General features: G+C 31.2%; 82 protein-coding genes, 4 tRNA genes and 2 pseudogenes (2 of these 88 cut by a window edge). 45 read left to right on the forward strand and 43 right to left on the reverse strand.

Annotated features, from left to right (window positions below; genetic code table 11):
- Positions 1-117: the start of a 30S ribosomal protein PSRP-3 gene (locus tag UCYN_RS03135; RefSeq protein ID WP_012954051.1), read on the reverse strand. The gene continues 195 nt to the left of window position 1, outside the view; the window shows 117 of its 312 coding nt (coding positions 1-117); it begins with the start codon at positions 115-117; its stop codon lies off the left edge, out of view.
- A gap of 684 nt (positions 118-801) precedes the next feature.
- On the opposite strand from UCYN_RS03135, the gene UCYN_RS03140 reads away from it, so the two are divergent.
- Positions 802-2,136 (forward strand): hypothetical protein, encoded by a 1,335-nt coding sequence (locus UCYN_RS03140; protein WP_012954052.1) that lies wholly within the window; start codon positions 802-804, stop codon positions 2,134-2,136.
- Positions 2,137-2,341: 205 nt separating this feature from the next.
- On the opposite strand, the gene UCYN_RS03145 is transcribed toward UCYN_RS03140, so the two are convergent.
- The gene (locus tag UCYN_RS03145) at positions 2,342-2,590 is read right to left on the reverse strand and encodes a Ycf34 family protein (RefSeq protein ID WP_012954053.1); all 249 of its coding nucleotides are present in this window, start codon (positions 2,588-2,590) and stop codon (positions 2,342-2,344) included.
- An 84-nt stretch (positions 2,591-2,674) separates the two neighbouring features.
- Between UCYN_RS03145 and UCYN_RS03150 the strand changes: the two genes are divergently transcribed.
- The 6 genes from UCYN_RS03150 to UCYN_RS03175 all read left to right on the forward strand — a co-directional run bounded on the left by UCYN_RS03150 (position 2,675) and on the right by UCYN_RS03175 (position 8,823).
- The gene (locus tag UCYN_RS03150; protein ID WP_012954054.1) at positions 2,675-3,940 is read left to right on the forward strand and encodes a tRNA nucleotidyltransferase/poly(A) polymerase-related protein; all 1,266 of its coding nucleotides are present in this window, start codon (positions 2,675-2,677) and stop codon (positions 3,938-3,940) included.
- Between the two features lie 202 nt (positions 3,941-4,142).
- Entirely contained in the window at positions 4,143-4,700 is a 558-nt protein-coding gene (rimI, locus tag UCYN_RS03155) for a ribosomal protein S18-alanine N-acetyltransferase (RefSeq protein ID WP_012954055.1), read from the forward strand.
- 481 nt (positions 4,701-5,181) lie between these two features.
- Positions 5,182-6,165 (forward strand): alpha-ketoacid dehydrogenase subunit beta, encoded by a 984-nt coding sequence (locus UCYN_RS03160; protein WP_012954056.1) that lies wholly within the window; start codon positions 5,182-5,184, stop codon positions 6,163-6,165.
- A gap of 21 nt (positions 6,166-6,186) precedes the next feature.
- Positions 6,187-7,599: a protein translocase subunit SecD gene (gene secD, locus UCYN_RS03165; RefSeq protein WP_012954057.1), complete on the forward strand. Its 1,413-nt coding sequence runs from the start codon at positions 6,187-6,189 to the stop codon at positions 7,597-7,599.
- 61 nt (positions 7,600-7,660) lie between these two features.
- Entirely contained in the window at positions 7,661-8,596 is a 936-nt protein-coding gene (gene secF / locus UCYN_RS03170; RefSeq protein WP_012954058.1) for a protein translocase subunit SecF, read from the forward strand.
- Positions 8,597-8,736: 140 nt separating this feature from the next.
- A tRNA-Ser gene (locus UCYN_RS03175) sits at positions 8,737-8,823 on the forward strand.
- A gap of 149 nt (positions 8,824-8,972) precedes the next feature.
- Here the strand turns inward: UCYN_RS03175 and tsaD are convergent.
- On the reverse strand, positions 8,973-10,016 hold the full coding sequence (gene tsaD, locus UCYN_RS03180) for a tRNA (adenosine(37)-N6)-threonylcarbamoyltransferase complex transferase subunit TsaD (protein ID WP_012954059.1): 1,044 nt from the start codon (positions 10,014-10,016) through the stop codon (positions 8,973-8,975).
- A 380-nt stretch (positions 10,017-10,396) separates the two neighbouring features.
- Between tsaD and hemH the strand changes: the two genes are divergently transcribed.
- Entirely contained in the window at positions 10,397-11,560 is a 1,164-nt protein-coding gene (hemH, locus tag UCYN_RS03185; RefSeq protein WP_012954060.1) for a ferrochelatase, read from the forward strand.
- A 72-nt stretch (positions 11,561-11,632) separates the two neighbouring features.
- On the opposite strand, the gene UCYN_RS03190 is transcribed toward hemH, so the two are convergent.
- A complete protein-coding gene (locus UCYN_RS03190; RefSeq protein WP_012954061.1) occupies positions 11,633-12,526 on the reverse strand; it encodes a 4-hydroxybenzoate solanesyltransferase in 894 nt (297 codons plus the stop codon).
- Between the two features lie 510 nt (positions 12,527-13,036).
- Here UCYN_RS03190 and recG point away from each other — a divergent pair.
- Positions 13,037-15,478: an ATP-dependent DNA helicase RecG gene (gene recG / locus UCYN_RS03195; RefSeq protein WP_012954062.1), complete on the forward strand. Its 2,442-nt coding sequence runs from the start codon at positions 13,037-13,039 to the stop codon at positions 15,476-15,478.
- A 416-nt stretch (positions 15,479-15,894) separates the two neighbouring features.
- Positions 15,895-17,825 (forward strand): annotated as a pseudogene (gene thiO / locus UCYN_RS06270) (glycine oxidase ThiO).
- Between the two features lie 24 nt (positions 17,826-17,849).
- Here the strand turns inward: thiO and ispG are convergent.
- Positions 17,850-19,073 (reverse strand): (E)-4-hydroxy-3-methylbut-2-enyl-diphosphate synthase, encoded by a 1,224-nt coding sequence (gene ispG, locus UCYN_RS03210; protein ID WP_012954065.1) that lies wholly within the window; start codon positions 19,071-19,073, stop codon positions 17,850-17,852.
- A 196-nt stretch (positions 19,074-19,269) separates the two neighbouring features.
- Positions 19,270-19,356 (reverse strand) — tRNA-Ser (locus UCYN_RS03215).
- 160 nt (positions 19,357-19,516) lie between these two features.
- On the opposite strand from UCYN_RS03215, the gene psaK reads away from it, so the two are divergent.
- Together psaK and UCYN_RS03225 are read left to right on the forward strand one after the other, a co-directional pair.
- Positions 19,517-19,783, forward strand: a complete 267-nt coding sequence (psaK, locus tag UCYN_RS03220) for a photosystem I reaction center subunit PsaK (protein WP_012954066.1) — start codon at positions 19,517-19,519, stop codon at positions 19,781-19,783.
- A 305-nt stretch (positions 19,784-20,088) separates the two neighbouring features.
- On the forward strand, positions 20,089-22,419 hold the full coding sequence (locus tag UCYN_RS03225) for an ATP-dependent helicase (RefSeq protein ID WP_041487849.1): 2,331 nt from the start codon (positions 20,089-20,091) through the stop codon (positions 22,417-22,419).
- A 193-nt stretch (positions 22,420-22,612) separates the two neighbouring features.
- On the opposite strand, the gene eno is transcribed toward UCYN_RS03225, so the two are convergent.
- The 7 genes from eno to UCYN_RS03260 all read right to left on the reverse strand — a co-directional run bounded on the left by eno (position 22,613) and on the right by UCYN_RS03260 (position 30,859).
- Positions 22,613-23,908, reverse strand: coding sequence for a phosphopyruvate hydratase (eno, locus tag UCYN_RS03230; protein ID WP_012954068.1), 1,296 nt, complete (start codon positions 23,906-23,908; stop codon positions 22,613-22,615).
- Positions 23,909-24,006: 98 nt separating this feature from the next.
- Complete coding sequence (locus tag UCYN_RS03235; RefSeq protein ID WP_012954069.1) at positions 24,007-25,251, reverse strand: FAD-dependent hydroxylase; 1,245 nt, start codon at positions 25,249-25,251, stop codon at positions 24,007-24,009.
- A 196-nt stretch (positions 25,252-25,447) separates the two neighbouring features.
- Entirely contained in the window at positions 25,448-28,102 is a 2,655-nt protein-coding gene (locus UCYN_RS03240; protein WP_012954070.1) for a TIGR03936 family radical SAM-associated protein, read from the reverse strand.
- Positions 28,103-28,202: 100 nt separating this feature from the next.
- On the reverse strand, positions 28,203-28,562 hold the full coding sequence (locus UCYN_RS03245) for an STAS domain-containing protein (RefSeq protein ID WP_012954071.1): 360 nt from the start codon (positions 28,560-28,562) through the stop codon (positions 28,203-28,205).
- A gap of 482 nt (positions 28,563-29,044) precedes the next feature.
- Positions 29,045-29,593, reverse strand: a complete 549-nt coding sequence (locus tag UCYN_RS03250; protein ID WP_012954072.1) for an RDD family protein — start codon at positions 29,591-29,593, stop codon at positions 29,045-29,047.
- A 199-nt stretch (positions 29,594-29,792) separates the two neighbouring features.
- Positions 29,793-30,278 (reverse strand): signal peptidase II, encoded by a 486-nt coding sequence (gene lspA / locus UCYN_RS03255; RefSeq protein ID WP_041487744.1) that lies wholly within the window; start codon positions 30,276-30,278, stop codon positions 29,793-29,795.
- A gap of 5 nt (positions 30,279-30,283) precedes the next feature.
- On the reverse strand, positions 30,284-30,859 hold the full coding sequence (locus UCYN_RS03260) for a biotin transporter BioY (RefSeq protein WP_012954074.1): 576 nt from the start codon (positions 30,857-30,859) through the stop codon (positions 30,284-30,286).
- A 244-nt stretch (positions 30,860-31,103) separates the two neighbouring features.
- Here UCYN_RS03260 and def point away from each other — a divergent pair, with 244 nt between their 5' ends.
- Positions 31,104-31,667 carry a peptide deformylase gene (def, locus tag UCYN_RS03265; RefSeq protein WP_148207765.1) on the forward strand — a complete coding sequence of 188 codons (564 nt, stop codon included), beginning with the start codon at positions 31,104-31,106 and terminating at the stop codon, positions 31,665-31,667.
- A gap of 342 nt (positions 31,668-32,009) precedes the next feature.
- On the opposite strand, the gene trpS is transcribed toward def, so the two are convergent.
- Entirely contained in the window at positions 32,010-33,020 is a 1,011-nt protein-coding gene (trpS, locus tag UCYN_RS03270) for a tryptophan--tRNA ligase (protein ID WP_012954076.1), read from the reverse strand.
- A gap of 454 nt (positions 33,021-33,474) precedes the next feature.
- On the opposite strand from trpS, the gene metK reads away from it, so the two are divergent.
- On the forward strand, positions 33,475-34,722 hold the full coding sequence (metK, locus tag UCYN_RS03275) for a methionine adenosyltransferase (protein ID WP_012954077.1): 1,248 nt from the start codon (positions 33,475-33,477) through the stop codon (positions 34,720-34,722).
- Positions 34,723-35,021: 299 nt separating this feature from the next.
- On the opposite strand, the gene rsmH is transcribed toward metK, so the two are convergent.
- Complete coding sequence (rsmH, locus tag UCYN_RS03280) at positions 35,022-35,918, reverse strand: 16S rRNA (cytosine(1402)-N(4))-methyltransferase RsmH (protein ID WP_012954078.1); 897 nt, start codon at positions 35,916-35,918, stop codon at positions 35,022-35,024.
- A 151-nt stretch (positions 35,919-36,069) separates the two neighbouring features.
- On the opposite strand from rsmH, the gene UCYN_RS03285 reads away from it, so the two are divergent.
- Positions 36,070-36,492 carry a DUF4168 domain-containing protein gene (locus UCYN_RS03285; protein WP_236608123.1) on the forward strand — a complete coding sequence of 141 codons (423 nt, stop codon included), beginning with the start codon at positions 36,070-36,072 and terminating at the stop codon, positions 36,490-36,492.
- A gap of 435 nt (positions 36,493-36,927) precedes the next feature.
- Positions 36,928-38,349: a decarboxylating NADP(+)-dependent phosphogluconate dehydrogenase gene (gene gnd / locus UCYN_RS03290; RefSeq protein ID WP_012954080.1), complete on the forward strand. Its 1,422-nt coding sequence runs from the start codon at positions 36,928-36,930 to the stop codon at positions 38,347-38,349.
- Positions 38,350-38,428: 79 nt separating this feature from the next.
- Here gnd and UCYN_RS03295 read toward each other — a convergent pair whose 3' ends face one another.
- A complete protein-coding gene (locus UCYN_RS03295) occupies positions 38,429-39,982 on the reverse strand; it encodes a YcjF family protein (RefSeq protein WP_012954081.1) in 1,554 nt (517 codons plus the stop codon).
- Between the two features lie 523 nt (positions 39,983-40,505).
- Here UCYN_RS03295 and argC point away from each other — a divergent pair.
- Positions 40,506-41,564, forward strand: a complete 1,059-nt coding sequence (gene argC, locus UCYN_RS03300) for an N-acetyl-gamma-glutamyl-phosphate reductase (RefSeq protein ID WP_012954082.1) — start codon at positions 40,506-40,508, stop codon at positions 41,562-41,564.
- Between the two features lie 136 nt (positions 41,565-41,700).
- On the opposite strand, the gene UCYN_RS03305 is transcribed toward argC, so the two are convergent.
- Positions 41,701-43,089: an LCP family protein gene (locus tag UCYN_RS03305; RefSeq protein ID WP_012954083.1), complete on the reverse strand. Its 1,389-nt coding sequence runs from the start codon at positions 43,087-43,089 to the stop codon at positions 41,701-41,703.
- 501 nt (positions 43,090-43,590) lie between these two features.
- Complete coding sequence (gene tkt / locus UCYN_RS03310) at positions 43,591-45,603, reverse strand: transketolase (protein ID WP_012954084.1); 2,013 nt, start codon at positions 45,601-45,603, stop codon at positions 43,591-43,593.
- 830 nt (positions 45,604-46,433) lie between these two features.
- Between tkt and ftsH2 the strand changes: the two genes are divergently transcribed.
- Positions 46,434-48,314 carry an ATP-dependent zinc metalloprotease FtsH2 gene (gene ftsH2 / locus UCYN_RS03315; RefSeq protein ID WP_012954085.1) on the forward strand — a complete coding sequence of 627 codons (1,881 nt, stop codon included), beginning with the start codon at positions 46,434-46,436 and terminating at the stop codon, positions 48,312-48,314.
- A gap of 97 nt (positions 48,315-48,411) precedes the next feature.
- Here ftsH2 and UCYN_RS03320 read toward each other — a convergent pair whose 3' ends face one another.
- The 3 genes from UCYN_RS03320 to UCYN_RS03330 form a co-directional block, all read right to left on the reverse strand.
- Positions 48,412-48,939: a tetratricopeptide repeat protein gene (locus UCYN_RS03320; protein WP_012954086.1), complete on the reverse strand. Its 528-nt coding sequence runs from the start codon at positions 48,937-48,939 to the stop codon at positions 48,412-48,414.
- A gap of 79 nt (positions 48,940-49,018) precedes the next feature.
- The gene (locus UCYN_RS03325; protein ID WP_012954087.1) at positions 49,019-49,804 is read right to left on the reverse strand and encodes a transporter substrate-binding domain-containing protein; all 786 of its coding nucleotides are present in this window, start codon (positions 49,802-49,804) and stop codon (positions 49,019-49,021) included.
- A gap of 280 nt (positions 49,805-50,084) precedes the next feature.
- The gene (locus UCYN_RS03330; protein ID WP_041487747.1) at positions 50,085-50,417 is read right to left on the reverse strand and encodes a hypothetical protein; all 333 of its coding nucleotides are present in this window, start codon (positions 50,415-50,417) and stop codon (positions 50,085-50,087) included.
- A 240-nt stretch (positions 50,418-50,657) separates the two neighbouring features.
- Here UCYN_RS03330 and mnmE point away from each other — a divergent pair, with 240 nt between their 5' ends.
- A complete protein-coding gene (mnmE, locus tag UCYN_RS03335) occupies positions 50,658-52,031 on the forward strand; it encodes a tRNA uridine-5-carboxymethylaminomethyl(34) synthesis GTPase MnmE (protein ID WP_012954089.1) in 1,374 nt (457 codons plus the stop codon).
- A gap of 98 nt (positions 52,032-52,129) precedes the next feature.
- Here the strand turns inward: mnmE and cobW are convergent, their stop codons facing one another.
- The gene (cobW, locus tag UCYN_RS03340; RefSeq protein WP_012954090.1) at positions 52,130-53,170 is read right to left on the reverse strand and encodes a cobalamin biosynthesis protein CobW; all 1,041 of its coding nucleotides are present in this window, start codon (positions 53,168-53,170) and stop codon (positions 52,130-52,132) included.
- A gap of 142 nt (positions 53,171-53,312) precedes the next feature.
- Complete coding sequence (gloB, locus tag UCYN_RS03345; protein WP_012954091.1) at positions 53,313-54,089, reverse strand: hydroxyacylglutathione hydrolase; 777 nt, start codon at positions 54,087-54,089, stop codon at positions 53,313-53,315.
- Positions 54,090-54,323: 234 nt separating this feature from the next.
- Here gloB and UCYN_RS03350 point away from each other — a divergent pair, with 234 nt between their 5' ends.
- Positions 54,324-57,416: an alpha-mannosidase gene (locus tag UCYN_RS03350; RefSeq protein WP_012954092.1), complete on the forward strand. Its 3,093-nt coding sequence runs from the start codon at positions 54,324-54,326 to the stop codon at positions 57,414-57,416.
- A gap of 46 nt (positions 57,417-57,462) precedes the next feature.
- Here the strand turns inward: UCYN_RS03350 and ruvA are convergent, their stop codons facing one another.
- Positions 57,463-58,104: a Holliday junction branch migration protein RuvA gene (gene ruvA / locus UCYN_RS03355; protein WP_012954093.1), complete on the reverse strand. Its 642-nt coding sequence runs from the start codon at positions 58,102-58,104 to the stop codon at positions 57,463-57,465.
- A 591-nt stretch (positions 58,105-58,695) separates the two neighbouring features.
- Here ruvA and psaA point away from each other — a divergent pair.
- Positions 58,696-60,936: a photosystem I core protein PsaA gene (gene psaA / locus UCYN_RS03360; protein WP_012954094.1), complete on the forward strand. Its 2,241-nt coding sequence runs from the start codon at positions 58,696-58,698 to the stop codon at positions 60,934-60,936.
- Positions 60,937-61,138: 202 nt separating this feature from the next.
- Positions 61,139-63,355 (forward strand): photosystem I core protein PsaB, encoded by a 2,217-nt coding sequence (psaB, locus tag UCYN_RS03365; protein ID WP_012954095.1) that lies wholly within the window; start codon positions 61,139-61,141, stop codon positions 63,353-63,355.
- Between the two features lie 101 nt (positions 63,356-63,456).
- On the opposite strand, the gene UCYN_RS03370 is transcribed toward psaB, so the two are convergent.
- Together UCYN_RS03370 and UCYN_RS03375 are read right to left on the reverse strand one after the other, a co-directional pair.
- Positions 63,457-63,876 (reverse strand): thioesterase family protein, encoded by a 420-nt coding sequence (locus UCYN_RS03370; RefSeq protein ID WP_012954096.1) that lies wholly within the window; start codon positions 63,874-63,876, stop codon positions 63,457-63,459.
- Between the two features lie 32 nt (positions 63,877-63,908).
- Positions 63,909-64,445: a hypothetical protein gene (locus UCYN_RS03375; RefSeq protein WP_012954097.1), complete on the reverse strand. Its 537-nt coding sequence runs from the start codon at positions 64,443-64,445 to the stop codon at positions 63,909-63,911.
- Positions 64,446-64,839: 394 nt separating this feature from the next.
- On the opposite strand from UCYN_RS03375, the gene UCYN_RS03380 reads away from it, so the two are divergent.
- Positions 64,840-67,089 (forward strand): heavy metal translocating P-type ATPase, encoded by a 2,250-nt coding sequence (locus tag UCYN_RS03380; RefSeq protein ID WP_012954098.1) that lies wholly within the window; start codon positions 64,840-64,842, stop codon positions 67,087-67,089.
- Positions 67,090-67,185: 96 nt separating this feature from the next.
- On the opposite strand, the gene UCYN_RS03385 is transcribed toward UCYN_RS03380, so the two are convergent.
- Both UCYN_RS03385 and UCYN_RS03390 read right to left on the reverse strand, forming a co-directional pair.
- A complete protein-coding gene (locus tag UCYN_RS03385; RefSeq protein WP_012954099.1) occupies positions 67,186-67,782 on the reverse strand; it encodes an ATP-dependent Clp protease proteolytic subunit in 597 nt (198 codons plus the stop codon).
- Positions 67,783-67,826: 44 nt separating this feature from the next.
- Positions 67,827-68,507: an ATP-dependent Clp protease proteolytic subunit gene (locus UCYN_RS03390; RefSeq protein WP_012954100.1), complete on the reverse strand. Its 681-nt coding sequence runs from the start codon at positions 68,505-68,507 to the stop codon at positions 67,827-67,829.
- A 687-nt stretch (positions 68,508-69,194) separates the two neighbouring features.
- Between UCYN_RS03390 and UCYN_RS03395 the strand changes: the two genes are divergently transcribed.
- The 5 genes and pseudogenes from UCYN_RS03395 to infB all read left to right on the forward strand — a co-directional run bounded on the left by UCYN_RS03395 (position 69,195) and on the right by infB (position 75,603).
- The gene (locus UCYN_RS03395; RefSeq protein ID WP_012954103.1) at positions 69,195-70,007 is read left to right on the forward strand and encodes a squalene/phytoene synthase family protein; all 813 of its coding nucleotides are present in this window, start codon (positions 69,195-69,197) and stop codon (positions 70,005-70,007) included.
- Between the two features lie 433 nt (positions 70,008-70,440).
- Positions 70,441-70,897, forward strand: a pseudogene (gene rimP / locus UCYN_RS03400) (ribosome maturation factor RimP).
- 44 nt (positions 70,898-70,941) lie between these two features.
- Entirely contained in the window at positions 70,942-72,105 is a 1,164-nt protein-coding gene (gene nusA, locus UCYN_RS03405) for a transcription termination factor NusA (RefSeq protein ID WP_012954105.1), read from the forward strand.
- 67 nt (positions 72,106-72,172) lie between these two features.
- Positions 72,173-72,430 (forward strand): YlxR family protein, encoded by a 258-nt coding sequence (locus UCYN_RS03410; RefSeq protein ID WP_012954106.1) that lies wholly within the window; start codon positions 72,173-72,175, stop codon positions 72,428-72,430.
- Between the two features lie 221 nt (positions 72,431-72,651).
- The gene (gene infB / locus UCYN_RS03415) at positions 72,652-75,603 is read left to right on the forward strand and encodes a translation initiation factor IF-2 (protein WP_012954107.1); all 2,952 of its coding nucleotides are present in this window, start codon (positions 72,652-72,654) and stop codon (positions 75,601-75,603) included.
- Positions 75,604-75,676: 73 nt separating this feature from the next.
- On the opposite strand, the gene UCYN_RS03420 is transcribed toward infB, so the two are convergent.
- Positions 75,677-78,673, reverse strand: coding sequence for a glycosyltransferase (locus UCYN_RS03420; protein ID WP_012954108.1), 2,997 nt, complete (start codon positions 78,671-78,673; stop codon positions 75,677-75,679).
- Positions 78,674-79,385: 712 nt separating this feature from the next.
- On the opposite strand from UCYN_RS03420, the gene UCYN_RS03425 reads away from it, so the two are divergent.
- The 5 genes from UCYN_RS03425 to gmk all read left to right on the forward strand — a co-directional run bounded on the left by UCYN_RS03425 (position 79,386) and on the right by gmk (position 83,057).
- Entirely contained in the window at positions 79,386-79,790 is a 405-nt protein-coding gene (locus UCYN_RS03425; protein ID WP_012954109.1) for a Sua5/YciO/YrdC/YwlC family protein, read from the forward strand.
- Positions 79,780-80,001 (forward strand): Sua5/YciO/YrdC/YwlC family protein, encoded by a 222-nt coding sequence (locus UCYN_RS06260; protein WP_012954110.1) that lies wholly within the window; start codon positions 79,780-79,782, stop codon positions 79,999-80,001. Before UCYN_RS03425 ends, UCYN_RS06260 begins: the two co-directional genes overlap by 11 nt.
- 428 nt (positions 80,002-80,429) lie before the next feature.
- Entirely contained in the window at positions 80,430-81,887 is a 1,458-nt protein-coding gene (locus UCYN_RS03430; protein WP_012954111.1) for a CCA tRNA nucleotidyltransferase, read from the forward strand.
- Between the two features lie 332 nt (positions 81,888-82,219).
- The gene (remA, locus tag UCYN_RS03435; RefSeq protein ID WP_012954112.1) at positions 82,220-82,489 is read left to right on the forward strand and encodes an extracellular matrix/biofilm regulator RemA; all 270 of its coding nucleotides are present in this window, start codon (positions 82,220-82,222) and stop codon (positions 82,487-82,489) included.
- Between the two features lie 13 nt (positions 82,490-82,502).
- Positions 82,503-83,057, forward strand: a complete 555-nt coding sequence (gmk, locus tag UCYN_RS03440) for a guanylate kinase (protein ID WP_041487749.1) — start codon at positions 82,503-82,505, stop codon at positions 83,055-83,057.
- A 24-nt stretch (positions 83,058-83,081) separates the two neighbouring features.
- On the opposite strand, the gene rlmN is transcribed toward gmk, so the two are convergent.
- Positions 83,082-84,107, reverse strand: a complete 1,026-nt coding sequence (gene rlmN / locus UCYN_RS03445; RefSeq protein WP_012954114.1) for a dual-specificity RNA methyltransferase RlmN — start codon at positions 84,105-84,107, stop codon at positions 83,082-83,084.
- A gap of 391 nt (positions 84,108-84,498) precedes the next feature.
- Here rlmN and UCYN_RS03450 point away from each other — a divergent pair, with 391 nt between their 5' ends.
- On the forward strand, positions 84,499-86,070 hold the full coding sequence (locus UCYN_RS03450) for a photosystem II high light acclimation radical SAM protein (protein WP_012954115.1): 1,572 nt from the start codon (positions 84,499-84,501) through the stop codon (positions 86,068-86,070).
- A gap of 197 nt (positions 86,071-86,267) precedes the next feature.
- On the opposite strand, the gene UCYN_RS03455 is transcribed toward UCYN_RS03450, so the two are convergent.
- The 6 genes from UCYN_RS03455 to sufB form a co-directional block, all read right to left on the reverse strand.
- Positions 86,268-88,010 (reverse strand): ABC transporter ATP-binding protein, encoded by a 1,743-nt coding sequence (locus UCYN_RS03455; protein WP_012954116.1) that lies wholly within the window; start codon positions 88,008-88,010, stop codon positions 86,268-86,270.
- Between the two features lie 73 nt (positions 88,011-88,083).
- Positions 88,084-89,292, reverse strand: a complete 1,209-nt coding sequence (locus tag UCYN_RS03460; RefSeq protein ID WP_041487853.1) for a lipid-A-disaccharide synthase-related protein — start codon at positions 89,290-89,292, stop codon at positions 88,084-88,086.
- 350 nt (positions 89,293-89,642) lie between these two features.
- Positions 89,643-90,884, reverse strand: coding sequence for a SufS family cysteine desulfurase (locus tag UCYN_RS03465; RefSeq protein WP_012954118.1), 1,242 nt, complete (start codon positions 90,882-90,884; stop codon positions 89,643-89,645).
- A gap of 55 nt (positions 90,885-90,939) precedes the next feature.
- A complete protein-coding gene (sufD, locus tag UCYN_RS03470) occupies positions 90,940-92,271 on the reverse strand; it encodes a Fe-S cluster assembly protein SufD (protein ID WP_012954119.1) in 1,332 nt (443 codons plus the stop codon).
- Positions 92,272-92,384: 113 nt separating this feature from the next.
- Positions 92,385-93,155, reverse strand: coding sequence for a Fe-S cluster assembly ATPase SufC (sufC, locus tag UCYN_RS03475; protein ID WP_012954120.1), 771 nt, complete (start codon positions 93,153-93,155; stop codon positions 92,385-92,387).
- A gap of 85 nt (positions 93,156-93,240) precedes the next feature.
- Entirely contained in the window at positions 93,241-94,683 is a 1,443-nt protein-coding gene (gene sufB, locus UCYN_RS03480; protein WP_012954121.1) for a Fe-S cluster assembly protein SufB, read from the reverse strand.
- An 811-nt stretch (positions 94,684-95,494) separates the two neighbouring features.
- On the opposite strand from sufB, the gene UCYN_RS03485 reads away from it, so the two are divergent.
- A tRNA-Thr gene (locus UCYN_RS03485) sits at positions 95,495-95,567 on the forward strand.
- Positions 95,568-95,754: 187 nt separating this feature from the next.
- Positions 95,755-98,553, forward strand: coding sequence for a preprotein translocase subunit SecA (secA, locus tag UCYN_RS03490; RefSeq protein ID WP_012954122.1), 2,799 nt, complete (start codon positions 95,755-95,757; stop codon positions 98,551-98,553).
- Between the two features lie 26 nt (positions 98,554-98,579).
- On the opposite strand, the gene UCYN_RS03495 is transcribed toward secA, so the two are convergent.
- Positions 98,580-98,664: transfer RNA gene (locus tag UCYN_RS03495), tRNA-Ser, on the reverse strand.
- Positions 98,665-99,244: 580 nt separating this feature from the next.
- On the opposite strand from UCYN_RS03495, the gene metG reads away from it, so the two are divergent.
- From metG to acs, 5 genes are all read left to right on the forward strand, one after another.
- Positions 99,245-100,855: a methionine--tRNA ligase gene (gene metG, locus UCYN_RS03500; protein WP_012954123.1), complete on the forward strand. Its 1,611-nt coding sequence runs from the start codon at positions 99,245-99,247 to the stop codon at positions 100,853-100,855.
- 131 nt (positions 100,856-100,986) lie between these two features.
- Positions 100,987-101,592 carry a LabA-like NYN domain-containing protein gene (locus UCYN_RS03505; protein WP_041487854.1) on the forward strand — a complete coding sequence of 202 codons (606 nt, stop codon included), beginning with the start codon at positions 100,987-100,989 and terminating at the stop codon, positions 101,590-101,592.
- A 39-nt stretch (positions 101,593-101,631) separates the two neighbouring features.
- The gene (lptC, locus tag UCYN_RS03510) at positions 101,632-102,807 is read left to right on the forward strand and encodes an LPS export ABC transporter periplasmic protein LptC (protein WP_012954125.1); all 1,176 of its coding nucleotides are present in this window, start codon (positions 101,632-101,634) and stop codon (positions 102,805-102,807) included.
- Between the two features lie 329 nt (positions 102,808-103,136).
- Entirely contained in the window at positions 103,137-104,279 is a 1,143-nt protein-coding gene (locus UCYN_RS03515; RefSeq protein ID WP_012954126.1) for a DegT/DnrJ/EryC1/StrS family aminotransferase, read from the forward strand.
- Positions 104,280-104,554: 275 nt separating this feature from the next.
- Positions 104,555-106,555, forward strand: coding sequence for an acetate--CoA ligase (acs, locus tag UCYN_RS03520; protein WP_012954127.1), 2,001 nt, complete (start codon positions 104,555-104,557; stop codon positions 106,553-106,555).
- Positions 106,556-106,592: 37 nt separating this feature from the next.
- Here acs and tatC read toward each other — a convergent pair whose 3' ends face one another.
- The 3 genes from tatC to psaM all read right to left on the reverse strand — a co-directional run bounded on the left by tatC (position 106,593) and on the right by psaM (position 108,185).
- Positions 106,593-107,357, reverse strand: coding sequence for a twin-arginine translocase subunit TatC (gene tatC, locus UCYN_RS03525; protein WP_012954128.1), 765 nt, complete (start codon positions 107,355-107,357; stop codon positions 106,593-106,595).
- A gap of 293 nt (positions 107,358-107,650) precedes the next feature.
- On the reverse strand, positions 107,651-107,998 hold the full coding sequence (locus tag UCYN_RS03530; RefSeq protein ID WP_012954129.1) for a slr1601 family putative cell division protein: 348 nt from the start codon (positions 107,996-107,998) through the stop codon (positions 107,651-107,653).
- A gap of 94 nt (positions 107,999-108,092) precedes the next feature.
- Positions 108,093-108,185: a photosystem I reaction center subunit XII gene (gene psaM, locus UCYN_RS06110; protein WP_071813733.1), complete on the reverse strand. Its 93-nt coding sequence runs from the start codon at positions 108,183-108,185 to the stop codon at positions 108,093-108,095.
- Positions 108,186-108,395: 210 nt separating this feature from the next.
- On the opposite strand from psaM, the gene UCYN_RS03535 reads away from it, so the two are divergent.
- The gene (locus UCYN_RS03535; RefSeq protein ID WP_012954131.1) at positions 108,396-108,752 is read left to right on the forward strand and encodes a phage holin family protein; all 357 of its coding nucleotides are present in this window, start codon (positions 108,396-108,398) and stop codon (positions 108,750-108,752) included.
- A gap of 46 nt (positions 108,753-108,798) precedes the next feature.
- On the opposite strand, the gene UCYN_RS03540 is transcribed toward UCYN_RS03535, so the two are convergent.
- Positions 108,799-110,205 carry a TolC family protein gene (locus tag UCYN_RS03540; RefSeq protein WP_012954132.1) on the reverse strand — a complete coding sequence of 469 codons (1,407 nt, stop codon included), beginning with the start codon at positions 110,203-110,205 and terminating at the stop codon, positions 108,799-108,801.
- A 489-nt stretch (positions 110,206-110,694) separates the two neighbouring features.
- Here UCYN_RS03540 and groES point away from each other — a divergent pair, with 489 nt between their 5' ends.
- On the forward strand, positions 110,695-111,006 hold the full coding sequence (groES, locus tag UCYN_RS03545; protein ID WP_012954133.1) for a co-chaperone GroES: 312 nt from the start codon (positions 110,695-110,697) through the stop codon (positions 111,004-111,006).
- A 60-nt stretch (positions 111,007-111,066) separates the two neighbouring features.
- Entirely contained in the window at positions 111,067-112,695 is a 1,629-nt protein-coding gene (gene groL, locus UCYN_RS03550; protein ID WP_012954134.1) for a chaperonin GroEL, read from the forward strand.
- A gap of 145 nt (positions 112,696-112,840) precedes the next feature.
- Here groL and kaiC read toward each other — a convergent pair whose 3' ends face one another.
- Both kaiC and UCYN_RS06275 read right to left on the reverse strand, forming a co-directional pair.
- On the reverse strand, positions 112,841-114,355 hold the full coding sequence (gene kaiC, locus UCYN_RS03555; RefSeq protein WP_012954135.1) for a circadian clock protein KaiC: 1,515 nt from the start codon (positions 114,353-114,355) through the stop codon (positions 112,841-112,843).
- A 99-nt stretch (positions 114,356-114,454) separates the two neighbouring features.
- Positions 114,455-114,550: a hypothetical protein gene (locus UCYN_RS06275; RefSeq protein ID WP_012954136.1), complete on the reverse strand. Its 96-nt coding sequence runs from the start codon at positions 114,548-114,550 to the stop codon at positions 114,455-114,457.
- Positions 114,551-115,201: 651 nt separating this feature from the next.
- On the opposite strand from UCYN_RS06275, the gene scpB reads away from it, so the two are divergent.
- On the forward strand, positions 115,202-115,343 hold the beginning of the coding sequence (scpB, locus tag UCYN_RS03560; protein WP_012954138.1) for an SMC-Scp complex subunit ScpB. Its footprint extends 335 nt past the window's final position; only the first 142 of its 477 coding nucleotides appear in the window; the start codon lies at positions 115,202-115,204; its stop codon lies off the right edge, out of view.

Below are 115,343 nucleotides of genomic sequence, written 5' to 3' on the forward strand. Positions count from 1 at the left end.
ACGTGGCCAAAAGAAATAAGCAGTTAAAGGACTGGTTCCTTTTCCGACAATTTGATCAACGGCGATTGCTACATTAGCATCTAACCAAAGAACTTTCAATATAAATCTAGGCTCCAATTACGCCTCCGGTGGGTAGACTGCACAAATATTGTAAATATGAGACCCTTTATTATAACTTATTAATAGCAAGTTTTACTATTAAACAAAACAAATATTTTATTAAAGTAATTAAATGATAAGTGTAATTATTTATATTTGCCATTATTCTCGTAAGTTTGCTTATCTAAAAACATTTAATTTATAAAGCTTAAAGTATTAACTTAATTTACTAAGTATTTTGAAGTCATATTCCAGTTGTAATAATTTAATAATTTGATTCTTAAATCAATAAAAAATTAGGTTTAACAAACTAAGCTTTTTAATTTAATTCAGTAAGATAACAGGAGATTTAAGGTTCCAAAAATGAAAAATCTTGTAATTGTTCACTTTTATATATTTTTTGTTACAATTCTGTTGATCTAGGTCATCTTATGAGTAATTATAGTTTTATATTTTATACATGCTCAATGAGATTTTTCTTGTTTCATAAAACTATACACTGCCTATCTTCATAGATATTTTACACTTTGTATGTTTTATTCTTAATACATATGCTATTACTACTATTGTAAGTTTATGTATAAAAAAAGAAGAATACTTTATAGCCTAAACATTATTATTTCGGCAAGAATAGAGTATTTAATAACTTCTATTTATTTCTTTTTTTGTTTAAAAAAATGTTTAACTGTTAAATATATATAAATGAACTCTTCTACATACCGCTTTAAAAGCAAATTATTCAATTTATTTAATCGTAAGTCTTTATTGTTAAAAGAGCGTCTTATCTACGAAGCTAAAAAAATAAGAATTATTTTTAAATGGGGAATACAAATTATTATATACCCACTTTATTTTCTTATACATACACAAAAAATTGATCAAAAAAGATTCAAAGAAGCTAATTATTCACTAAATGTTTTTTATTCAAATACTGATTTTTATTTGGAAAAAATACTTCAAAAAACAAAGTATTTTTTGTTAGATTTTGAAAAAAGTGAAAATTATTTTAAAAAGCAAGAAAAACTAAAAAATGTAGCTACTGTTAAAAATAATAGTGTTGTTAGCTTAGTTCAAGGATTAGCTAGTGATTTGACAACTCGTAAATTAGTCTTAGTAATTGATAACAAAATTATTGATGTATTATCTGAAAACCAAAAAGATTATTTGCATAAATATATTAATTTACAACTGGATAACCATAAAAGTAACTCACAATATAGCGAAGTCCACGACTTAAGCTTAATTAATAAATTTTTTACAAAACAAAACTTCATTTCATTTTCGACACTTGTCTTTTATAAACTAATGCTTTGGATGAAACGTGGCTCTCTGGCTAAGAATCTCGATTTTTTTGGAGAGTTGTCAGATATATCTCCAAACCCAGACAAATTATTCAAAGGAGTGCAAGACTCTATCATTAAAAATGATGGCAAAAATAAAAAGAAAACTTTTTATTTTTTAGTAGGTAAAATCACTCAAAAATGGAAAGGTTATTTACAAGATAAAAACTATAGATATTTTAAGAGACAACGTGATCAGTTCTCTTTGAAATTTTTTATGCATATAACCATATATTATTTTTTAAACCAGCTTTTATCTAGTAAATATTTAAAACATCATCTAAAACAAAAAAAAATAAAGCTATACGAAACCAAGAACAACGACAGATTATTATTCCAAAATGAAGTATCTGATAAACCTATATTATTAGAGGATAAGCCTTCAAAATCATATCCTACTATTGATTTATCTAATAATAATTTTATCTATGAGTTACACAAAGATAAAGTCAATTATTTAAACATTAATCAAATTTTTAAAAAATCAATCAACAATCAGTTGATTCCTACCATAGACAATGAGAAACAAGTAGAATTTACAACAAATTTTACAGAAGTAGAGATCGAATCTACAAAATATATTAAACATCCTTTAATTATGATTTTAGAAGTTTTAGATATAGTTATTTACTGGATAGAAGAATTGGTAATGAAAATATGGAAAGTGATTTTTAAAGTACTTAATCATAAAAAGTAAAAATATACTATTAAAAGATAAAACATATTTATCATTAAAGATTAATTACATCCTATATTAAATTCCACAGGCTAATATATCTAAGGAACAAAATATAGTTTAAAATTTGATTATTATCGAAAAAATTAATGTTCTAGATAATTAAAACTAAAGGAATATATTTACGTATAGTCTTCTCTCGATATTTCTATATTGTAAATTTTGATTAGCTAGGGACAGGGGATCCTGGACATAAGCGAAGCCATTTACCTGTTTCTTCTAGAAAACTTTCACAATTCACAATATCCCACTCTATTTCAATATAATCATTCTTGGGGCGAATATTTACATTAATATCAGCTTTTATAGGATTAAAAGATGGTTTATTAGTTAAGTGGGATTGTTGGTGCTGTTCTTCAACTGCATGATAAGTTTGACAAACGTCAACATAATAACAGTTAACACAAATACACATACTTTTTCTCTATAATTTATACTAATTTAGCGTAAATTAAGAAGACTCGACTAACTTCTAAAATTTGCTTTCATACTGTAAAAAATGAGGTCAAAAACAGTTCTAATTTTATCTTCAAATATACTACCTTTTGAATTAACTATTTTGCCATCCAAAGCTTACTTGGTAGGGGGAGCTGTGAGAGATATACTTTTAAATTCTGAACAAGATTACATTGACCTAGATATAATTCTACCAAATTTTGTTACTAAAATAGCGAAAAAAATTACACTAAACTATCATGTGAACTTTATTGTTTTAGATTCAAAAAGAAGTATTGTTAGAATCACTTTCAATAAAGGAACTATCGATTTAGCGAAACAAAATGGAAACAATGTACATAAAGACTTAAAACAAAGAGATTTTACTATTAATGCAATTGCTTATAGTTTCCATAGACAGCAATTAGTTGATCCTTTAAAAGGGTTAAGAGATTTGCAGATAAAAAATATCAGAATGATTCATATAAATAATCTTCAAGATGATCCTTTGAGATTGATACGTGCTTATAGGCAAGCCTCTCAATTAAACTTTATTATCGAAACTAGAACTCGTCATGCAATTAAAGAAGTTTCTTCTTGTATTTCTCAGGTTGCTGTAGAAAGGATACAGACAGAGCTAGGTTATTTATTACAAAGCTTTAACGGTAGCGATTGGCTGGCCGAGATGGGAAAAGATGGTTTACTCAAGGTTATTTTACCTGGTTTAAATCAAAATAATTTTTATTATCTAAAACAAGTTAATCACAAAATTTTATTATTGATTAATAAACTAAAAAGAAATGAACTTGATATTTTTTTTGACTTTAATAGGATCCGCGATATTTATAATAATAATTTAGTTAAAAGAGTAAAACTTTTATGTCTATTATCCCAAAATCCTGAGGTAGCTGTTCAACAACTTACGTATTTAAAATATTCTAAAAATGATGTAAAAATATTACCTATACTTTTAAAACAGATTTCATTAATAAATAAACAACCAATCTCTCGAAAACATATTCATTCTATTTTCGTAGAAACAGGAAAAAACTTTCCTACTTTTGCTTTATTTTCTCTAGTAAAAAACATAAATCATAAACTTATTTTTGAAATGATTTACCGTTATCTGAATCCTCATGATAGGCTAGCCCACTCCCAACCTCTCATAACAGGTCGTGATTTAATTATAAATTTAAAGATTAAGCAAGGACAAAAGATAGGACAAATATTAAGCTACGTTCAAATTGCTCATATTGAAGAAAAGATATTTACAAGAAAAGAAGCTTTGGACTTAGCAAAGGAAATATATAATAAGATAAGTCTCATATAAGCTAATTTGTATATATTAGAATGTTTGCCTATAAATTTATTTGATATGGACTTTATTTTTTAATTTACTGTTAATTGAATATTCTATATATTTTTAATAATCATATGCTTCTTATCTTGTTAAAACTAAAATAAGATATGCATGGTATTTCTATTCTTTAAGAAAGAATAGTATTATATTAATTTCTAATCAATTTATTTTCATGTCATATGAATCTTTAAAACTTTATACTCCTCGGGTTAATGAGATTGATGAACTTGTTTCCCTAGACAAAATTTGTTTAGGAGGTCTTTGGACATTAGATAACTACGAAAGAGAATTACAAAGTCCAAATAGTCATTTTTTAGTTTTATCTACAAACTCAGTAGGTGCAATAATCGGATGTGGATGTTTTTGGAGAATTCTAGAAGAAGCACATATTACATTACTCATGATTAATCCAAGTTATCAAAGTCAAGGTCTAGGACAATTACTACTTTATAGTCTTCTAAAGAACGCTGTTTCTAGTCATTTAGAACATGCAACATTAGAAGTTCGTGCTTCTAATAAATCTGCTATTGGCTTGTATGAAAAATTTGGTTTTAAAATTGCTGGGAGACGTAAAAAATATTATAAAAAAACTGGTGAAGATGCTTTAATTTTCTGGAAAAGTGATTTAAATAGTCCTGTATTTCAGCAAGAATTATCATCTTGGAAAAAACTAATTAATAAACGTTTAATAAATAGTTGTTACCTTCCTCCAGATCTTATCTGTTATTAATTGTAAGACAATAGTAATATTTGAAAGAAAACTTAAGTTACTATAAATCTTATTTTATTTGTCTACAAAAAATTTTCTAACATATTTCAGAAATATTAGAAATCTTTATAATCCTTGCTAAGTTTTATTGTTTAAGTATGTAGTGGAAAAATTATTCTAATTTAACAATAAATTAACTTTCTTAGAATATACATTATAATCATTCTACATATATTAAGTTAGTGCTCTCGTTCATATATATACTTATAGAAGCTAAAGTATACGCTATTTGCTTGAGATAATTTATGTTTATCAAATATCTTTTTTAGGATAAGTTATTAACTTTGAAAACTGGCATAGTAAATGATATAAAATGATGACAAAAACAAATTAAACTAATGATTTACACAGTTAGCTAAACTAGCGAGATAAAGAAAAATCTTAAAATTTGACTTCTAGTAATAGTATGACAAAAATAAATCTTTAATCTTAATATAAATATATGGCAGAAACATTACTATTTAACGCTTTGCGTGAAGCTATCGATGAAGAGATGAAACGAGATGATACAGTCTTTATCTTAGGAGAAGATGTAGGTCATTATGGTGGATCTTACAAAGTTACAAAAGATCTTGCTCAAAAATATGGTGAACTTAGAGTTTTAGATACTCCAATAGCTGAAAACAGTTTCACAGGAATGGCTGTAGGCGCTGCCATGGCAGGCTTAAAGCCCATAGTAGAGGGAATGAATATGGGTTTTTTACTACTAGCTTTTAATCAGATTTCCAATAATGCAGGAATGTTGAGGTATACTTCTGGTGGTAATTTTAAAATTCCTATAGTTATTCGTGGTCCCGGAGGTGTCGGAAGACAATTAGGAGCTGAACATTCTCATCGTTTAGAAGCTTATTTCCATGCAGTCCCAGGACTTAAAATTGTTGCTTGTTCAACTCCTTATAATGCCAAAGGGCTTCTTAAAGCAGCTATTAGAGATGAAAATCCTGTTCTTTTTTTTGAACATGTTTTACTATATAATCTTAAAGAAGAGCTTCCTGATGAAGAATATGTTCTTTCTTTAAATAAAGCAGAAATCGTACGTTCTGGGAAAGATATAACTATTCTTACTTATTCTCGCATGCGTCATCATTGTGTACAAGCATTAAAAGAAATTGAAAAAGCAGGTTATTCTCCCGAGATAATCGATTTAATTTCTCTCAAACCATTTGATCTTGAAACTATTGGAAATTCAATTCGAAAAACTCACAAAGTTCTTATCGTAGAAGAATGCATGAAAACAAGTGGTATAGCTGCAGAGTTGATTGCTTTAATTACAGAAAATTTTTTTGACGAGTTAGATGCTCCTGTCGTACGTTTATCGTCTCAAGATATTCCAACACCCTATAATGGGATGCTAGAAAAACTAACAATAGTACAACCTTCACAAATTGCTTCATTAGTAGAAAAGATTATGAAGCTGGATATTTAACTTTATTATTTTCAAATAGTTATGAAACAACAACGTTTGTTGATAGTTTTGATTATTGCTCTTTTAACAAGTGCTATAACCTTTCTCAATATCATGCCTTTACAATTAGGACTCGATCTTAAAGGCGGAAGTCAATTAACAATACAACTCAAGCCAACTGAAGATATTAAGAATATTTCTCAAGAAGATCTAGAAGCAGCAAAAACTGTTCTTGAGAATCGAGTTAATGGTTTAGGGGTAGCTGAGCCTATTGTACAAACTTTAGGAAAAGATAAAATTGTTATTCAATTACCTGGAGTTACAAATCCAGAACAAGCAGAAAGAGTATTAGGAGGTACAGCACAATTAGATTTCCAAGAACAACGTAAAGGTACTGAAGGTCAATTAAGTGCGGAATTTAAAATAAGACAACAAAAAAATATAGAATTAAACACACTTAAACAAAAAAAACCTGATTTAGAGACAAAGAAACGTATTGTTGAATTAGTAGAATCAATAGATGTATCTAATCAAGCAATATTGAAATTATTTGATCCTGCTGGTTTGTCAGGTAAAAACTTAAAAAATGCTCGTTATGGTCCAAGCCAAGGAATTGAGTGGCAAGTGATTATCGATTTTGATAACGAAGGAGAAGAAAAATTCGCTAACTTAACAAAACAGGTTGCTGGCACTGGACGTAGTATTGGGATCTTTTTAGATAATATATTAATTAGTGCACCTGTCGTTAGTCCTCAATTTGCTGTTACAGGAATTACTGGAGGTAGTGCAGTAATTACAGGTAACTTCACAGCAGAAAGTGCTAATGAAATGGCTGTTCAGTTACGTGGAGGTTCTTTGCCTTTCCCAGTAGAAGTTGTTGAAAACAGGACTGTTGGCGCAACTTTAGGGCAAGATAGTGTTCGTCGGAGTATTTATGCTACTGCAACTGGTTTAATTCTTGTTTTAATTTTTATGATAGTTTATTACCGCCTATCAGGAGTTTTGGCCAATATAGCGTTGTTAATCTATGCTGCATTAACCCTAGCTTGTTATTCTCTCATTGGAGTAACGCTAACTCTACCTGGTATAGCAGGATTTATTTTAAGTATTGGTATGGCAGTAGATGCTAACATTCTGGTATTTGAGAGAATTCGTGAAGAACTGCAAAACGGGAAGACACTTTATACTGGAGTGGAGTCTGGCTTTTATCGTGCTTTTTCTAGTATTTTAGATAGTAATATTACTACCTTGATAGCTTGTGGAGCCCTGTTCAGCTTAGGATCTGGTTTGGTCAAAGGGTTTGCTCTAACTTTAGCTATTGGAGTATTAATTAGTATGTTTACAGCATTAACTTGCACTCGTACTTTATTATTAACTACAGTTTTAAAGTTTTCTATTGTTAGAAAAAATCCTGCAATTTTTTGTCCTAATCTTTTCACAACTTCAAAGTTTTAGGAAATGTTTAATATACGAAGTTTTACAATTTTATTCTCTAGTATTTTAAAAATAGTTAATCATGAAATTAAATATAATTAAATGGAGAAAGGCATGGTGGTTTATATCTTCAACAATAATTTTAAGTAGTATTATTGGAATACTTATTTCATATTCTAAATTTAATGCTCCTTTAAAATTAGGGCTAGATTTTGTTGGAGGTACCAGGCTTCAATTACAGCTAGAATGCGAGATTCAAAAAAAATGTATCACACCAATTGATACAAAAATAGTTCGGGATATCTTGTCTACTAGAAATTTGAATGACAATACTATTCAAGTTTTAGAAAATAATATTCTTTCTATTCAAACTAAGGCACTTGATGTAGAACAAAGGACTGAATTGCAGAAAGAATTAAACAACAAAGTTGGGAAATTTGATCCTGAAACAATTCAAATAGATACGGTAGGACCTACTATCGGTTGGGAACTTTTTAAATCTGGAATTTTAGCTTTATTAGTATCTTTTTTAGGAATAGTTTTTTATCTAAGTGTTCGTTTTAAAATTGATTATGCATTTTTCGCTATCCTAGCATTAGTGCATGATGTTTTAATTACAGTTGGTTGTTTCTCTTTTTTAGGATTATTTGCATCGATAGAGGTTAATAGTCTATTTTTAGTTTCTCTGCTAACTATAATAGGATTTTCTGTAAATGACACTGTCGTAATTTATGATCGTATTAGAGAGAATATAGATCGATTCAGTGAAGAACTTCCTTTGAGTGAAATAGTAAATAAATCTGTAAATCAGACTTTAGCTCGTTCTATTAATACTACTGCTACAACTTTGTTACCTCTCATAAGTCTTTTTCTTTTTGGAGGAGAAACAATAAAATATTTTGCTCTTGCTTTAATTTTAGGTTTTTCAGTAGGTTCTTATTCTAGTATTTTTATTGCAAGCACATTACTTGCATGGTGGCGTGAGCCTAAGTTATCAAATATTAAACTAAGAAGTTAAATGAATTCCAGCCATTAAAATTTGTGATTGGTAAATTGTAAAATCACTAACTAATAAACTACATTACTTATACATAAATTGTTTACATACTAGAAAAAAACAAACTTCTAGTATATAATAAGAGACGGTCTTGTGTATAAGGAGAGATGGCCGAGCGGTTGAAGGCGCAGCACTGGAAATGCTGTTTAGGGGTAACTTTAACGAGGGTTCGAATCCCTCTCTCTCCGTTTTAAATATAATATTGTTAAAATCAAAAAAATTGAACCTTACTTAATATAGCCTTATTCCATAAGACTATATTAAGTAAGGTTCAATTTTTCTACTTATTAAAATAATGTAAGCCTTGATTTTTTAATTATGTTGCTGAGATATAAACTTATTTGTATAGTTTCGTCGCTTCAGAAATTTTTAATCGAGATTGTACTTCAAGGCTCCAGGAAGAAATGTGTCCTCTTGTTAAGTGATCAGCAGCAGCACAAGCTATCATAGCAGCATTATCTGTACATAATTCTAAAGGAGGATAGTAAACTTTTAAGTTATTTTTGCTAGCAGCTTCTGTTAAATAATTTCTCAAGCAACTATTGGCAGCAACTCCTCCGCCAATAGCAATATTATTTATATCGTAATCCATCGCACATCTAATAGTTTTTTTGGTTAATGAACGAACTATTGTTTCTTGAAAGCTTGCTGCTATATCAGCAACAGGTAAATCAACACCTTGTTCTTTCTTAAATTTTTCTACCAGTCTTAAAACAGCTGTTTTCAATCCACTAAAACTTGAATCGTAAGGATGATAACCTCCTTGAGGTAGAGATATCCTACCTTCTGGTAAACTAAATTTTTTCGGATCACCCATAGTTGCTAACTTATCAATAATTGGACCACCTGGATAGCCTAAATCCAATAATCGAGCTACTTTATCAAAAGCTTCTCCAGCAGCATCATCATGTGTTGCTCCTAATTCTTCATAAATTCCATAGCTTTTAACATGAATTATACTAGTATGACCTCCTGATACTAGTAAACAAAGAAAAGGAGGTTTTAAATCATTTTCACATAAATAGTTTGCATAGATATGTCCTTCTAAATGATGAATTCCTAAAAATGGTTTTTCATGTATCATAGAAAGCGTCTTCGCTGCTGTTTCTCCTACCATCAAAGCTCCAACGAGCCCTGGGGCAACTGTTGCAGCAATGCCATCAATTTCACTCCAATTTAATTTTGCAACTTGTAAGGCTTGATCAATACAATAATTAATATGTAATAAATGCTCACGAGATGCTATTTCAGGAACTATTCCTCCATAGTAATTATGAAGTTCATTTTGATTGGCAACAATATTACTATAAATTTGTCTATCATTAACAATAGCTACAGAAGTATCATCACAACTAGTTTCAATTGCTAATATAGTTGCCATAGTTATTAATATTATTTACTTTTTACATTATTTAAAATAATAACTTATAACAACTTGTAAGGTGTTAATAGAGATTAAATGTTAGGAAAAAAGATATAGTTTTAATTTTACTTATAAGGTATATTGCACATAATTACTTGATTATTCTAACCATACTTTAATGTACAGTAATTAAGCCTATGTATTTAATTACCTATATTTACCTTAATCATCATTGAATTTTAAGAAGTATTTAAAATAAAATATAGAAAAACATAGATCATTAAGTATTACAGACCTTGTAATAAATTGTCAGTATTTATAATCTAAAAAGAAGCAGAAGATAATTAAGATATATTGCTACACTTAATAAGAATTAAAAAATATTAATTATAAAAATCATGGGTCGTGTTGGGGTTTTATTACTAAACTTGGGTGGACCAGAACAATTGAAAGATGTTCGTCCTTTTCTTTTTAATTTGTTTTCTGATCCAGATATTGTTCGTTTACCTTTTCCATGGCTGCAAAAACCTTTGGCCTGGCTGATTTCTACTTTAAGAACCAACAAATCTCAAGATAACTATCGTCAGATTGGAGGAGGTTCTCCGTTAAGAAAAATAACAGAGGCTCAAGGTAAAGCACTTGCCAAAAAACTTTTAGAATATGGACAGAAAATGGATGTCTATATAGGCATGCGTTACTGGTATCCTTTTACAGAAGAAGCTATTAATCATATTAAGCATGATTGTCCAGATAAATTAATTATTCTTCCCTTATATCCGCAATTTTCAATAAGTACAAGCGGTTCTAGCTTTCGTGTGCTTGAAAAAATATGGCAAACTGATCCTGTATTAAGACAGATTGAGTATACATTAATACCTTCTTGGTATGATAATCCAAATTACTTGAAAGCTATGGCTGATTTGATTATCAAAGAATTAAACAAGTGTTCTAATCCGGAACAAGTACATATATTCTTTAGTGCTCATGGTGTACCTCAAAGTTATGTAGAAGAAGCTGGTGATCCCTATCAAGCAGAAATTGAAGCTTGTACTCATTTACTAATGAGTGCAATTAATCGTCCGAATTCTTACACATTGGCTTATCAAAGTAAAGTTGGTCCAGTAGAATGGTTGAAACCATATGCTGAAGATGCTCTTCAAGCATTAGGAGGACAAGGAATTAAAGATTTACTAGTGGTTCCTATTAGTTTTGTTTCTGAACATATTGAAACTCTTCAAGAAATTGATATCGAGTATCGTAAGACTGCTGAAAAAGCAGGTATTTACAATTTTTCTAGAGTTCCAGCTTTAAATACTCATCCTATTTTTATAGATGCTCTAGCTGAATTAGTTATTCATTCTCTAGAAAAACCTCCAGTAACTTTCAAGTGCATAACTCATCCAAGAGAGAACATCATAATATACCCTAAGAAGTCTTGGCAGTGGGGAATAACAAGTACTGCAGAGGTATGGAATGGTAGATTAGCTATGCTAGGATTTGTTGCTCTTTTAGTTGAGTTAATAAGCGGACATGGCATTCTACATTATCTGGGGATAATATAAAATTATTTATTTTTAACTCTTTAATTAGATAAATAATAGAAGTTTTTATATATTCTTCTTCTCCTCACAGTTCTATAGTTGATATGTATTGCTAGCAATAATTCCTACTAGTAATATTAATCCTAAATATACATTTTCTCTAAAAATTTGTTCATATAATTTTTGTGGAGTGTTAGGAGATTTTAAAAGAATACATTGTTTTATCCACATTCCTGAAGCAATTACTAATGTTATCCAAAAACAAAAATTTAACTGCATATTTATTGCTAGGTATGCCCAAAGACTTGCGGTAAAAGCAAAAATGCAGGCTATTATATTTTCTGCATGTTGCCCAAAAAATAAGGCACTAGAATTAACACCAATTTTTTTATCATCATCTCTATCAGACATTGCATAAACTGTATCAAAACCTAGTGTCCAGAAAACAGTTATGGCCCATAAAATAAAAGTATCAAACTCAAGTTTTTGAGTTACCGCAGTCCAACTAATAAGAACTGCAAATCCCCAAGATAAAGATAAAATTAATTGAGGAATTGGAAAAAATTTTTTTGCCAAAGGATAACAAACAATAAATGGTACGGCTAAAATACACAACAGAAAACTTAAAGTATTTAAATAAAGAGATAAAACTAATGCACAGACTAAAGAAATAAAAGCAGTTACAATCCCAACCTGAATAGATAGAGTACGTGATGCCAAAGGACGATTTTTAGTTCTCTTTACTTGAGGGTCAATATTTCTATCCCAGAGATCATTAATAACACAACCTGCTGAACTGGTAGACAACGATCCTAATATAATTATTAATATCAAAGATGATGGAGGAAACCCTCGTGAGGCTAAAAAAAGAGCCCATAAAGCAGGAATCATTAAAATTAGTCTTCCTGTAGGCTTATCCCACCTTAATAGTTGAATAATGGCTAAACAAGTAGATTTTGTCGTAAGAAAAAATTGAGAATTCAACATATTATTAAAGTCTAATGCTACTATCTTGCATAAAAACTATCTTGAATATAAATCAAAAAATTGAAATATAGACCAATATTTTTTAGATATAGAAAATAGTTGTGTTGTAATAAAATACAAAATTTTTCTAAATTAATATCATTAATAACCTTTTTGTTTTAGTAAATATTAATAAAAATTAAATCATTTATTTCAGAGAAGATTATTTTATTTCCAAAAATTTTTTTTATATCAAGATTCATCTTTTTAATATAAGTTAAAAAGCAATGCATTACATTACTTAAATAATAATCTAAGATCATAAAAAATTACCTTATGATACTTAAATCTTCTCAATTAATATGAATCTTATCAAATTTTGATTTTAATAATGTTACATAAACATTATTAATGATCAATAATTATATATTTCTTCAAGAATATATTAATATATGCTTAACTAATTTATAATTTGCCATACTTAAATTAAAAAGTCTTAATAAAAAATAAGTATTTATCAAACAAGTTAAGATGACTTCTGAAAATTCTTACTGGGTTCGTTTGGACAAAGCCTTATCGATTGAGATAGAAAGAGGATTTATTAATATACAAGGTGAGCAGTATCAATTTAGTGAATATTTACGCCTTAGCTTTAGTCAATCTCTATCCGATAAAACACCGAATAGTAAAAAACAACGCTGGTTACAATTTGCTGAACGATATGCAAGTTATAGTAATTTAACTCTACCTCAAAGAAAACAGTTAATTATTGAAACCCGTCAATTTTTACATAAGCTAAGACAAGATTTTGAGATATCTGTCAAACGTTCTGATTATAGGCAACCAAAAACAAGTACTTTAATCAACATAGAATCTATACTATCTGATGAACTTAATTTAGAACAATATTTACATGCTTTACAAGGCATAGGGCCTCGCAAAATAGAATTGTTAGAAAAAATAGGATTGGAAACAATTAGAGACCTATTATTTTATTATCCCAGAGACTATATTAACTATGCTCGCCAGGTAACAATTTCAAATATCAAGGAAGGAGAAACTGTCACTATAATAGGAAGAGTAAAGAGATGTAACTTTTTCACTAGTTCTAAAAACAAAAAGTTGAGTATTTTAGAATTAGTTGTGCAAGACCATACAGGAGAAATCAAACTAAATAGATTTTTTTCAGGTAATAGATTTACGAATAAAGGATGGCAAGAGAAACAAAAAAGACAGTATATCCGATCCACTGTCATAGCAGTATCTGGGTTAGTTAAACAAAATCGTTATGGTCTAACTTTAGATAATCTAGAGATAGAAGTTTTAGATGATTTTAATTCAAGTATTGAATCTTGGAATATAGGTCGTATTTTACCTGTATATTCTTTAACAGAAGGAATCGATAATAATTTAATTCGCAAAATAATTATTTCTAACTTAAAATCTGCAAAGACAATCTTAGATCCTTTACCAATATTACTTAAGAGTAAATATGATTTAATAGACTTGAAAGATGCTTTGATTAATATTCATTTTCCGACAAGTCTCGATTTTTTAGAACGTGCTAGAAGACGTTTAATATTTGATGAATTTTTTTATTTACAGTTAGGATTTTTAAAACGTCGACAAGAAAGGAAAGTATTAAAAACTATTAATTCTTTTACACCTAATAGATACTTGACTCACCAATTTAATAAACTGTTACCTTTTGAATTAACAAAATCTCAAAGAAGGGTTATTAATGAAATAATTAAAGACTTAGATTCATTACAATCCATGAATCGTCTTTTACAGGGAGATGTCGGTTCAGGAAAAACTATTGTTGCAATTTTTGCTATATTAACTACCTTAGAATCTGGATATCAGGTTGCTTTGATGGCCCCAACAGAAGTTTTGGCAGAACAGCATTATAACAAGATAGTATTGTATTTTAATCAGTTATATTTATCTGTTGAACTATTAACAGGATCTACAAAAAAATCTAAGAGAAATGAAATCTACCGTCAATTATTAACAGGTGAATTACCATTACTAGTAGGAACCCACGCATTAATACAAGAACCGATAAAATTTAAAAAGCTAGGACTTGTTATTATTGATGAGCAACACAGGTTTGGTGTAGAACAACGAACTAGACTTTTAAACAAAGGTAAATCTCCTCATGTTTTAAGCATGACAGCAACTCCTATACCACGTACTTTAGCATTAACTCTGCATGGAGATTTAGATATAAGTCAAATTGATGAATTACCCCCTGGAAGAAAAGCTATAGAAACTAAAGTCTTAATAGGAAATCAAAAACAAAAAGCTTACGAACTAATAAACCAAGAAGTAATACAAGGGAGACAAGCTTATATAGTTTTCCCTATGATTGAAGAATCTGAAAAACTAGATATAAAAGCAGCTATAGAAGAACATAAAAAACTTTCAAAGGAAATTTTTCCTAGTTTTAGTATTGGTTTATTGCATGGACGATTAAATGCTCTGGAGAAAAATAAAGTTTTAAATGATTTTCGTGATAATAAATATCAAATTATGGTTTCAACAACTGTTATAGAGGTTGGAGTTGACATACCTAATGCAACAGTAATGTTAATTGAAAATGCAGAGAGATTTGGTCTATCTCAGTTACATCAGTTAAGAGGAAGAGTTGGTAGAAGTAGTTTTAGTTCTTATTGTTTTTTAATTACTAGCACTAAAACTCCTAATACATTAGAAAAATTGAACGTGTTGGAACAGTCTCAAGATGGTTTTTTTATATCAGAAATGGATTTAAAACTTCGGGGGCCAGGGACTATCTTGGGAACTCGTCAATCAGGTTTACCAGATTTTGCTTTAGCAAGCTTAGCAGATAACAAAGAAATTCTTGAATTATCAAAATTAATAGCTGAAAAAATAATATCATCAGACATTAAATTGAATAGTTTTCCACTTTTAAAAAGAGAACTACAATATCGAAGTATGAGATTATAAAAAATATTTAATGAATAGATAACTATCGTTATGTAACGATTTTAGTTTTTTAAATATATATATAACTTTTAGTTTTAATAAAACCTATTTTTTAGAAAAATATTTATATTGCATATTTTTCTAAAGTGATGGAATATTTTTTGTATTGCCGCAACAGTAAATAATTTATAATTAATTTTTTTAAAATGTAATTCATTAGAAACTTTATATAAAAGTTATTGTTTTATCTTTGATATCGTAAACCGAGACCGCATTTAAACATACTTTGTGTTAGCATTTGGAGGATTCCTCATATATGCCGTCTTTGATGTTTGTTAATATAAAATCTATATTCGTCTAGATAATTAAAAAAAACAAAACTATAATTATTTTCAACTTAAATACTTTAAGGCAAGAGTAAAGAATAATATATGATTATGAGTACAACAAGTGATGTCATTATCATTGGCGGTGGCATTATTGGAATGTCTATTGCAATTGATCTTAAATTAAAAGGAATATCTGTTACTGTATGTAATAAAAATTTAGCTCAATCAGCCTCTCCTGCCGCTGCAGGAATGTTAGCTCCTTATGCTGAAAGATTATCAGGTCCTTTGCTAGATCTATGCTTAAAGTCTCGTTGTGCCTATCCTGATTGGATCAGAAAAATTCAAAAATTAACTAATTTAGACTTGAAGTATGAGAATTGTGGAGCACTCGCTCCAGTCTACAATATATCGCAAAACTCACGTACTCAATGTTCTAAAGGCCAATGGTTAGATGGAAAAAGTATTCATCTCCATCAATTAGGATTAGGGAAAGATGTAAAAGGCGGATGGTTGTATCCTGATGATGGCCAAGTAGATAGTCGACAATTATTATATGGTCTTTACCAAGCTGCCAGAATATTAGGAGTTAATATCAAAAACGAAGTAATTGTCCACAACTTGCTTAAGAAAGAGAACAAGGTTATTGGAGTATATACAAATAAAGGAAATTTTAAAGCTAATACTTATATTTTAGCTGGAGGAGCATGGGTTAATAACTTTTTAAGCTTACCTGTTCGTCCTCTTAAAGGACAAATGCTTGCTGTGAAAATACCTAAACAATATTCTTTACAAAAAATACTATATGGAACCCAAGTATATTTAGTACCACGTAAGAATAGACGCTTAATTATTGGAGCTACTTCAGAAGATTTAGGATGGATGTCTGGCAATACCTCTAAAGAAATAGAGAAACTAATTAAAAAGTCAATGAAACTTTTGCCAGATGTAGTTAACTGGCCAATTCAAGAATTTTGGTGGGGTTATCGTCCTGTAACGCCTGATAAATTACCGATTTTGGGATATTATAATTATGATAATCTAATTATTGCTACAGGACATTATCGGAATGGGATTCTTCTTGCTCCTATAACAGCTTCTTTGATTGCAGAATTAGTAACTAACAAAAAGAATAATCCACTTTTAACAAATTTTAGTGGTGCTCGATTTAAGAATAAATCTTTTTCTCTCCAACATTTATGACTTTTCTTCAATCCATTAATAATAACGACCATAGTAATTCTTCCTCTGATGAACTGATTATAGCTAATCGCAAATTTAGTTCACGTTTAATGACAGGGACAGGTAAATATCCTAGTATCTCTCTTATGAAAGAATGTATAGAAGCTAGTCAGTGTCAAATTGTAACAGTTGCAGTCCGAAGAGTGCAGTCTGAAGCTCCTGGACATAAAGGACTAGCAGAGTCTATAGACTGGACTAAAATATGGATGTTACCAAATACAGCTGGCTGTAAAACAAGTGATGAAGCTGTTAGAGTTGCAAGACTAGGTAGAGAAATGGCTAAATTGCTAGGTCAGGAGAATAACAATTTTGTCAAATTAGAAGTTATACCTGACCCTAAATATTTATTACCTGATCCTATTGAAACTCTAAACGCGGCAATACAATTAGTAAAAGAAGGTTTTGCTGTATTACCCTATATTAATGCTGATCCTATTTTAGCAAAACGACTAGAAGAAGTAGGGTGTGTTACTCTTATGCCACTAGGATCACCAATAGGCTCAGGACAAGGAATCCGGAATCAGGCAAATATATCAATTATAATAGCGGAGGCTAATATACCTGTAATTATAGATGCTGGGATAGGATCTCCAAGTGATGCATCTCAAGCTATGGAAATGGGTGCTGATGCTGTTCTTGTCAATAGTGCGATCGCACTATCTCAAAATCCCTTATATATGGCCAAGGCTATGGGACTAGCAACAAGAGCAGGAAGATTAGCTTACTTAGGGGGTCGGATGCCTATAAAACATTACGCAGAAGCCAGCTCACCTTTAACTCATACAATTACTTCAACTTAAGCATGTAATTGTTTAATAAATAACCTATGGTTCTATCCAGCGTCCATCGGCTTTAATTAAGTTGACTAATTCTTCTACACCTTTATCTTCCGGTACTTTTTTAATTTCTTCTTGCCCACGATATAAAGATATATATCCGGCTTGTTTTCCTACATATCCGTAATCTGCATCAGCCATTTCTCCAGGCCCATTTACGATACAACCCATGACAGCAATATCTAAGCCGGTAAGATGCTGAGTTGCATTACGTACTTTGTGTAGAACATTTTCTAAGTTAAACAAGGTGCGACCACAGGATGGACATGCAATATATTCCACCATGGTTTTTCGTAATCCTAGTGCTTGAAGGATACCATAACAAACAGAAATTTCTTTTTCAGGAGATTCGGTCAAAGAGACACGAAGAGTATCTCCTATTGATTCCGCCAAAAGTGTTGCTATCCCAGCAGTTGATTTGATGCGCCCATATTCTCCATCACCAGCTTCAGTCACCCCTAGGTGCAATGGATAATTCATATTTAATTCATTCATTCGTTGAGCCATTAAACGATAGGCTGCCAACATCGTAGGTACTCGGGATGCTTTGAGGGAAATTACTAAATTATAAAATTCTAAAGATTCGCAAATACGAATAAACTCTAACGCAGATTCAACCATGCCTAAAGGTGTATCACCATAAGTGAATAACATTCTTTCTGCCAAGGATCCATGGTTAACACCAATTCTCATTGCTTTACCTTGATCTCTTAACGAGATAATTAAAGGTTCCAAGGTTTTCCGTATTATTTCTCCAATTTCTTTAAATTCTTTCTGACTATAATCACTACGATTTATATCATGCTTTTCAAACACATAAAGTCCAGGGTTAACACGAACTTTATCAACATGTTTAGCAACTTCTAAAGCTATCTTCAGGCCGTTATGATGAACATCAGCTACTAAAGGCACAGGTTGATAAGTTTCATTTAATCTACGTTTAATTGCTGCTAATGCTTTAGCATGGGCCATGCTGGGCACTGTAACCCTGACAATTTCACAACCAATTTCATGTAACTTACGAATAGCATTAACAGAACTTTCAATATCAAGAGTATCCTCATTTATCATAGATTGTACGACAACAGGAAAACCTCCCCCAATAGTTATATCTCCGACTTTAACTGGACGAGTTTGACGACGATGAATTGTGGTATCAATTTCTTGTTTAGAAACATTTTCAATATCCTTAGAGGTTTCTAAAATATTCATGATTAATAATATTTAATGTACTAAGTAATAATAAAGCAAAGATGATACATACTAAAGTATTACATAAATTCTAACTTAGCTATTTTATAAAAAGAAATATTATCCTATCTAATTAATCTACTATAGTTGGATATTAAATTAATATAATTTTTTTTTAATAACTAATCTTCTTTTCTAAAACCATAAAAAAAGCGAACGGAGAGGGAGGGATTCGAACCCTCGATAGGCGTTAGCCTATAACTTCTTAGCAGGAAGCCGCTTTCAACCACTCAGCCACCTCTCCAGGATACAACTAGTAATGATAACAGATAAATAGTTTTTAGGGTAATATTTTAGTAATGTATTTTATTATTTTTTTATTAAGTATTACAACATCATTGTCAGACCGAGTGTCTTGACCTTTTAGGATTAAAGAGTATAGTTATTTTTAAGGAGGACAAATTATGTATTCTACTTTTATGCTAGTAGCTACAATTCCTACTACTGTAGAATGGAGTCCAAAGGTAGCATCTATAATGATTGCTTGTAATATTTTAGCAATAGCAATAACTAAGTTAGTTGTTGGTGAGTCTAGTAAAGAAACACGTCTACCTCAGTTCTCAGAAATGTTTGGCCATCTTAATATTGGTGCAATATTAGGAGCAACAAGTCTTGGTCATATAATAGGGGTAGGTATGATTTTAGGGATTGCCAGTACAGGTATGTTATAAGAATATAAATCTTTAATAACCGATACAGTAATAAGGATAATATAGTTAAAAGCTGATTTTTAACTATATTATCCTTATGTTTTATTCTCACTTATTAAACGATAAATATAAAATAGCTACCAATTCTTTTTTTCAGTAACAAATAATATCAACTAGTTTGATCGCGTATAAAAGTTTTACAATATATATTTAATTAACGTAAAAATAATTACATATCTGACATTAATATATGTTAAGTATATTTAATTACTGTTTAAATTTTACAAAAAAATCACAGATTGAAAGATTATATACAAGATTCATCAATTACTAACTCTCAAATACTTGAAAAGAAGCTAGATATTCTTCTGACCAACCTACGCTATGAACAGAAACAATTAGCTCATTGGAAATCTGGAAAAATGTCTGTTACAGCTGTTCCTGGAGCAGGAAAGTCTCATAGCCTCGCAACTACAGCTGCAATATTAATTGCTCGCAATAATCTAAATATTAATAAGCAACTGGTTATTGTTACATATACTCGATCAGCTGCCATGGCAATAGAAGCAAAAATAAAGCAACATCTTATAGATTTAGATATCTCTCAAGATGGCTTTATGGTAAATACACTACATGGCTTAGCTTTACAAATTATCAATAATCATCCTAATTTTTCCAAATTGAATTTAACAAATTCAACTCTTATTAATCTTACTCCTAATCATAAAATTATTGAAAACTCTATCGATAAATGGATTGACAACAATCCTTTGCACTATCAAAGTTTATTAAAAGGAGTTGTAATTAACGAATCTAGGACTGAACAGTTACGACGCAAATCTATCTTAAGAAATGAAATTTTCCCAAGATTTGCATATAGCATTATTAGAGAAATAAAAAGTTCTGGCTTAACTTTAAAAGATTTTGAAAAAATTAATGATCGTAAACATGATAATTACCAAACTTTATTATTAGCAGTTAGTTTATATAAGCAATATAAAACAGTTATGAAGTCTTCTAATTTTATTGATTATGATGACATGATTCATGAGGCAATAAATATTTTAGACGATTCTGATATTAGACAAGTTTGGCAACAAAAGGTTTTTGCTGTTTTTGAAGACGAAGCACAGGATTCTAGTCCCTTACAGGAAAAATTAATATCTACCCTTGCTAGTGATCATAATAATCCCACTTTTGAAGTTAATTTAGTAAAAGTTGGTGATCCTAATCAAGCAATAAATTCTACATTTACTGCCGCCGATCCAATTTACTTTAATTGGTTTTGTGAGGCATGCAAAAAAGATAAAACTCTAGTAAAAATGAATCAAGCTGGACGTAGCAACATAGATATCATAAATGCTGCTAATTTTTCTCTAAAGTGGATGAGAGATGAATGGATAAAAAAACAAACAAATCTTAAAAATAGTTTTTCTGAGCAACAAACATTAGAAAAAAATATTCCTTTTCATGTACAAGAAATTAAATTAGTTGATAAAAATGATCCTCAAGTGAATGCTAATCCTCAATCCTCTAATCCTGGATTAGAAATTCATATTCCTCAAGATATTTATCACAGTATTAAATTAATACGTCAAAAAATCATCACAATTTTGCGTAAAAACCGGAATCAAAGCATAGCAATTTTAGTTAGGGAAAATACGCAGAGCCATTTCTTGGCCCAAAATTTAAAAGATTTTCCTGAAAAATATAAAATTTCAATTTATGAAGTAGGAAAACAAAATCAGTTTTCTCAAATACCAAAAGATATCTTGACTTTACTAAAGTTCATGGATCGTCCACATTCTCTTAGCTATTTGAAAAACTCTTTAAAAATTTTAGAAAAACAAAATTTAATAATAAAACAAGATTGGAATAAAATAATAATGAATCCTGAAGATTTTTTATATTCTACCTCTCTTCTTTCCGAACCTGAGAAATCAGTTATACAAGCTCGTAATTATTGTCGTAGTTTACTTAAAGCGAAGCTAGAACTTCCTAGTTATTATCTTATTGCATTTTTAGGGACAATTCTAAAATATGAAAGCATGGAATTGGCGAGCGTTCAAAAATTGTCTGACACAATATATGACGAACTAAATGGAACAATAACTTTGAAAAATATCATTGATGTTTTAAAAAAGATTATTGATCTAGAACAATTTGAAGAAATTACAGAGGATAATGAACAACCATATGTTAGACCTAATCAAGTAACTATTATGACTATGCATAAGTCAAAAGGTTTAGATTGGAATTATGTTTTTTTACCGTTTCTTCATGAAGATATTTTATCTGGTGAAATTAAAATTTCTGCTACTTCAAAATTTTTAGGAAATTTTTCTTTAGCAGAAATAGCTCGTACTCAAATTCGAGCTTTATCTCATGAAAAATATTTAAGCTATGAAAATAATATTTGCACAAATGAAATAAAACAAGTATGGGAACAATCAAAATTATTAAAAAAAGCAGAAGAATATAGATTAATCTATGTTGCGATAACTCGTGCAAAAAATCTTTTATGGATGTCTGCAGCACAAAAAGGACCTTCATACTGGAGAAATATCAAGGAAAAAGTTTTTTTACAAAATAAAGCTCCATGCTTAATTTTTTCAGCATTAATGAATAAATTTCCACATCTTGTAGTTAGACATTGAAAATAACTAAGCTATCAAAAGATAATAAACTCATAGGGAAAAATTAATTTTACTAGTTGAATAAAGATATCTTTATTTAGTTTCTACAATATATTTAATTGAAAGATTCATAAATGCATTTAATTAACAATTTAAATATTTGCACTTAAACTTACAATATTATGAAAGTCTTTTTAACTAGATATATTAAAAGTTAAGGTACTTTAGGTCCTAAACCAATTTTTGGTGCATAAATAGCAGATTGACCTAACTCTTCTTCAATACGAAGAAGTCTATTGTACTTCGCTATTCTTTCGGTGCGACATAGGGAGCCAGTTTTAATTTGTCCGGAGTTAACAGCTACTACTAAATCAGCAATTGTTGTATCTTCTGTTTCTCCGGAACGATGAGAAATAACAGTATTGTATTGATTGCGAGAAGCAAGAGAAATAGTATCTAAAGTTTCAGTTAAACTACCAATCTGGTTAAGTTTAATAAGAATACTATTTGCCACTTTTTTCTTTATTCCTTTACGAAGGCGTTCTTGATTCGTTACGAACAAATCATCCCCTACCAATTGAATAAGGTTTCCTAAAGATTCTGTACACAACTGCCAATTATCCCAATCTTCTTCCTGAAGGCTATCCTCTATAGAAATAATAGGATATTGACCAACTAGTTTAGACAAATAATCAATAAATTCTTTTGCAGAATGTGATGTATTGTCGTAAACATATTCTCCACATTTATAAAATTCATTAGAAGCAATATCCATAGCTAAAGAGATCTCTTTCCCTGGTTTATAACCAGCCGTCTCTATAGCTTCAATAAGTAAATCTAAGGCTTCTTTATTTGAATTTAAATTTGGTGCATATCCTCCTTCGTCCCCAACTCCAGACATTAGATTACGTTTTTTTAAAACTTTGCCTAACGAATGAAATACTTCGGCACCCCATCTCAAAGCTTCTTTAAAGGACTCAGCACCAATAGGCATGATCATAAATTCTTGAAAATCAACATTATTATATGCATGACTACCTCCATTAATTAAATTCATCATAGGTATAGGCATAACATTTGCCGATAAACCTCCAATGTAGCGATATAGAGGTAAAGATAAATCTTTAGCAGCAGCTTTAGCAACAGCCAGTGATACACCAAGAATTGCATTAGCTCCTAGTACTTCTTTGTTACTAGAACTATCTATTTCAATCATTACATTATCAATAATCTTTTGCTCAAAAGCATTCATCCCAAGCAAACAAGGAGTAATTTTTTCTCGTATATTTGTAACCGCTTTTAAAACTCCTTTGCCATTATAGCGATTGATATCATTATCTCTAAGTTCGTGTGCCTCATAACTTCCGGTAGAGGCACCACTGGGAACTTGAGCAATACCAAAATTTCCTGTTGCTAAAATCACTTCTACTTCAATAGTAGGAAAACCACGAGAATCTAAGATTTCTCTAGCATGAATATTCTTAATAGAAGCAATAGTTCTATTGAGCATATAAAAATAACCCCTATTTAAATAATATGATTAAATATAAACAACTAATTATCATATTGGTTGATAAATAATGATTTTACTACCATTTGTATAATTCTTTATTTTTTAGATAGAATAGGTTGTTTCCCTAGTAAGCCTGTCATTAATCGTAAAATATTCTTTTTAAGAAAGGGTATGTGATTAATTATTATTAAGCCAAAGCGGCGAATTAATACTAAAAGAAAATAATTATTAGAAAACAAACGGTCTAGAAAGTCAGTAAAACCTAGAATTATCCAATTTTCTCTTCTTCTCCAAGTTTCATATTTTTTCAACAATCTTTGACTGCCTATATCTTCGCCTTTTTGCCAAGCTCTTTCTAAAGTTTCTGCTAAAATTGCCACATCTCTTATGCCTAAATTTAAGCCTTGTCCTCCAACAGGATGGCAGCAATGAGCAGCGTCTCCAACCAGTGCTAAGCGAGATTGAATATAATTCTTACTTTGCATTAACTGAACAGGAAATAAAGATCGACTATTTATTAGAGTAACCGGGCCTAAAAACTCGGGAATATGTTTTTGTAGTTGTGCTAAAAATTGTTTATCTTCTAAGTCGTGAAAAGACTTTGCTTGAGCATGCGGAAGAGTCCAAACAATTTGGCATCGATTATTTGGTAGAGGTAAAATAGCTAAAGGTCCAGTGCAACGAAACCTTTCAAAGGCTATATCATTGCGAGAAGCTTGATGTTTAATAATAAATGTAAGGCATGATTGCCAGTATTTCCAACCCTGAGTCTTAATTTTTGCAGATGAGCGAACAAAGGAAAGTGGTCCATCAGCACCAACTACTAGTTTAGTATGTAGTTTATATGCAATACCTTCTTTTTCTATACTTAATACAGATTTTGATTCTTCAGTATCTAATTTTATAACTTTAGCAGGAGATAAAAATTGAATATTAGGATATTGTGTAGTTTCGCTTTGTAAAATATTTAAAATTGCTTTATGTTCACCTACATATCCTAGATAATCTGTTTTTAAGTCAGTAGATTTAAATTGTACTGTTTTTGAGAAATCAGCATCTGAAAGAAAGATGTAACGAAACTTACTGATTTCAGGCAATATTTTTGACCAAACACCAATACCATTAAAAATCCTACCAGAAAGTAGAGAAAGAGCGTAAGCTCTTTCTCTACAAGCAACTTCCTCTAAAGTTTGTGATTCAATAATCTTAATTCTTAATCCTGACTCTTTAAGAGCTAATGCTAAAGTTGTACCTGCAATACCTCCTCCAACTATAGCAAGATCGCATTCTAAATAACTAGTAGAATCTAATTGATTTAATGTTGCTGATTGTAAAGTCATACTAAATATATTTTGCAAAAAATAATAGTAAGTGTCTACTATTTATTTTGACCTGAGTTTTGACAAGGCGCAAGAGAAAAAACCTACTTAATTTTATTAAGACTAACAAACTACAAACCAAAGTTATTCTTAAAAAATATTTTTTTGTATTTCAATTACTAAATAGATAATTTGATAAAGCACAATAGCTAATACATTACGCTAGTAATAGTGTTTGTCTATGAACTTTTAGTAAACTAAATTTCTTTTTTGATATTTTTTCTAAAATTAGCATAATATCTTTAGGAGATAAAATAACTCCATTATTTTGACAGTTACTAATAAACGATAAGACAACTATTTTATTTTCATAAAAATCTAGCTTTAAAGAAATAATTTGACTTCTTAGATTAATAATCTTTACATTCCCTGACTTTGTTACTTTTTCCCAATTAATTTCTTGTTTTATTAAAATACTATCAATCCAGTTTTGCCAATTATTTTTTGATATTACATGCTTTGATTCAACTTTAATTAAATATTCTGACCCTTTTAGTAACTGAGTTGTTGATTTAGAACTAATGTTTACTTCTTCAACACTATAAAGTGGTAAATTTTTAGGCAAACTATTTTGCAAGATATAGCGAAAAGTATTAATGTTTAGTATCTCAGTTAGTTCAAAATCTATAATTTCCCCATTGCTTGTCACACCTAAAGTAAGTGCATTAGCGATAGAAAACCTAGGTCCAGGATGGTATCCTCCAGTAAAAGATATAGGTAAAGATGTACGTCTTAAGACTCTGTCAAATAAACGAATTAAATCAAGATGACTCAGTAAAGATATTTCATTTATTTTTCCAAAATAGACACGAAATCTTTGGACTTTAATATTATTGACTTGACCATAACCGTTAAACTTAGGGATAGGTGGGGGAGGAACTACAATATTATGACCGAAATCTAAACCACATACCCCACAATGAGAACATTTATCAAAAGCGCAATCAGGAATCAAAACTTCTTCTAATGCTCGTTTTAAATCTTCCCATAACCATTTTTTGCTAATACCAGTATTTATATGGTCCCATGGTAAAGGTGCACTATATACTTTATCCTGGTATTGTTTGGTTATATTTTGAACTTTACTAAATGTGTTCCATTCTCCTTCTTCTATGCGGCGATATTCCCAACCTAGTTTTGATTCTTGAATAGATTTTTCCCATGCTGAATAGGCTTTTTCTGCATTTTCCCACCATGAATCCATTCCAGCTCCTAACTCCCAGGCACGCTTGATAATTTTAGATAATCTTCTATCACCTCTACCAATAAAATCTTCCATTCTTGAAATTCTTAAGTCAGTATAATTAACTTTGATACCTTTTTGAGATTTAAAGGCTTCTTTTAATAAATCTTGTTTTTCTTTAAATTCTAAATTGGATACTGAGTGCCATTGAAAAGGAGTATGTGGTTTGGGCGTAAAATTAGATATAGTAATTGAAAAATTTAATGGTTTTCCCTCTTTCTTGTGACATTCTTGGCGTAACCATTGAACAGTTTCCACAATACCAAGAACATCTTGAACTGTTTCTCCTGGTAGACCAATCATAAAATAGAGTTTGATTTTATCCCACCCTTCTTCAACTGCTGTACTTATTCCTCGCAAAAGTTCTTCGTTCGTCAAACCTTTATTGATTACGTCACGCATTCTTTGAGTTCCTGCTTCAGGAGCAAAAGTTAGTCCAGATTTACGATTTCCACCAATAATATTAGCAATATTACTGTCGAATCTATCTACTCTCTGACTAGGAAGAGATAAAGTGATGTTATATTCTTGAAGACGATTTTTAATTTCTATACCAACACTCGGGAGAGCTAAATAATCCGAACAACTTAAAGATAATAATGAAAACTCATTATAACCAGTTTCTTTAATTCCTCGCTCAATGGTCTCAATAATTTCTTTTGGCTCGACGTCTCTTGCCGGACGAGTCAACATTCCTGGTTGACAAAATCGGCATCCACGGGTGCACCCACGCCTTATTTCTACTACTAAACGATCATGAATAGTTTCAATAAAGGGTACTAAGCCTACACCAAAAGAAGGCATGGGAGGGGCTACACGACGTAATATTTTTGGATAAATATCCAATCGATTGGGTATAACTTGACCAGTTTTTTTAACGTCATAAAAGCGAGGGACATACACGCCTGGTATTTTAGCTAAGTCTAATAACAATTCTTGTTTACTTAATAAATTAGCTTTTCCTTTTTTAACAACTAAACCTATTTCTGGTAACAGCTCTTCTCCATCTCCTAAAGCTAGAAAATCAAAAAAATCAGCGAAAGGTTCAGGGTTAGAAGTAGCAGTTTGTCCTCCAGCAAAAATTAAAGGATAATCCCAATTTTTTTGAAAGTTATGTAAATTATTATTTTGTGAATTGTTACTTGAGCTTTTCAGTGAAAATTCTCTTTCTTGCCAGGTTAGAGGAATTCCAGACAAGTCAAGCATCTCTAAAATATTTGTTATTCCAAGTTCATAACTAAGGTTAAAACCGAGAATATCGAATTCTATAAGTGGATGGCGAGATTCTAAACCAAACAGTAGAGTATTGGTTTTTCTTAATCTTGTTGCCAGATCCGAAGCAGGTAAATAAGCACGATCACATAATTGACCAGCTTGGGTGTTTAAGATATTGTATAGAATAATGTGGCCTAAATTAGAAGCTCCTAATTCGTAAACTTCTGGGTAAGTTAATACCCAGTGAACATCTGCATTATTCCAAGATTTATGCTTAGCGCCTACTTCATTGCCAAGATAGCGAGCTGGTTTAGCAATATTTGAAGTGATGAGTTCTTCAATATCAATTATCATAAGTAGGTTCCCAATATTCTTTTTTGATATTCCTTAGTTTCTTAAACACATTGAAAGTATAAATAGATTAGCTAAAAGATATAAAATATTGTCTTGATATCTAAATAGTTAATGTTTCATTATTGCTTGTTTCGTATATGTATGATTGACGATCATTATAAATTTCCAATGCTTGATCTAATTGAGTCAACTCAAATATAATACGTACTGAAGGAGATAAAGAGCAAACACTCAATTTTTTATTAAAACTTTGAGCAAGCCGACAAGCTGATACCATAGCTATTAATCCTGTGCTATCTATAAATTCAACTTGTTCCATATCGACTAAAAACTTTTTACAAGAATTATTTTTTATAAAACTGTTTAATTCTTTTTGGAAATCACTGACATTGTTAGAAGTAATATAACCATTAGGTTCAAAAACTGCTGTTCCGAAATAAATTAGGTGATTTCCTATCATTGATATTTTTCCTCAAATTTAAAATTTATTTTTATTGTATTTTTTAAAAAATAAACTATTAGTTATAGTTTTTAATATTATTTTCTCGACCAGATATTTTCTATTTAATATAACTAACTTTTATGTCTTAAAAACAGATATTAATGAAAATTTTTTCTACAAGTTTCTTAAAAGTACTATATCTATGGAAGTCAGTCTAGCATCATATAGATTGTTTGTCATAAAAAATAATTTTCTTGTTATTTTCTTTAAGAAAAGAATAAGCCTTGATCTCTCATATTAAGCTTTAAAAAGAAATTGATTTTAAAAAATAGTTCATGTTGTTCAATATTAGAAAATTAAACTTTTGTGACGATTATCAGCCTAGATAATTATACAAAATATTTATTTAGGTATTAAAAGCATAGATATATCTTAAACATTCGAAAATTAATAAAACTAATTTTAGTATTATCTTAAATAAAAAAAATTATTCCATATGATTATTTTAATGATTTTATATATTTTTTGTGTATAGTTTTCAATATTTTCTTAATTCGTAAATCTAATGAGAATCCTCTTTGAGACTGGATCAAGATAGTATGGCCAACCATGTCATGCAATGTTTGGCTATGATGTTTTTGATTGCCCAACACTATACTAAAATCCACGACTACAGGAGTTGTTAAAAGTAACATCGAAAGTCCATTATCAAAATTAATCTTGAGACCTAACATAGCCAGCAAGGCTAAAAATCCTAGAGTAGCTTCACGTTTAAGCATCTCATTCAATTGAGGAATACGCCTAGTTCGAATACTTATAATTTTTAAATCAAATGCCCAACAACCTAAGCTTTGCCCTTTATTTTTATTAACTATAATTACCTGTAATATTAACCATGTAAAAGAAAAAACAATATTTTGAGTAATTCCTTTAAAGAAAGAGCTTAAAAACCATATCGTAATAAAATCTAGTAAGAATGCATATATTCGACGATCAAACGGTGCTTGTATAAAATTGTTATGTACTAATGATGAATGCTTGGAAGACATATAATTGACTATAAATTAATATTGACTTTATTTTTAATAAGCACTTTATTGTATCTAAATTAATAAATATCTTTTGAAAAGACTTAATTTCTTATTCTGTACCATTTTTAATAAATTAATAATCACCTATGGATATATGTTATGCATAAAAAATCGCGAAGAATTAATCTAATACATTTTAAGTTAAAAGAAACTAACTTTAATGAGATAAATCATTAGATGATTTTGGAAAAATATTCGCGCTAAATAACAAAATAATACCAAAATTAATTGAAATATCAGCTAAGTTAAATATTGGAAAATTAATTAAACGAAAGTCTAAGAAATCTACTACATAGCCAAAAAAAAATCTATCAATTCCATTACCAAGGGCTCCTGCTAATATAAAGCCATATCCTAGTTGCTCAAATATTTCCATTCTCTCCCCTAATATAAATAGTCCTATTAGTCCTATACTAACTCCTAAAGAAATCCAACGTAACCATACTACTCCTCCTTCAAAAAAGCTAAAAGCAGTTCCGGTATTTACTACATAAGTAAAATGAAAAATTTTAGGCAATAAAGGAATTGTATCTCCAATCTGAGTAAATGATTTTGTTATCCAATATTTACTAAGCTGATCTAGTAATAAATTACTAATACTTATTAACCAAAACCACATGTTTTTTTTTACAATGTTATTCATTTAAACTAGTCGAATAAAATATTACGTAAGATAAAGGCAACGAAAGCTGTAGTACAAGCTAAGATTAATTGTGAAAAAATAGGATAAATAGAATAATTCACTACAAGATTTAAGAAGTCTGTTATTGATAAAGTTAAGGAATTTAGCATCCAAAAACTAAATAAATAGATTAAGCCAAAGGTATGTATCATAAGCAAACCACTTACTGTGCTTATGAGTAAAATCTCTAATTTGGTTTTATACTTAAAAGAAAGCCATCCACATAACCAAGCTCCAGGAGCAAATCCTAAAATATAACCAAAACTAGGTTGCCCAATATATTGGAGTCCTCCTCCATTGATAAAAATTGGATATACAAAAAGACCTAGCAATAGGTAAGCAAATTGTGATAGAAATCCTGCATTTTTTCCTCCTATACATCCTGTTAATAAAACAGCTCCTATTTGGAACGTTATACCTAAGGACATGTGACTAAAATCTGCTTCTGGAAAATTTAGGGCTATATTTGCTTCAACGAAAACGCTAAAAATTGTTAATAATAATCCAATTATAGTCCAGAGTAACTCATTGACAAAAAGCACAGTTAATACATAATATTCGTATATTTTGATAATTCTATATCCTTACGTATGTAATTTACAAATAATTTAGAATTGTTTGTAATGAGTCCATAAAAAAATAATTTTGAAAAATATATAAATCATTTACTTGGTAAATCAATATTTTTTTGAAATATTGACTAAATCAACTGTGCGTAATGGTTTTTAAATTTTTTATTATGGTTATTTTGGTAATACGATAGAATGTAATGATTACTTATTCTTAATCATAGATTCAATGACAATTGAGCAACAAAAACCAGATGATTCTTTATTAGATATTCATTATTTAGGAGATAAAGATTTACGTAAGTCTGCAAAGCGAGTTTCTAAAATTGATGATTCTATTCGTGAATTAGCTAGAGATATGTTACAAACTATGTATAGTTCAAATGGTATTGGTTTAGCCTCTACTCAAGTTGGTATTCATAAACAATTAATTGTTATTGATTGCGAACCTGAACTATCTACTAATGCTCCTTTGATTTTGATAAACCCTAAAATTAACTATTATTCTCAAGAGTTATGTGTTATGGAGGAGGGCTGTTTGAGTATTCCAGGAGTATATTTTGATGTAATTCGTCCCGAAATGATTCAAGTTTCATTTAAAAACGAAAATGGAAGGCCTTGTCAAATAAGTGCTACTGATTTATTAGCAAGAGTGATTCAACACGAAATTGATCACCTTAATGGTGTTATGTTTGTTGATAGAGTTACCAATGACTTAGATTTAACCACTAAGCTTCAAGAAAAAGGATTTACTAGAGAATCTGTAAAGTCTTTAAAGTAAGATGATAAAAAGTCTATTTTTCTCATTAAAAAAATTATTCATAACTTACCAAAATACTTGATAAATGTATTTAGAATGTTTAGTTTTGGAAAAACTGCTAATTAATACTAAGTGCTAGACTTTTTAAGATTTCGAATAATCAACATATAATAAGATTGATATCAATCTAGAGAAGTACCTATTTCACTATTGATAGTTATTCTGTAGATGTCTTGTTTAGATTTCTTCTATTTTTTCAACACTTTTATAGGAATTATCTTTTGCGAAGAGAATCATTTTTATCATGATTAATTATCAAATATAATAATTAATCACAATAATGAGTAAATCAACAATTAGTATTTAAAAAGAACATAAATATCCCAAGGAATGTTTAACTTTGCTCAAAGTTTCATTAGCAATAGTTTCGGCTTTATCCTTACCTTCTTTTAATACTGAATCTAAATAATACTTATCAGTAATGATGCTATGATACTTTTCCTGAATTGGTGTTAGCGCTTCAATAGTCGTATCAGCTAGCAAAGGCTTGAATTGCCCCCACCCCATATCACGGCATTCTTGTAATACATCTTGCTTTGTTTTTCCAGATAAAAGTGTATATAAGTTTAATAAATTATTACATTCTGGACGATCGTTATTGTCAAATTCCAACCCTTTTGCAGAATCAGTTTTGCAACGTTTAATTTTTTTGTGTATTAAATCAGGTGGATCTAATAAATTAATTCTGCTTAAATCAGAAGAATCAGATTTTGACATTTTAGACCTCCCATCACTTAAGCTCATAACCCTTGCTCCTGAGTCTCTAATTAGAGGTTCAGGAATTTTAAAAACTGGATTTTCTAATGTAGAAAATTTGCTGTTAAATCTTGCTGCAATATCCCGAGTTAATTCTAAATGTTGCTTTTGATCTTCCCCAACAGGAACATAGCTTGCGTTGTACAATAGTATGTCTGCTGCCATTAATATAGGGTAATTTAACAAACCGACACTAACATTCTCACCCTGCTTAAGAGCTTTTTCTTTGAATTGAATCATTCTTTCTAACCAATTCAAAGGTGTGATGCAATTAAGCAACCAAACTAATTCACTATGGGCTGAAACATGAGATTGAACGAAGATTGTAGAGTCTTTTAAATTAATGCCACAGGCTAAATAAAGAGCTGCAATAGAGTATGTGTCTTCGATTAGGGTTTTTGGATCATGAGGAATAGTAATAGCATGAAGATCTACTACACAAAAGAAATTTTCGTATTTTTGTTGTAAATCCACCCAGTTACTAATTGCTCCTAAATAGTTCCCTAGATGTAGATTACCTGTAGGTTGTACTCCTGATAAGATACGTTGTTTAAGCATTAAAATAATAATGTAAATTAGTTATTATAATTTCTTTAAGATTATGACTGATTATGTAATCCATGTAAAAGAATTTATGCTGTATTTAGGTTAAATTATTTTTCTTGACTAATTAAAAATTTATATCGAGAGGATTGCAGACACTTAATTTACTATTGAATAATGAAATATAAAAAAATGTTGTTATCCTATTATTTAATACAACTGATCATTAATATGTTATTACATTAGGCAATAACAAAAATGAAGTCTTAACTTATCAATTTTTCTAAGATTAATTTTTATATTAATCTTTGTAAAGATCTAAAGCTATCAATGACTACTAATTATTCACTTTAATTGTGCCATTACTAAAAACATACATAAAAATTTCCTAATTCGAAGCTTAAAGTGTATGATTGTGTTTTAATAAAAACTTAATTTATATTATTATTATTTAGAGAGGTAAGAAACATTGTCTCGTAGTTATCTATTTACTTCTGAATCTGTTACTGAAGGTCATCCCGATAAAGTCTGTGACCAAATATCTGATACCATTATAGATACCCTACTTCATCATGATGATCAAAGCCGGGTAGCGGCCGAAGTGGTAGTAAACACGGGGTTAGTATTGATCACTGGAGAAATAACCTCTCAGGCTAATGTTAATTTTGTCGATTTAGCACGCAAGAAAATCGCGGAAATTGGATATACTGATGCTGATAACGGCTTCTCTGCTGATAGTTGTTCAGTTCTAATAGCTTTAGATCAACAATCAGCTGATATTGCGCAAGGAGTTACCCAAGCTCATGAACAACGTAAATCATCTAGCGATGATGATCTAGATAAAATTGGAGCAGGCGATCAAGGAATTATGTTTGGTTTTGCTTGCGACGAAACCCCGGAATTAATGCCTTTACCAATATCTTTAGCACATCGTTTTTCGCATCGTTTAGCTACCGTCAGAAAAACAGGTGATTTGTCATACTTGCGCCCTGATGGGAAAACGCAAGTATCTATAGTGTACGAAGATGGTATACCTGTAGGTATTGATACTATTCTTATCTCTACTCAACACGATGAAACTATTGGTTCGTTGACTAGTAATAATGATGTTCAAAACAAAATCAAATCTGATCTCTGGGACGCAGTAATTTTACCGGTACTTAAAGATTTTAATATTGAATCTTCTGAAAATACTCGTTTTTTAGTTAATCCTACTGGAAAATTTGTTATTGGTGGACCTCAAGGGGATGCAGGTTTAACTGGTCGTAAAATAATTGTGGATACTTACGGCGGCTACTCTCGCCATGGCGGAGGAGCTTTTTCTGGAAAAGATCCCACAAAAGTAGATCGTTCTGCAGCCTATGCTTGTCGTTATGTAGCTAAAAATATTGTAGCTGCAGGTTTAGCAAAAAAATGCGAGGTACAAGTTAGCTATGCTATTGGAGTAGCTCGTCCAGTCAGTATTTTTATAGATACATTTGGAACGAGTAAAGTAGATGAAATAAAATTATTAGAAATCATTAAAGAATTATTTGAATTACGTCCTGCAGGTATTATTCAAAATTTTAGATTGCGTCAACTACCTGCAGAGCGAAACGGCCGTTTTTATCAAGATACAGCAGTATATGGACATTTTGGAAGAGATGATCTGGATCTACCATGGGAATCAACTGATAAAGCGATGGTATTAAATCAAGCTTTCTCTATCAATGTCTAAAAATTTAGATTATGGTAACTATCTAATTCTTATTACTAATAAAAAGAATTAGATAGTTACCATAGTTCTTTTGACATGATGAAAGTTTTTGTATCTACGATAAGTAAACTAAGCGTTGATAGAGTTAAAGCTAAAAATAATTAAAATCATAGCTAGTAAATACTATCTGACTCGCTCATATGTACGGCAACATGTAAATGCATTTATATATGTTAGTCTTTTCGAAATAAAACTGGTATTTTTGTATTTTAAAAATACCAGTTTTGCAAATTTAAAGTCATGTAAGTTACCGTGAATTATTAAATGTTTTTACGTTTTGCAAATCTTAATTTTGCAGAACGAGAACGTCTATTATTATATTTTTCTTCTTGTTTTGGAATAATAGGTTTTTTAGTTATTACATCAAGTAAAGATGAATCACGGAAAGTATGCTTAACAATACGATCCTCAAGACTATGAAAACTAATAATTCCGATATTTCCTTGAGGTTTTAACCAAGAAGGCGACTGTTGAAGAAACTTTTCTAAAGAAGTAAGTTCATCATTAACTATAATACGTAGAGCTTGAAAGACTCTTGTAGCCGGATGAATGCGCCCATAACGATACTTCGGAGGAAAAACTTTAGAAATTGCTGAAGCTAAATCAGTAGTGGTAAAGAATGGACGGTTCTCTACGAGGTAACGAGCAATAGAGCGAGAACGTTTTTCTTCTCCATATTGATAAAAAATATTTGCTAAGGTTATCTCACTCCAATGATTAATTATTTCTTCAGCAGTGAGAGATTGTTCACGATTCATTCTCATATCCAAAGAAGCTTCATGACGAAAACTAAATCCTCTTTCTGGATTGTCTAATTGAGGAGAACTAACACCTAAATCGGCGATAATACCATCAAATTCTTCTATTTTTCCTGGATAATCTTTAAAATTTCCTGCCCATGTTTGAAAACGTTGCTTCATTGAAGAAGACATATTAGTTTTAGTATTTAAAATTGCATCGTCATCTAGATCAATGCCAATAACTTGAACGTTTGGAAAGGTACTCAATATTAAGTTGCTATGTCCTCCTCTTCCAAGAGTCGCATCTAAGTATATACCACCAGGTTTGATAGCTAAACCTTCTATAAGCTCCTGAGAGAGAACTGGTATATGAATATCAGAAAAAAAATGTCCTTCAATTGGTGTGAGATTTGTCATAACGAAATTTTTTTAGTAGTAATCAGGAACTTATAACACTCAAAATAATTCAAAAAAAAAGAAATTCCGCGGAGATCCAGTTATCAATATAAATTTGACGGTTCAACGTATGGTATTTGTTCACTTTTGTTCTTTAAATTTGAACAGGATTTTGCCCCGTTTTTTTATGTCTAGTTTAATAACACTACTTGGTATTCTTTACGGATGTAGTTTAGTTTCAACTATTTCTCCCTCCTTTTCTCAGTCAATCATGAAGTTCAGTGATAAAGATATCACTAATTATGCTCAAATTGTTTTGAAAATTGAGGATCAACGCCAGATTGCTTATCAAAAAATTGAGGAAATAACAGAGGGTTTACCACAAGAAATTAGTTGTGATCAATCATACACTCTGAAACAGTTACCTAATCAAGCTCAAACTATAGCAGTTAAATTTTGCAATTTATCTAAAAAAATAGCTCAGGATAGTGGTTTATCTTCTAATAAGTTTAATAGCATAACTGAAAAAGCACAAAAAGATACAACTTTGAGAAAAAGAATTCAAAATGCTATGATTCGGGCTAGATTGCCTTAACTTAAAAGAAAAATAATAAACTATCAATATCAATTATTTTCGAAATATAAAAGAAAGTAAATTGTTTATATTCACAATCATAGTTTTTATGAATTATTTAAGATGTCAATTTTGAAAACATAAGAATCTAAGCTAAGATTTGTTTGATTAAAAACATATCTGAAGATATTAGTCTCCTGTTAAAAATTCTAATCTAATTATTTTTGATAAATACTATATAAATTTATTAAAAAATTTTAAATTTCAGCAATCTAATAAGATCTTATTATTAATAATAATTTTTTCGTAAGATTAATTAAGATTATATTTAGAGAATACATATTTAGGAAGAGTAAAGTTTACACTTATCACTGGTGTTACTGAAAAGCACTTTAATAGTAAAATAAAGTTGTGATTTTCCTAATCTAGATAACCCGTAGAGTGAGTAAGAATTGTATGACAAAGCGAACCTTTGGTGTCATTGGCTTAGCGGTGATGGGAGAAAACCTCGCCCTTAATGTTGAAAGTCGTGGTTTTCCAATTGCTGTCTATAACCGCACAGCAAGTAAAACAGAAGAATTCATGAAAACTCGGGCCCAGGGCAAAGATGTTAAAGCGGCCTATTCATTAGAAGAGTTTGTAAAAGTCTTAGAACAACCTCGTAAAATTTTAGTGATGGTTAAAGCAGGAAAACCTGTTGATGCTGTCATTGAAGATTTAAAACCCCTTTTAGATAAAGGAGATATGATTATTGATGGTGGTAATTCTCTTTATGAGGATACTGAACGTCGTACTCAATACTTAGAATCAACAGGACTTGGTTTTGTTGGTATGGGGGTTAGTGGTGGTGAAGAAGGCGCATTAAAGGGTCCTAGTCTCATGCCTGGAGGTACGAAAGCTGCTTATAAAGAATTAGAGCCTATTCTAACTAAAATTGCAGCACAAGTTGATGATGGTCCTTGTGTTACGTTTGTCGGGCCTGGTGGAGCTGGGCATTATGTCAAAATGGTTCATAATGGAATTGAATACGGGGATATGCAATTAATTGCAGAAGCCTATGACATAATGAAAAATGCTCTTGGACTTAGTAATCAAGAATTACATGAAGTATTTGCTAAATGGAATACTACTGATGAACTTAATTCTTTTTTAATTGAAATTACTGCAGATATATTTAAAAATATTGATCCAGAAAGCAATAAAGCACTTCTTGATTTAATTTTAGATTCTGCTGGGCAAAAAGGTACTGGACGTTGGACAATAGTGACCTCTTTAGAGCTGGGAGTCCCTATTCCTACAATGTACGCAGCAGTAAATGCGCGAGTAATGTCCTCCTATAAAGATGAAAGAATATCTGCTTCAAAACAATTAACTGGTTCTACTATTGAATTTAAAGGGAATGTCAGTGAATTTGTTGATAAAGTAAGAGATGCTCTTTATTGCTCTAAAATATGCTCATATGCTCAGGGGATGGCTTTAATCGCTAAAGCTTCTACCGAATACTATAACGGTGAGATAAGCCTACCAGAATCATCTCGTATTTGGAAGGGTGGTTGTATTATTCGAGCTGGCTTCTTAGACAAGATCAAGAAAGCTTTTGTTGATAATCCAAGCTTACCTAATTTACTTCTAGCTCCTGAATTTAAGCAAACTATATTGGATCGTCAAGATGCTTGGCGTGAAGTTCTTGTATTAGCTAGTCAAGCAGGAATACCAGTTCCAGCTTTTAGCGCTTCTTTAGACTATTTTGATAGCTATCGTCGTGCAAATTTACCTCAAAATTTAACTCAAGCACAACGAGATTATTTTGGAGCTCATACATACGAGCGTATTGATAAACCTAGAGGAGAATTTTTCCACACTGAGTGGGCTTCATAGTTCTTCCTTTAATATTGATTTACAAATAAAATCCCTTTTTATAAGTAGAAAGGGATTTTATTTGTAAATCAATACTGAATCACCATTCATCTTTGTCTAATTTTTTTTTATCTGTTGACTTTAGGTTATCCCTTAAAGGATTGATAATTTTTAAAATAGCATCTTCTACAAAATTTTTAAGAAACATATCTTGTTTATTTAATTGAAAATTTCTTTGTACCACCTCTTTGATACCTCCTTTTCCCCAACTCTGATTATTAGAAAAATATTCAACGAAGCTTTGTCCTGCAATACGCGTTAAATAAGCGACTGTAACACTTTGTAAAACTTTTCCGACAAGAAAACTCGATATATTTAATTGTAATATTTTCCCTAAAACTTCGACAGCTCCTTTGGTTATTTGCAGACCTATTAAAGTTTTACCTAAAGATAAAGCTAGTTCCTTCCCTTCATCACTACTTAGCTTACATTCGTAAACTTGACCAATTTCGACTATCATTTGCGTGTTAACTGCTGCTGTCGCTAACATGTCAAAAAAAGGTAATGGATTAACAAGTACAACACCTGCTGTCACCCATTGGTATTGATTTATAACTTTATTACTTTGCTTACCTCTTTGGCTATCAATAATTTGAGACGCTTCTTTCTCCAAGCGTTGGGACTTGGTAATAATATTTTTAGAAATCAGTTCTTGTCCTTCTGCTCGTAAAATTATTACGATTTTTCTAATTAAAGTATTGATACTAGGTGATAAGTCTACCTTTTGTATCATTTCTAATTGTCTATTTTGAGGATTTGCAGATATTAAGATTACGTCTTCTACGAAAAGAAGATTTGTTGTTTTATTTTTTAAACTATTTAGAATTTTAATTCTATCTTTTTGAGAATAAAGATCTATTTTATTAAAAATTAATAATACTTTTTTACCAAGGCTATTAATAAATTTTAAAAATTGATATTCAGATTGGGATAAGTCATTATCTACGATAAATAGTAATAAATCTGATTGCAAGGATAATTGTTTTGCTAACTTTCCTCTTTTTTCCCCCTTTAATCCCATTTCTAAAATACCAGGAGTATCTGTGATTAAAACTTTACTAGATAGTCCTTTCAACTTAATACGATAACTTACCCCAATTTTAGTTGTTCCCATCGAAGAATTAACTTGACCTATTACTTCACCAACCAAAGAATTTATAAGAGACGTTTTGCCTACGGAGCCTTTGCCAAAGAGAATGACTTTAAATTCTTGTCTATCCAGATCATCTATTATTTCTTTAGAGCGTTTTAGTAAAGACTGTTTTAGAGCCTTATTTTTAATATTTTTTACACGATCAATAATAAGTTTTACATCTTGTAAAGAAATTTTTTTTCTATTTGTGAATTTAGATAAATAATTTTCCTTATATTTTGAATCAAATTTTCTGGCAAATAGTTTGTTATAGTAAAATGCCCAAGTATAGATTAAAAATCCTGATATTCCTGTTATTAAAAATATTAAAATATTAGCTAATAAGGGAGCAGTAAAAGAAATTTGTATATAAAGTTGATAAATAGAATTAACTAACCAGATAATTAATCCAAGAATTAAACTTAACCCAAAAATTAAGATAATCAAACGATAAAAAGGCATAAAAAATATATTGGTTCGCTAGTAGTAAAGTGAACTAAATTATATAAAATTGGATATAACTTAAAATGTGTTACTAAATAATACTTTGAGTTAAAACTTACAATCCCTAAGTATCAAGATAATTTGATTTTTTAAGATCTTAAATTGTAAGTAATTATAATTTATCGTAAAGCTTTAGTTACACTGAATGATTTCTAAACTGATGAAAACTAAAAATAAAATCGTACAATTTCAAGTGATTACTGTAAACAAAATAATTGATTTAAAAATTAATTCATACTTATTATTAACACATAACTTATAAATTTTAATGTAATTAACCATGCAATGAAATAACAGTATAAAGTAGCTCTGAAAATTACATCTTCTTCCTTTTTAAATTACATCAGTCTTTTTTTCTAATTTATTAATTAGATGCATTTTTAACAAACTCAATTAATTTAATGAAAACTGCTACTTAAAAGTTATATTACAATCTGACTAATATTTAAAATTAGTTGAAAAATATACAAACTTTATAAATATGACTCAATCAAGATTAATATCAGTTGGAATCGTTGGTGCTTCTGGATATGGAGGAATGCAATTAGTTAAGCTTTTACAAGAACATCCCTTAGTTGAAATTGTTTACTTAGGTGGAAAAGAAAGCGCTGGAAAATCTTATGCTGAGGTATATCCGCATTTAGGACATAAAATTAACTTGATAATAGAGCCTATTGATATTGATTTAATTATTGCTCGTTGTGAAGTCGTTTTTCTAGGCTTACCTAATGGCTATACTTGTGATATTGCCCCAAAATTACTTTCTAAAGGATGTAAAGTTTTTGATTTATCAGCAGATTACCGGTTTAAAAATTTACAAGTTTACAGCTATTGGTACAATAAAAAACGCAACGATATAGAAACTGCAAATTCTGCTGTTTATGGGCTGCCAGAACTATATCGTACTGATATTCAATCAACCTCATTAATTGGCTGCCCTGGATGTTATCCTACCGCTAGCTTATTAGCTTTATCACCTCTTTTAAAGCAAGGTTTAATACTTCCAGAAACCATTATCATTGATGCAAAATCAGGCACTTCTGGAGGAGGCAGGCAAGCTAAAATGAACTTATTACTTGCTGAAGCAGAAGGATCACTCGGTACATATAATGTTGTCAGACATCGTCATACACCAGAAATAGAGCAAATTTGTTGTGACTTGACAGGTCATGAAGTTAAAATTCAATTTACTCCTTATTTGGTACCTATGGTTAGAGGAATACTTTCAACTGTTTATGCAAGCCTTAGAGATCCAGGATTAATACGTGATGATTTATTAACTATTTACAATGCTTTTTATCGTTCTTCTCCTTTTATAAAGGTATTACCTAAAGGAGTTTACCCTCAAACAAAATGGGCTTCTGGAACAAATCTTTGTTACCTTGGACTTGAAACCGATCCACGTACAGGTCGAGTAATTGTTTTTTCTGCAATCGATAATCTTATTAAAGGACAAGCTGGTCAAGCAATACAATGTCTCAATATTATGATGGGATGGGACGAGACTCTTGGGTTACCTCAATTATGTTTTTATCCGTAGAAATAACTTAAAAACATTTATAGAATTTAATTACATATTTTATTTTAATAACAATATAAGCTGTGTAGTAGAGAAGAATTTAATTTATTATTATTTTATCAGTATTGTTTATACTAAAAACTATCGTATAAAGAAACTACGGATTTGATTTAGAATGATATTTTTCCCAATCCAAGCCTATAACAATTGTAATATCAGAAGCTAAGTTTCCAGTACTTTCTACAAGAACTTCACCTATTCCCAAATCTATCCTTAACGCTGCAGCTCCTATGCTATCTCCATTTTGCGCTATTATGCGCGTCTTAGAAAGATTTTCTGGCCATTGATGACTAATAAAAGTACGTTGGTACCCAGCATTTTTCAAGAAATCAACCACTTGTTGACCTAATTCAGGATTTTTAGTACTGTTCTGTACTGCTATTCTTAAGCTATTTGGTGCTGCTTCTTTTATACCTAAGTTAGGTACACCATAGTCGAAATATGTTGCAACCATATTTTTAATTTGATTATGGTCTGGCAACCAGTAACTCACTTTATGTTTACCATTTCCGTTAAAATTACCAGGAAGCATTAACATCTGTACGTTAGAACGTTGTATCTGAGACGCAAAACCAGATAAAGCTACTAACTCCTCAACAGTTAAATTAGTATCGATATAAGAATTAATAATTGACAATATTTCAGGTATTCTTAGTAGATTTTTAGGTTTTAGTGCTTGTTCAACTAAAGCTCTCATGAATATCTGTTGACGTTGAACTCTCCCAATATCACCATAACGATCATAACGGAAACGTAGAAAGGAAACAGCTTTTTGCCCATCTATATGTTGTTCGCCTTCCTTAATATTAATATAGAGATGTTGACTATGATCAGTGTATTTCATGTTTTTAGGAACATAAATTTTCACTCCTCCTAGAGCGTCAATTACTTTTTCAACTCCTTGTATATTGAATCTAACATAACGGTTTATTGGGACTCCACCTAATAAATTACTAATAGTTTCTGCAGCAAGAGAAGGACCACCATAATAATTAGCTTCATTTATTTTTCTAATTTCATGCTTAATAATTGCTTGAGTATCTCTAGGAATAGATAAGATACTTAACTTTCTAGTTATAGGATCAAATCTAGCGAGAACAACAGTATCAGATAAGCCTTTAAAAGAGTTGACTAAAGCATGATGTCCTAAGTTTTTTGTTGCTTTCTTATCATTTATTTCGGATGTTAAAACTTTCGTACCTAAAATGAGGACATTAACAGGACGACTTAATTTTGGAAGTCGTAAATTGGTATAAGAAATAGTTTCATTTTGGCTAAAAGCTTTTTCTTGATTTTCAGTTAAAGAACTTCTTTGCAAAGGCTTTGATGATAAAGAAATAGCTACTAGCACTCCAATAGTAGTTGACATGATGCTAACTATTATTAGTCCTAAGCTCATACGTGACCATTTGATATTTTCTCCTTTATTTTCAATAGAAGATTTCTGATTAAATAAATTATTAGGATTTTTTTTCTTAAATGACACAGCTTTCTTTACACCTTAAGTATCTTAAATATATTTTAAAACTTTTTTCTTAACACAATTTCAACTGTTTTTATGAGTCATAATAAACTTTCATGACAGTTATTGAAAGAACGAGAAAATAATCAAACTTCGCTTTAATTATTTTTTTTATCTAATTCGATATTCAAAGGTAATTTAACCTTAACTTAAATAGATTAAAAATGAATGCATAATATGCATAACTGATTCTGATTAAATTAAATATTTCTTTATGTAAATGTCTCTAAGGTATAAATAAAGGGTAATTAATTTATATCTTAAAACTAATATAAGATACTTTTTAGTCTAATTTAATTTAGCTAAACAAATATAATGATACTACTCTGGAGTATGTGCAATAAAGATTATTTTTTTATAATAAGTTTTAATTAAATAGTTAGATAAAACAACATTCATTATTTCAAATAAAACCCTCTAATATCCTTAGAGGGTTTTATTTGAATAACACAATAGATATGTTAATTATCCTAAAAGCATTTTGGCTTTAGCAATAACATTTTCAATGGTAAAACCAAATTTTTCCATACATACTTTACCAGGAGCAGAAGCACCAAAAGAATCAATACTAATGGTATCTCCCTCAGTACCTACATACTTTGTCCATCCTAAGCTAATACCTGCTTCTACAGACAATCTCTTTGTTACAGCTTTAGGCAGCACAGACTCTTTGTAAGCTGCATTTTGTGCTTCAAATTTTTCCCAACAAGGCATAGAAACCACTCGAACTTTTTTACTCATATTTGATAATTGTTCAGCAGCAGATACACACAAACTAACTTCAGAACCTGTTCCCATAAGAATAATATCAGGTTCACCATCGCAATCAAGTATGGTGTATGCTCCTTTATCAACTCCTTCTATAGAGGTTCCAGCCAAATTAGGTACGTTCTGACGAGTAAGTACTAGTAAAGTTGGTAAATTACTTTGTGCATTTTCAATCGCAATCTTATAAGCACCTGAACATTCATTCCCATCAGCAGGCCTTATAACTGTTAGAGTTGGAATTGCGCGTAAAGACATTACAGTTTCTACTGGTTGATGAGTAGGCCCATCTTCTCCTTGTCCAATAGAATCATGAGTCGTTACCCAAATTACTCCTGCTTGAGATAAAGCAGATAGCCTTATAGAAGCTCTTACGTAATCAGTAAAAATTAAAAATGTAGCACAATAAGGTATCAAACCAGAGTTATGGAGTGCTATTCCATTACAGATAGCTCCCATAGCATGCTCTCTGACCCCAAAATGAACATTACGATTCTCGTACTGTCCCTTCTGGAAATCTCCAGAATTTTTAAGTTCTGTTAAATTAGAATGAGTTAAATCTGCTGATCCTCCTAGTAACTCAGGTAATACAGGAGAAAGGTAATTCAACATATTAGCAGAATACTTACGAGTAGATAATCCAGCTTCTTCTGGAGTGAAACTTGGAAGTACCTGAGTCCAATTTTCAGGAAGTCTACCACTCATATAACGTTCAAATTCAGCAGCTTCTAGAGGATATTTTGCTTTGTAATCATTAAGAGTAAGATTCCATTGTGATTCATGATCTACACCTCTATCAATAGATTTGCCCATATGAGTGAGAACATTTTCAGGTATGACGAAAGGTTCATATTCCCAACCTAAATTTTGTCGAGTAAGTGCAATCTCCTCTGCACCTAAAGCAGCTCCATGAATTCCAGCAGTATTTTGTCTATTAGGAGAACCGTAGCCGATAGTAGTTGTGACCTTTATCATTGTAGGTTTATCGGTAACTTGCTTGGCTTTTTCAATAGCTTCAGCGATCGCCACTAAATCAGTATTACCATTTTCTACATGTAAAACATGCCATCCATAGGCCTCAAAACGTTTAGACACATCTTCTGTGAATGCTACATCAGTAGAACCATCAATAGAGATATGATTATCATCATAAAGGGCAATCAATTTCCCCAGTCCCCAATGTCCTGCAATAGAGCATGCTTCGCTGGCAACCCCTTCCATGTTACAACCATCACCTAAAATGACATAGGTATAGTGATCAACGATAGTAGCATCAGGCTTGTTAAACTTAGCTGCTAAATGTGCTTCTGCAAGAGCCAGCCCAACACCATTAGCGATGCCTTGCCCTAAAGGACCAGTAGTTACTTCAATACCATCAGTCTCAAAATTTTCAGGATGTCCAGGAGTTTTCGAACCCCACTGGCGAAATTCCTTAATATCGTCAATAGTTACACTGTCGTAGCCAGTTAAATAAAGCAAAGCATAGTGCAACATACTGCCATGTCCAGCAGACAGAATAAAACGGTCACGATTAAACCACTTTGGGTTCTTAGGATTAAACCGCATAAATTTATCCCATAAAACAAATGCCATTGGAGCTGCGCCCATTGGCAACCCTGGGTGACCTGATTTTGCTTTTTCAACAGCATCAACAGCTAAAAAACGAATAGAGTTAATACAAAGTTCTTCGAGCGACCGGGTAGCAGCAATCATAATTTTTTCTAAAATGAACTACAGTAATATAATGATTCAGCATGGAGTAGAAAACTTATCAGTTGTCAGCTACCCCAGATTTTGTCTTTATCATCCCACTCTAATGTAACGATGGGAAGACGTGGAATCAAAATCTTATTGAAATATTTACATTTTCTTCAGGATCAATAGCTTATCTACTATCTAGTCTTTAAGTATTATTAAAATTAAACACTATTTTCTCAACAATTCACATTCCATACATGAGTAATAATTGAAACTTATTGTAACTATCTAAACACTTTTATATTTATGTTGTTCTGCATTTACTTTGAAAGAAAAAAGTTAATTGCATACAAGTAAATTATCATACATTGTTTAATTTATCTAAAGTAGCTAAAATATGATATTCAAAAGTTCTTAGGAATTTTTAAATATCATATTTGATTTCATATTCTTAGACTACATTTAGTCACATATTTATCTCAATACACAACTTTAAATTACTTATATTTAATGTATTTCTGTTTTGTTATAGTAATTCATTTTTGATAAGATTAAAGCATCGCATAATAAGCATCATATATCTCTGCTAATCCTCTCTATGAAACCCTTAGTTCCTTTTTTGAAGGATTTGTAAAATAACCATATTAAAAAGTTTTCGAAATCATTATGGTATAAATTCGAAATATAAATATTTATGTAGGGTTGCAAGCAATCTCAAGGTTACGTTAAATTTAATTAGGTTTAGAATTATTTTTTGAGCATACTGTTGATACTAAACACAGCTTCTTGATACAAACACATATATCGCTAAATCGAGTCTTGATAACAAAGAGAAACCTTAACTTATGAAAATATCTTGGAGAATTCTACTACTCTGGACTTTACCTCTTCTAATGGTTTGCTTTTTTCTTTGGCAAGGTCAATTCCTTCCAGCCTCGGAGCAATTAGGAAATAGTGCAGCCAATAAACGTATAACTTACGGGCGTTTTTTAGAATATCTAGATACTAATCGTGTTGCTGGTGTAGATCTTTATGAAGGCGGACGCACGGCTATTGTAGAAATAGTAAATCCTGAATTAAAAGATCAAGTGCAACAATCACGAGTAGACTTGCCAACATACTCTCCTGGCCTAATAGCAAAAATACGTTCATCTCATATAAGAATAGAATCTCATCCAATTAGCAATGAAGGAGCTATATGGGGGTTTTTAGGAAACTTACTATTTCCTATTTTACTTATCGGATCACTATTTTTTCTTTTTCGTCGTTCCAGTAATTTACCGGGAGGACCTGGGCAAGCTATGAGCTTTGGTAAATCAAAAGCTCGTTTTCAGATGGAAGCAAAAACTGGCATTATGTTTCATGATGTAGCTGGTATTGATGAAGCAAAAGAAGAGCTACAAGAGGTCGTAACCTTTCTTAAAGAGCCAGAACGTTTCACTGCTGTAGGAGCAAAGATTCCTAAAGGAGTATTATTAGTTGGTCCTCCAGGAACTGGTAAAACTCTTTTAGCTAAAGCTATTGCCGGGGAAGCAGGAGTGCCTTTTTTTAGTATCTCTGGTTCTGAATTTGTAGAGATGTTTGTAGGTGTTGGTGCTTCTCGCGTCCGTGATTTATTTAAAAAAGCCAAAGAAAGTGCTCCTTGCCTAATTTTTATTGACGAGATAGATGCTGTTGGCCGTCAAAGAGGTGCTGGGATTGGTGGCGGAAACGATGAAAGAGAACAAACTCTTAACCAACTATTAACAGAAATGGATGGTTTTGAAGGGAATACAGGAATAATAATTATTGCTGCTACTAATCGTCCAGATGTTTTAGATTCTGCTTTGATGAGACCTGGACGTTTTGATAGACAAGTTATGGTTGATGCACCTGATTTTAAAGGTAGAGTTGAAATTTTAGAAGTTCATGCTCGTAACAAAAAATTAGCTGATGATGTTTCTCTTAAATCTGTTGCAAGAAGGACTCCTGGCTTTAGCGGAGCAGATCTTGCTAATCTGTTAAACGAAGCCGCGATACTTACTGCCCGTCGTCGTAAAGAAGCCATAACAACTTTAGAAATAGATGATTCGATTGATCGTATTGTCGCCGGTATGGAGGGAACTCCACTAGTTGATAGCAAGAGTAAACGTTTAATTGCTTATCATGAAGTTGGTCACGCAATTGTTGGTACTTTAGTAAAAGATCACGATCCAGTACAAAAAGTTACTTTAATTCCTCGTGGTCAAGCTCGTGGATTAACTTGGTTTACGCCTAATGAAGAACAAGGACTGATAACCAAGACACAATTAATCGCTCGTATAGCAGGTGCTTTAGGAGGACGTGCAGCTGAAGAAGAGGTCTTTGGATATGATGAGGTTACAACTGGCGCCGGAAGCGATTTGCAGCAAGTTTCTGACGTTGCCCGCCAAATGGTAACTCGTTTTGGAATGAGTGATTTAGGACCTTTATCCTTAGAGAATTCTTCTAGCGAAGTTTTTCTAGGAGGGGGACTAATGAATCGGGCTGAATATTCTGAAGAAGTTGCCATGAAAATTGATAATCAAGTGCGTACTTTGGCAAAACAAAGTCATGAGATAGCCAAAAAACTCATCAGAGATAATCGTGAAGTAATTGATCGTCTTGTAGAATTACTCATTGAAAAAGAAACAATCGATGGTGAAGAGTTACGAAAAATTGTAGCTGAATATACTTACATACCTGAAAAAGAGCAATTTATATCATAGTTATAATGTGCTCACCCAATTTAGACGCTTAAATGCGTCTTTTTTATTGATTTTTTAAATTCAAAATGGAATATATGAACAAAGATAGGTAATATTGTTAGAGTGTAGCTAAGCGTTTGCTTAATATCTTAACTCTACGTTTGGCAATTTTATTATTTAAATCGCTTTTTAAAGTTTGTTCGTATGTTTCAACAGCTTTTTCTATCATTTGCTTTTTCTCATAGGCATTAGCCAAATTATTTAGTGCAATTATGTATTGAGGATGAAGTTTAATTGCATTTTTGTAGTTACGAATTGCTAAATCTATCTGTTCTTGAGATAGATAAGAAAAACCTAATGCGTTGTATATTAAAGCCTGATTTTCTGGCTCTAAATTCTTACCTATTTCAAGACCTTTGTTAAATAAATTAGTTGCTTGAATATATAATTTTTTATTGAGATATAAACTTCCTAATTCATAATATTCTTGAGCTGAACCTTTTTCTTTTTGTAGTTTTTTCTGCAATTTGTAGAATTGTTTCTCAGTACGAGTAGTTCTTATGGTTTGTATAGAGACAAAAAAAACTAACGTTCCTAGGAGCAAAACAACGCCTGACAAGTAAATAGTTGGTAGAAGTTCATTCATTATTTTTATACTTAATAATTTTTATACTTAATATATGACTATTGAATTATAGTGTTTTTCAACTGAAAAGATAACTTTTCTAAGGAAGACCCCAATACTTAATTCGTTGATCTAACCAGCCAGATATTTTTAGACGATAAATTGATTGATTAATAATATTTCGTAGATCAGAGGATTTTAATCCTTTTGGGATTCCAATTCCTAAGCTTTTTGAAGAAAGTCTTAGAGATAGTGTATGGTATTGCGGATATTCCTGAATCCATCCTGTTAAAATACTATTGTCTGCGGCAAAAGCATCTACTTTTTGGCTTTCCATCAATTTAAAGGCTTCTTGATAAGAATCAACACCAACTAAGTTTGTTTTCGGAAAGTTGGAACGAATAACAGAGATAGTATCAGAATGATTAATTACTGCTATTGTCGAATTAAATAAATCCGATGAATCTTTTATTTGATGTTTCTTTGTAATAATTCCTGTACTATCTAGATAATAATAAGAACTAAAATTAATTAAACGAGAACGAAAAGAATCAATTGTCATTCTTGCAATTACTATATCTACCTCACCATCAATGACTGTTTGTAAACGCTCTTGATTATTTACAAACTTAAAAAGTATTGCATTAGAATCACCTAAAATATCTTTAGCTAATTGCTTTGCTAAATCAATTTCTAATCCCTCTAGTTGATTTTTACTATTAAGGAAGCCTAAAGGACGAGTATTATTTTTTACAGCAATAATTATTTTTTTTCTTTCTCTAATTTCTTCTAAACTAGCAGAAAGAACAATATTATGATTTAGAACTAATGCAAAACTAACAATAAAAGTTAAAAATAGTTTATACATTTTTAGAGAATTAAACATTAGTATCTTTACTTAAAAGAACAAATTACATTGTAAAAATTGATATTATTTAAAATAATTAATTTTTTTGATATCAAAAATAACAATGTATTTTTAATAAAGAAAAGTTATTTTTACATAAAAAATAGTATGGTCGATAATAAAAGCAAGATCCAGCATTATATTAAAAATAATTGTTTGAATCTTGTATATTACGCAAGTAAAAAGGTTTTTATTTGAAGGGTAATTTTTTTACTAAAAAAATCAGTCTAAAATTATAAATTAGAAAAGATAATGATTTTTATCGCTTATTAGTATGATTTTGAAGTTCTGACGTAATTTCCATAGAACTAAATTGTAACCTTTCTAAATCAAATAAAGACATTGATTCTATACCAAAAGCAGCAATACCCATACTTACTAAGCCTGTAGCTACAGCACCCATAGCTACAGTACCGAAAGAAATAAGCCCCATGGGAACAATCCCTATAGCAATAATTCCCATAGGTGCTATTCCAATGGAAATATAACCAGTAGGACTAATACCAATAGAAATTAATTTATTTTTTTTTGTTCCACATTCTCCCATTGATTGAACATCAACGATTTTTTCTGCTCTTAATTTAGACATCATAAATCTACTATAATAAAAAAATTTATCACGTCATATTCTACTTATAAATATACAAAGTCGTCAAAAGACACTACATAAAACTTATTGAGCAATATATATTTTTCAGAATTATTATAAATGGTCTTATCCTATAAAAGAGAAGAAAGTTAGAAATAATTATCTTGCTAAAAAGTCTATAATTAGAAAAAATAAAATTTTTCTATAATTTAATTGCTATAAGCATTATTAGTAATATTTAAAATGATTAGATCAGGAAGAACAATTGCAGCGATTGCAACAGCAGTAGTTCCAGAAGAAGGAAGTGTTGGCATAGTACGTCTATCAGGAGACAAAGCTTATGCTATTGCAAAAAAAATATTTATAGCTCCTGGAAAGCAACAATGGGAATCTCATAAAGTTCTTTATGGTTACATTCATTCATCAAAAGATTCGCGAATTATTGACGAAGCTTTACTTATATTGATGTTAGCTCCTCGTTCTTATACTCGCGAAGACATTGTAGAATTTCATTGTCATGGAGGAATAATAGTAGTTCAGCAAGTTTTACAGTTATGTATAAAAGAAGGAGCTATCCTGGCAGAACATGGTGAATTTACATTAAGAGCTTTTCTTAACGGCAGAATAGATTTAACTCAAGCTGAAAGTATTTCGGAAATAGTAGGAGCAAAATCACCGTTAGCTTCTCAAATAGCAATGGCAGGAATACAAGGAAAATTATCTAACCCTATTAAAAATTTGCGCCTTGACTGTTTGGAATTACTTTCTGAAATTGAATCAAGGATAGACTTTGAAGAAGATTTACCACCACTAAGTCAAGTCGTGATTTTGCAAAAAATCCAAGACTTCTTACATAGAGTCAAAAAACTATTATCTACTTCTAAAACTGGAGAGCTTTTGCGGAGTGGGCTAAAAATTGCTATCTTAGGCCGTCCTAACGTAGGTAAATCTAGTCTTTTAAATTCTTGGAGTCGAAGTAATAAAGCCATTGTAACTGACCTGCCAGGTACAACTAGAGACATTGTAGAATCAAATCTAATAATTAAAAATATACCTATAAAAGTATTAGATACAGCTGGAATTAGACATACAGATAACCAGATAGAAAAAATTGGTGTTCAGCGTACACATCTTGCTGCGAATCAAGCTGATTTAATATTATTAACGATTGATGCTCAAATAGGTTGGACTGAAGAAGAAACAGAAATTTATAAAAAAATCAAGCATCTTCCAATAATATTAATAGTTAATAAGATTGATCTTAACGTTCCTGATTTATCTATAATTCCATCTGAAATTCAAGAAGTTATTAAAATTTCCGCTATACAAAATTTAGGAATTGACTCGATTGAAGAAGCCATTTTAAACTTTATCTATAAAAAAAACCTAATAGCAAAAAATGTTGATTTTACTATTAACCAAAGACAATTAGAGATATTAATACGTGTTAAAATAGCTTTTGAGGACATTATAAAGACAATCAACAATGAACTTCCGCTAGATTTTATAACAATTGATTTACGATCTGCTATTAAAATATTAGGAGAAATTACAGGAGACGAGGTAACAGAATCTTTGCTAAGTAAGATTTTTAGTACATTCTGTATTGGTAAATAATATAAATTTCAAAAACTTTAAAATATCCTATATTGTTAATATATAGGATATTTTTTTCAAGAGCTATCTTTTTTAAACCTTCAAGCCTATATTTTTTATTACAAATAGTTTATGCTTTGTAGTTCTTGATTTATTTTTTCTTTTTCTAACTCATATCCAATCAATACCAACTTAGTTTCTTTTAGTTCATCAGAATTCCAAAAGCGGTCGTAGAAAGTATTAAAACGATTACCTACTCCTTGTAAAACTAAACGCATAGGCTTATCAACAACATGAACAAATCCTTTAATACGGTAAATTTCATAGTTTTCAACTAATTTAGATAATATTTTGATTAATGCTTTTGGTTCACATTCTCCAGGAAGAGTAATTGTAATTGCATTGATATTGTCATCATGATGATGGTGTTCATCATCATGATGAGATCGACTATCTAGATGTTCTTCTACAGAAGCATTAAACCCCAATAAAACATCTATATTGATTTGACCTTCATAACATGAAACTACTTTCACACCATTTCTTAGTTTATTTGATAGCCAATTTTTTATATCCGACAATTCTTTTTGGCCTACTAAATCACACTTAGTTAGTAAAACCAGATCTGCACAAGCTAATTGATCTTGAAATAATTCTTCAATAGGGGTTTCATGCTCTATGCTGTAATTTTGTTCCTTCTGGGCGATTAAATAATCTAAATTATTTGTAAATTTACCAGAAATTAATGCTTCACAATCTACTACAGTTACTACACCATCAACTGTGGCACTGCTGCGAATTTCCGGCCAATTAAAAGCTTGAATCAAAGGCGTGGGTAAAGCTAAACCAGAAGTCTCTATAAAAATACAATCCAATGATTCTCGACGTTCTAAAAGTTTTTCAATACTAGGATAAAACTCTTCTTGGACTGTACAACATAAACATCCATTTCTAAGCTCTATGATATTGTCTTCAGGATTTTCATTATCTTCACAAATCTGGCAATTTTTTAGTATTTCTCCATCAACTCCTATTTCTCCAAACTCATTTACTAAAACAGCAATACGATAATTTATATTGTTCTGCAATAAATGTCGAATTATAGTGGTTTTTCCAGAGCCAAGAAATCCCGTTATTATTGTGACTGGTATTTTATGCATTAATTAATATCAATAATTTTCTTATGAATTTTATTTTAACTAAAGATATAATAAATAGTTTTGTTACTTAACATATCGAATAAATGGTAATTAAAAAAGTCTTTTCTAAGTTACGAGTTAGTTATTTGATATATTGAGATTTTTAATTAAAATTATCTTTAAGTTCTCTAATCTTTTGAAATACTTTTACAGGATCATTTATTCCCATTATTTCTTGTAGAGATTGAGAATCACACCTTAAAAAAGGATTTGTTTCTTTTTCTTCTTTTAAAAAAGATGGAATAGTTGCTTTATTATTCTTACGAGTACTGATTGCTTTATTATATCGAAGAAGTAAATTATGATTATTTTTCTCAATAGTTAAAGCAAATTTAAGATTATTCAAAGTGTATTCATGAGAACACCAAACACGAGTTGTATCTGGTAAGTTCCTTAACTTCATTAAAGATTTATACATTTGGCTAGCAGTTCCTTCAAACAGTCGCCCACATCCTGATGCAAACAAGGTATCGCCACAAAATAATTCTCCTATTTTTTGATTAGAACTTGGAGGAAAATAATACGCGATATGACCATTGGTATGACCAGGAATAAAAAATATTTCAGCATTTTTACCAGCAAAATTAAATTGATCGCCTTCTTTCAAATAATGATTTTGTCCTGGAATTCTTCCTTTATCCTGTTCGCTTCCATAAACAGATATATGAGGAAAATGTTCTATTAATTTCTTATTTGCTCCTATATGATCTTGATGATGATGCGTATTTAAAATTGCTGTTAATCTTATTCCTAATTTGTTTAAACAATTAATGATCACATCATATTCAGCCGGATCTACAACAACAGCAGTTTTGTTTTTAAAGTTATGTAGTAAAAAAATATAATTATCTGATAAAGCTGGCAAAAACCTAACATACATAATGATATTTATTCCTAAAGTCTCACAAAAAAAATTATTGATTAAAGTAAAAATAATGCACAAAACAAAAACATTCAATATAGATTTAGAAAATTTAAGTAATATTTTTGCCTAATGACTTAATAATAATTGATACTTAAATTTTTTAGCAATCAAACTTCTATTATTTCTATACTAAAAGTATCATAAGATAATATTTAACTTGTATTAAGTAATTTAGCTTTTTTGTTATAAATGAAAGTCCCTGAATTTACTCAAAAACTTCGTCAGCTTACAATCATTAATATTCAAAGCAATTGGTTTACCACTTCAAAAAAAGTAACAACCGATATAATTGAATCGACTGACTTAAGCTTAATGAAGACTAATGAAAAAGAATATTTAATTTGGAATGCAGGTAGCAAAACAACATGGCTAATCCAGGAAATTACCGTCCAAAAATTTTTGAACGGATATTCTTTACAAGGATTTTCTCTAAGACTATCGTTAACTTGGTGGGCAGAGAAAGCTCAAATATTTATTAACAAGCAATTAGTACAAGTCGGTGATTTGTTTGACTCCTCAGCAAGAATTTTATTAACACCTTCGGTTGAAAAAGAACAAAAAATAATTATTTCTTTATGCTTAACTAGTCCAAGTCATGATGTTGGGGCATTAATGAAATCAAAACTTATTTATGAAAATAATGATCATTTAGGTGACCCAGGATTTTTTGCTGACGAGATAGATATACTTTATAAATATTTATGTGCATTCAAACCTAGTGAAATAGAATTTTTAGAGAAGAAGATTAATAAATTCGATTGGAATAATATTAGTAGCCCTAAGTGTTTTAGTAATCAAATACATAAAATACGTCAAGAGCTAATGTTGTTTAGTGATGATATTAAAAAACGTAACTTTAATATTCTCGGACATGCACACTTAGATATTGCTTGGTTATGGACAATTAATGAAACTTGGGAAATAGGCAAACGAACTTTTCAATCAGTCATTAATTTACAAAAAGACTTTAAAAATTTAACGTTTTGTCATACTTCTCCTGCTCTTTATGAATGGATTGAAAAAAAACAACCTGATCTTTTTCAAGAAATTGTAGCGCAATCCAAGAAAGGTAAATGGGAAGTACTAGGAGGGATGTGGATCGAACCAGAAGTTAATTTAATATCTGGAGAGTCTCTCGTAAGACAAATTTTATATGGGCAAAACTATATCAAAGAAAAATTTGGGGAAATTACTAAAATTGCTTGGTTACCAGATAGTTTTGGATTCTGTTTGCAATTACCACAAATCTTCAAACTAGGTGGAATAGACTATTTCGTTACTGGAAAGCTACATTGGGGACGTACCGTAAAATTTCCTCATAGTATCTTTTGGTGGAAATCTCTCGATGGTACAAAAATATTAACACTAATGTCTCCGCCAAACACAGAAGGTGTTATGAATACTAATCCTATAGTTATGACAGACTATAGTATTAAATGGGAAAAAGAAACTCAGCTAAAAGAAATCTTTTGGGTTCCAGGCATAGGAGATCATGGTGGTGGACCAACACGTGATATGTTGAAGGTCGCTAATCGTTGGGACAAATCTCCCTTCTTCCCTAAGGTTGATTTTATTACTGCTAAGCAGTATTTAGATAAAATCTTTAGTGTCATAAAGGACAAACTAAATATACCGATTTGGGATGATGAATTGTATTTAGATTTGCATCGTGGTTGTTACACAACTCATGCGGATCAAAAATATCTTAACCGTCGTACCGAAGAATTATTGTATAAAGCAGAACTTTGGACATCTATTAGTTCTATTATTAATAATAAATTTGTAAATAATAATATTAGAAATAGTATAAAGTCTGTATGGAAACAAGTTTTACTAAACCAGTTCCATGATATATTGCCAGGAACTTCTACAACAGACGTATTTATAGAAGCTAATAAAGGATGGAAAAAAACAAAGTTAATTGCAGATAAAATTTTAAATAATGCCCTCAGAAACATCATATCTCATATAAAATATCCACGAGCTCCATATCTTCATGCTAAACCAATTGTTATTTTTAATCATTTAAGTTGGGAAAGATCTGAGGTCGTTGAAATTAATTCACAAGATAATAAGTATGAAGTTTTCAACCTCGATAATATTCAGTTATCAAGCCAATTATCACATGATAATAAGTTATTGTTTTATGCTGATAGTATTCCATCTCTCGGATACCGAGTCTTTTGGATAGTTCCTTCTAATAATTTAAAGTACACTAACAAAAAAGTAATAAATAAAACTAATTCTGACTTTATTTTAGAAAATAGCTTTTTAATAGTAAAGATTAGCGAAAAAACCGGAAATATTATGATGATTTATGACAAAGTAAACCATCGTAATATTTTGAAAGCAGAAAGCAATAAACTGGAAAGCTTTCAAGACAGAGGACAGTACTGGGATGCTTGGAATATTGATCCAGAATATAAGAATTATCTCTTACCTGATGCGATATTAAAGTCTATTGAAGTTTTAGAAGAAGGTCCTATTCAATGGAAAATCAGAGTTGTTAAAGAGATCGGGAAATCTAAGTTTGTTCAAGATTACATATTACAAGTTAATTCTTCTATTGTAAAAATTAAAACTACTGTTGATTGGAAAGAAACATATGTTTTGGTCAAAGCTTCTTTCTATTTAAATATTACAAGTGATTGCACTAGTTATGAAATTCCTTTTGGTTCTATCAAGAGAACAAACTTACATACAACAGCTTATGAAAAGGCAAAATGGGAAGTCCCAAGTTTGAGATGGGCTGATATTACTGACAATAATGATAACTATGGAGTTAGTTTATTGAACGATTGTAAATATGGTTATGATAGCGAACACGACTTGCTTAGATTAACTTTGTTGAAAAGTCCTCAATGGCCTGATCCTAATTGTGACAAAGGAATTCATCAATTCAGTTATGCTATTTACCCTCACAAAGGAACTACAAAAGAAGCCAAAACTGTTCATAAAGCATATGAACTTAATATACCATTACAAGTAATTAAGGTTAGTAATGAATGTATAGGTGAAACTAAGTTACCTCCTGTTTTTTCAGGAATAAGTACTAATGATAATTTAATCGTATCTGCATTTAAGCCTTCAGAAGATAAAAAATATACCTACATACTAAGATTCTATGAGTCTGAAGGAGAAAAAACCAATATAGACTTTAAGAGTGATCTAGGTTTTGTTTTAGACAAAAAAGTTAACTTATTAGAACAAGAAATTCAGCAAGATCAGGATTATATTAAGCCTTGGGAAATTGCAAGTTTCATGCTTGTAGATAAAATTTAATACACCTAAGGATATAGTACTTATTTTCATCAGTTAATATAAAATATTAATGACTATTGTCACTTAACCAAGTAATTGCTGTTCTTAATAATTCTTCTGTATTTATTTGCTTTGATAGAAACTGATTATTTTTTAAGTAAACAGTCACCCTGTCTACTCCTTCTCGATCATAACCTAATAACAATAAGCTTGATGTAATATCTTCTAAAGTATTTTCAGATGAATTGCAAGAATGCAATTCTACTTTTATTTCAAATGCCTCTATCAATTTTAATAATTTACTATTTAATTCTAAAATTATTCTTTCAGCCGTTTTTTTACCTACGCCAGGAGATTCAGATAACATTTTGACATTACCCGAACACACTGCCTTTATTAATTTTTCTGAACCCAATGTGTTAAGTAAAGTAATTGATAGCTGCGCTCCAATACCATTAATATTTATGAGTTGTCGAAAAAGCTCTTGCTCTAATTTATTAATAAATCCATATAAAATCTGAGAATCTTCTCGTGTCTGTAAATGTATAAACACTTGAATATAATCTGATTTTTTATTAGATAATTTTTCTTCTAACTTGGAAGTGATTTGTATTTCATATCCTATCTGATTAACCTCCATAATTAGAACTATTTTATTTTTGGTATCTTTTAGGATTTCAACAAAACTTCCTTTAAAATAGTTAATCACAAGCTTTTTATATATGTTTAGATTAACAATAAAATTGTTAAGACATTATCTATTATCAAATAATATCTTAGCAATAATCTTTTGTCCACAGCTCATTTCATACGTTAGATGATATTTTTTGCAAAGTGATATCAATTATAAAAACGTATTTTTTCTTAATCAAAATAGCTATTTTTTGAAGTGACTATTAAGTCTAATTTATACGTCATATATTGCAGAAAAGAATTATTAATATCTTTAGAGTAAGTACATTTAAATCTTAAATGCAAAGTTTTCGCTTTTTTATAAATTAATTAAAAAATTTTGTTTTCTAATTAAACTAGTTTTTATTAAAACTTTATCTAAAAAAGTTTGTTTACAATATCGACTTAATCTTAATAATTGTTAAGCTTATTTTTCAGAGCACAGGTCTAACCTTTATTATTTATGATGGATGTAATACTTTTGAATGTTTTGCTTGAAATTAATTAAAACGAGCATGTCAAATGTGACTATATAGATAAGACAATTCGTTTTATCCATACAGCACCACATTCTCTAGAAAAAATCTGAAAGTTTATAAATGTTTATTGTCGAGAGAGAAGAACCCTCATGGCAAAAGGTACTGAGGCGAGAGCTAAGGTTATAGTAGATACCGATCCAGTGCCCACCTCTTTTGAAAAGTGGGGTGAGCCAGGACATTTTGATCGCACTTTAGTTCGAGGTCCCAAAACTACTACTTGGATTTGGAACCTTCATGCTAATGCACACGATTTTGATAGCCAAACTGATGATTTAGAAGATGTTTCGCGCAAAATTTTTAGCGCACACTTTGGTCATCTATCTGTTATTTTTGTTTGGTTGAGCGGCATGTTTTTTCATGGCGCAAAATTTTCTAATTACGAAGCGTGGTTAACTAACCCAACACTTATCAAACCTAGCGCTCAAGTTGTTTGGCCAGTCGTAGGTCAAGGAATTTTAAATGGAGACATGGGCGGTGGTTTTCATGGTATCCAGATCACCTCTGGTCTGTTTTATCTATGGAGATCTTCAGGTTATACAAATAGTTATCAACTTTATGCTACTGCTATTGGCGCTCTAGTCATGGCTGCTTTAATGTTGTTTGCTGGATGGTTCCATTACCATAAAAAAGCTCCTAAGCTTGAGTGGTTTCAAAACGTAGAATCCATGCTCAATCATCATGTAGCGGGAATATTAGGATTAGGATGCCTTTCTTGGGCAGGTCATCTAATTCATGTTTCTTTACCAGTTAATAAGTTATTAGATGCTGGAGTAGCTATTAAAGATATTCCCCTTCCTCATGAATTTTTCGATGCTAGCAAAATGGCGGAATTATATCCAAGTTTTGCTAAAGGAATAATTCCTTTCTTTACTTTGGACTGGGGCGCTTATTCAGATTTCTTAACTTTCAATGGTGGACTAAATCCACAAACAGGAAGTTTATGGCTTACTGATATAGCTCATCATCATTTGGCAGTTGCTGTTCTTTTCATAATTGGTGGTCATGTTTACAGAACTAACTGGAATATTGGTCATGGAATGAAAGAGCTTCTTGATGCTCATCAAGGTCCTCTTACAGGAGAAGGACATAAAGGATTATACGAGATCTTAACGACTTCATGGCATGCTCAATTAGCAATTAATTTAGCACTACTAGGATCATTGAGTATCGTAATAGCTCAGCATATGTATGCTATGCCTCCTTATCCTTATCTAGCAATTGACTATGCAACTCAACTATCTTTATTCACTCACCATATGTGGATTGGTGGATTTTTAATAGTTGGTGCTGGTGCGCATGGTGCAATCTTTATGATACGAGATTACAATCCTGCCCAAAATGTTGATAATCTTTTGGATCGAATGATTCGTCATCGTGATGCAATAATTTCTCATCTTAACTGGGTTTGTATGTTTCTTGGTTTTCATAGTTTTGGACTTTATGTTCATAACGATACTATGAGAGCATTAGGACGTCCACAAGATATGTTTTCAGATTCAGCTATTCAATTACAACCAATTTTCGCTCAATGGTTGCAAAATATTCATTCAATAGCACCTACTGGAACAGCGCCTCATGCGTTGGCAACTGCTAGCTATGCTTTTGGAGGCGATACCATTGCAGTTGCTAATAAGGTTGCTATGATGCCTATCACTTTAGGAACAGCTGATTTCATGATTCACCATGTTCATGCTTTCACTATTCATGTAACTGTTCTTATCCTGTTAAAGGGAGTACTTTATGCTCGTAGTTCTCGTCTTATTCCAGATAAGAATGAACTAGGATTCCGATTCTCTTGTGACGGACCTGGAAGGGGTGGTACTTGCCAAGTTTCTGGTTGGGATCATGTTTTCCTTGGATTATTTTGGATGTACAACTCTCTCTCTGTAGTAATTTTCCACTTCTCTTGGAAAATGCAGTCAGACGTTTGGGGAACAGTATCTTCTAGTGGAGATGTTACACACACTACTCTAGGTAACTTTGCACAAAGTGCTATTACCATAAATGGTTGGTTAAGAGATTTTCTTTGGGCACAGTCAGTTAATGTAATTAACTCTTACGGCTCTGAGTTATCAGCATATGGAATTATGTTCTTAGCTGGTCACTTTGTCTTTGCCTTTAGTTTAATGTTTCTATTTAGTGGACGTGGTTATTGGCAAGAGCTTATTGAGTCTATCGTTTGGGCTCATAATAAGTTAAATGTTGCGCCTTCTATTCAACCTCGTGCTTTGAGTATTATTCAAGGACGAGCTGTTGGAGTAACCCACTTTTTGTTGGGAGGAATTGTAACTACTTGGGCATTCTTCTTAGCAAGAAGTTTATCACTTTAATTTGTGGTGGAAGGATTTAGAGAATTAACTGATAGTTCTTTTCTTATTTGTCCTTTACCCCAATTTTGAACAATTTAAACGATCAATTTATATCGTTTTTTCCTAATAATTCATTAGTTACAAAAACTAGTGATGTTTGGAAAATAAATAGCACTTTTGCAACAGCCTCATTGTTTTAGAGAGGAGAATTTCCTAAAAAGCTATGGCAACTAAATTTCCAAAATTTAGCCAGGATCTCGCCCAAGATCCAACTACTCGTCGGATCTGGTATGGAATGGCTACGGCCCACGATTTTGAAATCCATGATGGAATGACCGAAGAAAATCTTTATCAGAAGATTTTCGCTTCTCATTTTGGTCATCTTGCTATCATATTTTTGTGGACTTCCGGTACCCTTTTTCACGTAGCCTGGCAAGGTAACTTCGAACAATGGATCAAAGATCCTATTAATATTCATCCTATCGCTCATGCGATATGGGATCCACATTTTGGTAAAGGTGCAATTGATGCCTTTACACAAGCCGGTGCTTCTTCTCCTGTTAATATCGCTTATTCAGGTGTTTATCATTGGTTTTATACAATTGGTATGACAAGTAATAGCGAGCTTTACCAAGGATCTATTTTCCTTTTGATTCTTGCTTCGCTATTCTTATTTGCTGGTTGGTTACATTTACAACCTAAGTTTCGTCCAAATTTGGCATGGTTCAAAAATGCTGAATCCCGTCTAAATCATCATTTAGCTGGTTTGTTTGGTGTTAGTTCTCTAGCTTGGGCAGGTCACCTGATTCATGTTGCAATTCCTGAATCTCGTGGTCAGCATATACGCTGGAATAACTTTTTATCTACTCCTCCTCATCCTGCAGGATTAGAACCGTTTTTCACAGCTAATTGGGGTGTTTATGCACAAAATCCTGATACTGTTAACCATGCTTTTGGTACAGCCGATGGTTCAGGAACAGCAATATTGACATTTTTAGGTGGTTTTCACCCTCAGACTGAATCACTTTGGTTGACTGATATAGCTCATCATCATTTGGCAATTGCAGTAATATTTATTATTGCAGGTCATATGTATAGAACTAACTGGGGAATTGGTCATAGTATTAATGAAATACTTGAAGCTCATAACCCTCCTCTTAGTGACCCATTTCACCATGGAAGATTAGGTGCTGGTCATCGTAATATGTATGACACAGTAAACAATTCTCTTCATTTTCAACTTGGTTTAGCACTGGCTTCTCTAGGGACTATTACCTCCTTAGTGGCGCAACATATGTATGCCATGCCTTCTTATGCTTTTATAGCCCAAGATCACACTACTCAAGCTGCTCTCTATACTCATCATCAGTACATAGCTGGATTTTTGATGGTAGGAGCTTTTGCACATGGTGCAATTTTCTTTGTACGTGATTACGATCCTGAAAGCAATAAAGATAATGTTTTAGCTAGAATGCTTGAACACAAAGAAGCAATTATTTCTCACTTAAGTTGGGTATCCTTGTTTCTTGGCTTTCATACTTTAGGGTTATACGTTCATAACGATGTAGTAGTAGCTTTTGGAACTCCTGAAAAACAAATTTTAGTTGAACCAATTTTTGCTCAATTTATACAAGCAGCTTCTGGAAAAGTCCTCTATGGCTTTGATGTTTTGTTATCTAACCCTGATAGCATGGCTTCTACCGGAGCTGCCTATTTGCCGAATTGGTTAGAAGCGGTTAATAGCAGTAAAAATTCATTGTTTATTGATATTGGTCCTGGTGATTTCTTAGTGCATCATGCCATTGCTCTTGGCCTACATACTACTGTCTTAACTTTAGTCAAAGGTGCATTAGATGCTAGAGGCTCTAAACTAATGCCTGATAAGAAAGATTTTGGTTATGCTTTTCCTTGTGATGGGCCTGGCCGCGGAGGTACTTGTGATATTTCTGCTTGGGATTCTTTCTATCTAGCAATGTTTTGGATGCTTAACACAATAGGGTGGGTAACCTTCTATTGGCATTGGAAACACTTAGGTATTTGGTCTGGTAATGTAGCTCAGTTTAACGAAAATTCAACCTACATAATGGGTTGGGTACGTGATTATCTCTGGGCTAACTCAGCTCAATTAATTAATGGATATAATCCATATGGAACAAATAATTTATCCGTTTGGGCTTGGATGTTCCTTCTAGGACATCTAGTCTGGGCAACTGGATTTATGTTCTTAATTTCCTGGCGTGGTTACTGGCAAGAGTTGATAGAAACACTTGTTTGGGCACATGAGCAAACACCATTAGCTAACCTAGTACAATGGAAAGACAAACCAGTTGCTCTTTCTATTCTACAAGCTCGCTTAGTTGGTTTAACTCATTTCACAGTAGGTTATGTACTAACCTATGCCGCCTTTCTTATTGCTTCAACAGCTAGTAAATTCGGCTAGAAAAAGTTATTGCTTAAAGCATAACTCAGTTTAAAAACGAAATCTTCTGTCTTATATTAAGGCAGAAGATTTTGTTTTTAAATTGATAACTTTTTGGAGTATTACTCATTTATGACATGATGTTTTTTGTGTAGCCATCTAAGAATAGACGATTCAAGAGTAACTCTTTGACGACTATTAATATCAATAGACACATGAGTAGTTTTCGCTACTGCAGAGTATCTGCTAGGAATTGATTCAGAAAATATATAGTAAATAACACTAAATTCAGTATTACTATAATGATTAATTGAGGTATCTAATCGTAAGTTATAACCACAAAATAAAGGTTGATAAAAATCAATCTCAGCATGAGTAATAGGAATAGCAGTTTCAGAGTTCAAAAATAAATTTTTTAGATCAATTCCTATTAATTGAAGCTCTTTTTCATAAGCTTCATGGCAAATTGATAATAAGGAGGCAAAATATACAACTCCTGCTGAATCAGTGTCTGAAAGATGAATAGTTCGATAATAGCTCATTTATTTACCATATGTTAACTAGATTAGCAATTTTAAATATTAATACTATTAGATAATAAATTACTAGAATACTTAATCACGATATAAATTGATGTCATACTAAATAGTATTACAGACATGACTTCTGGGAAAAAACCAAATATTTTTAAAGTTGCAATACCTAAACCGAAATAGTTGGCTGCTAAAACAAAGATTCTTTGGGAAACACCATAATATTCAATTAGTATTTTTCTTGATGTTAGGATATTTACTTTAGCAAAAGAATTAAAAAATATTAGACTAATTAGGATTATTATAATGCTCCAGTCTTGAGAAAAAGACACTAAATAAAAACCTAGTAGCTCTGTAGCAATAGTAATACTAGTAACAATTAAAAAATTATCAAGCTGAGGGTTTTTTAGATATTTTTTAGATATTTTAATCTTTTTTAAATCTACTATAGCCATCCTCCCTTGCTCTAAACACATTATGGAAATAGTTAAACATAAAATTTTACTACACCAATCTTCATTTATAGTAAGCTGATAAACACTATTTACTTCGGCAAAAAAAAATAATAAAAGTATCATAATATTCAATTTTAAATAAAGAAGTTAACGAAAAGATTATTGTCTAAAAACACTTACAATAATTTGTTTTTTATATTAACTTCAATAATTCTTACACATAGTAATTATTATTAGAGGAATGTACAGTTCGTTATTGAAAATGAAAGTGCTAAGCTTGTAGTTAAATTACTTTAATCCATAGAATGTATAGTTTTAGCTTATAAGTTGCTTTTGATTTTTTAAAAATTTTATTATTGATTTTTGATATTCTTACATTATATCAACTAGTATCAGTGGTAATAAGGAAAAAATTGAACTTAAGATATGTAAACATAAGACACTATAAACTGAAATGACAAGGGAACTCACATGAAAGCTTTTTCCACAAAATAAATCATTTGATAAAGTCATTTTCTTGAAAAAACAAGATTTACAAGTAGAAGGAATGGAATGTTCTGCTTGTACACTAGCTATTGAGAAAGCTGTTAAAAAAATTTCCGGCATTGAAGAATGTAATATTAATTTTGCGCTAAAAAGAATCACTATTCTCTATTACCCTTATCAAACAAGCGTAAAAGAAATTATTTCTACTATTAAAAATTTAGGATATGGAGCTTATATCCTAGATACTCAAAAAAATAGATTAGTTAATAATGGACAGTTGAAAAAACATTATTATTTATTTAGCAAAGTAGTTCTGGGAAGTGTCGTAAGTTTAATTTTGGTTTTTATTTCCTTGCCAGAGATGATTGGTTTACCTATTCATTTGATTCCTGATTATTTATATAATCCTAAGTTGCAGTTAATTTTAAGTAGCCCAGTAGTTTTCTGGTGCGGAGAATCTTTCTACAGAGGAGCGTTTAAATCTTTAAGTCAGGCAACTACTAATATGAATACGTTAGTAACGATGGGAACGGGAACTGCTTTCTTTTATTCTGTCTTTATAACTTTTTTCCCTGATATTTTGATTTCTCATGGATTAACTACTAATGTCTATTATGAGGTATCAGTAGTTATTATTACCTTAATTTTATTAGGTAAATTATTAGAAAATAATGCACGTGAAAAAACTACAGAAACAATTAAAAATTTAATAGGGTTACAAGCAAAGACAGCCCGAGTAATACGTAACAACATAACTCAAGATATTGTAATTGATGATGTTTTGATTAATGATATTGTTATTGTACGTCCAGGAGAAAAAATACCAGTTGACGGGAAAGTGGTTGAAGGAAAATCAACTATTGATGAGTCTATGGTTACAGGAGAAAGTCTTCCTGTGGAAAAAATAGTTGGCGACCAAGTAATAGGAGCTACTATTAATAAAACTGGAAGTTTTAAATTTCAAGCCCAGAAAATCGGAAAAGATACCGTATTATCGCAAATAATCGAGCTAGTAGAAGATGCTCAGAGTAGTAAAGCACCTATACAGAAAATAGCTGATATTGTTATTAGTGTTTTTGTTCCAATTGTTATAGGAATTGGAATAATTACTTTTTCAGTTTGGCTGATATTTTTTAACAACCTGTCTTTAGCGATAGTAACAACAATTAATGTTTTAATTATTGCTTGTCCTTGTGCCTTAGGTTTAGCAACACCTACGTCAATCATAGTAGGAACTGGTAAAGGTGCAGAACATGGTATTTTAATTAAAGGAGCAGATAGCTTAGAATTAGCACATAAATTACAAATAATTGTATTAGACAAAACAGGAACTATTACCGAAGGTCATCCTAAGGTTACTGACTATATAGTTTCTGATGACGAGAATAGTCTTAATTATTTAATGCTAGCTACGGCAGTTGAAAAATATTCTGAGCATCCTTTGTCAGAAGCAATCATTAACTATGCCAATTCTTTCGAGATTAATTACGACTTATTAAATGTTGAGAATTTTGAGGCAGTAACTGGATTAGGTGTACAAGGAGAAATTAATCAAAATTTAGTACAGATTGGAACACAACATTGGATGGAAGAATTAGAAGTCAATATTAGTAATTTTTCAAATCAAGCCAATATACTAAAAAAACAAGCAAAAACAGTCGTTTGGATAGCAATTAACGGTAAGATGAAAGGCTTATTTGCAATATCCGATACTATTAAACCATCATCTATAGAAGCTATCAAATATCTTAAACAACTAGGCTTACAAATAATTATGCTCAGTGGAGATAACTTACAGACAGCTGAAGCAGTAGCTACTGAAGTTAGTATATATAAGACCTTTGCGCAGGTTCTCCCTAACGAAAAAGTAGAAAAAATAAGAGAACTTCAACAATCGTTAAAGAAAGTTGTTGGGATGGTTGGAGACGGCATCAACGATGCCCCTGCATTAGCGCAGGCAGATGTTGGTATCGCAGTTGGGACAGGAACAGACATTGCAATATCAGCTAGTGATATTACTTTAATTTCAGGAGATTTAAGAAAAATCGCAGTAGCAATTCAGTTAAGTCGTGCGACTATGAACAACATTCGTCAAAATCTCTTTTTTGCTTTTATATATAATATAATAGGAATTCCTATTGCAGCAGGCATTTTATATCCATCATATGGTATCTTGTTAAATCCAATGATTGCTGGGGCTGCGATGGCTTTTAGTTCATTATCTGTTGTTTCTAACTCCTTAAGGTTAAGAAATTTTAGGCAAAAGAAATTTTTTATTTAAGATTAAATGATAAATTATTATCAAATAAGTAACCCTCGTACTTCTTTAGTACGAGGGTTACTTATTTGATAATAATTTATCATTTATGGATATGGATTAAGTTCTTTCCTCAATTACTTGATCGATTAATCCGTAATTTTTGGCTTCTTCTGCAGATAAGAAATAGTCTCTATCTGTATCTTTCTCGATCTTTTCAAGAGGCTGTCCACACTTAGTAGCTAAAATATTATTTAATTGAGCACGAATACGTAATATTTCATTAGCTTCAATTTCAATATCTGATGCTTGGCGTCGCCCTGTACCTCCCATAGGTTGGTGAATCATGATTCGGGCATGGGGTAGTGCCAGACGTTTTCCTGGAGTTCCTGCTGCTAATAAAAATGATCCCATAGAGGCAGCTAAGCCAACACAAATGGTGATCACTTCTGATCTGATATATTGCATTGTGTCAAATATAGCCATACCAGCTGTTACAGAACCACCAGGAGAGTTTATGTAAAGATAAATTGGCTTACTTGAATCTTCAGAGTCGAGATACAACAAGAGAGCAACAATACGGTTGGCAATACCATCAGTTACTTCTTGACTAAGAAAAATTATTCGTTCCTGACCTAAGCGAGTATAAATATCAATCCATCGTTCATACTGACTACCAGGAAGACGATAAGGAACACTAGGAATACCAATGGGCATAGCTTTAAATTAAATATTTGGATAGTCTGAAAACAAGCCAGTGGTCAATTAATAATGCTGGCAGATTTTGGAAGTTCTTTAGTACTTTCTAGTACACGATCAATGAGTCCGTATTCTTTCGCCTTTTCGGGTGTTAGATAAAATGTGCGGTCTATATCTTTCGATATTTTATCGACAGCTTGCCCTGTATTTTTAGAAAGAATCTGCAACATAGTACTTTTGTTACTTAATACTTCTTTAGCACGAATTTGAATATCTGTTGCTTGACCTTGTGCACCAGAACGATTCTGATTTAAAACAATAGTTGCATGAGGAAGACTAGCTCGACAACCTTTTGTTCCTGCGGATAGTATCATGGCTGCAGTCCCCATAGCCTGACCGATACATATAGTATGAATTGGAGGTTTTACATAATTCATTGTATCGCAAATTGCAAAAGCTTCTGTCTCAAATCCTACTGCATCTCCAGTGTGCCAAGATGTACCTGTAGAGTTAATGTAAAAAAAAATAGGTTTATCAGGATTATCAAATTGCAAATAAAGCAATTGGGCGATAATAAGTTGGGTCACATCGATTCCTACTTGTTGCTTAACCTCATCAGAGGAAAAAAGAGGTAAACCCAAGTAAATAATACGCTCTTTAAGTAATAGGGATTCTAAATCCGGTGGAGGAGTACGAAAATTTGCATCTCCATAGTAAGCGGACTGAACTGCCTTAATTTCCATTAGATAGTTTTTTTGTCTAAACAAACGGTAAGTAGAAAATGCTTTAGTTTAATTTTAATGAGTTTTAAAAGTAAATCATTAAAATAAAAGTTACTCTGAAGATTCAATTATTAATTAAAACTCAGGTAAGCTTAAAAGGCGAAACTTTTATGCTTAATCATACTTTTTATACACATACTATTATAGTATATTTCTTCTGACATTAAATAAATTAAAAATCATGGCTTTTATAAAATTACTTAGTGATGTGCAGTGATGATGTAAAAAAGTATAAGTTTAATTTCTTTTTATAGGTTAAGTCTTGCTGAAATCATTGCTATGGAAGAAGAAATAATAATTGCTAGTTTGGATAATGAAAATATTCATACCAACTTAAACCTAGCTATTAAATCACACAAATTTTTTTTATGATAAGGATTTTAAGAACTATAGATAAATTTTCTAAATGTTTTCATGAAAAATTAAAAGAGGTAAAGAAAGAAAATCATCGAATAAAATTAAAGAATTACGGTAAATTTTTACAAACCGTAATACAATAGACACCATCTTTAATAAAAATCTGTCTTCAATTCGGAACTCTCATGGTAAAAGTTCGAGATCTTTGTTTGCCAGAAACTTCATAATAATTTATTGGGACCTTATAAGTTAAATAAGCATATGTTAAAGTTGGCGTGAGGAGTGAAATTAATGAATTTGCAAAATGATGCTCTAAAGGCTCTTAAAGAAACCAGTAGAACTTTCTACATACCAATTAGTCGTCTTCCTGACAATTTGCGTGAAGCCGTTGCTTCAGCCTACCTTTGTATGCGCGCTATTGATGAAGTTGAAGATCATCCTGATATTGAAAACTTCATTAAAGCTAAAATTCTGCGACAAATGAGTCTTAATTTACAAGCTGTAAATGAAAAATCAGGAATTAAAGATTTTTCAGCAGATTTGGCACCTTATGAAAATATTTTGCCAGATGTCAGCTTACAGTTAGGAAAATGGGCTTTATTAGCTCCAAACACCATTGCACCTCGTATTTGGGATGCAACAGCAGCAATGGCTGATAGAATGGCTTATTGGACTGAAAATAATTGGACAATTCGTACAGAAGCTCATTTAAATCAATACACTTTTAGTGTAGCTGGTGCAGTAGGAATACTTCTATCAGATTTATGGTCTTGGCATGATGGTACTCAAACAAGTCGTCAATATGCGATTGGTTTTGGGAGAGGTTTACAGGCTGTTAACATTATTCGTAATCATCGAGAAGATTTAAATCGTGGAGTAAGCTTCATTCCTCAAGGTTGGCATATAAAAGATGTGTATAAATATGCTCGCTATAATCTCACATTAGCGGATCTTTATACTAAGTCTCTTGATTCAGGACCTGCACTAGATTTCTGTAAAATCCCCTTAGCTCTAGCTCATGGGACATTAGACGTAATAGCTTTAGGAAAAGACAAACTTAGTCGTAGTGATGTAATGGCTTTGGTTCAACAAGTAACACATTAAGTTGCTAATAAAAGGAACGTTAAACTATTTGCTAAATTAAACTCTTTTTGAGAGAATTATTTTTTACTCTAATTTGTAATACATTATTTTATTTAACTAACAGTATCTAAACATATTTTAAATATTATTGGTCAAATCGAGATATGAAAATATAAAATGTATTGAATAGTTTTAAATAATTTTGCTTATTTTGTTTAACTATTTAAAAAATAGTTATATTAAAATATGGTAATCTTTTAACCATTTTAGGCTAAAGTTCACTTTTCTTTCATTCGTGTAGATCTTAAATCCTACCTGTTTTAATTCAAGGTTTGTTAAGATAATAGGTTGAAGCACATTAAAATAGTATTTAGTACTATTTTTCCTAATCATCAAAGTCATAAAGGAAGTGGGCTAATTACCCACTTCCTTTATTGTCTGATATCTCTGAGTAATGACTCATTTATTAATTCAACAAATTATTGATTTAACAACTCCCGTTATTAAAGAAATGGGAATAGACATAGTGAATGTAGTTTTTCATACTAATAAATGTCCGTCTATTTTACGGTTTGATATTTCTAATCCTGCTGAAAATATCAGTCTAGATGACTGTGCAAAAGTAAGCCGAACCCTAGAATCTATCTTAGATGAAACTACTATCATTCCACATGCTTATGTTTTAGAAGTTTCAAGTCCTGGCATATCTCAAATTCTAAATTCTGAACGAGATTTTACTACATTCCAAGGATTTGCTATTGGAATCATGACCAGTCCTCCCTATTTAAATAAAGAAAGAATGGCGAGGAAGACTTCAAAAACGAGATTGTAAAAATGTTTATCTTAACTGTAAAGGTAAAATAGTTTCCATTCCTCGTTCTTCAGTAGTTCAAGTCCGATTAGAAGACTGATACGCACTAGATTTATATAATTTATATGTTTAGGAGATTTTTTTATGTCCCTGGTTAGTTTACCTGGATTAACTAATATGATTGGAGAAATTAGTCAACGTCATAATTTGCCCAAACCTGCCGTTCAAGAAGCCCTAAGAGAGGCTCTTTTGAAAGGCTATGAGCGTTTTCGACGTTCTCAAAATTTAGATCGTCAGCCTTTTTATGATGAGTATTTTGATAATTTCGAGGTTGAGTTAGATACAGAAGAAGAAGGTTTTAGAATTTTATCCACAAAAAAAATTATGGAAAATGTGGAAAATATTGACCATCATATTTCCCTTCAAGAAGTTCAGGAAGTAGCTTCAGAAGCTCAACTTGGTGATGAAGTTGTTTTAGATGTCACACCTGAACAGAAAGACTTTGGTCGAATGGCTGCGATCCAAACGAAGCAAGTACTTTTACAGAAATTACGAGATCAGCAAAGGAAACTGATTCAAGAAGAATTTCAAGAATTAGAAGGTACAGTTCTTAACGCAAGAGTTTTACGCTTTGAGCGTCAAGATATCATCGTTGCTGTTCAAAGTACTTTTGGTCAGCCTGAAGTAGAAGCAATTATTCCAAAACAGGAACAATTACCAAATGATAACTATCGAGCCAATTCATCTTTTAAAATACTACTTAAAAAAGTAAGAGAAGGATCTCATCGTGGTCCTCAACTTTTAGTATCACGAGCTGCGGCAGGTCTTGTAGTAGACATGTTTTCCATAGAGGTTCCTGAGATCGAGGAAGACATAGTGAGAATTGTTGCTGTTTCTAGAGAAGCTAATCCTCCTTCCCGCTATGTAGGTCCTAGAACTAAAATTGCTGTTGATACGTTAGAAAGAGATGTTGATCCTGTAGGCGCTTGTATTGGTGCACGAGGTTCTAGAATTCAAGCGGTAGTTAATGAATTAAGAGGAGAAAAAATAGATGTTATTCGCTGGTCTCCCGACCCAGCTACTTACATAGCCAATGCCCTTAGTCCTGCTCGTATAGATGAAGTAATATTGATCAGTCCTGATGAACGGCATGCTCTAATATTAGTTGCAGAAGACCAACTTAGCTTAGCTATTGGAAAAGAAGGGCAAAATGTTAGATTAGCGGCACGATTAACAGGATGGAAAATTGATATCAAAAATACTATTGCCCATAGAGAAGAATTAGAAAATCAGCAATTTGAAGATTAATTAATTCAAAAGTCTGAAAAATTAATCCTATTCAAGATAGATCTTTCGTAATAGACTAATCTAAATAATGAAAGTAAATTATCGGCGTTGTATTAGCTGCCGTTGTATTAATCACAAAGACAAATTTTGGAGAATAGTAAAAGTCTATTTATCTCAAACGGTACAATTAGATAAGGGGATGGGTAGATCAGTTTATTTGTGTCCTAAGAAAGCCTGTTTAGCTGTTGCTAGCCAAAAAAATCGTTTAGAACGAGGACTGAAAACTTCAATTCCTCAAAATATTTATAAAAAGTTATGGGAACGTTTAGAAAATGAAAGCATTTAGAAAAGCTTATCCTAGATTACCTATTAGTTTCATTAATCCGAAGATAATTTTTTTAAAAATTTGAATACAAAAGATAGTATTCTCATAAATATAAAAGAGAAAATTGTTTTCATAATTATGATTATAAAACTCTACTCATATAGTTTTCCAAAGAGCTTCTTCGTCAATTTTGTCGAAAGACTCGGCATTTACAATAGCCACACTTAGTTAGGGGATAGTGGATGAACAACGTACATAAAGTAAGAATTTACGATTTATCAAAAGAATTGAATCTTGAAAACAAAGAGATTCTAGAAATTTGTGCTCAGCTTAATATTGCTGTAAAGAGTCATAGTAGTACTATTACAGAATCACAAGTTGAGCGTATTAAAGTAATGGCAGAAAAATACATCACCAAACAAAGTATGACTCAAGGAAATGACGCTACTATGTCAGGTGAGAAAAAGCAGCAAATTTTAGCCATTCACCATAAACAAATTCAGTCTTCTACTGAAGAGGGATTGGATGATCAAGCAAATGATTTAGAGGTCCCAGATACCTCGGTCTCATCTCAAATGCCTGCAGCACCAAAACCACCTGAAAAACCAATTTCATCAACATCTATTAAATCACCAAAAACTGATCGAATTAGCTTGTCTAAACCCTCAATTTCAAAAGAAAAAACATCTAAGTCAGAAAGTATAGATTTTGATTTACCAGACTCTTCTAAAGAAAATTTTGAAAAACCCGTTAATAAACCAAGTAGGACGAAACCATCTTTAGAAGGGAAAAATAAAGTTAAACTTTCAAAAAGAACCCCTAAAGGTATATCTCTCAAACCCAAAGAAAAACCAGAAATAACAGGTAGTACAAACGAAGTTCAATCAAAGAAAAAACCTAATATTGGAAAACCAGACTTGAAAAAGTCTTCTTCTCATCCAGTAGAAGAAGAGAAAAAGTACACCATGCCTTTTGATCCTCTTGATTCTTCTTTAATAATTGATGATGATGATGACGAAAGTGATGAAATACTTGATATTGAACTTAAGCCAAAACCTCAACTAAAAAGACCTACAACACCAAGAATTTTCAAGAAAAAAACTTGGGAAGAGGAAGAAGAAGAAGAAGAGGAGAATAAGGCAAAAGCAAGTAAAGCAAGCACAAAAGCAAAACGTAGATTTAAAGCACTTGAAGACGAAGATGATGATTTTGAGTCAGAGTCAGAAAGTAATACTGTTTCTTTAAGTTTAAGTCTTTCTATAGCTCGCCCTCCAAAGCCAAAATCTGAGCATCAAACAGCTGAAGTAGTTCACAAGCCTAAAAAGCCAACTTTAAAAACAATTGGCTCAGGATCTGAACGTAGTCGTTCTGAACGTAAAGAACGGAAGGAAACTCCTCGACAACCAGAAAAAGTAATTCTTGAAAAAAATCTTACAGTCAGAGAATTATCAGAACGTTTACATATATCAGAGACAGAAATTATTAAACTTCTGTTTACTAAGGGAACTGCTGTTAATATTACTCAAACTTTAGATCAAGAGACAGCAAAAATGGTTACAGAGTCATTTGGAATCATTGTAGAAATTCCAGAGGAAGACTCTGCAGCCATTAAAAATACAGAAATGATTGATGAAGGAGATCTTGATAATCTTCAACGTCGTCCTCCTGTTGTTACAATAATGGGTCATGTGGATCATGGTAAAACAACACTTCTTGATTCTATCCGTAAAACGAAGGTAGCTCAAGGAGAAGCAGGCGGTATTACGCAACATATTGGCGCCTATCATGTAGATATTGAGCATGACAATAAAAAACAACAATTAGTTTTTCTAGATACACCTGGACATGAAGCTTTTACAGCGATGAGAGCTAGGGGAGCAAGAATAACGGATATAGCTATTCTTGTTGTTGCGGCTGATGATGGTGTGCAACCTCAGACGAGAGAGGCTATTAGCCATGCAAAAGCAGCTGAGGTTCCAATTGTTGTAGCCATAAATAAAATTGATAAATTAGAGTCAAATTCAGACCGTATTAAACAAGAACTATCAGATCTAGGTCTTGTACCAGAGGAATGGGGTGGAGATACTATAATGGTTCCGGTAAGTGCTCTTAAAGGAGATAACCTTGATCAATTATTGGAGATGTTAGTTTTAGTATCTGAAATTGAGGATCTATTAGCCAATCCTGATCGTTTAGCAAAAGGAACAGTGATTGAGGCCCACTTAGATAAAAATCGAGGTCCAGTAGCAACACTATTAATACAAAATGGTACATTACGAGTAGGAGATTCTCTTGTTGCCGGCCCTGTATTTGGAAAAATACGCGCTATGGTAGACGACCGGGGAGATAAAGTGAAAGAAGCTTCTCCTTCTTTTGCAGTGGAAATTCTTGGATTAAGTAGTGTACCGGCAGCTGGAGATGAATTTGATATTTATTTAAGTGAGAAAGAAGCACGAGCTGTGGCTGATAAGAATGCTAAAGATAGTCGCCAAACAAGATTGCAACAGGCACTATCTTCTCGTCGTGTTACTTTAAGCACATTATCAGCTAAAGCTAAAGATGGAGAGCTTAAAGAACTTAATCTTATTCTTAAAGCTGATGTTCAGGGTTCTATTGAAGCAATTTTAGGTTCTCTAGAACAATTACCTCAAACTGAAGTACAAATACGCGTTTTATTGGCTGCTCCGGGAGAAGTTACAGAAACGGATGTAGATCTTGCAGCTGCAAGTGGTGCAGTTATTATTGGGTTTAATACTAATTTAGCTAATGGTGTTAAAACTGCTGCAGATCAGGAAGAAGTAGATATTAGGGAATATGATATTATTTATAAGCTTTTAGATGATATACAAGGAGCAATGGAGGGTCTTCTTGAACCGGAAGAAATAGAATCTCCTCTAGGACAGGCTGAAGTCCGAGCTGTTTTTCCAGTAGGGAGAGGTGCCGTTGCAGGCTGCTATGTATTGTCAGGTAAGGTAGTTCGTAACCGTTTTATAAGAGTCGTTCGAGATGGTAATACGATTTATCAAGGAACATTAGATTCTTTAAAAAGGATGAAAGAAGATGTGAGAGAAGTAAATTCTGGTTATGAATGTGGCATAGGAATTGATAAATTTAGTAACTGGAACGAAGGTGATACGATTGAAGCTTTTGAAATGATTATGAAGCGTCGTACCTTAATTGGACGAACCACATAAGCCAAAATTAAAAACGCAATTTAAAATTTTAAATTGCGTTTTTAATTAAACAATAATTTATTATTACAAAGATTTAATTACTATTAATACTAGTGAACCATAAAGATGAATGCTGCTCATGGCGATTGTCATTAAATATAGTATAGGTTGGTTCTAATCCTAAACTTAAATCTTTATTCCATGAAGATCTATGTTCTTTCTGGATTTTGGCAGCAACTTTACGGACCTCTAATATTTTTTTAAGAGGAGACCATTGAGATAGGCTAGGAAGGCAATCTAACGAGCGGTAAGATTTTAGTAAAGTTTCAATTCCACTAAAATATTTTAAAACTTTTGATTGAGGACAGATTTCTTTTAGATAAAGGCATAAATTATAAGCATATTCTAAATCTGTGCTTGTGTGGACACAATAAGATTTTCGATAGCACAAACATAAATAAATTAAATTCTCTACGTCCTCTGTACTCCTATTAGCAAAAGCATAACGAATTCCTCCAAGAGTACGATGAATATACCAAGCTCTCATATCTTCAATTTCGATTGCTGGGCTTTGCGTTGTTCTTTCATCAGGATAGTTCCAAAAAACTCCTAAAGTACAATCTACAATCTTACTTTTTATAAATGGAAGGACACGACTTTTAAATTCAGTATCGCCAGCTCCTCTAAAACTACTATCATAATAGCCAAATCTTTTATGTATAGAACGACGATATAAAGCACCTACCCATGATAAATAACAAGTTTCTAAATAAACTAAGTCTTGCTTATATTCTTTCCGATAATAGGGCATGATATCTTTAATCCAGCTACAATCGCTATCCACTTCGGTAACAAGACTATGTCCAGTAACCCAATCTAAATCTGAAAACTTATCTAATTCATTAGCAAGGATTTCTAGACAAGTAGGAAGAATGGTTTCATCTACCCCTAAAAAAGATAAGAAGTCTGCTTTAGACAAATCAATCCCTCTATTCCAAGCCATTTGTATAGTTTCTCTTTCTTTAGATCTTACATAAACAACAGGAATATTTAATTTCTCAATTATTTCTTTAAAAACTGTATACTCATCTCCTGGAGAGCCACTGTCTACCAAAATTACTTCCGCTTCTCCTTTCTGAACCAGAGTTTGATGTTTTAAAGTTTTTAAGAAGAAAGCAAGTTTAGAGGACGCATTATAGAGAGAAACTATAATACTGACACGGTAAGTTGATTTACTACGACGATCATCTACAAATTCATAATTCCATTTATTGTTTGATAAATTACTTACTCGATTTTGTTCTAAAAGATCGTAGCATTTATCTTCTCGACCTTCATGAGTACCATACATTGCTTGTATTACTTCAGATTCTTTTGTAAATCCTTTATCATTTAAAACTCTTACTATAGAAGGAAGATCACCAAATAAATCTTGATCTAATAGACGTATACATCGTAGTTTGTACGTAGCTGCTACTAATTCGTTTCCTCGCAAACTTTCAATCCTAGCAATTCCTTTCCATAAACGAACCCTGTCGATACGATATCCATTATTTAAACGATCTCGTATACCTTCACTTCTGTAATCACCATCTGAAGCAAGTTTCCATGATTCTTGAATTTTTTTATCAAGATCTTTTTGAGTTAATTCTAAAGTATTAAAAATGTTCTTATATCGTCTAACTAATTTAGGAGTTTTTAGTATTTGGGCATTATGAACTTTACTTAGCGGAATTTTGAGAAGTTCTTTATTTTTACCAGCTTCATGTTTAATTTGTTGATAGATTGGTTTCACATTCGATCTAATTTTAGATTTTAATAATCTAAGGCCTGGTATCTTGTTTGAGCCATTTAATTGACTAGATTCCCAATAATTTATTAATTGTGAGTACCAATAGTTTAATTCTTCACGAATTTCAAGATTTGAAACTGGTGAAGAACCATAAATTTCACTTAACAAAAGACCACTACTTTGAAAATTTGAGTCGCGAATTCCAGCAATTAATTTATTTCTATAATCATCATAGTTATTTAATAAATCAATAATTTCTGGCAAAGAATCATAAATATTATCAATATCAATTTTAATAAATGGAATTTTTGGAAAATTATCTTCTAAAAAACGACATACTCCTGCACCTTTTCCAATGACAGTAGGACATCCTGAAAAAAGTGACTCTAAAGCTACTAAATTTAAAGTGTCATATCTAGAGGGAACAAAAGTTATGGATCTACTACTAAATAATTTCATTAAATCTGAATGTGGAATTGATGGGTACATTCTTAGATTTTTGTCTCTATTATTAATCATCTTTTCTAAATAATCTTTAGATGATTGAGTTCGATTATAGTTATAACTATGAGGACCTATTATAGAAGCATTACTGTATTTTTCTCGTGGTATCCACCAAGCTAAATCTACAAAAATATCAGGTCCTTTCCGCTTTTCTGTTCTACCAATAAAATTTAGGTTAGGCAAGGATTCCGAATTAGAGCCTGATTTAATTTCAGGTACAGCCATAAAATGTAATGGATTATAATAATAAGATTTTAAATTATCAACCTCCTTCCATTCATCTAAATAACTCTTACTAATTCCATAACGTATGTCTACAGCCTGATATTGCATTTTTTCTTGTAGAGAAAGTGGAATATTCTCTTTACCTTCAAACCAATCTAATTGTAATGTTTTAGATATAATTCCATGCATTGAAAGTGCAATTGAACCACACTTTACATGAAAATGATCTAAAGCAGATCGTAAAAACATCCCCCATTGTTCATAATCAGGTACGTCAACTACATCAAATTCCATGTCCCGGCAAGAAGCTGCTATGTTACTAGCTTGAACAAAAGCTGATTGTACCCATTTAGGTGGCGTTGCTTCAAAAAAATTCGTAAAATCTCCATAATTAAATATTTCTTTATAAGGTATTTGATGAGAATTATGAAGACAAGAAGTATTTAAAGATTCATCTTTAATAATGTAATAAAAATCTATTTCAGGATTCTTTTTAATAAGACTGCGATAAAAAGTTTGTCCACCTCCTGTTTTCTTAAATAAATCAAAATCAGCAATAAGAACTTTCATATAATTAATATTTATATTTGAATAATCGATTAACTCTAAGTATTTTTGAAAACTGCAACTAAGTAATTTATAAAATCAAAGACAGTACATTATTTTAACTTCTATCTTGAAAAAATAATAAACCACGAAATATTTTAAGTTGTTTATAAATGTTAGAGATAACTAGAAAGATAGTCAACTTATTAATGAAAATTTTCTAAAATTTCACTAATAAGAGAAGAATTAATCTGAATGAATTATGTTTATATATTAGACTAAAATGTTCAGAAACTTTTATCTCTATAAACTTTGTTTAAAAATCATCTCTTTTGTATATAATTTGGATTATGTATTATTCAATTTACAATCATTTTCTATATTAATAAATACTATTTATACTACTTTTTATTTATTGTTTACTAATTTAACTTAAGTGTGTAAAGTAAACTTTAAAAGTTCACTTATATCAATAGCATTTGTATATATAAATGTATATAATTTTTATTTTATGCACCTTATTGCTGTTCTATTTTTAATTATTTAACATTATAAAAAATATACTCTATTTATATTAGTGAAAGTATCGTAGTAATGATTTTTCAAATACTAATTTTTATGAAAAAATATATTTAATCTTATAGAATAAATATTAACTTTACAGTAAATATATTATATTTTGTGATCTACAATGTTTTTATAATATCTGTATATTCATATTACATACTGATAAAAAATGCCAGAAGTATCTCCAGATAAGTTAGTTCAAGGATTATTTGAAGGTAAAGTAGTTAGTTTTCCTACTGATACAATTCCTGCTTTAGCTACACTACCTCAAAATGCTTCATCAATTTTTGCCCTGAAAAAACGCTCTTTTCAAAAACCTCTAATTTTAATGTGCTCATCTTCAGAAAATGTTTGGAAATATACTCAGGGTAACTCTGAAGAATTGAGAAACTGGAAAAACATAGCATATAGGTACTGGCCAGGACCTTTGACTCTAGTATTACCAGCTTCCGAATCCATAATAAATATAAATACTAATAATCTCATTGATTCAAAAACAATCGGAATACGTATTCCTGACTGCTTTGTGGCACAAAGAATATTGCAAAAGAGTAGAATGTTTATTGACTACTAGTGTTAATATTTCAGGAAAAGAACCTGCAAAAAACGTAGATGAAATATTAGAAATTTTTCCAGAAGTATTAGTTTTGCAAAAACAAGATTTTAGTAATCATAAATGTAATAATAAACTGCCATCTACTGTTATAAAATGGAAGTCAGGAAAATGGGAAAATTTACGACAAGGTTATATTAATATATTGAATATAAATAATTCAATATATTAATATATGTATTAATTAGCCATCAAATAAAAATTCATATGAATAATTTTTACTCTCAGAATATTTTGAAAGTCATTCTAAATAATATTATCTACATAACTTTATTCTAATAAAGATAAGTATATATAAAAAGAATTGAATACATTTAAGATCACCCCATAGTTAAAACAATTATCATAAAAAATAAATGCATGTAATAGTGGTAAGTAAACCTGCACTATATACCGAAGACATTTATAATTGTCAGTAGCTTTAATGAAATAAGTATAAACTTTTATCAGTGTTAAAAACCTCTTATTAAATAAGATTAAAACTTCATTATTTTCAATAAATATCTTAAAAAATTATTAAAAATTACTAGACCCAAATAATAGGGGTATTTGAAATACAGTGACTTTTAAACATTCTTAATATAAAAAATATACTTACTTATGAATAATAAAGAACTGTTGAATATTCTGAAAAAGGAAAATCTGCCAGAAACAAAAATTAAAAATAATTCAGATCAAAAATTATCTCAAAATCTTTTAATTGATGCTGATTTGATGAAATTGATATCTGATTCAGTTGATAATAATATATGGCAATTGCTTGAAGAAATTATTCAAGAGGCAGAGCTAAAGGCTTGGAGTTTATATGTTGTGGGCGGAATAGTTAGAGATTTATTCCTTTTAAAAAAGAATCAAAAAATACTAATACAAGATATTGACTTGGTTGTAGATAGTAATACTTCTCCTTCAAATATAGGTGCAGGCATAGAGTTAGCACAAACTTTAAAAAAACGCTATCCAGAAGTTCTTTTAACTGTGTACCATGATTTTAAAACAGCATCTTTATCATGGAATAAAGATAAAAAATATGGTTCAGTACAAATTGATATTACAACATCAAGAACTGAAACATATCTCTACCCTTCTGCTAATCCAAAAATACAAATAGCCCCTATTGAACAAGACTTATTTAGAAGAGACTTTACCATAAATGCTTTAGCAGTAAAATTAACATCTCCTGCACAAGGAAAATTATTAGATTTATTTATGGGTTTATCGGATCTAAGAAAAGCTCAAATAAAGGTGTTGCATCCTAATAGTTTTCTTGAGGACCCAATCAGGATTTACAGAGCGGTAAAATTCGCCATACGCCTTGACTTTGATATAGAGGCTCAAACTATACAGTACATTTACAATGCAACCAAGAATCAAACTTACGATCACCTAAAATTAGAAGTAAATATCATCCCTAGTCTAACCATACGTCTAAAAAATGAATTAAGATCTATCTTACAGTCTAATTCTTGGAGAAAGTCCTTAGAGCTACTTTCTTGCTTTGGCGCTTTATATTACCTATATCCTGGGCTTATATTAAATTGCGAAATTTTACGACAAATGCGTTATGTTTCTCGATTGATGAAATATAGTGATCCCCATCATAAAACAATAAAATGGCTACTTTTATTAGAAATATTACTTTCTTCAATTCCTTTAAAGGAAAGAAAAATTATTGCTATTAATTTACAACTACCTTCTGAGAGCATCAAAAGATTATCAGAGATACAAAACATTAACAAAGAAATTAATCAAGGATTAAGAAAATATAGCAAAATTAGTGATAAAGTTAACCTACTTAACAAGTTCTATTGGATAGATTTAATTTTAGTTGCAGCACAATCTAAAAAAGAAATTCGTTATTTTATTTGGCGATATTTTACAAAACTTTCAAAAATTAGTTCTCCTTTAAATGGTTCTGATTTAAAAAACATAGGTTATTTGCCAGGACCAAGATACAAAGAAGCTCTCACAATTTTATTGGATAAGACACTAGATGGAGAAATTAAAACGAAACAAGAAGCAAAAATAATGGTCCAAACAATAATGGAAAGACTTGATTGATTTTTTTGAATATTTATCAAAAAAAATTTAGTTATGGAATAAGATGTTCCTACTGAAATTTTAATAATAATTTCTTACATTTTTCAAACACTATTTATAACTTAATTAGATATCTACAAAGTCTGAATATTAGATACACTAAAACAATTAAATAAAAATATGTACATAATTAATTTAGGTTTACTTTTTTATAAAAACTTATTTCTTATTTGATCTTATAGCTATTTATATAAACTAATGAAACAGCTCGAAAAAAATGCTGGTTTTGATATTATTAACTTTAGCTTTAATCAATATTATTTAACTTCGATGATATAAATATCTTGGCTAATATGAAAAATATGCAACTTATCAATATTGGGTTTGGTAATATTGTGTCTGCTAATCGAATAGTTTCTATTGTCAGTCCAGATTCTGCCCCTATTAAACGTCTTGTTACTGATGCACGAGATAGAGGACAACTTATTGATGCCACATATGGTCGTCGCACTCGTGCTGTTATTATTACAGATTCTAGCCATATTATTTTATCTGCTATACAGCCGGAAACAATAGCTAATCGTTTTATTTCTGGCAAAGAAAATATTATAGATAGTAATTAGTAATTTATTTTTTATGATGTCAGGCAAACTTGTTGTATTAACTGGCCCTAGCGGTGTAGGAAAAGGCACAATAGTGCATTCTCTGTTAAATCGTTATCCAGATCTTTATTTATCAATTTCCGCGACCACTCGCTCTCCACGTGCTGGAGAAATTCATGGGAAGGACTATTATTTCGTCAACAATGAAAAATTTGAAGAAATGATTCGACAAAATCAACTACTAGAATGGGCTCAATATGCTGGAAACTATTATGGGACACCACGTCTTAATATTGAAGATAAAATTAGTAAAGGATTTATTGTTCTTTTAGAGATAGAGGTTGCTGGAGCAAAAACAATCAAAAAAACTTTTTCTAATGTTTTAAGAATCTTTATATTACCACCTTCTCTCACAGAACTCGAAAATCGTTTAAGAGGTAGAGCAACTGATTCTGAACAAGCTATTAAAAAACGGCTCAAACTTGCAAAAGAAGAATTAGCAGTTAGTCAAGAATTCGACAAGGTAATTATTAATAGCAACTTAGAGAAAACATTAGAGCAATTGGAATTAATTATATTTTCTGCATAAGAAACTATGTATTAAATACTAAAGCTACTTATGATATGACGCCCTTAACTGTCCACAAGCGGCATGTGTTTCAAGTCCTCTTGAATATCTAATACTTGTAGTAATTCCATACTTTTCAAGTTGATAGCAAAAGGCTTTAATTCTCTGAGGTGAAGACCGTTTATATTTAACTTCTTCAATAGGATTATAAGGAATTAAATTAACGTGGTTTTGAAACCCTTTAAGTAACTTAGCTAGTTCTACTGCTTGCTCTAGTGAATCATTAACTTCTTCCAAGAGGATATATTCAAATGTTAATCTTCTTTTCGTTATTTCAACATATTTTTTACAATCATTTATTAAGCTGGATAGAGTATAAAATTTCGACGTAGGAATTAGCTTCTCTCTTAATATTTGGTTAGAAGCATGAAGACTGACAGCAAAAGTAATCTGTAGCTTATGGTTAGCAAATTCTATAATTTTCTCAGGAATACCAACTGTTGATATAGTTAAAGAACGTTGTCCTATACCTATATCTTGATTAATTATTTTTATTGCTTTTATTATTTCTTTTATATTTAATAGAGGTTCTCCCATACCCATGAATACCACGTGGCTAACCCTTTGTTGAAAGTCTTCTTGAACAGTTAAAATTTGATCTATAATTTCTGCGCAGGTTAAATTCCTTTTAAAATCTCCTTTTCCGGTTGCGCAGAAATCACATTTCATAGGACATCCAACTTGTGAAGAGACACAAACAGTTAACCGTTTTGACGTTGGAATACCTACAGTTTCTATAATTAATCCATCTTGTAAATTTAATAAATATTTTCGAGTTTTATCTGGAGCAACTATGAGTTGATTAATACTAGAGCGACCTACCGGATAGTCTGCTATCTCTTTTCTCCAGTTTTTAGGAAATACGGATACTTCTTCCAGTGATTTAATACCTTTATGATATAACCACTGATGAAGCTGTTTCCCACGATAATTAGGCTGTCCTCGTTCTTCAACCCAATTAGTCAGTTCTTCTATAGATTTACCTAGTAATATATCTTGTTTTAATTGCATGAAAAACTTACAAAATTAAATAATTTTATTTATAAAAAATAAACAATGTGTGAATTAAAGCTTAACTAGAAACTATATCACAAGTTTTTTAGTAATATATGTTACTAAAAAACCAAAAACGAAAAATACATCATGCGTTTCATACCCAAAAAATTAAAAAGTATTAACTCCAATCAGTATTAAAAGCTTATGTAGTATGTATATTACAAAAAGTGTTACTTGCTCATTATTAATATAAAAGTTATCATTAATAGGGGTTCATTAAATTAGTTACTTTTATTTAAAAATTTGAAAGTACACTAAACCATCAGTTGAAATAAATTAATACTGTAATACTCTTCAAAACATACTCTAAAAACTCATTTCAGAAAAGGATTTTAGGATAACAATAATGAAAACACAGCGTATTTTATACTGTCGCCTTCCTTGTAATCCAATCTTTCCTATTGGTATAGTTTACTTATCAGATCATGTACATAAGCTATTCCCTAATATTGAACAAAAAATTCTTGATCTGGGAACAGTACCTCCGTTAGATTTCAAAAAAACTTTAAAAGATTGTATTGACGAATTTAAACCTACCTTGCTTATATTCTCCTGGAGAGATATTCAAATTTATGCTCCTGTAGGAGGCAGAAGCGGTAATCCTCTTCAAAATGCTTTTGAAGTATATTATTCACAAAATATTTTTACCCGTTTAAGAGGGGCACTAGGTGGCTTAAAGGTAGTAAAAGACTACTACAGTGAGTTATGGAGAAACGTAAATTTAATAAAGCTAGGTTTTAAACAAGCGCGTAAATATCATTCAAAAGTAAGAGTAATAGTTGGAGGTGGGGCTGCAAGTGTATTTTACGAACAAGTACAATATTATCTTCCTCGTGGAACTATTGTTTCAGTTGGTGAGGGTGAAGGCCTATTAAAGAAACTATTAAGCGGTCAAGATTTTTCCAATGAAAGATGCTACGTAATAGGAGAAAACCAACCTCGTGAAAGATTAATACATGAGTTTCCTGAGCCCTTGTATAAAACATCCTGTGACTATGACTATATAGAAACTATTTGGAACGAGTTTAATTATTACTTTGAAGAAAGTGATTTCTATATTGGTGTACAAACTAAACGAGGCTGTCCTCATAACTGTTGTTATTGCGTATACACAGTTGTTGAAGGTAAACAAGTTAGAATAAATCCTGTTAATGAAGTAGTTAAAGAAATGCAACAACTTTATAAAAGAGGAATTCGGAACTTTTGGTTTACAGATGCACAATTTATACCTGCTCGCAAATTTATTAAAGATGCAGAAGAGTTATTAGAAGAAATCATTAAATCTGGTATGACAGATATCAATTGGGCAGCATACATTAGAGCAGATAATTTAACTCCAAAATTATGTGATTTAATGGTAAAAACAGGTATTAGTTATTTTGAAATTGGTATTACTAGTGGTTCGCAAGAATTAGTTAGAAAAATGCGAATGGGATACAATTTAAAAACTGTTCTACAAAATTGTCGTTTCTTAAAAGATGCAGGATTTAATAGTCTAGTCTCTGTTAATTATTCTTTTAATGTTATTGATGAGACATTTGATACTATTCGCCAAACTATCGCATATCACAGAACTTTAGAAGAGATATTTGGAAAAGACAAAGTTGAACCAGCTATTTTTTTTATTGGCCTACAACCTCACACACATTTAGAAGAATATGCATTTCAGCATAAAATTTTAAAACCTAATTATAATCCAATGAGCTTAATGCCTTGGACAGCAAGAAAACTTTTATGGAATCCTGAGCCATTAGGAAGCTTCTTTGGCGAAGTTTGCCTACAAGCATGGAAAAAAAATCCTCACGACTTTGGTAGAGAAGTGATGGATATTCTAGAACACAAACTAGGGAAATCTAAAATAGAGCAAGCGTTATCTGCACCAATAATCTCTAAGGAAAAGCATTTTTCTCAAGTATAAGTAGAAGTCATTGGCAAACTATATATATTAAATATATTATTTTTAATTCAAATTTTATTAACTCAAGATACTTGGGCAAATTTAAGTAAAATATTTGTCTATCGAAAATTAGTCAATATGAATTAATTTTAGATCCACAACGAGCTTATATTGATGCATTGATTAGAATTTCTATAGATAATAGATGCAGAAAAAACTTAAAACTGATCTAGTCTTTTAGCATATTGTTGTTCATAGAACTTCGCATAATGTCCTTTTTTAACTAATAATTGGTCGTGATTACCTGACTCGACGATTTGTCCATCTTCTAAGACTACTATGCAATCAGCATTTCTAATGGTACTCAGACGATGAGCGACAACAAAAACTGTACGATTTTCCATGACTCTTTCTAATGCCTCTTGGACCAAGGCTTCTGATGAAGAATCTAAAGCCGATGTAGCTTCATCTAATATCATAATACGAGGATTTAACATAACAGCTCTAGCAATTGCTATTCTCTGTTTTTGCCCTCCTGAAAGATTTACGCCTCTTTCTCCTACCCAAGTATGATAACCTTGAGGGAACTGCATAATAAATGAATGTGCATTTGCAATTTGTGAAGCTTTCTCTATTGCCTTAAAGTCTAATTGGTCTTGTCCATAAGCAATATTTTGAGCAATAGTACCTGAAAATAAAATATTTTCTTGTGGAACAATTCCAATCTGTCTTCGTAAACTAACTATATCAAGATCTCTAATATCTATATCGTCAATAGAAATTTTTCCTTTCTGAGGATCATAGAAACGCGAAATTAATTTTACTAAAGTTGTTTTACCAGCTCCTGAAGCTCCGACTAGAGCGATGACTTGTCCAGGTTTAACTAATAAGTTGACATTTTTCAAAACTTGTTTATCTTGTTTGTAGTAGAAACTAACTTCTGAAAGTTCTACTTTACCTAATACTATCGGTAAGTTCAAAGAGTCTTTTTTCTGTTCGATTGCCGGTTGTACATCTATTAATTCAAAAATACGATCTACAGATGCTTCAGCTTGTTTGAATTCATTATAATTACTTGTAATTAAATCAATTGGTTGGAGCAATATAGCAACTGCTGCCAAATAGCTTACAAAGTCTTCTGATTTTAAATTTCCCTGAGAGATTTGCCATCCTCCAATAAAGAATAAAAACATGATACTGACAGCTTCCAAGAATCCAACAATGGGATATTGAGTAGCTTTCAATTTCTCTGTTTTATATCTTGCATTTCTATTATGCCTAGCTTCCTGTGAAAACCTTTCAACTTCATAATCTTGCGCAGCAAATGCTTGTACTACACTAATACCGCTAAAAACTTCTGTAAGCAAAGACGATAAATTAGAAATTCGGCTTTGACTACGGCTAGATAATACTAATAATCTCTCTCCAAAGCTACTAACCAGAACTGCCATTAAAGGAGCTAAAACTAAGCTAGCAATAGTTAGTTGCCAATTCAGATAAAGCATATATAAAGGAATGACAATCAATTGAAGTACGTTTGAAACAAATTGATGGGATAACTTATCTACAATTTCTCCAATTTTATCTATATCTTCAGTTAATCGATAAGTAAGGTCTCCTGTTGATGAAGTTTCAAAGTAATCTAGCCCTAACTTATGTAAGTGTGCATACGTTTTTTTGCGCACAGTTAAAACCATTTCCAAGGAGGCATTAATCATAAAGATATTCTGTCCATATTGAAAAATACCTCGTATTAAGAAGGCTAATGCTCCTAATCCTAGCCAGTAAGTAACCTCTTGAAGTCTTCCTTGTCCAATATACAAAGATACTTTTCCTGCAAGATGTGGAAGCGATAAGGTTACTAGGACGAAACCTAAAATACATAACAATCCCTTAGATAGGGATAACCATTCTTTTAATAAATAAGGTAATAAGCGTAACCAATTTGATTTTTTTTTCATGTTAAAAAACTAGAACCATTTTTATCTTTCTGTTAGTAAATGGTGATTTTATAAACCTTTAACTTAATAAATATTAATTATTATTAACACCTAAATGTTTTAATAAAGAATTTGCAATTCTAATAGAAGCTCCAGGAGGACCAAATCTATTTTGCCCTTGTTCTATACAATCTAAGAGGTATTTTTTATTATTTATAGTATCTACTACGCATTTAGCAGCCTCTTTTAGAGTTTCTAATGATGCAGGGCCTGTTCCGATAGTCTGGGCACAGCTGCCAATTAATCTTGTTTGTGCTTCAGCGAAACTATAGGTAAACTGGGGGCCTTCTCCAGGTATTTGAATTACTGGCTTTCCAATAGCTATACCTTGATCTACTGCCAATCCTGCCATTCCGAGCATTAAAGTACATTCATGTAAAATATCATTAAAAGCATCTGAATAGCATAATATTTCTATACTTACTGCATCATCCTTATAAATTAGTTTATTTCCATTACATTCCCACCCTTTGCTATCAGCAATTTCTCCTAATTTATGCATTAGTTTCGGAACTAGGGCTGCACGAAATTCAACTTTTGGGAAAGGTATAAGCTTACAAATTTCCAGAACAAGATCTAACTGTAATGTAAAGTTACGAATCGCTTCTGGTAGTCTTGAACCTGGTAGAAGAGCGATCATAGGATTATTAGTCTTAAGACTTAGATCTTTTCCAGTAGGCTTTAGTTTGTCAAGAGAAGGTATACCACCAAATTGAGCTTTATTAATATGTTGATTTTGTAAATCTTGAGCAGTATAAGGATCTCTGGTAAACACAGTCAAACATCGAGAAGAACGTAAAAAGGTACCCAGGAGAGGACCTATGTTTAATTTTCCTTCATAAAGAGCAGACAAGCAAGAAATGAAAGAAACATAAGGGCGACCAGTAGAATAAGCAAAACCTTGAGATATTGAATCTCCTGTAGCCATTATTAAATCACAAGTAGCAGAGTACTCCCAAACCTTTTGTAGCTGCCTCCAAGTTAAACCTAGTAATCCCGACTGTAAGTCTTTCAAAAAATGTAATCTATTAGTATAAGAGAAGCCACCAGATGGTATATTCTGTGTCGGGCCAATAATAGGAACTCCCAGTCGACGATAAGCATTACCTTCACCAACTATAGACATTGCTGCTATATCTACATTGGGATATATCTCTAATAAAGTTTCAATAATATAAGATGAATGATTATCTTCTCCATGACCATTACTAATAAATAAGATTCGTTTTGATGATGATGACATAATGATTTTTTCAGGAAATTTCTGATAATTACTATTTAAACCCAAATTGTAGAATTTACTAATTTTGTTTTGAAAAAGTTATTTAAATATTACTAAACTAACTTTTGTAGGAGTTTAAAAATTTATCTAGCCGATTGAGGTTTCATAAAATGAAAATAACGTTAAATGAAATATAAACTGACTTTTAGCTCCCGAGAAAAATAAACACGAACTTCTCAGTTAGCATATATTAGTAGATCATATTCTGATTTATTAATGTAATTCTTCGACACATTATTTTGAATAAAAACTATGATAAATATCAACAAAAAATAAACGGTATTTATTATAATCTAAATTCATTTTTTTTATTAGATTATTTTTGTAAAAAAATTAATAGTTTCTTTTAAAGCTACGATAAATTCATCTACTTCTTCAAGAGTATTATAAAAGTATAAACTTGCCCTAGCACTTCCTGAGATTTGTAACAAACGATGTAACGGTTGAGTGCAGTGATCTCCAGAACGAATAGCTATTCCTTCATTATCTAATAAAGTTGACAAATCACTACCATGTATACCATTTACATTAAATGATGCTAGAGCAGCTCTTCCTGTACCATTTTTAATTTTTGTACCACCATAAATCCTAAGGTCTGGGATTTCTTCTAATCTTTGGAATAAATAACTCGATAACTGTTCTTCATAAGAATGGATAGTATCCATCCCTATCTCTGTTAAATAATCAACAGCTCTTCCTAAAGCTATTGCTTCTGCTATTGCTGGGGTTCCTGCTTCAAATTTGTGAGGTAGTTCTCCATAAGTAAAATGATCAAGAAATACTTTATCTATCATTTCCCCTCCACCTAAGAATGGAGGCATTGATTCTAGGATTTCTCGTTTTCCATATAAAAAGCCAATACCTGAGGGACCACACATTTTATGACCACTTGCGACTAACCAATCACAGTCAATATTCTGCACATCAATTGGAGTATGTGGGACACTTTGACATGCATCAATAAGTACTTTAGCTCCAACACTATGAGATAGTCTAGTTATTTCTTCAACTGGGTTCATGCAACCTAGCATATTAGAGACATGAACTATGGAAACCAGTTTGGTTTTTTTAGATAAAATAGATTTAAAATGATCTAGATCAAGATCTTCATTCTCCGTTAATTGAATGTACTTTATGTTGGCTCCTGTCTGTTTAGCAATTATTTGCCATGGAATTAAATTACTATGATGTTCCATCACAGAAGTCAATATTTCATCTCCTGGCTTAAGATTGTTTAATCCCCAACTATAAGCAACTAAATTAATAGATTCTGTAGCATTTCTTGTGAAAATTATTTCTTCTCGATCATTTGAATTAATAAATTTTGCAAGTTTATCACGAGATGCTTCATAAGATTCTGTAGCTCTAATACTTAAGGAATGAGAACCACGATGAACGTTAGCATTATCTTTTTCATAGTAATGGCGTAAAGCATCAAGAACAACTGTTGGTTTTTGAGACGTTGCAGCACTATCTAGATAAATTAAGGATTTGCCTTGTATTGTTTGATTTAAAACTGGAAACTCATTTCGAATATTTTGAATTAAAGTCATAATAAAATTACTGTAAGTATTTTACAATTCAATAGTTTGTGCAGATAAACTAATATTATTTAATATCAGAAGCAATATACTTTATCAGTTTTTGTTCGAGAGATTTATGAGGTATCTTCATTAATATTTCACGCATAAAAGCATCTACTAGCAGATGACGCGCTTCAAGTTCGCTTAAACCACGACTTTGTAGATAAAAAAGCTCATTAGCTTCTAACTGGGTAATAGTAGCACCATGAGAACATTTAACATTGTCTGCTATGATTTGGAGCTCTGGCTTAGTGTTTATATGAGAATTTTTTGATAACAGTAAATTACGATTTAGTTGTTTAGCTTTAGTTATTTGAGCAAGTTTAGATACAATAATTTTTCCATCAAAAATTCCATGAGCTTTATCATCAATGACGTATTTGTGTAACTGATCAATTATTCCGTTAGGATAATTAAGATTAATAGAAGTTTTAGTACAAGAAATTTGGTCATTACCAAGAAGACTCAAGCCATTTAAATAGCTTTCTGTCCGAGCTCCATTTTGAAAAATTTCTATATTATTACGAGAAACCTTCGATCCTAAATCAAACTGATTTAGGACATAAAAACTGTCTTGATTTTGAGTAATATTACTTTTGCTAATATGGAAACTAATATTTGATTCCAGCTGTATTCGACTATGAATAACTCGTGAATTATCTTTTAAAAAAATTTCTGTTACAGAATTAGTAAAATAAGGAACAATTTGATCTAATTCCAAATATGGATTTTCTACAGTTGAATAGTATTCAACTATAGAAAGATCAGATCCCTTCTCTGCTACAACTAATGTACGTGGTTGTATTAGTAAAGAATTTTTCTGTTTAGTTGCAATAAATAACAACTGAATTGGATCTTTAATAGTTATATTCTCGTTAACTATTATGATTGCAGGATCAACTAGGCCTATCGTATTAAGTCTACTAAATATATCTTTCTTATTTTGGTCACTATTTAACAAAGTATATATTTCATTTTTCTTTATATCTGGTACATCTTGCAATGTACCAATAAATATATCATCAGACGATAAAGCAATATCTGATAAAGCTCTATCATATTGGCCATCTACAAATACGATGCAATTAGAATTAGCTTCAGAAACAACGAGATCTTTAATACTTTCTTTTGTAATTTTTGTAGCTTTTGCAATTTTAAATTGATATTTATATAGTTCCGCAAGATTCATAAATCTCCATTCTTCCTCTTTAGAGGTAGGAAAAGATAACTCTTTAATTTTCTGAAGTGAATCCTGTTTTAAACTTTGAAAACTATCAATATCATCAATATGAAATTGACTTAATAGGTTGTCTAAATAAACTTCTTTATTCGTTGTTTCTAATATGGAGTTTTTCATGCATTTAAAATTAATAATTGCAAATACAAAGATAATCTTGAATTGTAAAATATTCGAAATGACTAAGGTTTTAAGATTTTGATATTTAATAAACTATTAAATATACAAGTAATCTAAATTCCCTTTAGTAATTTTTCTTCTATAAAATCATAACCAGTTTCTTCTAATTCTAAAGCTAGCTCTTTGCCACCACTAATAACAATTTTTCCATCATACATAACATGAATATGATGAGGCTCAATATATGTAAGCAACCTTTGATAGTGAGTAATTAGTAAAAAAGCATTGTTAGCATGAGCTAATTGATTAACTCCATCAGCAACAATTCTTAAAGCATCAATATCTAAACCAGAATCAATTTCATCTAAAATAGCTAATGTTGGCTCTAATAATGCCATTTGAAGAATTTCATTACGTTTTTTTTCTCCACCAGAGAAACCTTCGTTTAAGCTTCTGTCTAAAAAAGCAGGGTTCATCTTAACAATATCTAACTTTTGTTCAACTAAATCTTCAAAATCAAAAGTATCTATTTCTTCTAATCCTAAATGTTTTCTCCGAATATTATAAGCAACTCTGAGAAAATCAAGATTACTTACTCCAGGAATCTCTAAAGGATATTGAAAAGCTAAAAAAATCCCTTCTAGTGCTCTCTCGTTCGGCTCTTTTTCTAGAATATTTTGTCCTTTATAAATTATTTCTCCTCCAGTGACTTCATAGTCAGGATGTCCTGCAATAACTTTTGAAAAAGTACTTTTTCCAGATCCATTTCTACCCATGATTGCATGGATTTCTCCTGCTTTAATTTCTAAGTTAACACCTTTTAAAATAGGAGTTCCATTAATATTGGCAGATAAATTCTTGACAGATAAGATAACATTGTCCATAGTTTTTTTTAAATACCTAATAACAAACTAACTATATTTCAATTAATACTCGTATTTTAATTGATCAAACAATAATTTAATTATATTAACCTACGCTTCCTTCTAACTTAAGGCTTAGTAATTTATCCGCTTCAGAGGCAAATTCCATAGGTAATTCATTTAATACATCTTTGCAGAATCCACTAACTATAATTGAAACTGCATCTTCTTCAGGAATACCTCTCTGAGCGAAGTAAAACAATTGATCTTCTCCTATTTTAGAGGTAGAAGCTTCGTGCTCAACCTTTGTCGTATTATTATTTGCTTGGATATAAGGAAAGGTATTGGCTTCTGCATTATCCCCAATTAACATGGAGTCACACTGAGAATAATTTCTAGCCCCTTTAGCCTTAGGATTCATCTTGACCAAGCCTCTATAACTATTTTTAGAATTTCCTGCAGAAATTCCTTTTGAAATGATAGTACTGCGGGTATTTTCCCCAATATGTATCATTTTAGTTCCAGTATCTGCTTGTTGTTTATTATTAGTAAGCGCAATAGAATAGAATTCTCCAATAGAATTATCCCCTAATAATACACAGCTTGGATATTTCCAGGTAATGGCTGAGCCTGTTTCTACTTGAGTCCAAGATATTTTAGAATTGACTCCTTTGCAAAGTCCCCTCTTAGTAACGAAATTATAAATCCCTCCTTTTCCTTTTTCGTCACCAGCATACCAATTTTGAACGGTAGAATATTTAATACTGGCATTATCCAAGGCGACAAGTTCAACCACTGCAGCATGCAACTGATTAGTATCAAACATTGGAGCGGTACAACCTTCTAAATAACTAACTGATGCCCCTTCTTCTGCTACTATTAGAGTTCTTTCAAATTGTCCTGAACTTCCATTGTTAATACGAAAATATGTTGAAAGCTCCATAGGGCACTTTACACCTTTAGGAATAAAAGCAAAAGAGCCATCACTAAATACAGCAGAATTTAAAGCAGAAAAAAAGTTATCAGTGATAGGTATGACACTTCCGAGATATTTTTTAACCAACTCAGGATATAACTTTAGTGCTTCAGATATAGAACAAAATATAACTCCAGATTCAGATAACTTTTCTTTAAATGTTGTAACTATTGATACACTATCAAAAATGACATCAACAGCCACATTACTGAGACGTTTTTGTTCTGACAGAGAAATTCCAAGTTTATTAAAAGTTTCTATCAATGCAGGATCAACTTCATCTAGATTATTAAGTTTCTCTTTTTTTTGCTTTGGAGCAGCATAATAAATAATATTTTGATAATCAATTTTTGGATATGTAACATGGGCCCAAGAAGGCTCTACCATCTTCTGCCATTGTTTAAAAGCTTTGAGACGGAAATCAAGCATGAAATCTGGTTCATCTTTCTTTGCTGAAATGAGACGTACTACTTCTTCATTTAAGCCGCAAGGAATAGTATCAGATTCAATGTCAGTAACAAAGCCATATTTATAAGGTTGATTGACTAGGTTCTTGACGGTTGTTGCATTCATTAGATTTTAAGTTCTCCATTTCTCTATAATGATTCTCACCAGGCAGTGGAGAGTTAAATAATTTTAGATGACTCAAAATTATTATCATAAATAAGGCGTAGATCATAACAGCCTTAAAATATGTGTTCTTTGAGCAGCAATCAATAAAATAACATTTATATGTCTTAATTATATCTCATAGTAAACTAATTAGTTGATAAAGTGTTATCTCTTAAAGCTATATCAACTGTGCTTTCAGGTTTTTGCAGTTAACACACACTTTGATTTAAAAAACAATAACTGTATAACTCCTTTTAATTAAATAAAATATTTTCTAACATTTACTTAGGAAATAAAGTTATCGTAAAAACTTACAAAAGCCTCTAATAGCATTTAAAACAATTTATGGTAGCTAAAAACATACAAAACCAAAGAAATGGTAAAACAATAATTAATACTAAGAAAAGTTTAAAAATTACAATATATTTATTTTCTAATGAGTTTTGTAAATGAGTTAAAGACATATTACTTCTCAAATAAATATGAATAGTTGCTAGGATCTTTTTTATAGATTTCAATCGAAGCAATAAGAGGAAAAATCATAAAAGCAATAGAAAAACATGCTTATAAGTGTTCAATGCAATTAAATATAAATTATTGATTTAATGTTAATTTTTATGAATCTATTTAATTTATAATTTTTTTCTACGTAAGTTTTAGCATATGTATAATTCATATTAAAGTATGAATTTTGTTTTTTTTTAATAAAGAAGAGTAAAGTGTGTTATAGTATTTTCTGCCCATGCAAAGCTCGTATAGGGTCTATTTTATTGCTTCCTTAGCTCAGTTGGTAGAGCAACTCACTTGTAATGAGTAGGTCGTCGGTTCAAGTCCGACAGGGAGCTTCGCTAAAGTAAGATGAATTATAATTACAATCTTAATTGGTATTTTTCCTTCTAAGCAATAATGTCCTCATGTAGATACAATAATCTAGTAATCTATATTCAACTTAATAGTTAGAAATCTTAATCTCGTATTTAGCAAATATGAGAGAGCAGTTCAAAAGCAAAGTTAATTTTAAAAAAATATCTTATGTTTAAAACTTTATTTGGTGATCCCAACACTAGAAAAATTAAAAAGTTCCATCCTGTTGTTGCAGAGATTAATGCATTAGAAGCAGATATTCATAAATTATCTGATCAACAGCTTAAATATAAAACAAATGAATTCAGAGAGTTACTAGAAACAGTCAATAGTGACGAAGAATTAAGAAATATCTTAAATGAAATTCTTCCAGAGGCTTTCGCTGTTGTAAGAGAAGCAAGTATTCGTGTTTTAGGAATGCGCCATTTCGATGTACAACTTATTGGTGGAATGGTTCTTCATAAAGGGCAAATTGCGGAAATGAAAACTGGAGAAGGGAAAACCCTTGTCGGAACCTTGCCTGCTTATTTGAATGGACTTACAAAAAAAGGGGTTCATATTGTTACTGTTAACGATTATTTAGCTCGTAGAGATGCAGAATGGATGGGACAAGTTCATCGTTTTCTTGGGTTAAGTGTTGGACTTATTCAATCAGGAATGAATCCTGAAGAACGTAGAAAAAATTATTCTTGTGACATAACTTACACTACTAATAGTGAGTTAGGTTTTGACTATTTACGGGATAATATGGCAACGTCTATGTCTGAAGTCGTACAACGCCCTCCATACTATTGCATTATTGATGAAGTTGATTCTATATTGATAGATGAAGCTCGTACTCCATTAATAATATCTGGGCAAGTAGAGAGACCAACAGAAAAGTATCTTAAGGCTACTGAAATTGCAAAACATCTTGAAAAACAATTATCTGAAGATGATCAAAAAGAATACGAAGTAGACGAAAAAGCTCGTAATGTCCTAATGACTGATCAAGGTTTTGAGAAAGCTGAAAAACTATTAGGAGTTCAAGACTTATATGATCAAGAAAACCCTTGGGCTCATTATATTTTCAATGCTGTTAAAGCTAAAGAACTGTTTACCAAAGATGTTAACTATATAGTTAAAAACCAAGAAGTTGTTATTGTTGACGAATTTACTGGCCGTGTCTTAGCTGGAAGACGTTGGAGTGATGGACTTCATCAAGCTATCGAAGCTAAAGAAGAAGTTCCTATTCAAAAAGAGACACAAACTTTAGCTACTATTACTTATCAAAATTTTTTCCTGCTATATAATCAATTATCAGGAATGACCGGGACCGCTAAAACAGAAGAAACAGAATTAGAAAAAATCTATAATCTCCAAGTTACAATTATTCCAACTAATAGACCTTCCCAGCGCCATGATAATCCAGATGTAGTATATAAAACGGAAAAAGCCAAATGGAAAGCAGTAGCACAAGAAGTTGAAGAATTTCATAAGTTAGGGCGTCCTATTTTGGTTGGAACAACTAGTGTTGAAAAGTCAGATGTAATATCTGCTCTACTTCAAGAAAAGAATATTCCTCATAATATTCTGAATGCTAGACCAGAAAATGTAGAAAGAGAATCAGAAATTGTTGCACAAGCAGGCAGGAAAGGAGCAGTAACAATTGCTACTAATATGGCAGGAAGGGGGACAGATATTATTTTAGGCGGAAATTCAGATTACATGGCACGTCTTAAAATCCGAGAATATTTAATGCCCCAAGTTGTTATACCTGAAGATAATAATTTAACAAAAGAGAAAAAAATTAGTAATACTAATTCTCGAGGCTTTGGGCAAGATCAGAACAAGAAAAAATGGCAACCGTCAGTTGATATTTTTCCTACTCAACTTTCTCAAAAAACACAAGAATTGATTAAAAGTGTAGTTAAATTTGCTGTTGACAAATATGGGCTGCAAAGTGTTACAGAACTAGAGGCAGAAGAGAAAATAGCCATTGCTTCTGAAAATGCACCTACTGAAGATGTTTTTGTTCTCAAATTGAGAGAAGTCTATAAAATCATACGTCAAGAATATGATGTATATACAGATGCAGAACATGACGAAGTGGTGAAACTAGGAGGGTTATATGTAATGGCTACAGAGCGCCACGAATCTCGTCGAGTTGATAATCAATTAAGAGGAAGATCTGGAAGGCAAGGAGATCCAGGAACAACTAAGTTTTTTCTGAGTTTAGAAGATAATTTATTAAGAATATTTGGTGGAGATCGTGTTGTAGGGTTAATGAATGCTTTTCGAGTTGAAGAAGAAATGCCTATTGAGTCAAAGATGTTAACCCGTTCTCTAGAAGGGGCTCAAAAGAAAGTAGAAACTTTCTATTACGATACTCGAAAGCAGGTTTTTGAGTATGATGAAGTAATGAATAATCAGAGACGAGCTATTTATGCTGAACGTCGTCGTGTACTAGAGGGCTTAGATCTTAAAGAACAAGTTTTGCAATATGCAGAAAAAACAATGGATGAGATTGTTGATGCATATGTTAATCCAGAACTTCCGCCCGAAGAGTGGGATGTGAAAAATTTAGTAAATAAGATTAAAGAGTTTGTTTATCTCCTAAAAGACATTGTTGCGGAAGATGTGGAAGAAATGACTGTTGGAGAAATGAAAATTTTTCTTCATGAAGAAGTTCGTAAAGCTTATGACATAAAAGAAAATCAAGTTGATAAAACCCGACCTGGTTTAATGAGAGAAGCAGAAAGATTCTTTATACTACAGCAAATTGATACACTATGGCGTGAGCATTTACAATCTATGGATGCTTTAAGAGAGTCTATTGGATTGAGAGGTTATGGGCAGAAAGATCCACTTATTGAATATAAACAAGAAGGTTATGAAATGTTTCTGGAAATGATGGTTGATATTCGAAGAAACGTCGTTTATTCTTTATTTCAATTTCAACCTCAAGAACAACCTCCAACAGTATAATTGGAAAGTTACATAACTATGGGAAACGGAGAGGGTGGGATTCGAACCCACGTTGGCTTTCACCAAACCCGATTTCAAGTCGGGCGCATTCGACCACTCTGCCACCTCTCCACATTCATGGAAACATTATCTTAACATATAACTATTAAAAATTCCTAAAACAATATAGCAATCAATCTTTGTAAGAAAAATATGTAAAAGTCAGCACTATTATCAACATTTGGAAATAGGGTTAAGAAAGTTACTTTAAATTAAAAAAAGATAACTTTTTAAACTAATTTTTTAATTTGTATCTTAGATTAAGATAGTTAATAATTATTAAAATCTACTTATTCCTTTGAGAATGTTTTTTCATAGCTTGTTATTTTACAAATGTCTAATAACATATGATTTTTTGTACAGTAATTAACAAAATTCTTTTTTATGCACTTAGTCTTTAAAAAAGAATTTTCTTAGATTGCTGTTTATTATTTATGTAAGAGAATTACTCGTAAAAACTCTTAACAAAATGATTTTATTCTTAATAAATGGTTCTTAAGAATATTTTTATTGAAAAGAGAAATGTATTTAGGTTATTAGTTAAGAAGTTACATATAGTAATAACTAAAATGTACGAACACCACCTAATACTTGTGGATTCTAGATATAGAACACAAGTATACCCTCTATTAATAAATATTTATTTTAGTAAATGACCTTAGAAAAAGTAAAACCTAAAAAATTTGTCTTAACCACTCCTTTATATTACGCGAATGACTTACCACACGTTGGTAGCGCGTATACAACGATGATAGCTGATGTTATTAGTCGCTATAAAAAACTTAAAGGAGAAGAAGTTCTTTTTATCACAGGAACTGATGAACATGGTCAAAAGATAGAAAGAAATGCTGAAGCAAACAACTTACCTGCACAAGAGCATTGTGATCGAATTGTCAGTAGTTTTAAACTACTATGGGATAAGTTAGACATACAGTACGATCGTTTTAGTCGTACAACAGATACCCAGCATCAAAAAATTGTTTATGAATTTTTTCAGCGTGTTTGGGATAATGGTGACATTTATCTTTCTAGACAACAAGGATGGTATTGTGTAGCTTGTGAAGAATTTAAAGAAGAAAGAGAGTTGTTGGAAAATGGTTGTTGCCCTGTGCATTTTAATAAAAAAGCAGAGTGGTATGATGAAGAGAATTATTTCTTTAAATTGTCTAAATATCAATCACAATTAGAAGAACTATATAAAAATAATCCTGAATTTATTAAGCCAAAAAGTTGTCGTAATGAAATCTTAAAATTTGTTAACCAAGGGTTGAAGGATTTTTCTATATCTAGAGTTAATGTAAAATGGGGATTTACTGTCCCTAATGATCCAAATCATACTATTTATGTTTGGTTTGATGCCCTTCTAGGTTATATTACTGCTTTACTAGAATCAGAATCAAAAGATTCAACGCTAGATAATGCTATTTCGCAAGGATGGCCTGTTAACTTACATTTAATAGGAAAAGATATTCTACGATTTCATGCAGTTTATTGGCCCGCTATGCTTATGTCAGCAAAGCTATCTTTACCTGAATATATATTTGGTCATGGATTTTTAACAAAAGATGGGCAAAAAATGGGTAAAAGTTCAGGTAATACTTTAGATCCATTTGAATTAGTTAATAAATATGGTCCAGATCCTATACGCTACTATTTTCTAAAAGAGATAGAATGTGGAAAAGATGGTGACTTTAATGAAACCCGTTTTATAAATACTGTTAATGCTGATCTTGCTGATGATTTAGGAAACCTTCTAAATCGTACTTTAGGGATGACTCAGAAGTACTGTGAAGGGTTATTGCCTCCTATGAGTGGAATAGACTTGCCTAAAGAACATCCACTTAAAAAGATAGGATTAAATTTAGGGGAAAATGTAATCAAAGCTTACGATAATCTTAAATTTAACGAGGGTTGCGAAGAAATTTTTACCTTAATTAGAGCAAGTAATAAATTTATTGACGAGCAAGCCCCTTGGACTTTGTTTAAAAAAGGAGAACAAAAAGAAGTGGAAAAGATTTTATATGGAGTGTTAGAATCGGTGCGTCTTGTTGCTTATTTATTAGCTCCAATTATTCCAAACCTCAGTAGTAAAATCTATAAACAACTTGGTTTTTCAGTTGATTTCAATCAAGTTGAATGTTTAGAAGAAGTTATTCCTTTTGATAAACATAGTCAATGGGGAAAACTGGCTCATAACAATTTTTTATCTAAACCTCAACCTATTTTTGTTAAACTTGATACTTCTTTAAAGAACGACTTTTAGAAACTAAGAAAATCAAAAATTTTCTATTTTTTATTGAAAAAACCAACATAACGATGAAATACAAAACTGAACTTACAAATAACTTTCATAATAATTCGACCTTTTTTGATGATCAAAGAGGTATAGCAACAATGTATGACGATTTTGAGGATGATTTGCTTTTTACTCCTGAGCAAATGCTAGAAAATAGAGGAAGAGTTGCCATTTTTATTGATGGTTCTAATTTATTCTATGCAGCATTACAACTAGGTATTGAGATTGACTATACTAGACTACTTTATCGTTTAACAGAAGGTTCACGACTTCTTAGAGCTTTTTTCTATACTGGTGTAGATCGAACTAATGAAAAACAGCAAGGATTTTTGTTGTGGATGAGAAGAAATGGCTATCGGGTTATCGCAAAAGATCTAGTTCAACTTCCAGACGGATCGAAAAAAGCTAACTTAGATGTGGAAATTGCTGTTGACCTTATGGCGTTAGTTGGCTCCTATGATACAGCAATAATTGTGAGCGGAGATGGCGACTTGGCTTATGCAGCAAATTCTGTTAGTTACCGTGGAGCAAGAGTAGAAGTTGTCAGCCTGCGATCTATGACTAGTGATAGTCTCATTAATGTTGCAGATCACTACATAGATCTTGATCAAATAAAAGAAGATATTCAGAAAACTTCCAGAACTAATTTAGCCTACAATAGCTATCCTACTGTTGGAATGTTAGAACAGAACAAACCACGTTAATATTAAAATAGAAAAATATTCGATTATCATTAAAAGGTAATGGATCAAAAGTATAAAAATCAACAACAGCATTCTCTACAATTAAAATTAATTAGAAAGGGAATGCTGCTGCTATTATTAAGCTTACTAGCTTGTCAGGCAGAAGAAAAAACTAGTACAAACACTAATAATTTAGGAAAAGTAAAAGAAGAAACGAATTTAAATCTTCAAAATGCTACTTTAGAGCAATCTGATGCTGATGGAAAATTGCTCTGGAAAATACAAGTAGACGAAGCAAAATACAGCCCAGACCGTGAGAAAGCAACTTTAACTGCTGTTAAAGGTAATATCTTTGAAAAAGGTACGCTAGTTTTGCAAATTAAGGCAGATTATGGAGAAATTCAAGGAAATGGAACTAAAATTTTTCTAAGAAATAATGTTTTAGCAATTGATCCAAGAAATCAAATTGTTATTCGTAGCGAGGAGATAGAATGGCAGCCACAAGAATTACTTTTAACAATGCGTAAAAATTTACGAGGTTTTCATCCTGAGCTAGAAGTTTCTGCCAACGAAGGAAAATATTATACAGATAAGCAAAAATTTGAATTAGAAGGGCAAATTGAAGCTATATCAGAACATAAAAAGATAAAGATGACTACAGAACATTTGTTTTGGGAAATACAAAAACAAATGGTAACTAGCAATCAGTTATCAAATATTGCAAGGTTTAAGGACGATGTTATAACGGCTAATCTTATAGCTCAAAAAGCAGTTATACACCTAAACAAACAACATATTCTTGTTAAAGATAATGTTGAATATAAATCTATTCAACCACCTCTTCAAGTATCTGCTAATGCAATTTTGTGGAATTATAAAACTCGTCAAATATTTTCAGATCAACCAGTCCAGCTGGTGCAATACGAAGATAATATTACACTTATTGGGAATAAAGCTCATGTTGATTTAAATAATAATATTGCTTATCTCAAAGGAAAAGTTCAAGGACTAAATAAAAATAATAAAAGTACATTACAAGCTAATAATTTAACTTGGTATATTATCGATCAAAATATTGAAGCTGTAGGTAGTGTTTTTTATCATCAAGATGAAAACCCGAGGTTTACTCTGGCTGGAGACAAGGCTAATGGAAGTTTGAAAGAGAACACTATAATAGTAACTAATAGCGATAAAGAAAAACGTGTTGTTACTGAATTTTTTACGGATTCAAAATAAACTTAATAATTAATATTAATTATTTTTGTTAGGTATGGTGTGGATAAAAAAAATTATTAGCCCAATGTAGATATAGTACCTTTAATTTTCGGACAGAATTACTGAATAATCAAATTTTTAAATATAGTTGCTGAGTATTATTGGTTCTATATATTAAGCAAAGTTAATATAATTTAGTTTTCTAATATTAGGTTTTCAAAGTTAATTATTTTCTATGCTAAGATGCATATTGAATTAAATAATAAGAACTAATATATTATTCTTGTTTATCTAAAATATATTTTTTTTATGAAAAAAATTGCTCTTATAGATAAAAATGCTTGGTAAAAATGCAAGTAAATACTATTCCTCCCGTTGATTTAGTTCGTCAATACGAATCTATTAATAAAGAAATCGATAATACGATCCTCGAAGTGGTACGTTCTGGTCACTATATTGGCGGCTCTGTTGTACAAGATTTTGAAAAGCAACTAGCTCAGTATATAGGTACTTCTGAATGTTTAACATGTAATTCAGGTACTGATGCTCTTTATCTAGCTTTAAAAGCACTAAATATTGGCTTTGGTGATGAAGTAATTACAACTCCTTTTAGCTTTATAGCTACTGCAGAGACAATTAGTCTTGCAGGAGCAAAGCCAATATTTGCTGATATCGAGCGTAATACTTTTAATTTGGATTTAGAGAATATAGAAAAAATAATTAATCCAAAAGTTAAAGCAATTATTGTAGTTCATCTTTTTGGACAACCTGTCAATATGACTCGTTTAATGGAAATTGCCAATAAACATAATTTATATGTCATTGAAGATTGTGCTCAAGCTACTGGAGCTAAATGGAATAATAAGACTGTTGGTAGTATTGGGCATATAGGTTGTTTTAGCTTTTTTCCTACAAAAAATTTAGGAGCATGTGGAGACGGCGGAGCAATTACAACTAATGATTATGCAATTGGCCAAACTATTAAAATTATTAAAGAACATGGCTCAATGAAGCGTTATCATCATGATGTAGTTGGTATTAATAGTCGTTTGGATGCTATCCAAGCTGCCATTTTACAGGTAAAACTTCGTTATTTGGATAAATGGAATGAAGAAAGACGTGAAATAGCTCATTATTATCATAAACTACTAAGTTCGATTCCAATGATACAGTTACCCGAAGAAATTATTGGAGGGTATCATGTTTGGAATCAATATACGATCTTAGTAGCAAACGGAATCGATAATAATAAAGATTATAATAGAGATTTTTTGAAGAAATATTTACAAGATAAAGGAATTATTTCTATGGTCTATTATCCTATACCTATTCATTTGCAAAAAGTTTATGCAAATTTAGGGTATCAAAAAACGTCATTTCCAATTACTGAACAGGTATCTTATGAAGTACTTTCTTTGCCTATGTTTCCTGGTATGTTGACGCAAGAACAAAAAAGAGTTGCTAACGCTATTGCAACCAGCTTTAATCAGTAATTAATCATTGTGATTCAATTGCTCTTCTGGAAAAAATATTTTCCAGAAAAATTATAAATTAAGATATAAAAGTTATCAATAAATAGAATATTGTAATTTGTAATACAAATACATATTTACATTTTTATTAATTTTATTTTTCCAAAGTTCAATATTTTTCTATTTTTCAGAACATGGATAATACTAAATAAATATTGAAAATAATTAAAATTTATTATTAATTAAGATTATTAGGATAACTTAAAATATGATGCTTATAACCTTAGAAAAGTAACATGTTAAATCATCACAAAGAAGATACTATAGAATCTGTTCTTAAAGAAAAAAGAATTATTCATCCTCCATCTACATTTAGTGCAAATGCACGTATAAAAAGTTTTCAAGACTATGAAAAACTTTATCAAGAATCAATATCGGATTCAGAAAATTTTTGGGGGAATTTAGCAGAGAAGGAATTACATTGGTTTAATAAATGGGATCGTGTCTTAGAATGGGATCCACCCCATGCCAAGTGGTTTCTTAACGGGAAATTAAACATTACTTATAATTGTATTGATCGTCATCTTACCTCTTCAAGACGAAATAAACCAGCTATTGTATGGGAAGGAGAGCCTGGTGATTCAAGGACTTTAACTTACGAAGAACTTCATGTAGAAGTGTGTAAATTTGCTAATGTACTGAAGCAATTAAAAGTCACAAAAGGGGATTGTGTGGCAATTTATATGCCCATGATACCTGAAGCTATAATTGCCATGCTTGCCTGTGCTCGTATTGGTTCAGTTCATACAGTCATTTTTGGAGGCTTTAGTGCCGAATCCTTAAAAGATCGCTTAAAAGATTCACAAGCAAAAATCCTTGTTACTGCAGATGGTGGTTTTCGCAAAGATAAAATTATCTCCCTCAAATCTCAAGTTGATATAGCTCTGAAAAATAATTCCTCAATTGTCGAAAAAGTAGTAGTAGTAAAACGTACAAGTGAAAGTATTGCCATGGAACATGGCCGTGATTACTGGCTGCATGACTTGCAACAAGATATATCTGATAATTGTCCTCCAGAAATCATGGATAGTGAAGATGCTCTGTTTATTCTTTATACTAGTGGAAGTACTGGAAAACCTAAAGGAGTAGTTCATACTATTGGTGGATATAGTTTATATACTCACATAACGACGAAATGGATCTTTGACATACAAGATACAGATACTTATTGGTGTACAGCAGATATAGGATGGATTACAGGACATAGCTATGGTGTCTATGGTCCATTATCAAATGGAGCTACTTCTTTATTTTATGAAGGTGTTCCTCGACCTTCAAATCCTGGTTGCTTCTGGGATATTATAGAAAGATATAAAGTTAACATTTTTTATACTGCACCAACAGCTATACGTTCTTTTATAAAAATGGGAGATGATATACCTAAAAAATTTAATTTATCTTCTCTACGACTTTTAGGAACTGTAGGAGAACCTATAAATCCTGAAGTTTGGATGTGGTACTACGAAATAATAGGTAATGAAAAGTGTCCTATTGTAGATACTTGGTGGCAAACAGAGACAGGTGGAGTAATGATTACATCTTTACCTGGAGCAATATCTAGTAAACCAGGTTCGGCTTCTCTACCTTTCCCCGGTATTGTTCCAGACATAGTGGATAAAAATGGTGATAATGTCCCTGATAATACTGGTGGATTGTTGATAATTAAAAATCCATGGCCAAGTATGTTGAGAAATATTCATGGTGATCGTCAACGCTTTGAAGAAAATTATTGGAATTCTTTATCTAAGAAGTCGGACGAGCATATTTATTTCTCAGGAGATAGTGCGCGCAGAGATTCTGATGGCTATTTTTGGATTTTAGGACGTACTGATGATGTGATGAATATTTCAGGTCACCGATTAGGTTCTATGGAATTGGAATCAGCTTTAGTTTCACATCAGGCAGTTAATGAAGCAAGTGTAGTTGGTAAACCCCACGAAATAAAAGGAGAGGATATCTACGCCTTTGTAACACTGAATAATGGTTTTGAAGCAACTAATGAACTAATTAGTGAGCTCAAACAACATGTTGTTCAAGAAATTGGAGCGATTGCTCGTCCTGGAACTATTCAATTTACACGAGAATTGCCAAAAACCCGTTCTGGCAAGATTGTTAGAAGATTTTTAAGACAAATTGCAGCAAACCAAAACATAAAAGGAGATAGATCTACAATAGTTAACCCTGATATTTTAGATGAACTAAAAGAGCAAGCTCAGTTACATAATCATAAATATTAAATAATCTAAATATCTTATTTCATTTTTTAGGAGCTTATTATCTACCACTTAATTTAACAATAAAAATGCCACTAAAATACAACCCTAGAACTGCTCCTGCAAATAAAGACTGAGTCAAGGGATCTGTAGATGGTGTTAAAACAGCTCCTAAAATAACTGCTCCAACGACTATGATTCTCCATTCTTTTAACATTTGTTGAGATGATATAATACCTAAATATCCTAAGATTAATTGGATTACAGGAATTTGAAATGCAATACCAGTACTGAACATTAACAATAAAATAAATTCAAAATAACGATCAATTGACCAGGCCTGTTCAACTACGTTAGATCCGTAAGTTATGAAAAAATTTAATGCGGCAGGTATTAAAATCCAGTAAGAGAATCCTATTCCTGCAAAAAAAAGAACACTAGAGGCCAAAATTGTTGGGCCTATTAATTGGCGTTCTCTACGAGTTAATCCAGGTAAAGTAAATTTTAAGACTTGGTAAATAATAAAAGGACTAGAAATTAGTAAACCACTGTAACCGGCAACTTTTATAGAAACAAAGAAAAATTCTCCAGGTGCTAGCTGTAAAAGTTTTACTCCTTGGGCAGGAACCTCTAGCCATCTCACCAAAGGTTTTATTATGATAAAACACAAGATCACATTAAAGCATATTGCTACTAGCGAATACAAAATGCGCATTCTTAACTCTTCGATATGATCTAGTAATGGCATCTCTACTTCATCTGGTATCTCATTAAGATATTCGTCTTTTTCCAGTTGGCCAGAAGTTTTGCTTAAAGGTTGCTTCATAATATGTAAAATACAGTTTTTTATTGTATGGAATAAGGCTTAACTTCTAGTATAGTTTCTGATCTTGTTTCCTAAGACTTGTAATTGATATTATTATGTTTGGTATTTCTAAGGAATCATTATAATAAATAGTGAGTTTTTCTAAAATTATAGGAATACAATTTCATCTTTAAAAATGTTTATATCTATTACTAAAAAAACTTGTAAAGAATGGACATTAAAAATTTTTTAGTCATGATACGAAAATAATTTTTTAAATAATTTACGACTTATAACGATTTTGCTACTTCTTTTTAGTTATTTTTTTTATCTTGTAAATAAATAATTTTTCTTCGTTTAGGTTCTGTAAAATGACTTTGTTTATACATAACTCGATAAGTCATGTTAGGAGCAAAGCTGTCTCCAAACTCTTTTGCTAATTTAGAAACCCTTTGCCTAGTTTCCTGAAGTTCAGCTTGCAATTCTCTGAGATTAGTTTGTTGTACTCTTAAATAATTAAATGATCTGACGATACTTAAAATTGCAATAGTTGATAGTAACCCATTCATCATTAACTTAGTGATAACTTCTATGGTCATCCATCTGTATTCAAGATGATAGTTGTTAGTATCCTGTTCTTGGTGAATATGCTTTTTAGACATTAGATAATAAATAAAGCTATATTGCTTACGAAGTTCTCTAACAGTAATGCTAGAGAACTGTACATATATCTGCTAAAGCTAGCAGACACATATATTATTTGTAAAGTTCCGTGGACAAACGGAATGCTAGGATACCAGGAACTAAAGCAATAGCTAAAGCAATAAAAATTTGTGCATTAGATAGCATAGGCCGTAAACTCCTTAAAGTTAACAAATGAACTACTTCTCTACTTTGCTTCATGATAAGATTTTATGAAATATTTTGTTACAAAGGTTTAACTTTACTACCTATCTTTTCTTAAAGAAATTAAATTATATTTTCTTTGAGGGACATGGTTCTCAACTTTTAATTACTTAACTTATAATATAAAAAAATAATAAGTAATGAAAAAATAACATGATAAGTTTATTGATTGTTTGGATTACGACGGCAATAAGTCTTTTAATCGTTAGCAAACTTCCTATTGGTGTCAATATGGATAGTTTTAGTAAAGCGTTAAAAGCTTCTATTATTTTTGGAATTCTTAATACCTTGTTAAAACCAGTTTTGGTTTTTTTAACAATTCCTCTAACTATAGTAACGCTTGGATTATCTTTATTAATTATTAATGCTATGATTTTCGGTATTACTTCTGTATTGGTTGAAGGTTTCCGCTTAAAGTATGGTTTATGGAGTGCTATTTTAGGATCAGTTTTTTTAAGCTTGACTAACAATACTGTACTAAAAATACTCTCAATTACAGGTTGGAGCTAAAAGATTAGATATTTTTATTATCACTTTACTTATATGATTTATTAAATTAAATTCTTTTAAATAGTAGGCTATCTGGAAAGTTACTAACTGCTCTTTGGAGCAGGTTTATAGAACGATTATATTCAATAATTGCCTGTAAGAAATCTCCTCTTGCTTTAGATAAATCTCTTTGAGCATCTATTACATCACTCTGTACTCCTATTCCTGCTTGAAATCTCAATCTAGCTAATCTCAAACCCTCTTCTCTAGTAGTAATATTTTTGCGTGTACTCTCTATATTTCCTTTATTAGCAATAAGGTTATAATAAGCCTCTTCAACTTCAAAACGAATTTGGCTACGTAAATCTGCAAATTGAATATTAGCTTGGTCAATTCTACGTTCTGCAGCTTTAACGCCTGCAAAAGCTCTACCGCCATCAAACAATCGCCATCTTAAACGAGTTTCGAAACGATAATTAATTAGTGCTCCTAACGCATCTTCAAATTCATCATTAAAACCATATTGAGCGATAATATCTAGTTTAGGAATAATTTCTGCGATCGCAATACGACGATCTTGTTTTCCTATTTCTACTTGAATAAGTTGTTGTTCTAGTTCTGCACGGTTTTTATATGCTTGAACTATAGTTTCTTCTAATGAAAGTTTCCAATATCCTAGTTCAGTAATATTATCAGCAGCTGACAACTGAATTTTTTGACCTAAGTTCAAAGTTTCCGTGAGCTTTTTTATTGCTATCCTCTGCTTTGCAACAGTTCTTGCTAATTGTTCATTAGCAGTCGCCAAATCTCCATCTGCACGTAATACATCAAACTTAGTTCCCAAACCAGCTCTTTCTAGAAGCCTTGCATCTCGTAAAGTTTGAGTAGCATTCTCAACATCTGCCTGAGCAATAGCCACTTCAGCATCAGCATTTTGTAAAAGATAATAGTTGTCTGTTGCTTCAAAACGAATCTGTTCAGCTATTTGTTCAAGCTGCAGTTGTCGATTTCTAATTTCTCTTTCTGCTTTTCTTATACGACCTTCTCTTTCACCACCAGTGTAAATATCATATCTAAGGGAAACATTAAAAATACCTGTTGTTTCTCTAGAACTTGCTGCAACCTGTTTTTTAAAACCTTGACTAAAATCAGTTGATTGTCTCTCAAAAAATTTATGATTTAAACGTGAGTCTATATCTAAGCTAGGATAAAGTTTTGATTCCTGCTCAGTTAATCTTGCTTTGAATTCTTCTATGGTAACGCGAGCATTTTCTATCTCTTGATTATTTTGTAAAGCTACAAAGATTACCTCTTTGAGGGTAAGAGGCCTATTAAATATAGTGTTTATATTATTCTTTTTAATAGAGGATACAAGAAACCGATCGTCTGTACTTGTATATCTAAAGAACGATTTTAAAGCATAATTACCTTGTTCAAAACTAGGTTTTATAAATAATTTATACTCTTCTTGCATGGTAGGCGAAGCCTGTGCCACTAGTGACAAGTTAAATAGCAACACCATTAAATAACTAGCACATGCGTAGTAATTTAGAAGGAACATAATTTTTTACAAAAATTAAAATTAGATAACTACAGTTTGAACCAAAAATCTAAAATAGAAATACTTACCAAGTTATAATACAGTTTGTAATAATCTGATTCAATAATAAATTTAGTTGATCACTATTGTTACATTACTTACCATAATTAATATATTTTTATGGTTAGCTTAAAACTTTTTTGCAAAATTTTGATGATTTATTATGAAGATTTTTCATACCGTATCAGACTCTATATGAATATCTTTAATGTTTAACAATACAAAGTTCGGGAACCCGTACACTATGAACAGTTGCCAGAACTCCTAATATTTCGTTAAATTAGCACTCAAGGATTAAGAGTGCTAACTCTTAAGTTATCAAAAACTCTTGATTTTTAATAAATATTAAAGGAGGATTTATTCATGGCAGCAATTAGTATCAATGTATCTACTGTTAAACCCCTTGGTGATCGGATTTTTCTTAAGGTTAACCCCGCTGAAGAAAAGACCGCCGGAGGCATTTTGTTACCAGACAACGCTCAAGAAAAGCCTCAGATTGGTGAAGTAGTTTCTGTGGGTCCTGGTAAGCGCAATGATGATGGTAGTCGTTCTGAGCTAGATGTCAAAGTAGGCGATAAAGTTCTTTACTCCAAATATGCTGGAACTGATGTCAAACTATCTGGAGAAGACTATGTATTACTTTCCGAGAAAGATATCTTAGCAGCTGTTGCTTAAAATAAGCATAGCAAACTCTTATTAACTTTATTTAAGATTGACATAACAGAGGAATAATCTATGGCTAAATCTATTGTTTACAATGAAGACGCACGTCGCGCATTAGAAAAAGGGATGGACATCCTTGCAGAAGCTGTTGCTGTTACGCTTGGTCCTAAAGGTCGTAACGTAGTTTTAGAAAAAAAATTTGGTGCACCACAAATTGTTAATGATGGTATTACCATTGCAAAAGAAATTGAGTTAGAAGATCATATTGAAAACACAGGTGTATCTTTAATTCGTCAAGCTGCTTCAAAAACCAATGATGTAGCTGGAGATGGGACAACTACTGCTACAGTATTAGCTCATGCTATTGTTAAAGAAGGTTTACGTAATGTTGCTGCTGGAGCTAATCCTATATCCCTAAAACGTGGTATTGACAAAGCTACTAGTTTCTTAGTAGATAAAATTGCAGAGCATTCAAAACCTATCGAAGATTCTAAAGCTATTGCTCAAGTTGGTTCTATTTCAGCTGGCAATGATGAAGAAGTAGGCAAAATGATTGCTGATGCTATGGATAAAGTTGGCAAAGAAGGTGTTATTTCTCTAGAAGAAGGTAAATCAATGTTTACCGAACTAGAAATTACTGAGGGAATGCGTTTTGATAAAGGGTATATCTCTCCTTACTTTGTTACAGATCCTGAGCGTATGGAAGCAGTTTTTGAAGAACCATGTATTCTTATTACTGATAAAAAAATTAATTTAGTTCAAGATTTAGTTCCCATATTAGAACAAGTTGCTCGTCAAGGAAAATCTCTAGTCATTATTGCTGAAGATATTGAGAAAGAAGCTCTAGCGACTTTAGTAGTTAACCGTTTACGTGGTGTCTTAAATGTTGCTGCTGTCAAAGCTCCTGGTTTTGGAGATCGTCGCAAACAAATGCTCGAAGATATTGCTGTTCTTACTGGCGGTACTGTTATTAGTGAAGAGACAGGATTAAAGTTAGAAAGTGCAACAATTGAAATGTTTGGATCTTCCAGACGTATTATTATGACTAAAGATAATACAACTATTGTAGCTGAAGGTAATGAAGAAGCAGTTAAATCTCGTTGTGATTTAATTCGTAGACAAATTGAAGATTCTGACTCTTCATACGATAAAGAAAAACTACAAGAGCGTTTAGCCAAATTATCTGGTGGAGTCGCAGTTATCAAAGTTGGTGCTGCTACAGAAACTGAAATGAAAGATCGTAAACTTCGATTAGAAGATGCTATTAATGCTACAAAAGCTGCTGTTGAGGAAGGTATTGTTCCCGGCGGTGGAACAACACTGACACATTTTGCTCCAATATTAGAAGAATGGGCGAATACTAATCTTGACGTTAGTGAAGAGTTAACTGGTGCATTAATTGTTGCCCGTGCTTTAACTGCTCCCTTGAAACGTATTGCTGAAAATGCAGGTCAAAATGGAGCAGTTATTGCTGAACGTGTTAAAGAAAAAGATTTTAATACTGGTTATGATGCTGCTTCAGGTCAATTTTCTGATATGTTAGCTAGTGGAATTGTTGATCCAGCAAAAGTAACTCGTTCCGGTATACAAAATGCTGCTTCTATCGCTGGTATGATTTTAACTACTGAATGTATTGTAGTTGACAAACCGGAAAAAGAAAAATCTTCTGCTGCTGGGGGTCCTGGGGATTACGACTATTAAAAAACCTCTTTTTAAATAAATAAGGAATGCTCTGTCTTATTTTAAGACAGAGCATTCCTTATTTAAAAAGAGGTTTAATCTATTTTTTGAAAAATCAATTCTATGGTTTCTTTTTATCTTTAATATCACGAGCAATATAAAAAATTTAACTTTTCTTGTCAATATTTACTCTGGTTGAAGAATCATCAACTATACTCTTATTGTTGTGAGATGAGTTCTCAATAATAAAACCATTATGATTAATTGTATATTCTCTTATACTCTTGTCATGCCAAGAGCCTCTCATTTTAAAAACATTAATAATTTTGGACATTTTCTCATTGTTTTCTATATATTTAAGCATTAATATTGTGTCTGTAATAGTAGAAACATGAGATTCCGTTATTGAATGACTTTCTATGAATTGATCGGTTGTATTCGTAAAAAATACTGTGATTTCTTCTTGCTTTACATATCCTGTTATTCCAATTATAAATTGGCGAAAAGCATTTTTTGTAACGCCTCGAGCTAAAGCGGATAGAGAATCAATAGCAATACGAGAAGGCTTAAATTTAGAAATTTCTGACTTTATAATTTGTAAATGATCTTCTAGACTAGCAGATTCTGGATAAGTGCATAACAATTTAAGAAGTCCTTTTTGCTCCATTTTTCCAAAATCAATACCCCACGACATTGCATTGCGAGACAATTGAGCTTTAGATTCCTCATAAGCAAATAAAATTGTTCTTTCTTCTTGATGACATCCTTCTTCCAAAAACTTACTTAACAATAAAGTTTTTCCAGTTCCTGTTATACCTGTTACTAAAATAATAGAATCTTTTAAAAACCCTCCTCCACACATTTCATCCAGAGTTTGCACTCCAGAGGAAATACGTACATTAGATGATCTTTGAGTTAATCTCATAGCTCCCAAGGGAAATATATTAATTCCATCATTAATAATAGTGAAAGGGTATTCTCCATTCATATGAGTAGTACCACGTAATTTAAGAATTTCGATTGTACGACGACGACGTTCTTCTTCCAAAACATTACGTACAACAATTACATTGTCTGAAACGAATTCTTCGATACCAAATCTAGCAATCTGCCCATACTCTTCTACTCTTTCTGTAGTTAAGATAGAAGTTATTTCTAGTTGTTTTAATCTAGCTACAAGACGAAAAATTTCTCTCCTTATTACGGCAACTGCATTATATTGTTGAAAAACTGCAGTTACAGAGTCAATAGAAACGAGTTTAGCTTTATATTTATGGATAGCATATTGTATTCGTTCAATTAACGCTGATAAATCAAAATTTTCAAATATTTCTTGTCCTTCAGGATTTGGAGATGCATCAAGAATAAATAAATAACCATCGTCAACTAGCTTTTGTAAATCCCAGCCAAAACTATATGCGTTTTCAATAATGTCATCTGGAGACTCCTCAAAGGTAACGAAAAGACCAGGATAATCAAAATACTTAATTCCGTTATATAAAAACTGTATAGCAAGAAGTGTTTTACCAGTTCCTGAAGTTCCACTAACAAGGGTTGTCCTTCCTAACGGTAACCCTCCATGTGTTATTTCATCTAAACCATCTATCATAGTACGAATTTTACGAACACCTTTAAGAGCTAACTTTAATGATGTATCTTTTCTTGAAAAAGGCTGATTCATAACTTTTTAATTAGTTATCTCAATATTGAAAATCTTAACGGAACAAGTTGAAAATTTATTTCTAATTCAGAATTAAAGCAATATATTTTTTCTAGATGATTAAGAATCATTAATAATAAAGCGATAATCTAAAATTGTTTTTTCACTCTGTTCATCTAATTTCATTTGTTTTGATATCTTATCAATTAATTCCATATAAAATTTTAAAATCTAAAAACTTACTGTCTAGAATAATTTCTTTGTAACTATTTTTTAATCATTCTAATGACTTTTCTTTTTTTCAAAGATACTATGTATAAAACTCTTGGTAATTTTATACATAGTATTTTCTTGAACATCTAATTTTTCTCTAATTTGCGTCATCTTGGAACAAATGACCTCAGCAGTTTTTAACCTTGAATATCAAGAAAGTCATATCATGACTAATAATTACTTTAATATTTACTAATCTAATAATAAACTTAGTAATCATGATAGAAACAATCTAGAAATTGAATATCATCTCTAATAAAAATTTCTTTTACATTAGAATTCATTCAACAAAAGTATGAATAGTATGGCAATATTTTATTTAAATTATATGAGTAGTTAATACAATTCTCATTTTAATTAATATTCTTATGAATATTAGGCTAATCAAAAATTAAAGCAAATTAACTTTAGTTTCATGTTTTCTAATAATTAATGTGTCTTAAAATATAAAGTTGTCATAATTAGATTTATTTTTTTATATCTATTGTTTTCTGTAATAGCTTAAAATAAATAAAAATTTTCTATATATTGGACTTATATCAATTCTTTTTGATATGGTTAATTTTTCTTATCAACAAAAGGTGTCATTTAATAATGGTAAAGTTAGCAACAAAAATTGAAGCAGTTTTATACCTTAAAGGTCAATCCTTGAGCCTAGTCGATATTGCTAAGTATGTAAATCATGAGATAGAAGTTGTACAAGATGCAATAATTGAATTAATGTCAGATTATGCGT

Source organism: Candidatus Atelocyanobacterium thalassa isolate ALOHA, assembly GCF_000025125.1.
In the GTDB taxonomy this organism is placed as follows: Bacteria; Cyanobacteriota; Cyanobacteriia; order Cyanobacteriales; family Microcystaceae; genus Atelocyanobacterium; species Atelocyanobacterium thalassae.

Bases quoted from the DNA above. Each gene is read 5' to 3' on its own strand.
- UCYN_RS03140 (WP_012954052.1), top strand. From the start codon at position 802: ATGAACTCTTCTACATACCGCTTTAAAAGCAAATTATTCAATTTATTT.
- UCYN_RS03145 (WP_012954053.1), bottom strand. From the start codon at position 2,590: ATGTGTATTTGTGTTAACTGTTATTATGTTGACGTTTGTCAAACTTAT.
- UCYN_RS03150 (WP_012954054.1), top strand. From the start codon at position 2,675: ATGAGGTCAAAAACAGTTCTAATTTTATCTTCAAATATACTACCTTTT.
- rimI (WP_012954055.1), top strand. From the start codon at position 4,143: ATGTCATATGAATCTTTAAAACTTTATACTCCTCGGGTTAATGAGATT.
- UCYN_RS03160 (WP_012954056.1), top strand. From the start codon at position 5,182: ATGGCAGAAACATTACTATTTAACGCTTTGCGTGAAGCTATCGATGAA.
- secD (WP_012954057.1), top strand. From the start codon at position 6,187: ATGAAACAACAACGTTTGTTGATAGTTTTGATTATTGCTCTTTTAACA.
- secF (WP_012954058.1), top strand. From the start codon at position 7,661: ATGAAATTAAATATAATTAAATGGAGAAAGGCATGGTGGTTTATATCT.
- tsaD (WP_012954059.1), bottom strand. From the start codon at position 10,016: ATGGCAACTATATTAGCAATTGAAACTAGTTGTGATGATACTTCTGTA.
- hemH (WP_012954060.1), top strand. From the start codon at position 10,397: ATGGGTCGTGTTGGGGTTTTATTACTAAACTTGGGTGGACCAGAACAA.
- UCYN_RS03190 (WP_012954061.1), bottom strand. From the start codon at position 12,526: ATGTTGAATTCTCAATTTTTTCTTACGACAAAATCTACTTGTTTAGCC.
- recG (WP_012954062.1), top strand. From the start codon at position 13,037: ATGACTTCTGAAAATTCTTACTGGGTTCGTTTGGACAAAGCCTTATCG.
- ispG (WP_012954065.1), bottom strand. From the start codon at position 19,073: ATGAATATTTTAGAAACCTCTAAGGATATTGAAAATGTTTCTAAACAA.
- psaK (WP_012954066.1), top strand. From the start codon at position 19,517: ATGTATTCTACTTTTATGCTAGTAGCTACAATTCCTACTACTGTAGAA.
- eno (WP_012954068.1), bottom strand. From the start codon at position 23,908: ATGCTCAATAGAACTATTGCTTCTATTAAGAATATTCATGCTAGAGAA.
- UCYN_RS03235 (WP_012954069.1), bottom strand. From the start codon at position 25,251: ATGACTTTACAATCAGCAACATTAAATCAATTAGATTCTACTAGTTAT.
- UCYN_RS03240 (WP_012954070.1), bottom strand. From the start codon at position 28,102: ATGATAATTGATATTGAAGAACTCATCACTTCAAATATTGCTAAACCA.
- UCYN_RS03245 (WP_012954071.1), bottom strand. From the start codon at position 28,562: ATGATAGGAAATCACCTAATTTATTTCGGAACAGCAGTTTTTGAACCT.
- UCYN_RS03250 (WP_012954072.1), bottom strand. From the start codon at position 29,593: ATGTCTTCCAAGCATTCATCATTAGTACATAACAATTTTATACAAGCA.
- lspA (WP_041487744.1), bottom strand. From the start codon at position 30,278: ATGAATAACATTGTAAAAAAAAACATGTGGTTTTGGTTAATAAGTATT.
- trpS (WP_012954076.1), bottom strand. From the start codon at position 33,020: ATGCTTAAACAACGTATCTTATCAGGAGTACAACCTACAGGTAATCTA.
- rsmH (WP_012954078.1), bottom strand. From the start codon at position 35,918: ATGACAAATCTCACACCAATTGAAGGACATTTTTTTTCTGATATTCAT.
- gnd (WP_012954080.1), top strand. From the start codon at position 36,928: ATGACAAAGCGAACCTTTGGTGTCATTGGCTTAGCGGTGATGGGAGAA.
- UCYN_RS03295 (WP_012954081.1), bottom strand. From the start codon at position 39,982: ATGCCTTTTTATCGTTTGATTATCTTAATTTTTGGGTTAAGTTTAATT.
- argC (WP_012954082.1), top strand. From the start codon at position 40,506: ATGACTCAATCAAGATTAATATCAGTTGGAATCGTTGGTGCTTCTGGA.
- tkt (WP_012954084.1), bottom strand. From the start codon at position 45,603: ATGATTGCTGCTACCCGGTCGCTCGAAGAACTTTGTATTAACTCTATT.
- ftsH2 (WP_012954085.1), top strand. From the start codon at position 46,434: ATGAAAATATCTTGGAGAATTCTACTACTCTGGACTTTACCTCTTCTA.
- UCYN_RS03320 (WP_012954086.1), bottom strand. From the start codon at position 48,939: ATGAATGAACTTCTACCAACTATTTACTTGTCAGGCGTTGTTTTGCTC.
- UCYN_RS03325 (WP_012954087.1), bottom strand. From the start codon at position 49,804: ATGTTTAATTCTCTAAAAATGTATAAACTATTTTTAACTTTTATTGTT.
- UCYN_RS03330 (WP_041487747.1), bottom strand. From the start codon at position 50,417: ATGATGTCTAAATTAAGAGCAGAAAAAATCGTTGATGTTCAATCAATG.
- mnmE (WP_012954089.1), top strand. From the start codon at position 50,658: ATGATTAGATCAGGAAGAACAATTGCAGCGATTGCAACAGCAGTAGTT.
- cobW (WP_012954090.1), bottom strand. From the start codon at position 53,170: ATGCATAAAATACCAGTCACAATAATAACGGGATTTCTTGGCTCTGGA.
- gloB (WP_012954091.1), bottom strand. From the start codon at position 54,089: ATGTATGTTAGGTTTTTGCCAGCTTTATCAGATAATTATATTTTTTTA.
- UCYN_RS03350 (WP_012954092.1), top strand. From the start codon at position 54,324: ATGAAAGTCCCTGAATTTACTCAAAAACTTCGTCAGCTTACAATCATT.
- psaA (WP_012954094.1), top strand. From the start codon at position 58,696: ATGGCAAAAGGTACTGAGGCGAGAGCTAAGGTTATAGTAGATACCGAT.
- psaB (WP_012954095.1), top strand. From the start codon at position 61,139: ATGGCAACTAAATTTCCAAAATTTAGCCAGGATCTCGCCCAAGATCCA.
- UCYN_RS03370 (WP_012954096.1), bottom strand. From the start codon at position 63,876: ATGAGCTATTATCGAACTATTCATCTTTCAGACACTGATTCAGCAGGA.
- UCYN_RS03375 (WP_012954097.1), bottom strand. From the start codon at position 64,445: ATGATACTTTTATTATTTTTTTTTGCCGAAGTAAATAGTGTTTATCAG.
- UCYN_RS03385 (WP_012954099.1), bottom strand. From the start codon at position 67,782: ATGCCCATTGGTATTCCTAGTGTTCCTTATCGTCTTCCTGGTAGTCAG.
- UCYN_RS03390 (WP_012954100.1), bottom strand. From the start codon at position 68,507: ATGGAAATTAAGGCAGTTCAGTCCGCTTACTATGGAGATGCAAATTTT.
- UCYN_RS03395 (WP_012954103.1), top strand. From the start codon at position 69,195: ATGAATTTGCAAAATGATGCTCTAAAGGCTCTTAAAGAAACCAGTAGA.
- nusA (WP_012954105.1), top strand. From the start codon at position 70,942: ATGTCCCTGGTTAGTTTACCTGGATTAACTAATATGATTGGAGAAATT.
- UCYN_RS03410 (WP_012954106.1), top strand. From the start codon at position 72,173: ATGAAAGTAAATTATCGGCGTTGTATTAGCTGCCGTTGTATTAATCAC.
- infB (WP_012954107.1), top strand. From the start codon at position 72,652: ATGAACAACGTACATAAAGTAAGAATTTACGATTTATCAAAAGAATTG.
- UCYN_RS03420 (WP_012954108.1), bottom strand. From the start codon at position 78,673: ATGAAAGTTCTTATTGCTGATTTTGATTTATTTAAGAAAACAGGAGGT.
- UCYN_RS03425 (WP_012954109.1), top strand. From the start codon at position 79,386: ATGCCAGAAGTATCTCCAGATAAGTTAGTTCAAGGATTATTTGAAGGT.
- UCYN_RS03430 (WP_012954111.1), top strand. From the start codon at position 80,430: ATGAATAATAAAGAACTGTTGAATATTCTGAAAAAGGAAAATCTGCCA.
- remA (WP_012954112.1), top strand. From the start codon at position 82,220: ATGAAAAATATGCAACTTATCAATATTGGGTTTGGTAATATTGTGTCT.
- gmk (WP_041487749.1), top strand. From the start codon at position 82,503: ATGATGTCAGGCAAACTTGTTGTATTAACTGGCCCTAGCGGTGTAGGA.
- rlmN (WP_012954114.1), bottom strand. From the start codon at position 84,107: ATGCAATTAAAACAAGATATATTACTAGGTAAATCTATAGAAGAACTG.
- UCYN_RS03450 (WP_012954115.1), top strand. From the start codon at position 84,499: ATGAAAACACAGCGTATTTTATACTGTCGCCTTCCTTGTAATCCAATC.
- UCYN_RS03455 (WP_012954116.1), bottom strand. From the start codon at position 88,010: ATGAAAAAAAAATCAAATTGGTTACGCTTATTACCTTATTTATTAAAA.
- UCYN_RS03460 (WP_041487853.1), bottom strand. From the start codon at position 89,292: ATGTCATCATCATCAAAACGAATCTTATTTATTAGTAATGGTCATGGA.
- UCYN_RS03465 (WP_012954118.1), bottom strand. From the start codon at position 90,884: ATGACTTTAATTCAAAATATTCGAAATGAGTTTCCAGTTTTAAATCAA.
- sufD (WP_012954119.1), bottom strand. From the start codon at position 92,271: ATGAAAAACTCCATATTAGAAACAACGAATAAAGAAGTTTATTTAGAC.
- sufC (WP_012954120.1), bottom strand. From the start codon at position 93,155: ATGGACAATGTTATCTTATCTGTCAAGAATTTATCTGCCAATATTAAT.
- sufB (WP_012954121.1), bottom strand. From the start codon at position 94,683: ATGAATGCAACAACCGTCAAGAACCTAGTCAATCAACCTTATAAATAT.
- secA (WP_012954122.1), top strand. From the start codon at position 95,755: ATGTTTAAAACTTTATTTGGTGATCCCAACACTAGAAAAATTAAAAAG.
- metG (WP_012954123.1), top strand. From the start codon at position 99,245: ATGACCTTAGAAAAAGTAAAACCTAAAAAATTTGTCTTAACCACTCCT.
- UCYN_RS03505 (WP_041487854.1), top strand. From the start codon at position 100,987: ATGTATGACGATTTTGAGGATGATTTGCTTTTTACTCCTGAGCAAATG.
- lptC (WP_012954125.1), top strand. From the start codon at position 101,632: ATGGATCAAAAGTATAAAAATCAACAACAGCATTCTCTACAATTAAAA.
- UCYN_RS03515 (WP_012954126.1), top strand. From the start codon at position 103,137: ATGCAAGTAAATACTATTCCTCCCGTTGATTTAGTTCGTCAATACGAA.
- acs (WP_012954127.1), top strand. From the start codon at position 104,555: ATGTTAAATCATCACAAAGAAGATACTATAGAATCTGTTCTTAAAGAA.
- tatC (WP_012954128.1), bottom strand. From the start codon at position 107,357: ATGAAGCAACCTTTAAGCAAAACTTCTGGCCAACTGGAAAAAGACGAA.
- UCYN_RS03530 (WP_012954129.1), bottom strand. From the start codon at position 107,998: ATGTCTAAAAAGCATATTCACCAAGAACAGGATACTAACAACTATCAT.
- psaM (WP_071813733.1), bottom strand. From the start codon at position 108,185: ATGCTATCTAATGCACAAATTTTTATTGCTTTAGCTATTGCTTTAGTT.
- UCYN_RS03535 (WP_012954131.1), top strand. From the start codon at position 108,396: ATGATAAGTTTATTGATTGTTTGGATTACGACGGCAATAAGTCTTTTA.
- UCYN_RS03540 (WP_012954132.1), bottom strand. From the start codon at position 110,205: ATGCAAGAAGAGTATAAATTATTTATAAAACCTAGTTTTGAACAAGGT.
- groES (WP_012954133.1), top strand. From the start codon at position 110,695: ATGGCAGCAATTAGTATCAATGTATCTACTGTTAAACCCCTTGGTGAT.
- groL (WP_012954134.1), top strand. From the start codon at position 111,067: ATGGCTAAATCTATTGTTTACAATGAAGACGCACGTCGCGCATTAGAA.
- kaiC (WP_012954135.1), bottom strand. From the start codon at position 114,355: ATGAATCAGCCTTTTTCAAGAAAAGATACATCATTAAAGTTAGCTCTT.
- UCYN_RS06275 (WP_012954136.1), bottom strand. From the start codon at position 114,550: ATGGAATTAATTGATAAGATATCAAAACAAATGAAATTAGATGAACAG.